Source organism: Burkholderia sp. AU45388 (genome assembly GCF_030481585.1).
Classification (GTDB): domain Bacteria; phylum Pseudomonadota; class Gammaproteobacteria; order Burkholderiales; family Burkholderiaceae; genus Burkholderia; species Burkholderia sola.
Genome location: NZ_JAUJPV010000004.1, coordinates 283526 through 394547 on the forward strand (window position 1 = coordinate 283526; position 111022 = coordinate 394547).

Sequence of the window (111022 nt, forward strand, 5' to 3'; positions counted from 1 at the left end):
GCCGGCTACTGCGGCAAGACCAACACGCAGTCGAACACCGCGTTCCGCGGCTTCGGCGGCCCACAGGGCGCATTCGCGATCGAATACATCCTCGACGACATCGCGCGTTCGCTCGGCCGCGATTCGCTCGACGTCCGCTACGCGAACCTGTACGGCAAGACCGAACGCAACGTGACGCCGTACGGACAGACCGTCGAGGACAACGTGCTGCGGGAACTGCTCGGCGAACTCGAGACCACGAGCGACTACCGCGCGCGGCGCGCGGGCGTGCGCGCGTTCAACGCACGCAACACGGTGCTGAAGAAAGGCATCGCGCTCACGCCGGTGAAATTCGGCATCGCGTTCAACGTCACGCACTTCAACCAGGCCGGCGCGCTGGTGCACATCTACACCGACGGCTCGGTGCTCGTGAACCACGGCGGCACGGAGATGGGGCAGGGGCTCAACACGAAAGTCGCGCAGGTCGTCGCGCACGAGCTCGGCATCCGTTTCGGCCGGATCCGCGTGACGGCGACCGACACGAGCAAGGTCGCGAACACGTCCGCGACCGCCGCGTCGACGGGCTCCGACCTGAACGGCAAGGCCGCGCAGGATGCGGCGCGCCAGTTGCGCGAGCGGCTCGCGGCGTTCGCGGCGAAGCAGTTCGGCGACGGCAAGGTCGATGCGGCCGACGTGAAGTTCGGCAACGACGTCGTGTGGGTCGGCGGCCATGGCGTGCCGTTCGGCGAAGTGGTCGCGAAGGCGTATCTCGCGCGGGTGCAGCTGTGGTCCGACGGCTTCTATGCGACGCCGAAGCTGCACTGGGATCAATCGAGGCTGCAGGGCCGGCCGTTCTACTACTACTCGTACGGCGCGGCCGTGTCGGAAGTCGTGATCGACACGCTGACGGGCGAGATGCGTACGCTGCGCGTCGATGCGCTGCACGACGTCGGCGCGTCGCTGAACCCGGCGCTCGACATCGGCCAGGTCGAAGGCGCGTTCATCCAGGGGATGGGCTGGCTCACCACCGAGGAGCTGTGGTGGAACGCGGGCGGCAAGCTGATGACGCATGCGCCGTCCACGTACAAGATTCCGACGGTGAACGACACGCCGCCCGAGTTCAACGTGCGGCTGTTCCGGAACCGCAACGTGGAGGACAGCATCCACCGTTCGAAGGCCGTCGGCGAGCCGCCGCTGCTGCTGCCGTTCTCGGTGTTCTTCGCGGTGCGCGACGCGGTGGCCGCGGTCGGCGACTATCAGGTGAACCCGCCGCTCGACGCACCGGCCACCGGCGAGTCGATCCTGCGCGCGGTGAATGCGGTGCGTGCGGCGAGCGCCGCGCGGGCGGGCTGAGATGAACCGCCGCTCCACGCTCGCGTCGTGCGCCGGCCCTGACGGGGCGGTCAGCGTCGTCGGGACGGCCCGGTGGAGGCGCGCATGAACGGCCCCGCTCGTTCGCCGCGTGCCGCGTCGCCCACGCCCGCCGCCGGATACGACGGTGCGTGCGGCAGCACGCCGTCGCAGCCGCAACCGTTCGCGCCGGGCACCGGCCAGCGCAACCGCGCGACCGCGGCACCGCGGCCGATGCACGTCGTGCTGTTCGGCGCCGGGCACGTCGGCCACGCGCTCGTCACGCTGCTCGGCGCGCTGCCGTGCGTCGTGCAGTGGGTCGACACGCGCGACGAGCTGTTCCCCGACGAATGTCCGCCGAACGTGCAGCCGGAGCCGACCGACACGCCGGAGGCCGTCGTCGACGCGGCGCCGCCCGGCACGTACTTCCTCGTGATGACGCACAACCACGCGCTCGACTTCGCGCTCGCCGCGCAGATCATGCGGCGGCGCGACTACGCGTACTTCGGGATGATCGGCTCGCGCACGAAACGCGTGAAGTTCGAGCGCCGGCTCGCCGCGCGCGGCGTCGATCCGGCGCGGCTCGTCGAGATGGTGTGCCCGATCGGCGTCGCGGGCATCGTCGACAAGGCGCCGGGCGCGATCGCGGTGGCTGTCTGCGCGGAGCTGCTGCAGGCCCGCTCGGGCATGCCGGTGGCCGATGCGAAGGCGGCCGCGGCCGGGCGCGCCCGCGACGACGTGTCCTGCGTGCGATAAAGCCGCGGCAAAACGGTCATGCCGCGCGGCCGGCGCACGGCCGCGCGTTTTTGCCTACACTGCACGACAACGCGCGGCAGCGGGCCGCGCTTCATGTCACCGCGCACGCACCCATGTCCGATCACTCCGTCTATCTCGACGCGCTCGATGCGAGCCTCGTCGCCATCGAGCGCTGGCTGTCCGGCGTCGATACCGTGCCGGCGGCGCTCGATGCGCTGCTTGCCGCGTTTTCCGCCGACTTCACGATGATCCTGACCGACGGCCGCATGGTCGACCGTGACGGCATGCGCGCGCTGTTCGCGAAGCTGGCCGGCTCGAAGCCGGGGCTGCGCATCACGCTGTCGGAGATCCGCGTGCGCGCGGCCGACGCGACGCATGCGGTGATCACCTATCTCGAAGCACAGCACGCGACATCGGGCGAACTGCCGGCGCGTCGCGCGACCGCCGTGTTCGCGCGCGACGCGGCGGGCGTCGTGCGCTGGGCCCATCTGCAGGAAACCTTCTGCACGGCCTGAGCGGCCGCGTTGCCTGACCAGTCGCGCGACGCTTTGGCCGCGCGTCAGCGCTTGCGGGTGCGGGCGACCGTCAGCTCGTCGGACACGCTCTGCATCAGCGCGCACAGCCACGCGATGTCGGTCGGCCGATCGGGTTGCGGATGGGTGAGCAGGTAGCTCTTGATGCGCGGGAACGGCACGGGCGGCGTGACGACGACGAGCGGCAACAGTTGCGCATAGTGCGTCGCGAAGCGGCGCGTCGTCGTGAAGATCAGGTCCGACTGCAGCAGCACCTGCGGCACGATGCCGAAGTACGGCAGCGTCGTCACGATGCGCCGCGTGAGGCGCGCACGTGCCAGGCCGATCTCGATCGCGTTGCGCTTGTCGCCGGTGTACGGCGTCGGCGCGACGTGCGCGGCCGCCGCATACGCGTCGCGCGTGAGCGGCTCGCGGGCGAGCGGATGCGCGTCGCGCATCAGGCACACGATCGTGTCGGAGAACAGGTCCTGGCGCGCGAACTGCGGGTCGGGCTTCGGCCAGTTGCCGATCACGAGATCGAGCGCGCCCGATTCGAGCGCGCCCGCGTGATCGAGCGCGGGATTCAGCGAATCGATTTCCAGACGCGCATGCGGCGCGGCGTCGCGAAAGCGCTCGATCAGCGTCGGCATGAAGAAATCGTTCAGGTAGTCGGGCGCGGCGACGCGGAACGTGCGCCGCGCGGACGACGGATCGAAGTCGCCGTGCGGCGTCGCGATGAAGTCGACCTCGCGCAGCGCGCGCGACGCGGCTTCGAGCAGCGACGCGCCGTATTCGGTCGGCACCATGCCGGATTTGCCGCGCACGAGGATCGGATCGTTCAGCGTCTCGCGCAGCTTGCGCAGCGCGGTGCTGATCGCGGGCTGGGTCTGGTTCAGCCGCAGCGCGGCCTGCGTGACGCTGCGCTCGAGCAGCAGCGTGCGCAGCACGCGCACGAGCCAGATGTCGAGCGAGGCGGTACGGTCGTCGTCTTCCATCGATGGGGGGTGATTCCAGTGACGCGTAACCTTACCGCAGCCGTGCGTTGCCGTGCGTGATACCGGCCATCACGCACGCCATCACGCGCGGCCCTTCGGCAGCGTGCTGATCCGCTTGACCTCGCGCGATTCGAGCCAGTTCGGCGTGCGCGCGCAGTACAGCACCATCGGCAGCGCGTCCTCGCCCCAGAACAGTTGCTGGTTCATCCAGAACGTCGGCACGCCGAACACGCCGAGCGCGATCGCGTCGGCCGTGTTGCGCGCCAGCTGCGCGGCGGTTTCCTCGAATTCGATCAGCTCGTCGCCGTGGCTCACGCCGACGCGTTCGCACAGCGCCGCGAAGCCTTCCGGCGTCGACGGATCGTTGCCTTCGCGCCAGATGAAGCGGAACATTTCCAGCACCGTCGCGATATCGGCGCGCAGCGCGATCGCGAGGCGCAGCACCTTGTCGGAATCGAACGGGTGCGCGGGCGGCATCTTGAAGCGGATGCCGAGCTGTTCCGCGCGGAACAGCGCGTGACGGTACGTGAATACACGCTTGGCCGGCACGTCGGCGGTCGCGCGCTGGCCCCAGTGGCGCTGGAGGTCGGTCAGCGACACGGCCACGGGCTGGAACGGCACGTCGGGCCATTTGTCGTGCTGCTCGAGCAGCAGATACGAGAACGGCGACACGAAGTCGAAGAACCAGGCGGGTTGGGCGGTATCGAGGCCGGTTGTCATGTCGTTCTCCAGAGGGTGGGGCGTGCGGCGCCTGGCGGCGGCCTCCATGTTACGCGGCAGCGCGCGCATGCAGCAATGATCGCGGATCGTTCGCTCACGCGGAACCGGGAGTCGCCCGGGGGGCGTCGCCGGCCGGCGGCGGGCCGGTTTCCGCGCGCGCCGGCGGGTTGCCGGCGCCGGGCGGGCCCGCCGGCGCATCCGGGTCGTGCGACGTGAGCCGCTCGCGCACGAAGCCGATGTGCTCGCGCAGCACGTAGAACTGCCCGGCGTACGCGAGCGGCATCTTCATCCGGTTCACGGCCTCCTCGATGTCGTCGAGCTGGTCGAGCAACTGCACGCGCTCCTCGGCCGTATGCTCGCCGAGCGCGCTGCGCTCGAGCGCGATCAGCGCGCCGTACCAGCGGTAGATGCGCGAGCGCACGCGCCAGCCGTACAGCGACGGCACGAGCCGCAACCCGGGGATCAGTACGACGATCAGCGGCACGACCACCACCAGCAACCGGTCGACGAGGCTCGCGACCCAGAACGGCAGCCGCCGGTACAGGAAGCTCTTGCCGGATTTGTAGTAGCGCGCGGCGTCGTCGGACAGCGGAAAGCCGCGCGTGACGGACGACGGGAATTCGCCCGCGTGCTGCAGGATCGTCGCGTGGCCGTGCACTTCGCGCGCGGCCTCGATCAGCAGGTCGGACAGCGCCGGGTGCAGCGAGTCGCGCGCGACGAGTTCGATCGTCGGCGCGACCGTGTGGATGTCGGCGGGCGGCAGGTTGCGGCCGAGATCGTAGACGCCCATCGGCAGCGTGATCGCGGTCAGGTACGGAAAGCGCCGCGCGTACGCCTCGGCCTGCGTGAACGAATACACGTGCACGCCGGGCGCGCGGAACAGCTTCGCCATCACCGGGATCTGCGTCGAGTCGCCGGACAGGAAGGCGGCGTCGATCTTGCCGTCGAGCAGCGCGGTCGCGGCGTCCTCGCCGGCGGTCGGCAGGAGCGCGGTCGGGCCGCCCGGCACGATGCCGTTCATCTTCAGCAACGCGAGGCTCAATTCGCGCGCGCCGCTGCCTTCGACGCCGAGCGCGAGCCGCTTGCCCTTGAAGTCGGACAGGCGCGCGACGACCGGGCCGCGGTACATGATCGCGAGCGGCACGTAGCCGATGCTGCCGAGCGACACCAGGTGCTCGTCGCGCGCCTTCGGGCCGATGCCGCTCTGCACGAAGCCGACGTCGACCGGCGCGTTCGGGTTCGACAGCCGCGCGAGGTTCTGCGCGGAACCCTCGGACGATTGAACGTCGAGCGTGACGCCGTTTTTCGCGAGGATCGTCTTGTATTTCTGCGCGGCGTTCCAGTACGTGCTGCCGGGCGGGCCGGCCGAGATCACGAGCGTGGACGGCGGGGCCGGCTGGATCAGCTTGACCGCGAGCCAGACCGCCGCGCCGGCGAGCAGCACGGTCGGGCCGATCGACAGCGCGAGGTCGCGCCACGAGACGGCGACGAAGCGGGCGAGGATGCGGCGCGGCGGGCGAGGGCGGGCAGGCTTCATGGGATCGGCGGATGACGCTGGCGTGACGCATCGATGACGGTCGTCGCGGGACGACGCGGATTCTCGCGGCGATGGTACCCGGTTTCGCCGCGCATGCGCGAATCCGGCGGGCTCGCGCGGCGGCGCGGCGACGGCGGCGGGCGCCGGCGCGTCAAAAGCTTTGCGCTTCGGCGGGCGCTGGATTACATTGTGCGACGCAGCCGCGCCCGATTCGCGCGCGACCCGGCACGTCATCAGACCGGGCGCGTCCGGCCGGCGGCTGCCCGGCCCGGCCGGCCCGCTTTCGCGTGCGCCGGCCGCCGGCCCGTGACGCCTCTCTCGTATCGCCGTGGAAAACACCGGCTGTCCCGCCCGTTCGCGCGCGGGCCGGCTGTTTTTGGGGGTATCCGGCCGTACTGTGCACGGCCGTTCCGGAGTGATAAGGAGATAGCATGAAGTCGATCGTGTTGAGAGCGTTGGGTGTCGCCGCCGTGGCGGCCTGTCTGTCGGGCAGCGTATATGCGCAGTCGAGCGACGCAGCGGCGACGGAAGCGCCGGCGGCCGCGACGAGCGCGCCGAAGGCCGCCGCGAAAACCGCGAAGAAGGCGAACCGCAAGCTCGGCTACGCGGTGCGCAAGGCCATTACGAAGGCAGGCGGCATCGACGTGGCGAACATCACCGTGCGTTCGAAGGGCGGCGCGATCTCGCTGGAGGGCACGGTGCCCGATCAGGCACAGATCGACAAGGCGGAAGAGGCAGCCAAGAGCGTGAAGGGCGTGACGTCGGTCACGAACAAGCTGACGGTTCAGCAGCAGTAACGCCGGGCGGCGGCGCGCGAGCGCCGCGCGCGCCCGTTTCCAGGCGGGCCCCGGCATGCCGGGGCCCGTTTGCGCTTCAGAGGCCGACAACCGCGCGCGGCGCGGCGGCGGGCCGATAACGATATCGAGGGGGCGGCGATGACGAAGTTCGGGTGGGGCAGGCGGGTGGTGGGGGGCGCGGCGCTGGCCGCGGTCGCGATGCTCGGCGCCTGCAACGGCGACGAGTCGGCCGAGCGCAACCGGTTGCCCGGCTTCGTGTCCGGCAGCGTGCGCACGACGGCCTACGACGGCGCGAGCGACGATCTGCTGACGGCCGGCCTCGGCAAGACGGGCCTCGCGGCGGCGAGCGCGCCGGGCTTCGCGAATCCGTCGCGGCCGACCAGCGCCGAATTGCGCCGCCTCGCCATCTGGTCGAATTACCGCGCGCTCGTCGACATGAGCGCGAACGGCGGCTACGGCCGCTTCTGGGGGCCGAACGTCGATCTCGACGGCAACGACACGCTCGGCGAAGGCAAGATCCCCGGCACCGAATATCTTGCGTATTCCGATGACGGCAGCGGCAGCAAGAACGTGACGCTGCTCGTACAGGTGCCTGCCGGCTTCAATCCCGCGCAGCCCTGCATCGTCACGGCAACGTCGTCCGGCTCGCGCGGCGTGTACGGCGCGATTTCCGCGGCCGGCGAATGGGCGCTCAAGCGCGGCTGCGCGGTGGCCTACAACGACAAGGGCGGCGGCAACGGCGCGCACGAGCTCGGCTCCGACACCGTCACGCTGATCGACGGCACGCTCGCCGACGCGGTGCTGGCCGGCGCCGCGAGCCTGTTCACCGCGAACGTGACGAGCGGCGATCTCGCCGCGTTCAACAGCCGCTTCCCGAACCGCTATGCGTTCAAGCACGCGCATTCGCAACAGAATCCCGAGCAGGACTGGGGGCGCATGACGCTGCAGGCGGTCGAATTCGCGTACTGGGCGCTCAACGAGCAGTTCGGCCCGCTGATCGACGGCACGCATCACGGCGTGCGCTATCGCGCGGGCGACATCACGACGATCGCCGCGTCGGTCAGCAACGGCGGCGGCGCGTCGCTCGCGGCGGCCGAGCAGGACAACCGCGGGTGGATTACCGCGGTCGTGGTCGGCGAGCCGCAGATCAACGTGCGGATGGCGCCGAATGCGGTCGTCCGCGCGGGCGGCCAGCCGGCGCCGTCGTTCGGCCGGCCGCTGGCCGATTACGCGACGCTCGCGAACCTGCTGGAACCGTGCGCGGCCGCGTCGGCGTCGCTCGCCGGCGCGCCGTACCTGAGCGCGCTGCCGGCCGCGACCACGCAGTCGATCCGCACGCAGCGCTGCGCGACGCTCGCCGCGGCCGGGCTGGTGGCGGGCGCCGACACGCAGAGCCAGGCGGCCGACGCGCTCGCGCAGCTCCACGCGGCCGGCTATCTGGCCGATTCCGACCTGCTGCAGGCGCCGATGTGGGATTCGCAGGCGATTCCCGCGATCGCGGTCACCTATGCGAACGCGTACACGCGCTCGCGCGTCACCGACAACCTGTGCAACTTCAGCTTCGCGACCACGAACGCGGCGGGCGCGGTCGCGGCGCCCGCCGCGTCGCCGATGCCGGCCGTATTCGGCGTCGGCAACGGCGTACCGCCGACGGCCGGCATCAATCTCGTGTTCAACAACGGCGCGGGCGTCGACCACCGGCTCGCGACGCCCGATGCAAGCTTCGCGGGCGCGCTGTGCCTGCGCCAGCTGTGGACGAACGGGATGCTCGGCATGCCCGCGAACGTCGACGCGGTGCGCGTGAACGCGAACCTGCACGGCAAGCCGGCGATCATCGTGCAGGGCCGCAGCGACGCGCTCGTGCCCGTGAACCACGCGTCGCGCGCGTACGTCGCGCAGAACGGCATCAGCGAAGCCGGGCGCAGCCAGCTGGTGTTCTACGAAGTGACGAACGGCCAGCACTTCGACGCGTTCCTGTCGGTTCCGGGCTTCGATACCCGCTTCGTGCCGGTTCACTACTACAACGTGCAGGCGCTGAACCTGATGTGGCGGCACCTGAAGAACGGCGCGCCGCTGCCGCCGTCGCAGGTGATCCGCACGGTGCCGCGCGGCGGCACGCCGGGCGCCGCGCCCGCGCTGACGAGCGCGAACCTGCCGCCGATCTCGGGCGCGCCGGGCGCGAACGCGATTTCCGTCGGCGCCGGCACGATCGACGTGCCGCTCTGACGGCGGCTGTCACCCGCCTCCCACGAGCCGGACAGCCGTCCGGCTTTTTTTATGCGCGTCTCTGGAATCGGTCCCGGACTGCCTTTTATCCGAATGGCGAGTGCTGTAACAAATTCTTACTTTACGGCAATAAATCCGGAACTTATTATGCGCCGGTATTTTAACTTAATTTAATAAATCAGATTACGAGAATATTTCTTTCCATTTAGTTAATCGATCCTTTCGATTTTATTCAATCGGCTCGAGTCGCGATTGATCGCCGCTTCGCGATTAATCGATATCTCGCCGACGGGGATCGTTCGTCTGTTCGAAGTGAAGGCGCTTTGCCGGTCGGGCTTTGCGAGGCGTTCTTTTGTCCGTCGCTTTTGCCGTGCCGGCAAATCCGCGGGAATGAATCCGTATTGCGGCGGATCGTTGAATTGTCGTTGGCAATGGAATTGATGCCATTGTGCGGTTGCAAAAAACATGGGTGGGGTAAATCGTGCCGATCGGTATTCGCCGATTCGGTAAAAAACTCGGAATGCGTCGCATAACGTATGCATTCCCGGTGCGGAGCGTCGGCGCAAATGATCCTTTGCGACCGGCGGTATTTATCGTTCTGTTCGAGAGGCAATAATGACGACACGGAAGTCCTTGAAAGACGGTTTCGCGCTATTCGGAACGACCTTGAGCGTACCGCTCGCCGCCGCGGCGGCCGCGGCGCTGCTCGTCACGGGGTGCGGCGGCGACGACGGGCCGAGCCCGACGGCGTCGGCCGCCACCGCGGCCGCGACGTCCAGCGGCAGCACGTCGGCCAGCACCGACGCAACGGCCGCCACCGCGGCCGACCAGCCGTACGTCGACACCGACGTGTACGGCACCGGGCCGAACGATGCGGTCACGGATTCGACGGAAGGCGCGGCGGTCGTGCACCGCCAGGTCACGATCGGCGGCAAGACGATCAAGTACACGGCCACCACCGGCCACCTGACGACGATCGATCCGGTCACGTCGGCGCCGAACGCGAAGATGTTCTACGTCGCGTACACGCAGGACAATCCCGACCCGTCGAAGCCGCGCCCGGTCACGTTCTTCTACAACGGCGGCCCGGGCTCGTCGTCGGTCTACCTGCTGCTCGGCTCGTACGGGCCGAAGCGCCTGCAGTCGTCGTTCCCGAACTTCACGCCGCCCGCGCCGTACAAGCTGCTCGACAACCCGGACAGCCTGCTCGACCGCACCGACCTCGTGTTCATCAACCCGGTCGGCACCGGTTACTCGACCGCGATCGCGCCGGCGAAGAACAAGGACTTCTGGGGCACCGACCAGGACGCACGCTCGATCGACCGCTTCATCCAGCGCTACCTGACCAAGTACTCGCGCTGGAATTCGCCGAAGTTCCTGTACGGCGAGTCGTACGGCACCGCGCGCAGCGCGGTCGTGTCGTGGGTGCTGCACGAGGACGGCATCGACCTGAACGGGATCACGCTGCAGTCGTCGATCCTCGACTACGCGAACGCGTTGTCCGCACCGGGCACGTTCCCGACGCTCGCGGCCGACGCGTTCTACTGGAAGAAGACGACGCTCAACCCGACGCCGACCGATCTCGATGCGTACATGGTGCAGGCCCGCAACTACGCGGACAACACGCTCGCGCCGCTCGCGCAGAAGCCGAACCCGCAGGACGGCGGCTTCGTGAACGTGCGGCTGAACCTGAACCTGCAGACCGCGCAGCAGATGGGCGCGTACATCGGCACGGACCCGACGTCGCTGATCCAGACCTTCGGCAACCCGGCCGCGCTCGGCAACGTGCCGTCCTCGGACGACAACCCGCCGTACACGTTCTTCCTGACGCTCGTGCCGGGCACGCAGATCGGCCAGTACGACGGTCGCGCGAACTTCACGGGCAAGGGCATCGCGCCGTACATCCTGCCGAACTCGGGCAGCAACGATCCGTCGATCACGAACGTCGGCGGCGCGTACACGGTGCTGTGGAACAGCTACATCAACACCGACCTCAAGTACACGTCGACGTCGTCGTTCGTGGACCTGAACGACCAGGTCTTCAACAACTGGGACTTCAGCCACACGGACCCGACTGGCGCGAACAAGGGCGGCGGCAACACGCTGTACACGGCCGGCGACCTGGCGTCGACGATGAGCGTGAACCCGGACCTGAAGGTGCTGTCGGCGAACGGCTATTTCGACGCCGTCACGCCGTTCCACCAGACGGAGCTGACGCTCGCGCAGATGCCGCTCGATCCGACGCTGAAGGCGCAGAACCTGACGATCAAGAACTACCCGTCGGGCCACATGATCTACCTGAACGACGCGTCGCGGACCGCGCTGAAGGGCGATCTCGCCAACTTCTACGACGGCATCCTCGCGAATCGCACCGCACTGCAACGCGTGCTGAAGCTGCAGGCGCGCACGCAGCAGATGAAGCAGCAGAAGCTGCGGCAGCAGGGGCAGTAAGCGGCGAGGGCGGTCACGCCGCCCGCCGGCCGCCGCGACGAAAAAATGCACTCGCGCATGCGTCCCGGCGCTGCGGGTCGTGTGCGTCGATGGCGGCGCTGCCGTTCCTCGAGATGCCCTCGAGAGTCATGGACTCCCGGGGGCATTTTTTTGTGTCGGAGGGGGCGTCGCCCCGGAGGTCGCAGGTGACGGCTTCCCTAATCCTCAAAACAGGGATGGAAATCCCTCTATCGAGGATGGGCATGCGCCGGCGGCGGCGTTTGTCATCAGGCGCGAGGCGCCCGCTTACGCCAGCACGAGCCGCACGCCGACCGCGACCAGGGTCGACGCGAGCAGGTTGCGCAGCAGCCGTTCGGGCGCGCGCGCCGACAGCAGGCTGCCGATCACGATGCCGGGCAGCGAACCGAGCAGCAGCGACAGCAGCATCGACCAGTCGACGGAGCCGAGCAGCCAGTGGCCCATGCCCGCGACCAGCGTGAGCGGCACCGCATGCGCGATGTCGGAACCGACGATGCGGGTCGTCGCGAGCAGCGGATACAGCAGCAGGAGCACGGTCACGCCGATCGCGCCGGCGCCGACCGACGTCATCGACACGAGCACGCCGAGCACGGCGCCCGTCAGCACGGTCGACCACAGCGTGCGCGCGGGGCTCGGCGCGAGCGGGTTGCGCGCGGCGAACGCCGTGAGCTGAGGGCGAAAGATCAGCGCGAGCGACGTGAGCAGCAGCGCGACTCCGAGCACGAGCTGGATCATCCGCGCGGTGCCGGGCGTGTTCATCCCGTGCGTGTGCAGCCACCACAGCGTGAGCGTCGCGGCCGGTACGCTGCCCGCCGCGAGCCGGCCCGTGATGCGCCAGTCGACCGTGCCTTTCAGGCCGTGGACGAGCGTGCCGGTGGCCTTGGTCGCGGCCGCGTACAGCAGGTCCGTGCCCACCGCCGTCGCCGGGTGGACGCCGAACAGCAGCACGAGGATCGGCGTCATCAACGAACCGCCGCCGACGCCCGTCAGGCCGACGAGAATGCCGACGAACAGGCCGGACAGCGAGTACAGCAGATCGATATGGGGAAGCGACATCGGAGGCAGGCGGTTATATGGCGTTCGGCGGCGGTGCGCGGCGGCGGCGCTGCGCGCGTCAAAGTCCGCCATTGTCGCAAAAGTGGCGCGTCAATGTACGACTGCGTTAAAAATCGCCGGGAGATCCGCACTGCATACGGCCGACGGGACATGAGACGGGCGTTTGAACACGAGCGCGGCCGACGAGAGTGATCGACCTGAAAGCGATGGAGAATCGGGGGCAGATGACGCATATCCGGCGCGCATAAAAAAGGGCGCGACAATGCGCGCCCTGGCTCGATGCCGGTTCCCGGCCCGCCCGTCGACGGTCAGTGCATCGCGGGCCCGGTGCCTTCGACCGCGCGTGGCGGCCGGATGCGCAGCGCCAAACCGGCCAGCGCTGCCACGGCCGCAAACGCCGCGCCGAACGCGAAGGCCGCGTGGTAGCCGCCGTTCAGCGCGTCGAGCGGCGTCGCTCGTGCCGCTGCGAGCGCGTCGGTACGGGCGCCGGCGAGACTCGCGAGGACCGCGAGCCCGAGCGCGCCGCCCATCATGAACGCGGTGTTGACGATGCCCGACGCGAGCCCGGAATCGGCCGGGTCGACATCGTTCATCGCGGCGAGCAGCACCGGATTGAACGCGACGCCTGCACCGATGCCGAGCAGCGTCATGCCGGGCAGCACGTGCCACGCGAAACCGCCGTCGACCGGTGCGCGCGAGAACAGCGCGAGGCCGCACGCCGCGATCAGCAGGCCGGCGGCGATCGGGCCGCGGATGCCGAAGCGCATCACGATCCGCGCCGACAGCCCGAGCGAGAACGCGGCCATGATCAGGTTCGCCGGCAGGAACGCGAGGCCGACCTGCAGCGGCCCGTAGCCGAGCACGCGCTGCATGTACAGCGCGGACAGAAAGAACCACGCGAACATCGCGGCCGCCCACAGCACGGCGATCGCGTTCGCGAGCGCGACGTTGCGCGCGGCGAATAGCGTAAGCGGCATCAGCGGATGCGCGGCGCGCGACTCGATCGCGATGAACAGCGCGAGCAGCACGACGGCCGCGCCGATCAACGCGACGGTCTGCGTCGACAGCCAGCCTGCCTCGTTGCCGCCGACGATCCCGTAGACGGCCAGCATCAGCGAGGCCGTCACCGTGATCGCGCCGGCGACGTCGAGCCGCGCGGCGCCGGCCGGCGCGCGCACGCGCGGCAGCAGCGCGGCGCACATCGCGTAGACCGCGACGCCGATCGGCAGGTTGACGAGGAAGATCCAGTGCCACGACAGCGAGCTCGTCAGCAGCCCCCCGAGCAGCACGCCGATGCTGCCGCCGCCCGCGCACACGAAGCCGTAGACGCCCATCGCGCGCGCGCGTTCGCCGGGCTCGGTGAACAGGTTCATGATCAGCGACAGCGAGACGGCCGACACGACCGCGCCGCCGAGCCCCTGCACCGCGCGTGCGGCGATCAGCATCGCCTGCGATTGCGCGAGCCCGCACGCGAGCGACGCGAGCGTGAACACGACGAGGCCCGCGAGGAACATGCGCCGCTGGCCGTACAGGTCGCCGAGCCGGCCGCCGAGCAGCAGGCAGCCGCCGAACGTCAGCAGGTAGGCATTGACGACCCACACGAGGGCCGTTTCGGTGAAGTGGAGGTCGGTGCTGATCGACGGCAGCGCAACGTTCACGATCGTGCTGTCGAGCACGATCATCAGCACGCCGAGGCAGAGCACGATCAGCGCGTACCAGCGCTTCTCGCCGTGAATCCCGTGGGTCATGGGCGCGCAGCCTTCTCGTCGTTATAGGGAAGGATGCATTGTAGACGCCGCCGGCGCGGGCTTCCTGTCGGTTCATGGCAGGAGCGTCGCGTAGTGGCGCGCAATGGCGCATTTGGCCCCGGCGCGCGTGAAGCGGGATGCGCGTTACGCGCGCGCCGGCAGGTCGCAGCCGTCGGGGCCGCAGGCGGCCGCGTCGTCGCCGCCCAGTTCGACGACGCCGTCGCGCCACGCCTGGTCGAGTGCTTGCGCGAACGCGTCGGCCGGCTGCGCGCCCGATACCGCGTAGCGGCCGCCGAACACGAACAGCGGCACGCCGCGCCCGCCGATCTGTGCGGCGCGCGCGATGTCGGCGTCGACTTCGTCGCGGTACGCGTCGCTGCGCAGCACCGCTTCGACGGCCGAGCGCTCGAGCCCGGCTTCGACCGCGAATGCGGTCAGCGCGGCATGATCGAACAGCGAGCCGTGCTCGCAGAAATACGCGCGATACAGGCGCTCGGTCAGCGCGTGCGCGCGGCCCGACGCTTGCGCGAGCTTCACGAGCCGGTGGCCGTCGAGCGTGTCGCCGACCAGCGTGCCGGGCAGGTCGTAGCGCAGCCCGACGCTCGCGGCCGCCTCGGTCACCTGCCGCAGCATCTGGTCGACCTGCGCGGGCGCCATCCGGTATTTGCCCGCGAGCATCGCCTCGACCGGCTCGACGGGCTGGCCGGGCATCAGCCGGTATGCGCGCAGCGCGACGTCGACGCGCTCGGCGTGCGCGAACGCGGCCAGCGCTTCGTCGAAGCGGCGCTTGCCGATCCAGCACCACGGGCAGATCAGGTCGGACCAGATTTCGACGGTGAGGGTCGGGCGGGCGGTCGGGGCGGGAGCGGTCGTCATGGGCGGTTCGGGACGGCAAAAAAATGTAACCGAGACTATATCACTTTAGGTTTCCAGGCTCTGTCGTCCGCTGGCCCGTGCGGCATGCAGCCGCGCCCGCGTATCGCGAGCCTGGACGCGGAAACGGCCGCCCGGCACCGATGGCCGGGCCCGGCCGTCATGACGCCCGCCGCATCGCGCTCAGGCGTCGCCCTGCGTTTCCTTCAGGTGCTTCAGATGCTTGTAGACCGTTGCGCGCCCCATCCCGAGCACGTTCGCGACGTAGTTCGCCGCGCTCTTGCCGCGAAACGCGCCTTCCGCGTACAGCGCCTCGACGAGTTCGCGGCGGTGCTCGCGCGTGAGCCCGTTCAACCCGACCTGCCGTTCGCGCAGCCAGCCGTGCAGGAACGTGTTGATGCGCTCCTGCCAGTCGTCGCGGAACAGCTCGTCGGGCTGCGCGACGACGCCCGCGCCCTTGATGAACAGGTCCAGCGTCGCGCGCACCTCGTCGAACACCGCGATGTTGAAGTTGATGCACATCATCCCGGCCGGGCGGCCTTCGTCGTCGAACAACACGTTGCTCACGCAGCGCATGCGCCGGCCGTCCCAGTTCAGCTTCTCGTACGGGCCGATCACGCGCTCGCGCGCCGAATGATCGATTTCCTCGAGCGCGGAATCGTCGCCGACCTCGCGCTTGGACAGGTTGTTCGCCAGATACAGCACGGTCTGGTCGTGCAGGTCGTGGATCACGACTTCCGCGTACGGGAAGAACAGCGCGGCGATACCGTCGGCGATCGGCGCATAGCGGGTGAGCAGCAGGTCTTTGACGGGAGATTTCTTCTTGCGCATCGGTGTCGCGATCTCGGGTGGGCGGGAGCCGGGCAGCGTGTCGGGCCGGCGGGCCGGCGCATCGTCGGCCGGCATGCCCGTGCGCCCGCGCGCGGCCGCCGCGGCGGTTGCGCCATTGTATCGGCCCCGCGCGCGCGGGGCGCTCATCCGCGCGTCAGATGCATGTACAGCGCGTGCGCGATCGCGATGTCCTCCAGCCCGAGGCCGATCGAGCGGAACAGTGAGTGACGCGTGCGCGACGGCGCCGCGCAGGTGCCGGCGACGAGCGCGGGCAGGTCGCCGACGATCCGGCCGGCATCCCAGCCGTGCTCGGCCGCCGCGATCAGCATCTCGCCGGCGCTCGCGGGCGTCGTGTGCCGGTAGTCGCAGTAGACGTCCATGTCGGGCAGCCATGCGGGCGGAATTTCGTGCGCACGGGCGACGTTCGTGCTGATCGACGTGACGAGCGCGGGGCGCGTGAGCATCCCGTCGCCGAGCACCGGTGTGCCCGACGACGTGCACAGCATCACCACGTCCGCGTCGCGCACGCACGCCTCGACGCTCGCCGCCGCGCGTGCGCGCGGGTCGAGCGCGGCGAGGCTTGCCTGCAGCGCCGCATCGCCGGCCAGCGCGGGCGAGTACACGCGGATCGTGGCCCAGTCGCGCAGCGCCGCCGTGTGCCGCAGGTGCGCGAGGCCGACCGCGCCCGCGCCGACGATCGCCAGATGGCGCGCGTCGCGCGGCGCGAGGCAGTCGACCGCGAGCGCCGTCGTGCCGGCCGTGCGTTCGACGGTCAGCAGCCCCGCGTCGCACCACATCAGCGGCTGGCCGGTTTGCATCGACATCAGTGCGGTCCATGCGGTGACGATCGGTTTCCCGCCGGGTTTACCGCCCGTCACGACATACGGCGACAGCTTCGCGCCGAACACCTGCTCGTCGGCGAGCGCGCCGAGATACGTGATGAAGTCGCCGGCCTGGTCGGGAAACAGCGTGAGCGTCTGCGGCGGCTGCACCGCGCGCGCCGCGGCGAGCGACGCGAACGTGCGGCGCAGCGTGCCGAGCACGTCGAGCGACGGCAGCGCCGCGCGCACCGCGGCTTCGTCGACGGTCAGCGGCAGGGTGGGAACGGTTTGCGTCATCGGGACATCTCCGGTGCGCGCTGGACAGAAAGTCTCGAAAGACGGTGTCCGGCGGATTTTATGGACTTGAAAGTCTAATATAGACAAACAAAATCGGGATGATTTTTTCTTTTCGAGATGTCATGGCGGTGCCGGGATCGTGAAAAACACCATGAAATCAACGGTATTTACGCATGGACAACGAAATTTCGACGTCGAGCAACGCGGTGATCTCCTCGTATCCACTGTAGTCTATAGTAGACTTATAGTCTATATTTCACGTGCAGGACCCGACACGTCGCGATGCGGCGGCGGCCTGCGTCGAATGCCGACCCGGCGCACGACCGATCTTCATCGCCTCACTCCGGAACAGAAGGACCGTCATGAACTGGAAATTTTCCCTCTGCGCCGCCGCGGCGCTCGCGTGCGCGGCCGTCACGGCCCATGCCGAACAGACCACGTTGCGCTTCGGGATCGAAGCCGCCTATCCGCCGTTCGAGAGCAAGACGCCGGCCGGTCAACTGCAGGGGTTCGACGTCGATGTCGGCAACGCGGTATGCGCGAAGCTGAACATGAAGTGCGTGTGGGTCGAGAATGCGTTCGACGGGCTGATCCCGGCGCTGCAGGCGCGCAAGTTCGACGCGATCAATTCGGCGATGAACATCACCGCGAAGCGCAAGCAAAGCATCGACTTCACGCCGGCGATCTACGTGGTGCCGATCGTGATGGTCGCGAAGCGCGGCTCGCCGCTGAAGCCCGACGTCGCGAGCCTGCGCGGCAAGCACGTCGGCGTGCTGCAGGGCTCGTCGCAGGAGGATTTCCTGAAGGCACACTGGGCGAATGCGGGCGTGGCCGTCGTGTCGTATCCGGATCAGGACCAGATCTACGCCGATCTCGTCGCGGGCCGTCTCGACGCGGCCGTGCAGGAAGCGCAGACCGCGCAGGACGGGTTCCTCGACAAGCCGGCCGGTCGCGACTACCAGATCGTCGGCGAGCCGCTGAAGGATCCGGCGACCCTCGGCGAAGGCACCGGCTTCGGGCTGCGCAAGAACGACAAGGCGCTGCAGGCGAAGATCGTCGGCGCGCTCGACGCGCTGAAAAAGGACGGCACGCTGAGCGCGCTGTCGCAGAAGTACTTCAAGCGCGACATCATCGCGAAGTGAGCGCCGCCGCGTGCCGGCCGCGGGCCGGCACACCGCGCATCCCATCTCGACGCAGTGCGGGGGACCATGGATTTCGACGTCATCGTTCTGGGGGCCGGCATCGTCGGCGTGTCGTCGGCGCTGCATCTGCAGGATCGCGGGCTGCGCGTCGCGCTCGTCGACCGGCGCGCGCCCGGCGAGGAAACCAGCCACGGCAACGCGGGGCTGATCGAGCGCTCGTCGGTCGTGCCGTATGCGTTTCCGCGCCGGCTCGGCACGCTGCTGCGCTACGCGCGCAACCGTTCGGTCGATCTCTATTGGGATTACCGCGCGCTGCCTGCGTATGCGGGCTGGCTCGCGCGCTTCTGGCGCGAATCGTCGCCCCAGCGGCTCGCGGCCGCCGCGCGCGACCTGCTGCCGCTCGTCGCGGCGAGCGTCGTCGAGCACGATGCGCTGCTCGCGCGCACCGACGCGCAGCCGCTCGTGCACGACGGCGGATGGATCGAGGCGTTCCGTTCGCCCGCGCTGTTCGACGCGCAAGCGCGCGTGCAGCAGCAGGTCGCCGCCGCGCACGGGCTGCGGATGACCGTGCTCGACGCGCATGCGTTGCGTGCGCGCGAGCCCGGTATCGGCGACGCATTCTGCGGCGCATTCCACTGGCAGGATCCGAAGACCGTGTCGAGCCCGGGCGGGCTGACCCAGGCCTATGCGCGGCTGTTCGAGCGCGACGGCGGCACGTTCGTGCACGGCGACGCGACGACGCTCGTGCAGGTGGACGACGGCTGGCAGGTCCGGTCCGAACACGGGCCGATCTCGGCGCGCTCGGCCGTGATCGCGCTCGGGCCGTGGTCCGATCAGGTATTCGCGCCGCTCGGCTACCGGATTCCGCTGCGCGCGAAGCGCGGCTATCACATGCATTACCGGCCGACACGCGCGCCGCTGAACGTGCCCGTGTGCGATACCGAGGCGGGTTTCGTCGTCGCGCCGATGGAGGGCGGCCGCCTGCGGCTCACGACGGGCGTCGAGATCGCGCCGCGCGACGCGCCGCCGACCGGCGTGCAGCTCGCGCGCGCCGAACCGCTGGCGCGCGACGCGTTCGGCATCGGCGAGCGGCTCGATCCGGAACCGTGGCTCGGGATGCGGCCGTGCACGCCCGACATGCGTCCGGTGATCGGGCCGGCGCCGCGCCACCGTCATTTGTGGTTCGCGTTCGGCCACTGCCATCACGGGCTCACGCTTGGGCCCGCCACCGGCCGCCTGCTCGCCGAAATGATGACGGGCGCGCCGACTTATATCGATCCCCATCCGTATCGGCCTGCACGTTTCGGCTGAACTTGGGGCGCGCAGATGCGGTTTTGGCCGCCGGCACGCGCAGGACGTCGTGAACCAGGTCACCGGCACGTTTGGCAACGTCGGCGGCGCAGGGAGCCCGCTCGCACCGGTGACGACGCTGCTCCGGTCGCCGACCGGCGCATTGCCGAGGTAACCGGCAGCAACCGCACGACGCTTTGTCATTTCCGGCTTCCCGCGTGCTTACGTCGTATGAATGATGCGTCGCCGCTCGTCGCGCCGCCGCATGGAATAACCGACCACCGCCGTCCGTTTACATACCGAGTTCCGGCACGGCCGCCCGGCGGGATAATGATCGCGACGAAGCCGATCGTCCCGCCCGGCGGCAGCGTGTCGCGACACGACGCCAAGGAGAACGGGAATGAAACGGATGCTCTTCGCTGCCGCGTTGACGGCGGCGATCGTGCGGCCGGCGGCCGCGGAACCGCCCCAGGTCGGCGACGGGAAACTGGTCGACGAAGCCCACATGACGCTGTATGTGTTCGATCGCGATGCGCCGGGCAAGAGCATGTGCGACGGCACGTGCGCGGCCAACTGGCCGCCCGCGCTCGCCGACGCGTACGACAAGGCGTCGGGCGCGCTGAGCCTCGTCGCCCGCGACGACGGCAAAAAGCAATGGGCATACCGCGGCCGTCCGCTGTATCGCTGGAAGATGGACCACCAGGCCGGCGACGCGGGCGGCGACGGAATCGGCGGCATGTGGCACGTCGCGCGGCCGTGACCGTGAGTGCGCGACGACGCGCGAGGCGCCCCGATGAGCTATGAATCGGACCTGCTGGTGTGGCTTCCGCATCTCACGCGCTATGCGCGCGCGCTGACGGGCGAGCGCGCGTGGGCCGACGATCTCGTGCAGGACACGCTCGAGCGTGCGCTGAACCGGCCGCCGCGCGACGGCAGTAACCTGCGCGCATGGCTGCTGACGCTGTTGCGGCACCGATTCATCGACCAGTTGCGCGCGCGGCACGAGATCGCGGTCGACGACGCGACGGCGCCCTGGCAGACGATGGCCGCGCCGGTCGGCGAGGTCGGCGGGCTGGAGTTGCGCGACGTGCAGCGCGCGCTGTACCGGCTGCCGGTCGAACAGCGCGAGGTGCTGCTGCTGGTCGCGCTCGAGGAGTTGAGCTATCGCGATGCCGCGCAGGTGCTCGGCGTGCCGGTGGGCACCGTGATGTCGCGGCTCGCGCGGGCGCGCGCCCAGATGCGCGCGCTGCTGTCGGACGCGCCGTCGACGCACGGCGCGGCCACGTTACGGGTGATCGGGAAGCCATGATGGACGATCCGCGCAAGCCTTCGAACGAGCAGGAAGACGATGCGTCGGCGCAACTGCTGTCCGCGCTGCTGGACGGCGAACTGTCCGGGCATGAGCGGCGCGAGGTCCTCGCGCGCCTGCAGGCCGATCCGCAGGAAGCCGAACGATTCGCGCATTACCGCGCACAGCGCGATGCGCTGAAGGCGCTGTTCCCGTTGCCGGGCGCGGCGCCCGCGTTGTTCGTGCAGCGCCGCGCGTCGCGCTGGCGCGCCGTCGCGCATGCGTTCGCGGGGCTGGCGGCCGGGCTGCTGATCGGTGTCGCGCTGCATGCGGGCTGGGCGGCGTTCGGCCGCGAACCGGCGTTCGCCGCGCGCGCCGATGTCGCGTACGCGGTGTACGCGGCCGACCGCGAACATCCGGTGGAAGTCGGCGCGGCCGATCCCGGGCGTCTCGCCGCGTGGTTGTCCGCGCGCGTCGGTCGGCCGGTGCGCGCACCGTCGCTCGACGAATACGGCTACGCGCTGCTGGGCGGCCGGTTGCTGCCCGGCGACGCGGGGCCGGCCGCGCAGCTCATGTACCAGCGCGCGGACGGCGCGCGCGTGACGCTGTACATGACCGCATACGACGCGCGGCGTCTCGCGCCGCAGGCGCTGTCGGCCGACGGCCGCTACACGTATTTCTGGTCGGATCGCGGCATGGGTTATGCGCTGTCCGGCCGTGGCGACGAACGGCGTCTGCGCGAGCTGGCGATCGACGCATGCGGTGCGCTGGGCGGGCCGACCGATGCGTGGAAGGGGTGACGCGCGGCGCCCGCGGGGAGCAGGCGATGAAGATGGCGATGATGAAGGGGCTCGTGCTGACGGCGTGCCTCGCGGGCACGATGCTTGCGCACGCGGACGGCGACCCGCCCGTGCGCGTGCCGGTTGATGCCGATGGCGTGCAGCGCGTGACGATCGTCGGCGGCAGCTATTTCTTCCGGCCGAATCATGTGATCGTCCGCGCGCACCCGCCGGTCGAGCTCACGGTATCGGCCGAGCCCGGCGTGGTGCCGCACAGTTTCGAAATCGACGCGCCGCAGGCCGGCATCGCGGTACGCACCGAACTCGATACGACGCCGAAGACGTTCCGTTTCACGCCGGTGCAGCCCGGGCGATTCGCCTACTATTGCACGCACCGGCTGCTGTTTTTCAGAAGCCATCGCGAGCGCGGGATGGAAGGCGTGCTCGAAGTCGAGGCGGCGCCGTGATCGCCGCGTTGCTGGCCGCGAGCCTGATAGGAGCGAGCATGACAGCCGATCCCGTGACCGCCGCGCAGGCGCATTTCGACCACGTCCGCTCGTACCGCGCGACGATCCGCTCGTCGGCGCGCGACGGCGAGCACACCGAAATCCGCTACGCGTACCTGAAACCCGGCTTCGTCCGGATGGATTTCGTGTCGCCGCATCGCGGCGCGGTGCTCGCATACGATCCCGGCGACGGCAAGGTCACGCTGCGCCCGTTCGGCACGCATGCGCCGCCCGCGCTGACGCTGTCGCCGTCCAATCCGCTCGTGCGCGACCGCGCCGGCCACCGGGTCGACCGCTCCGACGTCGGCGAACTGCTGCGCAACGTCCATGCGCTGCAGCAGGGCGGCGCGACGGTGACCGAAGGCGAGGAGGCCGTCGGCGGCCGGACCGCGCAACGCGTGCTGGTCACGGGCGCGCCCGCGCACGCGGTCGACGGCGTGCATCGCTACCGGTTGTGGCTCGACGCCGCGGACGGTTTTCCGCTGAAAGTCGTCAGCTATGCCGGCGACGACGACGTGCCGCTCGAAACCGTGACGCTCGACGACGTGGAAATCGACGTCGCGTTTCCCGAGCGTTTCTTCGCGCCCTGACGGCGCGCCGTGTTCCTGAACGCGCATGCCGGAGGCTGCATGGCGGAGTACCGGTTTTCGACGACCTGGCGGGTGGATGCGCCGCTCGCGGCGGTCTGGGACGCGATTTACCAGGCCGATCGCTGGCCCGACTGGTGGAAGGGCGCCGTGCGCACCGTCGAGCTCGAGCCCGGCGACGCGCGCGGCGTCGGCGCATTGCACCGGTATACCTGGAAGGGCGCGCTGCCGTACCGGCTGACCTTCGACATGCGCGTGCGGCGCGTCGAGCGGCCGCATGCGCTCGAAGGCCATGCGAGCGGCGCGATCGAGGGCGACGGCCGCTGGTCGTTCGCCGCCGACGGCGCGCGCACCGTCGTGCGCTACGACTGGCACATCCGCACGCACGGCTGGATGAACTGGCTGGAGCCGCTCGCGCGGCCGCTGTTCCGATGGAATCACGACGTCGTGATGCGCGAAGGCGCGAAGGGGCTCGCGCGCCGGCTGGGCGCGACCGTCGAAACGGACGGCCGGACCTTCCGGCCGCTGTCCGGCGCGGACTGCGCCGACGCGTGAAATCGGCCGGGCGACGCCGGCGGGCGAGCACGTCGCGGCGGACGAAATCGGCGCCCGCACGGTTTTTTTGATGCGATGTCGCCGGTCTCAGGAACTCCGGGCTTACCCGGTGTCCAAACGGGGCTGGATGGGTTCGGCGGGCCGCACGGCGCCGTCGTTCGGGTTGGATGAATGCCGCATGTCTTTGTTTAAAAAGGGGTTTTTGTTGTTTTTGCGTGTTTTTCCCGCCGCGTCGCCTCCCCGAAAATTCCTCCGGTTCTCCTTCTTGAATTTGTCAAAACCCGTCCATATAATTAGCACTCGCTGCACGAGAGTGCTAACAATTCTCTGCCGGGCACCCAGCCGGGCAGATTCCCTAAGCGTTCTTCAATCTCAGTCAAGAGAGGAGTGAATATGAACCTTCGTCCTTTGCACGATCGCGTGATCGTCAAGCGCCTGGATCAGGAAACCAAGACCGCCTCGGGCATCGTGATCCCCGACGCCGCTGCTGAAAAGCCGGATCAGGGCGAAGTCCTGGCGATCGGCCCGGGCAAGCGCGACGACAAGGGCGCCCCGATCGCGCTCGACGTGAAGGTCGGCGATCGTGTCCTGTTCGGCAAGTACGCAGGTCAGACCGTGAAGGTCGACGGCCAGGAACTGCTGGTCATGCGCGAAGAAGACATCATGGCCGTGGTCAACGCCAAGTAAGCGTCCTCCGACGGTACATATTCCCAAGAATTCAAGGAGTTAGAAGATGGCAGCTAAAGACGTCGTATTCGGCGATTCCGCCCGTTCGAAGATGGTCGAAGGCGTGAACATTCTCGCCAACGCAGTCAAGGTCACGCTGGGTCCGAAGGGCCGCAACGTCGTGCTCGAGCGCAGCTTCGGCGGCCCGACGGTCACCAAGGACGGTGTGTCGGTCGCGAAGGAAATCGAGCTGAAGGACAAGCTCCAGAACATGGGCGCGCAAATGGTCAAGGAAGTCGCTTCCAAGACCAGCGACAACGCAGGCGACGGCACGACGACGGCAACCGTCCTCGCGCAATCGATCGTTCGCGAAGGCATGAAGTACGTCGCATCGGGCATGAACCCGATGGACCTGAAGCGCGGCATCGACAAGGCAGTCGCAGCGGCTGTCGAAGAGCTGAAGAAGATCAGCAAGCCGTGCACGACCAACAAGGAAATCGCCCAGGTTGGCTCGATCTCGGCGAACAGCGATTCGTCGATCGGCGATCGCATCGCTGAAGCGATGGACAAGGTCGGCAAGGAAGGCGTGATCACCGTCGAAGACGGCAAGTCGCTGGCCGACGAGCTCGACGTCGTCGAAGGCATGCAGTTCGACCGCGGCTACCTGTCGCCGTACTTCATCAATAACCCGGACAAGCAAGTCGCCGTCCTCGACAACCCGTTCGTGCTGCTGCACGACAAGAAGGTGTCGAACATCCGTGATCTGCTGCCGGTGCTCGAGCAAGTCGCGAAGGCTGGCCGTCCGCTGCTGATCATCGCTGAAGACGTCGAAGGCGAGGCACTGGCCACGCTGGTCGTCAACAACATCCGCGGCATCCTGAAGACCGTTGCGGTCAAGGCGCCGGGCTTCGGCGATCGTCGCAAGGCGATGCTGGAAGACATCGCGATCCTGACCGGCGGTCAAGTCGTCGCGGAAGAAACCGGCCTGACGCTCGAAAAGGCAACGCTGGCAGAACTGGGCCAGGCGAAGCGCATCGAAGTGGGCAAGGAAAACACGACGATCATCGACGGCGCAGGCGAAGCCGTGAACATCGAAGCACGCGTGAAGCAAGTGCGCGCGCAAATCGAAGAAGCGACGTCGGACTACGACCGTGAAAAGCTGCAAGAGCGCGTGGCCAAGCTGGCAGGCGGCGTTGCAGTGATCAAGGTCGGTGCTGCGACCGAAGTCGAAATGAAGGAAAAGAAGGCACGTGTCGAAGACGCACTGCACGCGACGCGCGCAGCTGTGGAAGAAGGCATCGTGGCCGGTGGCGGCGTCGCGCTGATCCGCGCACGCACCGCGATCGCAGGCCTGACCGGCGCGAACGCCGACCAGAACGCCGGCATCAAGATCGTGCTGCGCGCAATGGAAGAGCCGCTGCGCCAGATCGTCACGAACGGCGGCGAAGAAGCCAGCGTCGTGGTGGCGGCGGTTGCTGCAGGCCAGGGCAACTACGGCTACAACGCAGCAACGGGCGAGTACGTCGACATGGTTGAAGCCGGCGTCGTCGACCCGACCAAGGTCACGCGCACCGCGCTGCAGAACGCAGCTTCGGTCGCAGGCCTGCTGCTGACGACGGACGCAGCCGTCGCGGAACTGCCGAAGGAAGACGCACCGATGCCGGGCGGCATGCCGGGCGGCATGGGCGGCATGGGCATGGACATGTAATCGACTTCGGTCGACGGTGTCCGGAGCGCGCAGCGATGCGCGCTCCAGCCAAAAGAAAAGACCCGCAGCGATGCGGGTCTTTTTTATGCGCGCGGTTTGATGCGTGCGCGGGGCGGCCGGATCCGTCACGCGCCAAGGCGGCGCGGCGTACGGCGGCGGAATCTGCCCGCCGCGTCGCGACTCAATGCCGGTGGGACGTCCTCGACACCAGGTCGGCCTTCACGGCCGGCGGCGAGTCCGACTCGTCGTTGCTGCGCGCCCAGAAGAACCGGTCGGGCAGATACGCGCCCATGCCGGGCCGGAACGCGTCGCGCACGGCCTGGTACAGGTATTCCTGCGCCTCGCGCACGGCTTCGGGCGGCTCCTGGCCGTTCGCAAGCAGCGCCGCGATGGCCGCGCCGAGCGTATCGGTGATGCCCATCAGCCGGTGCGGCGAGCGATCCCACATGTCTTCGCGAAGCTGGCCTTCCTCGCCGTACAGCGTATTGACGAGCCGGTGCGAGCCCGTTTCCGACGACAGGATGTATTCGCAGCCCTGCGACAGTAGATGCGACACGGCCGCGTCGAGATTCGGCGCCTCGGCATCGCCGTCCGGCTGCGCGAGCGCGATCAGCGTCGCGTGGTCGGCCACCAGCAACGTGGTTTGCGGCGCGAGCAGGTCGGCGATCGATTCGCGCAGGTCGTCGGCGGCGAGCACGTGCTCGTCGTCGAGCGTGAAGTCCGGCGCGAGCACGAGCGGCACGCCGTCGTAGTCGGCGACGACTTCGGCGATCGCGCTCACGACTTCCGCGCGCGTCGCCGCGCCGATCTTGAACGCGGCAACCGGCATGTCCTCGAGCAGCATGCGCGCCTGTGCGGCGACGACGTCGGGGTCGAGGCCGGTCACTTCTTCGCAGGCGGCCGAGTCGCGCACGGTATAGCCGGTCAGGACGGACACGCCGTGACAGCCCATGCTCGCCAGGGTCATCAGATCGGCTTGGAGGCCGGAGCCGCCGGTGGGATCGGACAGGCCGAAGGTAAGGACGATCGGAGGGGCGTTGCTGGACATGTAGAAATGGGGCAAGAGAAAAACGGACAAGCGACGGAAATGCGGACGGCGAGGCGAATGGGCTGGTTCGGCCCCGTGTTGCCCGGCAGGCCGCACTTTTCGACCATTATGCGGTGGAATCCGGCCGGGACGACGGATTTTTTAGCGCAGCGCAACGTAGTTGCCGTCCTCCAGCGCGATTGCTAGGCAGTCCGGCCCCGACACGGTACCATCATGGCTCCCGAATTTACCGACTTTTCCCCGACGCGGCTTAAGATGGAATACAAGAGCTGGATGTGCCTGATTTGTGGCTGGATTTACGACGAAGAAGCCGGGCTGCCGGAAGAGGGCATTGCCCCGGGCACGCGCTGGGAAGACGTCCCGATCAACTGGACGTGTCCCGAATGCGGCGCCCGCAAGGAAGACTTCGAGATGGTCCAGATCTGATCGGACCGCTGGCCCACGGACACTCTGCTCAGGCCTCGCCCCGGCCCGGTGCTCGCGCACCGCGGTTCGCGCGAGCGACTTGACGATGACAGGCGCGCGTGTCCATGACGTCCGATCCGGCGAACGTTCCCCAACCTGACGCATTGCCCAACCCGCGCGGCGGGGCCGTGCGCGCGGCCGACGCGTGGCTGGCGGCGGCCGCCGACGCATTCGAGCGGCGCGACGACGCCGCGGCGCCGCTTGCGGCGGCCGCGGCCGTGCTGGCCGAAGCCGGCTGGCTGCCGGCCGCGCGTTTCGCCGGGCAACTGGCGGCCGACGTGCCGCTCCTCGCCACCGAGCCGACTTCGGCGGGCTGGCGGGCGGCGCTGCGCGATTTTCGTGCGGCCGTCGGGCGCCACAACCTGCGCGAGCTCGCGTGTTCGCCCGTTCTCTTCGAGCATTTCCGTGCGTTGCGCGCGCAAGGCGCCGCCGACCTGCGCGCGAGCGTGCCGCTCGATGCGCTCGCGCTGGCCGGCCGTGCGGTCCCGCCTGCCACGTTGCGCGCACTGCCCGATGCAGTCGCGGCCCGGATTCGCGCCCGCTACGAGCAGGCGCTGCTCGGCGTGCTGCGGGCCGGACACGGCGCGCCGGGCGCGGCGCTCGACGAACTCGACGCGATGCTGGCCGCGCTCACCGACGACGGGCCCTACGATTTCTGGCGGCTCGCGGCCGCATGCGTACGCGCGCTGCGCGCAAGCGGCGCGCCCGAGCTGAAGCACTTTCTCGCGCGGATCAACCTGCTGCTCGGCGAACACGCGCAGGGCCGGCGCAGCGCGCCGCCCGAACTGGTGCGCGAGACGGTGGCGCTGCTGTGGCGCGATTTCGCGCTGTTCGGCGCCGCAGCCGAGGACGTCGCGTTCGTCGACGTGCTGCATGACTACGGGTTGACGGTCGACTGGCACGTCGCCGGCACGCCCGCATCCGAAGCGTTGTGGGAGGCCGATGCCGCGCGGGCCGAGCACGACGCGGTCGCTGCCGCGCCCACTCGTGCGCTCGGCGTCGTGACCGTCAACGCGCATGCCTATGAGGATTTCCTGCAGACCGCCGATGCATCGATGGCCGACCTTGCCGCCAACCCGGCCACGGCCGACGCCAGCGCCGCATGGCACGCGTCCGCCGCCGCCTACCGGGTCGGCACGGCCGCCTGCGCGCTCGGGCTCGGCCACGCGGCGCTACTGGCCGACACGCTTGGCCTGGCATGGCGTCGTGCGGCGCACGGCGTGCCGCTCGCCGACGGCGGCCTCGATGCGCACCGCCACGCGTCCGACATGCTGCGTGCGGCGCTCCTGAAGATCGCGGCCGGCGTCGCGCCGCCGGATCTCACCGCGGCTTCCGAAGCACTCGGCGCGGCCCTCGGCCGGACCTGACGGACAAGGGGACGGACACGCGACGGCGGCCCTTGTCGCGCGGGCCTGCAACACGCTGCCGACAGCGCCCGCGCGCGTGTTAGAGTGCCGTGTAATCCGCGCGCGCCGTTGCCAGCGCGGCGCGGCGTTGCTTGTTGATCGCGGCCCGGTCAGGTCGCGGCGTCTTTGCTAAAATTCAAACCATGTCAAAGCCTTCCGATCGCATCAATCTCACCAACCAGTTCCTGATCGCCATGCCGAACATGGCCGATCCGACGTTCTCGGGAACGGTGGTCTATCTTTGCGATCACAGCGAGCGCGGTGCGCTCGGCCTCGTCATCAACCGTCCTACCGACATCGACCTCGAGTCGCTGTTCAACCGCATCGACCTGAAGCTCGACATCGAGCCGCTGCTGCACATTCCGGTGTACTTCGGCGGCCCCGTCCAGACCGAGCGCGGCTTCGTGCTGCACGAGCCGGTCGAGGGCGCGAGCTACAACTCGTCGATGTCCGTCGACGGCGGGCTCGAGATGACGACGTCGAAGGACGTGCTCGAGGCGGTCGCGACGGGCACCGGCCCGAAGCGTTTCCTGCTGACGCTCGGCCATGCGGGCTGGGGCGCCGGCCAGCTCGAGGAAGAAATTTCCCGCAACGGCTGGCTGACGGTCGCCGCCGATCCGCGCATCGTGTTCGACACGCCGGCCGAAGAGCGCTTCGAAGCCGCGCTCGGCCTGCTCGGCGTCAGTTCGTCGATGCTGTCCGGCGAAGCAGGGCACGCATGAGTGGCGCGAGCGCGCGCGATGCGACGCTCCTGGCGTTCGACTACGGCGAAAAACGGATCGGCGTCGCGATCGGCAATGCGCTGACGCGCTCGGCCCGTGCGCTCCTCGTGATCCAGAACCTGAACCGCGAACACCGCTTCAAGGCGGTCGGCGACCTGCTGGCCGAATGGCGGCCGGACGCGCTCGTCGTGGGCCTGCCGATGCATCCGGACGGCACGCCGCACGACATGACGCAGCAGGCGAAGCGCTTCGGCAACCAGCTGAACGGCCGCTTCGGGCTGCCCGTCACGTGGGTCGACGAGCGTTATTCGTCGGTCGAGGCCGAGGCCGGGCTGCGCGAGCGCAACGTGCGCGGCCGCGCCCGCACCGACATGCTCGATGCCGAAGCCGCGCGCGTCATCCTTCAACAGTATCTCGATCAATTGTCCGACCATGAGCACCATTGACGCCGAGGCGCTTTACCGCGTCCTGCTCGACCAGATCCGCGCCGCGTACGGCACGGCGTTCGCCGAACCGGGCGGCCCGCGGCTCGCCGGCATTTACAGCGGCGGCGCGTGGCTCGCCGAGCGCCTCGCGCGCGATCTCGGCGCAACGGCATTCGGCGTCGTCAACGTCGCGCTGCATCGCGACGACTACGCGAAGAAGGGGCTGCACAGCCAGGCCAGCCCGACCTCGCTGCCGTTCGAGATCGACGGCGCGCGCATCGTGCTCGTCGACGACGTGCTGTACACCGGGCGCACCGTGCGCGCGGCGCTCAACGAGCTGTTCGACTATGGCCGTCCGGCCGCGGTCGAGCTCGCGGTGCTCGCGGATCGCGGCGGCCGCGAGCTGCCGGTCGCCGCGCGCTTCGCGGGCGGCACGCTCGACGTGCCGCCCGACGCGACGCTCGTGCTCGCGCGCGACGATGCGCGCTTCACGCTGCGTATCGAGGCCCACGGCGAGTCGCACGGCGCCTGAACGACACGCGAACCGTATCCCGGGCCGCTGGTTCGCACCGCGGCCCGTTTGCATAGTTGGAATCACGCACACCATGACCACCGACACCACTGGCCGCACCGGCAATCCCGCGGCGGCCGCGAGCCCCGACCGGTTTCGCTACGGTTTCCTGAAGGGCAACCCGCAGCTCACGAAAAACGGCGAGCTGAAGCACCTGCTGTCGATCGAGGGCCTGCCGCGCTCGATCGTCAATCACATCCTCGATACGGCCGAGCAGTTCGTCAGCGTGACGGACCGTGAAGTGAAGAAGGTGCCGCTGCTGCGCGGCAAGTCCGTGTTCAACCTGTTCTTCGAGAACTCGACGCGCACCCGCACGACCTTCGAGATCGCCGCGACGCGCCTGTCGGCCGACGTGCTGAACCTGAACATCAATGCGTCGTCGACGAGCAAGGGCGAATCGCTGCTCGACACGATCAACAACCTGTCGGCGATGCATGCCGACCTGTTCGTCGTGCGCCACGCGTCGAGCGGCGCGCCGTACCTGATCGCCGAGCACTGCGCGCCGCACGTGCACGTGATCAACGCCGGCGACGGCCGCCACGCGCACCCGACGCAGGGCCTGCTCGACATGTACACGATCCGTCACTACAAGCGCGACTTCACGAAGCTGCGGGTGGCGATCGTCGGCGACATCCTGCATTCGCGCGTCGCGCGCTCCGACATCCATGCGCTGACCACGCTCGGCGTGCCGGAAGTGCGCGCGATCGGCCCGCGTACGCTGCTGCCGGGCGGCCTGGAGCAGATGGGCGTGAAGGTGTTCCACAACCTCGACGAGGGGCTGAAGGGCGTCGACGTGATCATCATGCTGCGCCTGCAGAACGAACGGATGAGCGGCGCGCTGCTGCCGTCCGCGCAGGAGTATTTCAAGACGTGGGGCCTGACGCCCGAGCGCCTCGCGCTCGCCGCGCCCGACGCGATCGTGATGCACCCGGGCCCGATGAACCGCGGCGTCGAGATCGATTCGCAGGTCGCCGACGGCCCGCAATCGGTGATCCTCAACCAGGTCACGTTCGGCATCGCCGTGCGGATGGCGGTGATGGGCATCGTCGCCGGCAACAGCGACTGAGCCCGCTTTCGCGCATCCTCGTTCAGGCATTCAACGTATTCAACGCATTCACAGACAGCGCATGAAGATTCATATCCAAGGCGGCACGCTGATCGACCCGGTCGCCGGCACCGAACGCCAGGCCGACGTATTCGTCGTGGACGGCAAGATCGCCGCGCTGGGCAGCGCGCCCGCCGGTTTCAACGCGGACAAGACGATCGACGCATCGGGCCTGATCGTCGCGCCCGGCCTCGTCGACCTGTGCGCGCGGCTGCGCGAGCCCGGCTACGAACACAAGGCGACGCTCGCGTCCGAGATGGCCGCGGCCGTCGCGGGCGGCGTCACGACCCTCGTGTGCCCGCCCGACACCGATCCCGTGCTCGACGAGCCCGGCCTCGTCGAAATGCTCAAGTTCCGCGCGCGCAACCTGCACCAGGCGAACGTGCATCCGCTCGGCGCGCTGACGGTCGGCCTCAAGGGCGAGGTGATCACCGAGATGGTCGCGCTGACCGAATCCGGCTGCGTCGGCTTCACGCATGCGAACGTGCCGGTGCGCGACACGCAGGTGCTGCTGCGCGCGCTGCAATACGCGAGCACCTACGGCTACACGACGTGGCTGCGTCCGCTCGATGCGTTCATCGGCCGCGGCGGCGTGGCCGCGAGTGGCGCGCTCGCGTCGCGGCTCGGGCTGTCCGGCGTGCCGGTCGCGGCCGAGACGATCGCGCTGCACACGATTTTCGAACTGATGCGCGTGACGGGCGCGCGCGTGCACCTCGCGCGGCTGTCGTCGGCGGCCGGGCTGGCGCTCGTGCGTGAAGCGAAGGTCGAGGGGCTGCCCGTGACCTGCGACGTCGGCGTGAACCATGTCCATCTGATCGACGTCGACATCGGCTACTTCGATTCGCAGTTCCGGCTCGACCCGCCGCTGCGCAGCGAGCGCGACCGCGAAGCGATCCGCGTGGCGCTCGCCGACGGCACGATCGACGCGATCTGCTCGGATCACACGCCAGTCGACGACGACGAGAAGCTGCTGCCGTTCGGCGAAGCGACGCCGGGCGCGACGGGGCTCGAACTGCTGCTGTCGCTGACGCTGAAGTGGGCGGACGAGACGCGTACGCCGCTCGCGCAGGCGCTGCGCCGCATCACGTCCGCGCCGGCCGACGTGCTGCAACTGCCGGCGGGGCGCCTCGCCGAAGGCGGCGCGGCCGACTTGTGCGTGTTCGATCCGCGCGCGCACTGGCGCGTCGAGCCGCGTGCGCTGAAGAGCCAGGGCCACAACTCGCCGTTCCTCGGCTACGAACTGCCGGCCACCGTGCGCGCGACGCTCGTGGCCGGGCAGGTCGCGTTCGAGCGCCACTGAACCACGCCGGATCTTCGCCATGACCGCTCTTCGCAAGCTGCGTCTCGTCTTTCACCTGCTGCGCGGCATGGCGATCGTCGCGCTGCGCTTTTCGCACGTCACGCCCGCGCGCCGCGCCGAACTGATACGCCGCTGGTCGGTCAAGATGCTGCGCATCTGCGGGATGCGCCTCGTCGTCCACAACGACGGCGCGCGGCTCGACGCGAGCGCGCTCGTCGTGGGCAACCACGTGTCGTGGCTCGACATCTATGCGGTCAATGCGTGGCGGCCGACGCCGTTCGTGTCGAAGGCGGAGGTGCGGCAGTGGCCGGTCGTCGGTTGGCTCGCCGAGAAGCTCGACACGGTGTTCCTCCAGCGCGAGAAGCGTACCGAGGCGATGCGGATCATGCACGAGATGGCCGAGCGCCTGCGCACCGGCGGTGTGATGTGCGTGTTTCCGGAAGGGACGACGTCCGACGGCCAGGATCTGCTGCCGTTCCATGCGAACCTGTTCCAGGCCGCGGTATCGGCCGGCTGCGCGGTGCAGCCGATCTGCCTGATGTATGAGGACGCGTACGGGCGGCAGTCGGTCGCGCCGGCCTACACGGGCGATTTGTCGCTCGGCAAGTCGCTCGACATGGTGCTGCGCGGCGGCCCGCTCGTCGCGCATCTGTACGTGTGCGAACCGATCGCGCCGGGCGGCGACCGCCGGGCGACGTCCGCCGCGGCGCGCGATGCGATCGTGGCCGCGCTGGCGACGCTGCAGGAGAAGGTCGGCAAGCCGACGGCCGAGTCGCTCGCCGAGTTGCAGAAGCATGCGTATCCGGCGACCGAACTCGGCGCCGACGCGGCGGGCGACGCGACGACCGATGCGCCCGTGCCGGGGCGCGAGGGCTGACGCGCCGAGGGGGCGCGTGAATCAGCGTGTCGTCACTCGCCGCCCGGCGTGCGGCACGCCTCGCACTGCACCTGCGTGACCGTGCGCTGTGCCGGATCGGCCGTCAGCCGAACGGCCGACAACTGGTTTCCCCATACGCATCCCGAATCGAGCGCGACGACGTTGTCGCGCAGCATCAGGCCGAGCGCGGCCCAGTGCCCGAACACGACCGTCACGTCCTCGGTGCGGCGCCCCGGCACGTCGAACCACGGCAGGTAGCCGAGCGGCGCGCTGTCGGGGCCGCCGTTCGCCTTGAATTCCATTGCGCCATCGGGCGTGCAGAAGCGCAGGCGCGTGAACGCGTTGAACGCGACGCGCATCCGGTCGCGTTTTTTCAGGTTCGGGCTCCATTGATTCGGCTCGTTGCCGTACAGGCCTTGCAACGTGTCGCGCCAGTCGGGGGCACGGAGTGCGCGCTGGAGTTCGTCGGCGAGTTCGAGCGCGAGCGTGGCGTCCCATTGCGGTAGCACGCCCGCGTGCACGAGCAGCTTTCCGTCTTCGACATGCACGAACGGGCGGTGGCGCACCCAGTCGAGCAGCGCGTCGGCGTCGGGCGCGTCGAGGATCTCGCCGATGGTGTCGCCCGGGCGTTCGGTGCGCAGGCCGGCGGAGACCGCGAGCAGGTGCACGTCGTGATTGCCGAGCACGACGGTCGCGCGCGGGCCGAGGCCGACGACCGCGCGCAGCGCGGCGAGGGAGCCCGGGCCGCGGTTGACGACGTCGCCGGCGATCCAGAGGGGCGTGTCGGCGGGAGGCGCGAGCTGGTCGAGCAGCGACTGGAATGCGGAATGGCAGCCTTGGATGTCGCCGATGGCGAGGGGGGGGGAGGTCATGGGATCGAGGGGGCGCAAATCTGGGCGTACCGTAGGAAGAAGTTCGACAAAATGGGCCGCTTTCAAGATTACCATCTCACCCGAACGAGGCTGATTACGTAGGCTTTTTTCGCAATCGATGCGGGTTTCCGCCGCTGTTTCAAGTTGTTAGCAGCATAGCTTTCGCGTGGGAAGGCTTTCTATAATCACCGGTTTCCCCGTGAAAATTACCATCAGATGACTCTGGCAGGCGTGGTGACCGGGTAAAATGCCGGGCCTAAGGTGGCAGCAGATGATGTTGCCGCTCGCAACATCTGACGTGACAGTGGGCCTAGGCGGCGCTCGCCGTGTACTGCCGGCGCGGAGCCACATCATCTGTGGTCTCGCCCGACCTTTGCGGCGGTGGCTGCGGGTTCGGCATGGGCTCATTGACCGTGCTGGAGCGCTCTGACATGGTCGACGATATTTGTCTTGTGATCCTATTTCTTCATTTTTGAAAGCTTGCATGCTTACCCTCTCACTGGCTGACCTAAAGAAAAGCATAACGGCGTGGCGGTTGTGGACACTGCTCGGCTGGCTTGAAATTCGGCAACGCTATGCGCGTTCGCGGTTGGGGCCGTTCTGGCTGACGATTAGTATGGGTGTGATGATTACGTCGCTGGGCGTCGTCTACGGCACGTTGTTCGGGCAGAAGATCAACGAATATCTGCCGTTTCTAGCGTGCAGCCTCGTGCTTTGGGGGACATTTTCAGCGACCATCCAGGAAGGCAGTGTCGCGTACATCAACAGTGCGCCATACATCCGTCAGATGGCCACTCCGAAGTTGATCTACATCCTGCAGGTGGTCTGGCGGAACCTGATCGTCCTCGCACACAACTTCGTGATAGTCATCGCGCTGATGGCAATTTTCGGCGTGAAGCGCTGGGAGACGCTGCCGATGTTCATTCCGGCGCTACTGCTGTTTGTCGCCAATGCCACGTGGATTGCAATGGTGATCGGCCTGCTGTCGGCCCGCTTCCGTGACTTGCCGCAGATCGTGGGCGCGTTACTCCAGGTCGCGTTCTACGTAACGCCGATTATTTTCCGCCCAGATGCGTTGAATCGGTTCTCGTTCATCGTGGAATGGAATCCGCTCGCTTACCTGATTGACGTTGTGCGCAGCCCCCTGATCGGGCAGATTCCGAGCGGCACGAGCTGGGCGGTAGCGATCGGCATGGCGGTAATCGGATGGCCTGTCGCGCTATACATGACAGGGCGCTACCTGAAGCGCATTCCGTATTGGGTTTGAGGAGGCGCTATGGCATATATTGAATTGAAGAATGTCACGCTTGATCTGCCGATCTTCGACGTGCAGGGGCGTTCGCTTAAGAAGCAGGTGCTCCGCATGGGGCGGCGCAACAGGATCGCAGAAGGGAACGATGGAGTGATCGTCGTACGCGCGCTGGACGACGTGAATCTGCGTTTCGAGCGCGGCGATCGTGTTGGATTGATCGGATATAACGGCGCGGGCAAATCGACTCTGTTGCGGGCGATGGCAGGGATTTATCCTCCGACTTCTGGCGCGCTTTCGCGGGAGGGGAAAGTCGTGCCGTTGCTCGATATCGGCCTTGGCATGGACGAAAATTCGACCGGTATCCAGAACATCCGGCTCCGCGGGTTACTGCTCGGCATGTCCGATGCGGAGATCCGGGCAAAGCAGCGCGAAATTGCTGACTTCTGCGAGCTCGGGGATAGCCTGGACCTGCCGATTCGGACGTATTCCAGCGGGATGAAAGTACGGCTTGCGTTTGCGGTGTCAACGGCGGTGGATGCGGAAATCCTGTTGCTGGACGAAGTGATGGGGGTCGGAGATGCATTGTTCATGCACAAGGCGGAGGCACGGCTGGCGGATCTGCACAGTCGGGCGGAAATAGTCGTACTCGCGATGCACTCGAACTCGGAAATTCGCAAGGTGTGCAACAAGGTGCTCTGGATGGAGCATGGGCGCGTGCGCGCGTTCGGGCCTACGGAAGAGATCGTATCGGCTTACGAGGCGACAACAGGCTGAACGCGTCGACCGGCCAGGAGATCATGCTTGATCGCGTGCGGGATTTGCAGCACACGGCGGAAAGATGTCCCGTGACGGAATCGCTCCTGGCCGAGTGCGATCGACTGCTTGCGTCTTATCGTGTTGGGCCGGTCATGCTGCCCGACATCTGCGTTCAGAACAGCGAATTGCTCGTGATCCGAGCGATGTACTTCGGAAGTGCGCGCAACGTCATAGGTTGCGGCGACGCCTCACCTTTACAAACCGTCCACACGGCGATTCCCGAGCCATAACCGACGCGTGATGTGCCGAGGCCGAGTGTGTGATCTTGCGCATGCAGCGTGTTTTGACTTAGTGATCGTTGGCGGATTGCAGTGCGATACGCGTGTCGCCGAATCGTGGAATGGGCCAGCGACACAATCGGTCGCGGGTTGCCAGACAGCGTGGCCCGATTCATTCGGTACAGTTCATCCATTCGATGTACGTCCTCCGCAAGGCGGCACTGCGTGACGATGTTGTCGCGCGACCGTCGCGGGGGCGACTGTGGCGAAGCCGTAGGTTCGCATTATTTGCTCTGACGAAGACAGGATCGACGCGTCTGGCGTTCATCGCTATCCGTATTTCGAATGCGCTTGGGACTCACGTTTTTTCTATGCACAGAGCATGTTTTGCCGCTTGGGGGCACTTCACAAAGGGCTCGCGGAGACGGGGCGCGGCCCATCCGAAACTCTGTGTGCGAGGCATAAACTGACGGCCAAGGAGCCGCTTTTATGCCACGCACGCGCAAGGAAGAAGTGACGATTGAACCGAGCAAGAGCTCGAACCGAGACCCGACACTGATCAAGCAACTAGTCCCCGAAACTCTGGATCGGGCAACGATCAGCGAGCAACTGGCCGCGCAAGAAGGCGATCTTGGCCGTGCGCTGGGCGGACTCCATATCGGCTTTGAAGGTTCGCGGGATTACGGCATTGCATTGCGCAGCATCGAGCAGCTCGATGCTGCCGGTCGCGCGGCATCTGGATGCCGTCGAATAGACGGTGCGAATCTGCGGTGTCCGGTACCCGCCGCAGCCCGTGCCATCTCTCGTGAGCCTGACCATTCCAACGCTGCGCCCTGCAGTTGATTCGTCGTTGCATCCACAGCATTGTCGCGAAGACGCAGTAATTTGTGGTTTTTGGGTCGTGATGCTGGTTTTTGCTGATCCGAAAGCGACTGATGAGGAAGTGCGCGGGCTCGACGAGGCGAGGTTGATCGTCGCGTGCGACGACGTGAAATTGTGTTGGTCGTGCCCGAGAGGGGCAATTGAAACTTGTGGGCGAAATTTGAGGCTTTATCATTGCACGTCCACTCCGCGCCTGCGAGGACAACCTGGAAAGGCAGGCGCGCACTGTCCCCGAAATTGCCCACATGCATAAGCGCTGAGTTATGCTCGTAGCGGACCATCCTGCTTGCAGCTTGCATCTTTCTTGGGAGCTTGACGACTTCGTCTTCCTGCCCCCAGCCACAGCGCGTCGAGCAATTGCGATGAGGAATCCACGGCCTGTCGTACCGGCTGTCGTCTCCTTCGGAGGTTCAGGGTAGTCGGTAGGGTAGTGTCTGTATAATTGTTGCGGTTTGTAACGTTTGCTGCACCATATGCTCTTCCAACGTTGAACTCGATGCAGTCGCGAGGTGTTTGACGGGAAAGTGAATGGTTAAAATTTGGAGAGGTTAGGAATGGCGGAATCTGAAGAGCGAGTCTTGATCACGGGTGCCGGTGGGGTGATCGGCCATGCATTAAAGCGGGAATTGGCGGACTCGGGGTATTCGAACGTCGTCGCAATCACGAGCAGTGACGTTGATCTTAGAGATCAAAATGCGACTGAAAAAATGTTCGATGAATTGCGCCCGACTATCGTTTTCCATATGGCGGCGCGGGTGTACGGCATCATGGGGAATATGTCCAATCGGGGCATCGCGTATCTGGACAACGTTCGAATCAATACCAACGTAGTCGAGGCTGCGCGTCAAACAGGCTGCAAGAAGTTTGTCGCCATGGGCTCGACAGCTATTTACTCTGATCAAGTGCGTCTCCCGATGTCGGAGGAGGAAATCTGGGTTGGGGCGCCGCATCATTCCGAGGCTCCGTACGCACACAGCAAGCGCGGTATGCTTGCGCAGCTCGAGGCCTACAAAGATCAATACGGAATGGACTACGCATTTTGCGTATCCACCAATCTCTTCGGTCCTCACGATAAATTCGACGAGAAGTTCGGACACGTCATTCCGTCGCTTGTGTCGAAATTCTATCGTGCATCTGTTCTAGGGCAGCCCATCTCCGTCTGGGGGTCTGGGAAGGCTGAACGGGATTTTCTCTTCAGCGGCGACGCAGCGTATGCGCTTCGCCTTATCGCCGAAAATCACTCGGGTGCAATCAATCTGGCGACCGGTCAATCGCACACGATTCGACATACGGTCGACACGCTTTGCAAGATTTCGGGCTTCAGTGGCAGCGTCGAATGGGATGCGACAAAGCCGGATGGCCAAAAATTGCGCGCATACGATATCTCTCGTCTGACGGCGTTGGGTTTCAAACCAAGACTCTCGTTCGACGAAGCGTTGGCGATTACTTATGACTGGTATTGCAAGAATGTAGCGTCCGCCAGAAAGTAATTGCATGGTATTGCCTCTGGTGTGCTTGCATGTAAAGAGGCTGCACACCATCTTTCTAACGTGTGGTCATTCGAGTTGTTTGATCGATGAAATTTGTATCGTACGCGCAGAACTATGAAGATGTGATGCTCCGGCGCGCGCTCGCTAAAGTCGATCGCGGATTCTACATAGATGTTGGCGCCGCCGAGCCGTATGCAGATTCGGTAACGGCGGCATTCTACGAGCGGGGCTGGCGTGGCGTAAATATCGAGCCGATGCCTGGGCCGTTCAATAGGCTGGCCCAGGCCCGACCTCAAGACGTCAATCTACAAGTCGCCGTGGAGAACAAGCAGACGGTCGCCCGGTATTTCGCAGTGGATGGCGGTAACGGGATTTCGACGGGTATTCAAAAGCTTGCCGAAGGGTATAGGAACGCGAACTGGGACATCAGTCAGGTAACGGTTGCGGTCACGACATTGCGCGATATATGCGAAACGTATGTCGGCGAGAGGCCAGTCCATTTCCTCAAGATCGATGTGGAAGGTAACGAAAAAGAGGTGCTGGCGAGTGCCGATTTCAATACCTTTCGCCCTTGGATCATCCTGGTCGAGGCCACGGAGCCGAATTCCCAGATACCGTCCCATGACGACTGGGAAGGTCTCTTGCAGGAAGCGGAATATCATTTCGTCTATTTCGATGGATTGAACCGCTTCTACGTGTCGGCAGAAAAGATGGATGAATTGAAACATGCCTTTATGGTTCCGCCAAACTGGTTTGACGGATTCATTCGAGCATCGGAATTCGACATGATTCAGCGTGCGACGGATCTGGAGCAGCAACTCGTTGAGTCGCAGCGGCAGCTGCAGGAGGCTCGTGACGGATGGTCTTTGGAAAAGGGCGCACGAGAAGAATTAGAGGTGCGATTGAACAGTGCATATCACCACATGACTGATCGGGTGCATGACGAGCAGGCGTCGCAGGGTGTTTTGCAAGACGCAAGCCAAGATCCCGCGATGAAGAATCCCGAGATCTCGCACGAGGAAATCGATCAACTCAAGGCGCGACCTGCGGGAAGTGCGGGAGACCTCGAGAATCATCAGGTCCAATTGGCCGAGTTGCGCGCCCGATTGACCGAGAGTGAAAAGTCCGGACAAGCGCTCAGCGTCGAGCGTGACACCGCCTACCAGGAACTATTCGAGTCATCCAGGCATGCTGCTTGGCTGAGCCAGGAAAGAGTGCGCTTGCAGGAAAGGATCGACGAGTCATCCAGACATGCTGTTTGGGTGAATCAGGAACGGGGACGCTTGCAGGGGAAGGTCGACGAGCTTGAACACATGGTCGATACGCTCCGCTTGCAAGAGGAGCGTGTTTCGGCCGCGCTGCAAGCGGTGTTCCAGAGCACATCGTGGAAATTGACCGGCCCGATGAGATGCATAAAGCGCATGATGCGTCGCCGATCCTAGTATTAATGGAGCAAGTTTTGGTATCGAATTCGATTTGCGTCATTGGTCGCTGTACTTTCGGCACTGGAATCGGCGCTGTGACTTATGCAGCGTGTGAGATGTTGAGCCGATTTTATGCTGTTTCCATTTTCCCGACTGAGCCGCATTTCCGTACTGAGCGCGAAATCGTACTGCCGAACGGGACGGTGATCCCCGTTTGCACTGATCTTTCGCAGGCAAAGGTTGTCTTCTATGCGGACGTGCTCTGGAACGGAGCATATGACTTGAATTACACCCTGGTTCCGCCCGGGGTGTTGCGATTTGCTCATATCGCTTACGATTCCGATGAACTACCGTCTCAATGGGTCAAAGTGCTTAACGAGCACTTCGATTTCGCTCTCTTCATGAGCCATCACTTGGAAGGCGTGGCTCGGAGATCGGGTGTCGAGATAGGGGTGGGTACACTGCCACTCGCCTTGGACATTGAGGGACTGTTGAGTCGTCCCTATAGAGCATCGTCCGATGGCAAGATCAAATTCTGTTCGATTGCAGCATTTCACGCGCGTAAAGGTGTTGAGGCGCTTGTCGAGGGGTTCATTCGTGCTTTCGGTGATCGACAGGACGTGGAGCTCACGATACATTCAAATCTAGCTATCGGCTCAAGTTTTGAGCGCGTCAAAAAACTGGTCGACTCGAGAAAGGCAACGAATATTGTAATCAGCTGTGCTCCCCTGACTGATCAAGAAAAAAATTCACTGATCGAGGAATGTGATGTTTTCGTGAATTGCTCTCGTGGTGAAGGATATTCCATCGGACCGCGAGAAGCCCTGGCATTAGGGAAAGTGCTTGCAATAACGGCTGTCGGTGGTCATAACGATCTAATTTCTGCGCCTGGCGTTTTTTCTATACCGGCTACTATTGCGATGCCGGCACGCTACCCGGAAATCGATAACCTTGTAGTCGGTCGGCAATTTGCTGCGGACATCGACGACATTGGCACTGCGCTCACGGACGCTTTCGAATATGTTTCGTCCGGCATAAGCGCGACGACGGTACACGCGCGGCGCCAACTCGCTGCCGAGTTCAGTTTTACTGCTCTGGAGTTGAATTACGGTGAGTTGATCGATACCAAGCTTCGGTCATTCCGGCCTCGGCAATGCGGTTCGCGTTTTGCCAGATTGCCGGCCGAATTGCCAGCGACCGTGGAGCGGTTTCTGGGCCATCGTTCAGCATCACTTCCTGGTGTTGATCGCACCGTCGTGCAATCTCATGACGGCGGCTTCTTCTCCGTCTTCAATGCATTCATGAGCCATTTGGTGTGGGATCAGCGTGATAAGCGGTGTCATATGGTCTTGCCTGACTGGAACGTGGATCGCATGATCAAGCGCGCAGGTACGGCTCAGTTCATGAGCTTTTGCTATGGGCGCCCAAATGAGGGAAATGTCTGGTCCAAGCTGTTCGAACCGCTCTATGGCCTCAGCGACGCAGACATGGACGACGAGAGCTTCCTGTACGCAAAGGGGCGTCCTCCTGTCGCGGTGTTCAATCACGAGCGTGAGCCGCAGCTTACTTATGTCCATGCGTATAAGCTGTATAAGAGCGGTCAATTTTCACGCATTCGCTCGCAATACAACAGGGTATTCAAGGATCATGTGCATTTGCGCCCTCGATACCAGCAAGAATTGGATGAATTCCGGGAGAAATTTGCCGGGAAGTTTATGATCGCGGCTCACGTCAAGCATCCGAGTCACGTGATCGAGCAGCCGAGTGGAAAAATCGCGCACATCCAATCGTATATAGACGGTATTAAGCGTCAGCTTGATGCTCGTGGGCTCAAAAAGGATTCACCAGACTGGGCGATATTTCTCGCGACGGATCAGGATCGAGTAATTAATGTCTTCAAGGGAGAGTTTGGCGACAAGGTCTTTTTCTACGAGGATGTCCGCCGAACGACGGAGGCCGAAGACGCGCGCTACGACCAGTTGGGGGCGGATGAGCGTCGTGCAGAAGGCTTCCAGGTGCAGCACTTGGTCGCTGCAAATCCGGATAACTGGAACATTAGGATGGCTTGGGAAGTCATTCGCGATGCGATGACCATGGCATATTGCAATGTGCTTCTCCACATTGTCAGCAATGTGTCGACAGCAGTGTCGTACATGAATCCTGACATTGAACTGGTTTTCTGTTCCGCAGAAGAGGGTGAGTCCGCACGTCACTGAATGTCTGCTTTGCGTGTGGCGCCGAGGGCATGCGGAGCGTGGAGTGCGCGCCGGGCTTGGTCGTTGCGTCTGATGGAAAACATATGGGGCCAACAAGCAAGTGCTGGTGCGCATGACAAAGCTGGTGCGTCTGCGCGACAAGTGCGCCAGAACTATGAGGTGACTTGCGCCCTAAGCGCGACGCTATATCAGAACTGACGGTGCCGCACCGTAAGATGTATCGCTGGTCAGTCGAATTGCTACGGCCTATCGGCAGATTGTCGGATGCCGTGGGACGTTTGATTCCACACGGGCAGGCGATACGAGCGTGGGGGGGCGATGCAACTCTCGAGAGTGGGGCCATGACTTTCGCCGCCAGTACGCTGTCGCGCGGCAGAATGAGATGGAAAGGTACGCCGCCGATTGAGGCCACTGCGCGAGCCCTGTCGTTATCTAGAATTTATATGTGAGTTACAGGAGATAGTTTGTCCACCAACGCTCAGGATTGCCCAACTAGCGAAATTTTGCGTATCGCGGTGGTGAGTTCCCCGCGGAGCGGTAATTCATGGATCAGATCAACGCTCGCCGGCGCACTGTCCATGCAGGAGATCGCGGTTCACAATTATCTCGATGCCCCTGCCGTTTTGCCGGCGAGGTGTTTTCTTCAGATCCATTGGTATCGCGAGCCGAACTTTCAAGCTTGGCTTCGTGCGAACCAATTTCGCGTATTGACGGTAGCAAGACATCCACTCGACGTTCTTGTGTCGGCGCTGCACTACATTCGATACGAACCGGGAACGAGCCGATGGCTTGAGGGGAATGTGAAGTTGCCCGGGAAATTGGCGAGCGCCAGCCCGTCCTCGGCCGAATTTCTTGAGTACGCTCTCGGCATGGGAGCGGAGGATCTGCTGTCGATCACCTATCAATGGTGGAACGATCCAGAGGTGCTTCGCCTTCGATACGAAGATGCCGTCGCGAACCCGGAAGTGGTGCTGGGCAATCAGATCGCTGCATTGGGAGGTAGTGCACAGGATGTCGTTCCCTGGCTGGCGCATCTCAGTATCGAGAAGATGCGGGCGACGCCGAACCGGCACGGGTGGCAGGGAAGCCCGGGGCTCTGGCGCCGTTTGATTGTCCCTCAAGACGCCATTCGCATCTACAGAAGGCATCGAAGAGTTTTTGATACCTTGGGCTACGCGATTGGGCCGTACTTTCTGACGCGTGCATCGGCCTATCGAAACTGGATGGCGCGACTTTAGCAGGGGGGCGCTTGGTCGTGTTTCACAACGCGACGGCGGGTGTATGCCTCGCGAATTCCCGCTCACCCGATAGAGGGATGTGTTTCGTCAAGCGCTCGGGGCCGACTCGGGTCGGTAAATGGTGCTGCTACGCGGCATGGCGAGCAGAACATCGCAGTGTCGCCGTGAGGGTGCGATGAGCGCTTGATTTTGATGCTCGCCCTGTTGGATCTTTCGGACGTAGTAAATCCACGAGACGGGGTTCCGCAATGTCGCGAAGGTAGATGGAAGCAAGGCGCGCTGGTAGAAGGGGGAGCGCTATATCGCGGGCGAGCTAGATACCACTTTAACCGGTGGACTTTTCCGGCGCCCGGGAGTATCAATTTGTTACAGGCATGACTCTTGCTTGGTGCGATTTCCTATAATTACCTTTTTCTTGCAGAAATTAGCACTTCGTGACATTGACGACCATGGTGACCGGTTAAAATTCGGGCCTGACGTGGCTCGGGCGTTGCCACCCGTGATATGTCATGCGACGAGCGCCCGACCGGGGCGTGCCGCACATTTCTAGAGGGAGTCTCATGATCCTGGTGACGGGCGGTGCGGGTTTTATCGGCGCCAACTTTGTTCTCGACTGGCTACACCGCAACGACGAAGCCGTGCTCAATGTCGACAAGCTGACCTATGCGGGCAATCTGCGCACGCTGCAGTCGCTGACTGACAATCCGAAGCACGTATTTGCGCGGGTCGATATCTGCGATCGCGCCGCGCTCGACGCACTGTTTTCGGACCACAAGCCGCGTGCCGTCGTGCACTTCGCCGCCGAAAGCCACGTTGATCGTTCGATCCATGGTCCTGCCGATTTCGTGCAGACCAATGTCGTCGGCACGTTTACGCTGCTCGATGCGGCGCGCGCGCACTGGAGTGGCCTGAGTGATGCCGACAAGGCCGGATTCCGCTTCCTGCACGTGTCGACCGACGAGGTATTCGGCTCGCTATCCCCGACTGATCCGCAATTCTCGGAAACGACGCCATACGCGCCGAACAGCCCATACTCGGCGACAAAGGCCGGATCCGATCACCTGGTGCGTGCCTACCACCATACGTACGGCCTCCCGACGCTGACGACGAACTGCTCGAACAACTATGGCCCATATCAGTTTCCCGAGAAGCTGATTCCGCTGATGATTGCGAACGCGCTTGCGGGCAAGCCGCTGCCCATCTACGGCGACGGCCAGAATGTGCGCGACTGGCTGTACGTCGGCGATCATTGCGGTGCTATCCGCGAGATACTTGCGCGCGGCGTACCGGGCGAGACGTACAACGTCGGTGGCTGGAACGAGAAGAAGAATCTCGACGTCGTGCATACATTGTGCGACCTGCTCGACAGCGCGTGTCCGAAGGCCACTGGCTCGTATCGTGACCAGATCACCTATGTGACGGATCGTCCGGGCCACGATCGCCGCTATGCGATCGACGCGCACAAGCTTGAACGAGAACTGGGGTGGAAGCCGGTGGAGACGTTCGAAACGGGGCTGGCGAAGACCGTACGCTGGTATCTCGACAATCAGGCTTGGGTTGACGACGTCGTGTCTGGCGAATATCGCAAGTGGGTCGAGACGAATTACGCGCAACGCACTTGAGGGCATGGTCGATGGCACGTAAAGGCATCATTCTCGCGGGCGGGTCCGGCACTCGACTGTATCCGATCACGCACGTCGTATCGAAGCAGCTCCTGCCGGTCTACGACAAGCCGATGATCTACTATCCGCTGTCCACGTTGATGGTGGCCGGGATCCGCGACGTACTCATCATTTCGACACCGCAGGACACGCCGCGCTTCGAGGCGATGCTTGGCGATGGTAGTCAGTGGGGGATGAATATCCGCTACGCGGTGCAGCCGTCACCGGACGGGCTCGCGCAGGCGTTCATCATCGGCAGGGAATTCGTCGGCAACGATCCGTCGGCGCTGATTCTCGGTGACAACATTTTCTACGGGCACGATCTGGCGAAAAAACTGGAGCGTGCGGACGCGAAGGAGTCGGGCGCGACTGTGTTCGCGTATCACGTGCAGGATCCCGAGCGCTACGGCGTCGTCGAATTCGACAAGCAATTCCATGCGCTGTCGATCGAGGAAAAGCCGGCCGCGCCGCGCTCGAATTATGCGGTGACAGGCTTGTACTTCTACGACAATCAGGTGTGCGACATCGCCGCGGATATCAAGCCATCCGCGCGCGGTGAACTCGAGATCACTGACGTGAATTCGCGCTATCTCGCTGACGGCAAGCTCGACGTCGAGATCATGGGGCGCGGCTATGCATGGCTCGATACCGGCACCCACGATTCGTTGATCGATGCAGCGACGTTCATCGCGACGTTGCAGAAGCGTCAGGGGCTCGTTGTTGCCTGTCCTGAAGAGATCGCCTATCGAAGACAGTGGATCGACGCGGAGCAGTTGCGCAAGCTTGCCGTGCCGCTGGCGAAGAACGGCTACGGGCGCTATCTCGAACACGTTCTTTTGGATCAGGTTGCATGGCAATTCAAGTAACGGCGACGGCGCTGCCGGAAGTCAAGATTATCGAGCCGAAGGTGTTCGGCGATGCGCGTGGCCATTTCTATGAAAGCTTCAACGCGCGCGACTTTGCGGAACACGTGGCGGCGGGCGTCGAATTCCCTCAGGACAATCATTCACGCTCGACAAAAGGCGTGCTGCGCGGCCTCCACTACCAGATTCGGCACGCGCAGGGAAAGCTCGTGCGCGTCGTGGAGGGCGAGGTATTCGACGTCGCGGTCGACATCCGCAAGCACTCACCGAATTTCGGCAAGTGGGTCGGCGTCGTGCTGTCGGCCGAGAATCATCGGCAGGTATGGATTCCGCCCGGTTTTGCGCACGGCTTCGTCGTGCTGTCCGACGCAGCGCAATTCCTGTACAAGACGACCGATTACTGGTACCCGGAGCACGAGCGCTGTATCGTGTGGAACGATCCGGAGATCGGGATCGAATGGCCGGTCGATGTAGAACCGTTGCTGGCGGCCAAGGATGCCGCAGGCTCACGACTTAGCGAAGCCGAGGTCTACATTTGAGACAGGATACGAGGCAGCAGTCGACGATTCTCGTGACCGGGGTAACCGGCCAGATCGGTTTCGAATTGTTGCGGACGCTCCAGGGGCTTGGTCGAGTGGTGCCGTGTGACCGGTCAATGCTCGATCTTTCCGATCTCGATCGTGTGCGGGCTTTCGTACGGGAGCTGAAGCCGTCCCTGATCGTGAATCCGGCCGCTTATACGGCGGTGGACAGGGCAGAGACCGAAATCGAGCTCGCGCGACGCTTGAATGTCGACGTGCCGCGCGTATTTGCCGAGGAGGCGGCGCGTAGCGGCGGCGCCCTGATTCACTACTCGACCGATTATGTGTTCGACGGTGCGAAAGCGGCAGCGTATGTAGAAACCGACCCGACGAATCCCCTGAATGTATACGGAGCGACGAAGCTCGAGGGGGAACAGGCGATCGCCGCGACCGGATGTGCGCATTTGATCTTGCGAACGAGCTGGGTATATGGCCGGCGCGGCAGCAACTTCCTGCTGACGATGCTGCGGCTGGGTGCCGAGCGCTCCGAGTTGCGGGTCGTCGCGGATCAGATCGGCGCGCCGACCTGGGCCAGGACTATTGCCGCCGCGACATCGCACATCGTCGCCCAGGGCGCTGCATCGGTTGACGCCGACTGGTGGGCGCGCCGGTCCGGTATCTACCACTTTACGTCTGCCGGAGCGACCTCCTGGAGCGGCTTTGCCGAAGCGATCTTGGGTATCGCGATGGCTTCACGTGCGCCGAGGGTGGTGCCGATTTCCTCGGACGACTATCCGACGGCCGCAAGGCGGCCGGCCAACTCGCGAATGGCGTTGGGGAAGCTGACGACAGCATTCGGATTGCAGATGCCGGATTGGCGCGATGCATTGCAACTGTGCTTGAGCGAATGAGGGGTCACGACACCGTCCGAGACGTGTTGTCGGCGCTCGCGCGAATGTCCCGGCCCTCTCCGGAGGTTGTTCCGGGCGCCTCGACCGTTTCCGGGGAAGGTGGTTCGCCGGCTATAATTCCTCTTTCGGCCCGGTCCGGTGCGACCCGGCTGTCACCGATGCCGGCGGTGTATTGATGCAAATGGCGAAGGCCTTGACCTTGCCAACGGATACTAAATTTCTGGAGTGAATGCGATGTTAATCCCCGTCATCCTGTCCGGTGGTGCTGGCACCCGACTTTGGCCAGTTTCCCGCGAAGGGCATCCCAAACCGTTCATGAAGCTTGCCGACGGCGAGAGCCTGCTCGTGAAAACCTACCGCCGTGCAGCAGCGGTAGTTGGTGACAACACGGAATCGGAGCGTGGAGAACTGTTGACGGTCACGAACCGCGACTACTACTTCATGAGCAAGGATGAGTTCGGTTATGCCGCGCTCGGAAATCAGCAGTCCGGTGTATTCATGCTCGAGCCGGCCGGTCGCAACACCGCGCCTGCGATTGCGATGGCGGCGCATCACGTGGCTGGCAAGTACGGGCGCGATGCGCTGATGCTGGTGCTCGCAGCCGATCATCTGGTGCAAGACCAGCAAGGTTTCTCGGCCGCCGTCGCGAGCGCGGTCGAACTGGCGAAGCAGGACAAGGTGGTCACGTTCGGCATCGTGCCGACGAGTCCGGATACCGGCTTCGGCTACATCGAGGCCGGAGAAAGGGTCGGGAGTGGCCGCGCTGCGCTGCGCTTCGTCGAGAAACCCGATGCGGTGAAGGCTGCCGAATATCTTGCAGCGGGCAACTATCTGTGGAATTCGGGCATGTTCTGCTTCAAGGCCGGCGTCATTCTCGATGAGATGGCGCGTCATGCTCCGGACGTCGCGACAGCCGCCGACGCATGTTGGGCTTCGCTGCAATCGGACAAGGAATCCGCGCAGATGCTCGAGATTCCTGCCGAGTCGTTCCAGAAGATGCCCGACATCTCGATCGACTATGCGGTGATGGAGCGTTCGTCGAAGGTTGTGGTGGTGCCGTCCAGTTTCGGCTGGAGCGATATCGGCTCGTGGGGCGCTGTGCGAGACCTGACCGTGCCGGATCAGGACAGCAACCGCGCCGTTGGCGAAGCGATCTTCGTCGATAGCCGGAACACCTACGTGCAGAGCCAGGATCGTGTCGTGGCGGCGGTCGGCGTCGCCGATCTGATGATCATCGATACGCCGGACGCATTGCTGGTCGCGAGTCCCGATCGCGCGCAGGACGTGAAGCAGGTTGTCGCTCGCCTGAAAAAGCAGAATCACGATGCGTACAAACTGCATCGCACCGTGAGCCGCCCGTGGGGTACCTACACGGTGCTGGAGGAGGGGCCGCGCTTCAAGATCAAACGCATCGAAGTCAAGCCGGGCGCGAGCCTCAGTCTGCAGATGCACCATCATCGCAGCGAGCACTGGATCGTCGTGTGCGGGATGGCCAAGGTCGTCAACGGCGATCGGGAAATCTTCGTTCGCACCAATGAATCCACTTATATTCCTGCCGGTCACAAGCACCGCCTCGAGAACCCCGGCGTGCTGGACCTCGTGATGATCGAGGTGCAGAGTGGCGAATATCTGGGAGAAGACGACATCGTTCGCTTCGAAGATGTGTACGGGCGTGCTTAACGTCGGGCAGGCTGGCAGTCCTTCGAATTCTTCAGGGCTTTGTTGTGGGAAGCGTCAAGCGGGAATTCCGGCTCAGGTACTGGAATTCCCTGCCGGACGCGGCCTGGGCCATCTTCGCCGGACGACGATCGTCGCGGCGGGCACGGGTGCCCGGTTGCTTGTTGCCGACAACGGCTTCGTGTACAGCATCCACCTGTATGCACGCATGTTGCCGTGCAACATGTTCGTGGAAATCGTCAGTCGCACCCGGAATGCGCTCATCGATAGCGTCAACCTGGTCAAGCAGCTGAGGTTCCCCCGGCTCCGCTTGCCTGTGATGGATAGATTCGTCGGTGTGGCGTGGCTGCAGGCGACGGTGAGGAGTTTGCCGTAGTGGATAGCTTTTATCGTGCGTTCGAAGATCAGCATCGCGGCTCAAGGGGGCTGATCAAAAGTCGACTGGCGAAGTACCAGCCGTTTATTGCGCCCTTGGCGACGCTTCATCCGGGCGGGAAGACACTCGATCTGGGTTGCGGCCGCGGTGAATGGTTGGAGTTGATGGTCGAAGCAGGGTTCACCCCGGTAGGTGTGGACCTCGATGCCGATATGCTCGAAGCGTGTCGGAGGCGCGGTCTGCCAGTATTTCTGGGTGACGCTATCGAGTACCTTGCCGCGCTCGATTCGAATAGTCACGCCCTTATTTCAGCTTTCCACGTCGTTGAGCACGTGTCCTTTGAGCAAGTTCGAAGAATCGTGACCGAAGCTTTGCGCGTACTGAAGCCTGGCGGGCTGTTGATTCTCGAAACACCGAACCCGGAAAATATCGTCGTTGCAGGCTGCAACTTCTATCTGGACCCCAGCCACAAACAACCGATTCCTTCCGAACTGCTGAGTTTCCTTGGCGAACATGCCGGATTTGCCAGAGTCAAGCGGCTTCGATTGCAGGAACCCCCTTCGTTGCAGGATGGGAGCGTGCGGGTTCATCTTCTTGATGTGCTGGGCGGCGTAAGTCCGGATTACGCCATTGTTGCCCAGACATCCTGCAGTGAAGAAGAAGCTCGATTGTTTGACGAAGCCTTCGATGCCGACTACGGACTGTCCTTGGCCGAACTTGCCGCTCGTTTCGAGGAGGGACGGGCCGGGGAGCAGAAAGCCATCGCCGAACAGACACAACGAACCCAAGACGAAGTGGCGCGACTTCAAGGCGAACTGGGCCTGGTCCATGACGAATTGACGCGCACCCGCGGCGAGCTGATGCAAGTCGTCGATGAATTGGGGCGAATTCGGGGCGATTGGGGGCGGATCCGGGGCGACCTGGATCAAGTGAGCGGCGATTTGAAGCGGGTGGCCGATGAGGCGCGGCACACTGCAGGGGAATTGCAGGCCGTTTATGGCAGCACGTCATGGCGTGTCACCGCGCCCATGCGAAGTGCCGTAACGTACGCCCGTAGCGCGAAAGGGGTGTGCAAATCCGGCATGAGGCGCGTGCTGTTCAGAAGCGTCGCGTACGTCAATCGCAATCCCCGTCTGCGACGATTGGCCGTGCGAGTGTTGGGCGCGATGCCCGGAATGAAGCAGCGACTCGTTCGGATTGTCGTTGGGGCCCCTACGCAGTCGGTGCAGAGGAAGCCGATCGATGATGATGGTTTGACGCCCCGCGCGCGCGAAGCGTACATGGCTTTGAAGTCAGTCCTCGCGCCCGAAACTGGGGATATTGAATAATGCGTATTGTTGTTGACATGCAAGGGGCGCAGAGCCTCAATTCGCGTAATCGCGGCGTGGGCCGTTACACTGAGTCCATCGTCAAGGCGATGATTCGGAATCGTGGTAACCATGAAATCGTACTTGCCCTGAATGGCGCGTTCGAGGAGTCCGCCCGGATTCTGCGTGAGGAATTTGAAGCATTACTTCCGAAGCGTGACATTCACGTCTGGCATGCGGTGGCTCCGGTCGCCCATGCAGATAAAGCGAATCGTTGGCGCCGCGAGTCAAGCGAATTGACCTATGAAGCGTTTCTGACGAGCCTGCGGCCGGATTTCATTTATATCGCCAGCCACTTCGAAGGATTCGGCGACGATTCGATTACCAGCATTCATGCGCTTCAAAACAGCGTTCCGGTCGCGGTCACGCTGTACGACCTGATTCCATACCTCTATGCCAAGCCTTATCTGGAGAATCCTCTATTCAAGGATTGGTACCTGGGGAAAATCGAACATCTTCGACGCGCAGATTTGTGGCTCGCGATATCCGAATCGTCGCGTTCGGAGGGGATCGAACATCTCGGTCTTGCGGCCGAGTGGTCGGTCAACATGTCCGCCGACGTCGACGCGTGGTTTCGTCCGGAGCAGATTGCTGCCGAGCGTGAAGCGGCATTGCGGAGCAAGTACGGGCTGGCGAAGCCGTTCGTGTTGTATACGGGCGGTATCGACCATCGCAAGAACGTCGAGGGCATGATTCGCGCATTCGCGTTGTTGCCACCCGCGTTGCGGAAGTCGTACCAGTTGGCGATCGTTTGCTCGATTCAGCCGGCCAGTCGTGACGCGCTGACGCGTCTGGCCCGGCAAGTCGGACTGGACGCGGCCGATGTCGTGTGCACGGGGTTCGTGCCCGACGAGGATCTGCTGTCGCTTTACAATTTGTGCCGTTTGTTCGTCTTTCCTTCATGGCACGAGGGTTTCGGTTTGCCGGTGCTGGAGGCGATGCGCTGCGGCGCGCCTGTGATCGGCGCGAATACATCGAGCGTTCCGGAAGTGATTGGATGGGAGGATGCGCTGTTCGATCCCCGATCCGATGAAGCGATTGCGCAACACATGCAGCGCGGTCTGACCGACGAGGACTATCGTCAGGCCCTGATCGAACAGGGAAAGCGCCAGGCCGCGAAGTTCTCGTGGGATCGCAGCGGGCGTTGCGCGCTCGATGCAATGGAGCGGAGGCGCGAGGCATGGCTGACCGAATCGCACGAGCCGGAGGTTCAGGCGCAACGTCCCAGGCTGGCTTACGTGTCGCCGTTGCCGCCGGCCCGCACGGGGATTGCCGACTACAGCGCGGAATTGCTGCCGGAGTTGGCCCGCTTTTACGATATCGATGTCATCGTTGACACGGATAAAGCGGGGCAAATTCCGTCCGGTCAGCTTGCGCACGTTTCGGTGAAAACACCGGCGTGGCTGCGCAAGCATGCGGATTCCTACGATCGTGTCCTCTATCATTTCGGAAACTCGTCGTTCCACGAGTACATGTTTCCGCTGCTGGAAACCGTCCCGGGTGTGGTCGTGCTGCACGATTTCTTTCTGTCGGGCATTCTCGCGCACATGGCCGTTCACGGAAATCGTTCCGACTGCTGGTCCAAGGCGCTGTATGACGCACACGGGTATGTCGGTCTGAGGGCGCGGCATCTGAAAGAGGACATCGCGGATGTCGTCTGGGAATATCCGTGCAGCCTGGGCGTGATTCAGAAGAGCTTGGGCCTGATTGTTCACTCGCCCAATTCGCTGCGATTGGCGCGCCACTGGTACGGCGGGGATGCGGTCGACTGGACCGTCATTCCGCATATGCGCGATGCGACTACCGTATTGAGCAGCGACGATGCGCGCGATGCGCTGGGAATCGGCAGGAACGACTTCCTGGTGTGCGCGTTCGGCGGGCTCGGGCCATCCAAGCTGAATCATCGGTTGCTTCGCGCATGGAATCGATCGTCCCTTGCGCGTGATCCGGCTTGTCATCTGGTCTTTGTCGGGGAGAATCAACCGACCGAATATGGCGAGGAACTCGCGCGCAGCATCCGGCAAACAGGCCAGAAAGGCAGAATCCGGATTACCGGGTGGGCCGATGCGCAGATGTTCCGTCGGTATCTGGCGGCGGTTGATGTCGGCGTCCAGTTGCGGACGCTGTCACGTGGCGAGACGTCGGGAACCGTGCTGGACTGCATGAATTACGGCAAGGCAACGATCGTCAATGCAAACGGAAGCATGGCGGACCTGGATCTCGAGGCCGTGTGGATGTTGCCGGACGAGTTCTCCGACGAGCAACTGATCGACGCACTGGAGACGTTGCGTTCGGATCCGTCGCGCCGACAACGAATGGGCGCGCGCGCACGGGACATTATCTTGAGCGCTCATGCACCTGACGTCTGTGCCGAGCAGTATCGCGATGCCATCGAGCGATTCTATCTCCGGGCCGACGCGAATCCGACCGTATTGTCTCGCGCAATCGCGCGTCGGGTGGGCCCGGCAAGCGACGACGAGTTGCGCACATGGGCGCTGAGCGTGGCGAAGAGTTTCGTTCCGCGCAACAACAAGCGGCAATTGCTGGTAGATATCTCGGAGCTCGTGCAGGTGGATGCCAGGAGCGGGATCCAGCGTGTGGTGCGCAATCTACTGAGGGAATGGCTGGATTCTCCACCCGACGGCTTTCGGGTGGAACCGGTGTATGCCACGACCAAGGATTCCTATCGCTATGCGCGTGGTTTCACGATGAGGTTGATGGGATTCGACGATGGCTATCTGCAGGACGAGCCGATCGACTATGCGGCAGGAGACGTGTTTGTCGGCCTGGATCTGCAACCCCGGGTCGTCCCCGCGCAGCGAGCGTTTTATCGAAATCTGCGATTGCAGGGCGTGCAAGTCAAGTTTGTCGTCTACGATTTGCTGTGTGTGCTGCTCCCCCAATACTTTGTTCCTGGCGCCGCCGAGGGTTTTACGGGCTGGCTGGACGTCGTGGCGGAGAATGACGGCGCATTGTGCATTTCGCAAGCGGTGGCCACGGACCTTTCGTCATGGATCGCGACGCACGCTCCCGAGCGGGCGGGCTCGTTCGAGATCGACTGGTTCCATTTGGGTGCGGATATCGAAAATTCCCCGACGACTTCGAAAATCCCGCGCGACGGAGGCAAGGTACTTCAACAACTGCGTAATTGCCCGACGTTTCTGATGGTCGGGACCCTGGAACCTCGCAAGGGACACGCTCAGGTTCTAGAGGCGTTCGACCGGCTGTGGCGCGAGAATCAGAACGTCAATCTGGTCATCGTGGGGCGGCAGGGATGGATGGTCGAGGATCTGGTCGGGCGGTTGCGGGCGCATACCGAGCAGGGACGCCATTTGTTCTGGCTGGAAAACGCCTCTGACGATTACCTGGAGAAAATCTACGGGGCGAGTTCGTGTCTGATCGCGGCGTCTTATGGTGAAGGCTTTGGTTTGCCGCTGATTGAAGCCGCGCAGCACGGATTGCCGATCATTGCGCGCGATCTGCCGGTGTTTCGTGAAGTGGCTGGTGAGCACGCATTTTATTTTTCCGCGCAAGAAGGGCATGATCTGGCGACCGAGCTCAAGGCATGGCTCGAGCTTCGAGCGAAGCAGCAAGAGCCTTCGTCTCGTGGCATGCCGTTCTTGACTTGGGCGCAAAGTGCCCGCCATTTGGCAAAAATTCTCACGCGCACTGAAGCGTATTCTTAAAGTAGGACGACTATGTCTAACAAAATTTCCATCATCACCGGCATTACCGGACAAGACGGCGCTTATCTGGCCCAGTTGCTGCTCGACAAGGGCTACACGGTTTACGGCACTTACCGCCGCACTAGCTCGGTGAATTTCTGGCGCATCGAAGAGCTGGGCATTGGTAAGCACCCGAACCTGCATCTGGTCGAATACGATCTGACCGATTTGTCGGCGAGTATCCGGCTGCTGCAGACGACCGGCGCGACGGAGGTTTACAACCTGGCGGCGCAGAGCTTCGTCGGCGTGTCCTTCGACCAGCCGGTCACAACCGCCGAGATCACCGGCATCGGCCCGCTGAACCTGCTCGAGGCGATCCGCATCGTCAATCCGAAGATCCGCTTCTATCAGGCAAGTACGTCCGAAATGTTCGGCAAGGTGCAGGCGATCCCGCAGATCGAATCGACGCCGTTCTATCCGCGCAGCCCGTATGGCGTGGCCAAGCTGTATGCGCATTGGATCACGGTGAACTATCGCGAGAGCTACGACATCTTCGGTTGCAGCGGGATCCTGTTCAACCACGAATCGCCGCTGCGCGGCCGCGAATTCGTTACGCGCAAGATTACGGATTCCGTCGCCAAGATCAAGCTCGGCCAGCTCGACGTACTCGAACTGGGCAACATGGATGCGAAGCGCGACTGGGGTTTCGCGAAGGAGTATGTTGAAGGTATGTGGCGCATGCTGCAGGCCGACGAGCCGGATACGTACGTGTTGGCCACGAACCGTACCGAGACCGTGCGTGATTTCGTGAGCATGGCGTTCAAGGCAGCTGGCATCGACCTCGAGTTCAAGGGCAGCGACGAGCAGGAAATCGCCGTCGATGTCGCCACTGGCAAGACGGTGGTCCGGGTCAATCCGAAGTTCCATCGACCGGCCGAAGTCGATCTGCTGATCGGCAATCCGGAGAAGGCCAAGCAGAAGCTCGGCTGGGAACCGGAGACGACGCTCGAGCAGCTGTGCGCAATGATGGTCGAAGCGGATCTGCGCCGAAATGAACGCGGCTTCTCGTTCTGATGCCCCGCGCGCCCTGGTGACGGGGCTCGGCGGCTTTACCGGCGACTATCTCGCGAAGTCGTTGCAGGCGGCCGGCTATCGCGTGTTCGGCACGACGCACGGCTCCGAGGCGACCGGAGCCGGCATGTACCGGGTCGATCTGTGCGACCGGGCGGCGCTGGCAAAGGTCGTCGCGGACGTGCAGCCGGACGTGGTCGCGCATCTCGCCGCAGTCTCGTTCGTCGCGCACGGTGATACGGACGCAATCTATCGCACGAATGTGGTTGGCTCGCGGAACCTGCTGGAAGCGCTCGCGAATCTGGCGAATCGTCCGCGAGCGATTCTGCTGGCGAGCAGCGCCAATATCTATGGCAACGCGGCGGTCGAGTCCATTGACGAATCGGTCGAGCCGAATCCCGCGAACGATTACGCGGTTAGCAAACTGGCGATGGAATACCTGGCGCGCCTGTGGCAAGACAAGCTGCCGATCGTCGTTGCGCGTCCGTTCAACTACACGGGCGTCGGGCAGTCGCCGCAGTTTCTACTGCCGAAGATAGTCGGGCATTTTCAGCGCGGCGAGCGTGCGATCGAACTCGGCAATATCGATGTCGAGCGAGATTTTTCCGACGTGCGGCGCGTGGCGGATGCCTATCGGCGCCTGCTGGAACAGGCACCGGCTGGTGGCGTGTTCAACGTTTGTTCGGGCCGCGCGGTGTCGCTGAAGGCGGTGATCGCGATGATGGAGCAGATCGCCGGCTATACGATCGACGTCCAGGTCAATCCCGCATTCGTACGTGCGAACGAAGTGCGCCGACTGCAGGGCGATGGTACGCGGTTGCAGGCCGCTATCGGGCCGCTCGGCGACATTCCGCTGGAGAGTACGTTGCGCTGGATGTTCGAAGCGGGGCGTGGGTGAGAATTGGTTTCGCTATGGTTGCGTCGGTCTCGCGTGAAGCGTACGTCGTCTTGCCGGGCGCGTGTCGGCAGTTTGTTGAACGTGCAGGGTGCGACGAGGTATCGACCTCGTTCAGCCGGATTGTACGATTCTCTGCGTTCGGTGGCCGCGTTCGCGTTGCTGATGAGTCGGCTCGGATGAGGAGCAGCACGTGAAGTTGGGGGTGGATATCACCTGGATGGTGGGCAACTACCGCGGCATGGGGCGATTCGCCCGACAACTGGTGGAACCGGTCAGCGCGTCGGTGCTGGGTCTGGCACCGAGTGGCGTGAGTGCCGAGGAATGGCCATTCGTCAGTGACGGACACGGTTTCTTCCCGTGGTGGGAGCAGGTCGAGTTGCCACGCTTGTGCCGTGAACAGAAGCTCGACTACCTGCTATGCCCGTATAACACGGGACCCCTGCGGTCAACGGGCAACACCCGGGTGATCGCGGTTGTCCATGACCTGATCTACATGAAGCCGTGGCATGTGTTGCCGCCGGCGCGGTCGCTGTATCAGACTGTTGGGCGAGTCTACCGTCGTCAAGTGGTGCCGCGGCTGGTTCGCCGGGCCGACGCCGTGCTCACCATCTCACGCTTCACGCAGCGAGAGTTGATGGAGCGGTTCGGGCTGCGCGAGGCGGACGTTCCTGTCATTCCGTGCACAATTTCGGACGACTGGTTCGCGCCGCCGGTCAGTCGGTCTGCCCGCCAGCCGTATCTGTTCACGGTGGCGGGCGAAGTGCCCAGCAAGAATGTTGACCGCTTGCTGCAGGCGTTCGCGATGGCGAGGCCCGAGCTGGGCGATGACGCACGGCTCAGGATCGCGGGAATCAAGTCCGATCATCACGCGCACTTTCTCGGGAGAGCGGAAGCGCTCGGGCTGGGAGGCGTCGTCGAACTGCTGGGCTACGTGTCGCGAGAGGATCTGCGGCATCAGTACCGCCAAGCCCGCGCGTTCGTCTTTGCGTCGTTGTTCGAAGGGTTCGGGATTCCATTGCTGGAGGCGATGGCGTCCGGTACGCCTGTCGCATGCAGCAACACGACGTCGATGCCCGAGATCGTCGGCGATTGCGGCCTGCAGTTCGATCCTTATTCGGTCGAGGACATGGCCGAACAGATCCGCAACGTATGGGGCGACAGCACGCGATTCGACGTGGCGGTCGGTGCCGGCATGGACCGGGCGCGCACCTTTTCGGCGTCTGCCGTTAGCCCATTGATTCAGGATTTCTGGGCCCGTCTGTCATGAGCCAGAACAAGAAGAAACTGCTGGTGCTGACGCCGCGGTTTCCCTATCCGGTGATCGGCGGCGACAAGCTACGGATCTACCATCTTTGTCGCGTGCTGTCCCGCCATTACTCACTGACGCTGCTGAGCATGTGCGAGACCGACGAAGAAATGCATGCCGCGTTGCCGGACGACGGGGTGTTCGACCGCGTCGAACGGGTCTTCCTGTCGCGCCGGCGATCGTACGTCAATACACTGCTCGCGTTGCCGACTCGCACGCCGTTGCAGGTCGCGTATTACCGGAGCCGCGAGTTTGCGGTGGCGGTGGCGAGATTGCTGCCGTCACATGATGGCGTATTCGTGCATCTCGTGCGCTGTGCCGAATATGTACGCAAGTCGGACAAGCCGCGCATCCTGGAAATGACGGACGCGATCTCGCTCAACTACAGTCGCGTGAAGCAGTTGAAGAATGCACGCGGGCTGAAGTCGCGCGTGTTCGGTATCGAGGCAAAGCGCCTGCTCGACTACGAGCGCACGATCGTCGACGACTTCGATCTCTCGGTGCTGGTTTCCAGGACCGATCGCGACTACCTGTTTCCCGACGCGTCAGGCAAGAACGTGATGGTGTGCTCGAACGGTGTGGATCTGTCGGACCTGCCGTACACGGCGCGCAGCATGGCAAGCCGGCTCGTGATTTTCATCGGCGACATGCGCACGGTCCAGAACCAGGATATGTGTCACTTTTTCGCCGGGGCCGTGTTGCCATTGCTGCGCAAGCGTGCCGACTACCGTTTCCGGATCGTGGGGTCGATCGTACCTGCACTCGCCGAACGATTTCGCGCATACGAGGGCGTCGAAGTAACCGGTCGGGTCGAGTCGGTTGCGCAAGCTGCGTCCGACGGCGCAATCGGCGTATGTCCGATGCGCATCGGCGCCGGGGTGCAGAACAAGATTCTCGAGTACATGGCGCTCGGGTTGCCCGTCGTCACCACGCCGCTGGGTCATGAGGGCTTGGGCGCGGAAGGAGGCCGGGAACTGTTGATTGCCGACACTCCGGAGGAATTTGTCGATTGCATCGAACAGCTCGTTGCCGACGAGGCCGCGTCGGCAGAGATGGCGGCGCGAGCGCGAACCTTCGTCGAACGTGAGCATGGGTGGGAGCGAATGATTGCGCCGCTCGTCGAAAAGGTGAACGCATTGCTGGCTTGATCGCTGTCGTGCCCAAGATTGTCGTGGCCGATGCGCGCACGGCTCGCTTGCAAGTAGCGGTTCGAGTGCCATCGGCCCGGCTGTTCGACGCGCCCGCTTGGAGGTCATGAGCCGGCGCGGTTACAATTTGGCACGCGTCCGATCGGATGCCGATGCCGGTGGCGTCTTTTTTCACGATGCCGCGTCCGGGGAGAGAGCGGTCCCGGTCACATCAGCGACGCAGCATTGACGTCCGATTCGGAGACACGTATCGATTCGTATCGGCCTCGCCACGGCCGCCTGCGCGGTGATGCGAATAGATGACGGTGTCCACGATCGATATCCCCCTCGTTTTCGAGAGCCATCTGTGTTCGTCTTTGGCCCCCTTCCCGTATGCGCGCGCCCGTTGGGCACCGGCAGTCCCGCGTGCCATGCAGCGCGTGGCGTTGTAAAGCGCGAGCCTGTCGCTTCGATTTCGTGCGTGGTCATCGGCAGTGGCATCGGGCGGTTATGTAGCGATGTCCGTCGGTTGAGTTGGAGGCGACCATGACGCATCTCGTTGTCACCGGCGCGAACGGTTTCGTCGGCCGCGCGGTTTGCCGTCGCGCGCTAGCCGCCGGGCACGCTGTCACCGCACTGGTGCGGCGGCCGGGCGGATGTGTCGACGGCGTACGCGAGTGGGTGCATGGCGGCGCCGATTTCGATGGCCTCGCCGAAGGATGGCCGGCCGACCTAACCGCCGATTGCGTGATCCACCTCGCCGCGCGCGTGCACGTCATGCGCGACGAGTCGCCCGATCCCGACGCCGCATTCGACGCGACCAACGTCGCCGGCACGCTGCGTCTCGCCGAAGCCGCGCGCAAGCATGGCGTGCGTCGGATCGTGTACGCGAGCAGCATCAAGGCGGTGGGCGAAAGCGACGGCGGCACACCGCTGTCCGAAAGCACTCGCCCGAACCCACAGGACGCATACGGCCGCTCGAAGCTGCGCGCGGAGCAGCAACTCGCGCTGTTCGGCGCATCGGCCGGGCTCGATGTCGTCGTCGTGCGACCGCCGCTCGTCTACGGCCCGTCCGTCCGTGCCAATTTTCTGCGTATGATGGACGCGGTGGCGCGCGGGATGCCGCTGCCGCTCGGTTCCGTCGCCTCGCGTCGCAGCATCGTCTACGTGGACAATCTCGCCGATGCGATGCTGCAATGCGCGACGGACCCGCGCGCGGCCGGCGAATGCTTCCACGTCGCCGACGACGACGCACCGTCCGTCACGGGCCTGTTGCGTCTGGTCGGCGACGCTCTTGGCAAGCCGGCGCGGCTTCTGCCGGTTCCGGCTGCGTTGCTGCGTGCGCTCGGCAAGCTGACCGGCCGCAGCGCGGCGATAGACCGCCTGACCGGCAGCCTGCAGCTCGATACGGGCCGGATCAAGCGCGTGCTTGGCTGGCAACCGCCTTATACGATTCGCGAGGGCCTCGAAGCGACCGCTGCATGGTATCGTTCGCGCGATACACAACAATAGCCGATATGCCTTTCCCGATATTCGCGTGCCCCCTGGCGGTTACGGTGGCGTTGGCCGCCGCCATCGCATCGACGGCCATCCTGCGCGTGCTGCTCGCGACCGGCCTCGCTTGGCGCCTCGCCACCGACATCCCGAACGACCGTTCGCTCCATACGCTTCCGACGCCGCGCGTCGGCGGCTGGGGCATCGTGCCGGTTTGCATCGTCGCGCTGCTGGCGGTGGCGCCGCATCTGTGGCTGATCGCAGTCTCCGCCGCCGCGCTTGCCGCGATGTCGCAGATCGACGATCGACGCGGGCTACCGGCCCGCGTGCGGTTCTCGGTGCACCTGGCGGCCGTCGTCGTGCTGATCGCGGTCTATCCGGCCGAGGCGCCGTGGTGGCTGCTCGTCGGCGTCGGCTTCGTGATGGTCTGGCTCACGAACCTGTACAACTTCATGGACGGCGCCGACGGCCTCGCGGGGGGCATGGCGCTGTTCGGCTTTGGCGCGTACGCGGCCGCTGCAGCGACCGGCGCGCATCCGTCCCCCGATCTCGCCTTGACGGGCGCGGCGGTCGCAGGCGCCGCGTTCGGTTTTCTGCTACTTAACTTCCATCCGGCGAGGCTGTTTCTCGGCGATGCAGGCTCCATTCCGCTCGGTTTCCTGGCCGGCGCGCTCGGCTACTGGGGCTGGCGTACGAGCGTCTGGCCGATCTGGTTTCCAGCCCTAGTGTTCGCGCCCTTTATTGCTGACGCATCTGTAACACTTTTGAGACGTCTGTTACGTGGCGAAAAGTTCTGGCAAGCCCACCGCGAGCACTATTATCAAAGGATGGTCCGGGCGGGCGTAGGTCACCGCCGGACCGCTCTTTATTGGTACCTCATCATGCTCGCAGGCATAATCGTCGCCGTGTGGGCAAAGGACCGCGCGGAACTGCAGCAGTGGCTGTCGTTCTTCGCGTGGTACGGCGTCCTGGCATGTCTCGGATTGGTGATCGACATGCGTTGGCGCCGGTTTCAGTCCGCCGCCGAAAATAACTCTTGAGGTCTCCCGCCGATGTTGCGATCCAAAGCATCATGGCTTTCGCTGAGCGCTTTCCTGTTTGACCTGACGGCGGTCGTCGCGTCGTGGTTGTTCGCTTATCTCATTCGTTTCAACGGCAGCGTTCCGCCTGATTTCCTGAGCGGCGCGCTGATGGCGCTCGTGTGGGTGTTGCCGGTCTACGCGCTGATGTTCCACCTGTTTGGCCTGTACCGTGGGCTGTGGGTATTTGCGAGCCTGCCCGACCTGATGCGCATTTCGAAAGCGGTCGTCGGCGGTGGCGTTATCGTGATGATCGGGGCTGTGATGTTCCAGCCGTCGCCAATCATTCCGCGCTCGGTGTTGCTCGTCTCGCCGCTGATGCTGTTTCTCGCGATGGGCGGCGCGCGCGCGCTGTACCGCGCGACGAAGGAGTTCTACCTGTACGGCGGGCTGGTCGGGCAGGGCAAGCCCGTGCTGGTGCTCGGCGCCGGTACCGCCGGCGCGAGCCTCGCGCGTGAACTGTCGCGTTCGGGCGAATGGCGTCTGGTGGGCTTGCTCGACGACGACGTCACCAAGCAGGGGCGCGAGATCTACGGTTACAAGGTGCTCGGCTCTTTCAATGACCTGAAGCACTGGACAGACGCGCTGAAGGTCGAATACGCGATCATCGCGATTCCGTCGGCATCGGTCGAGACGCAGCGCAGGGTTGCGACACTGTGCGTGCGCGCCGGTGTGAAAGCGATGGTGCTGCCGTCGCTGACCGCGCTGATGCCGGGGCAGGGCTTCCTGTCACAGGTACGGAGCATCGATCTCGAGGATCTGCTCGGCCGCGACGCGGTGACGATCGACACACCGCACGTCGAGGCGTTGCTGCGCGGCCGCGTCGTGATGGTGACGGGTGCGGGCGGGTCGATCGGCTCGGAGCTATGCCGGCAGATTCTCCGTTTTGCGCCGGCGCAACTCGTCGCGTTCGACCTGTCCGAATACGCGATGTATAGGCTGACAGAAGAGTTGCGCGAGCGTTTTCCCGATCAGCCAGTGGTGCCGATCATCGGCGACGCGAAGGATTCGCTGTTGCTCGATCAAGTGATGTCGCGTCATGCGCCGCACATCGTGTTCCATGCGGCAGCGTATAAGCATGTGCCGCTGATGGAAGAGCACAACGCGTGGCAGGCGCTGCGCAATAACGTGCTCGGTACGTATCGCGTCGGGCGCGCGGCGATTCGTCACGGCGTGCGTCATTTCGTGCTGATCTCGACCGACAAGGCGGTCAATCCGACCAATGTGATGGGCGCGAGCAAGCGTCTCGCCGAGATGGCCTGCCAAGCGCTGCAGCAGACGAGCGGCGGCACGCAGTTCGAGACCGTGCGTTTCGGTAACGTGCTCGGCAGTGCCGGCAGCGTGATTCCGAAGTTCCAGCAACAGATCGCGAAGGGGGGGCCGGTGACGGTCACGCATCCCGAGATCACGCGATTTTTCATGACGATCCCTGAAGCATCGCAACTCGTGCTGCAGGCATCGAGCATGGGGCATGGCGGAGAAATCTTCATTCTCGACATGGGCGAGCCGGTAAAGATCGTCGATCTCGCACGTGATCTGATCCGCCTGTATGGGCTTTCGGAAGGGCAGATCCGGATCGAATTCACGGGCCTGCGGCCGGGCGAGAAGCTTTATGAGGAACTGCTCGCGGATGATGAAACGACGACGCGTACGCCGCATCCGAAGCTGCGGATTGCGCGCGCACGCGAAGTGCCGGATCATCTGCTCGATGAATTGCTGCCGTGGCTGATGCAGAATCGCGTGCTGAGCGACGACGAGGTGCGGCGCGATCTGCGGCGCTGGGTGCCGGAATATCAGGCGGCCGCAAGTCCTGCCCTTCAAACCGTATCAGCGTTGTTCCCGCCGAAGTCCGTCGCGCGAGGATAGCGACCGCGCATACCTCCACGCACGACCGCCACCGTATCCATTTTTGCAATCGTTCCTGGAGGAAGGCGACATGCATCGAACACATGATGCAACCTGGCGTTACGGTGCTAGTAGTGCCCCGTATCGTGCAATTGCTCGCATGGTGATTTGACGCTGGAGCGACGGTATATTCGCGCCCTTGGGGAGTCGACGTATCGCCAGCAGGGACCAGAGTTTCGCATCGAGCCTGCACCGGTCATCCAGCAATGACAGAGTCTCTTGATCGAGTTCCTTGTCGAGACGAATTCGCATATTTTCCGGCACGCGTGCAGTTGGATTAAGATGCATCATCGGCAGATCGGTGTTAAACCATCGACTCAAATTTTGATGGAACTGAGGATTCTCGATAATATCGCTATAAGCGACTGAGTTGAGCCGGTTCAGTGCATCTTTCAGTAATCTGGGCTCCTGATCGCGGGCGATGAACGAATCATTGCCGATACGCTCGTCCGGCCACAATAGCATGCGTGTGGCCAGATTGTCCGTTTGGCACGCAATGCGTGGATCCGTCAGGAAGTCTTTAAGGGTGCCGCGCGATAGTTTGATGCAATCTCGCCAACTTCCCCACCGCACAAGATATTCGTCCGACATACATCGCCAGTACACCCAATGAGACATCAGGCGGGATAACGGCTCACGAAGGAAAGTCAGTAATTGGGCGCGAGGGTATCGACTCGTCAAAGTGTGATAAGAGAAGTGGCCCATGATCAGCTTCGATTCCGGCATCTTGCTTTCATCAAGATGAATCGTGCGTGCAACCTCATCATCGAACTCCGAAAGTCGATCGAATGCGCCGAGCAGTAGTCGATCGATTCCTCGAACTTCGTCATTCGTTTGCAAGGTTTGCGATATGCCGGTGACTACTGATGTGCCTGCCGTTTTCGGGATATGCATGACCGCAAGCGACTTCTCGCCGTTGCGCGGCTCGTTTTGAAATCTGGGCGTAGTGAAATAGTCGAACACGATTTAGTCGAAGATGATCTATCGATGATCGCCTTGGAGAGGCGGTTTCTTCACGATGACTCGCGATAAGTACAAGGCCGGCGGGGCATATCGATCCACAGGCGCGGCTATGTTCGGGCGTCAGTTTATCGACAACGAAATGCGGCTGCCACAATACCAGCATCGCAGACGGGCCGCAGCGGCTGTCCTCGATATGAGTGAGCCGTTCGAGATCGCGGATCTCGGGTGGGCCCTGATCCGTCTCCCGTTTTTTCGCTTACACGATCGGGATCGAATTCCCACCAACTGCGTCTGGAGTGAAACCATACGGCGACCCGCACACCGGCTGCCAAACTCCGGATCGTGCGCCGCGGAAAGTGTCGAATGACTCGGTCGACTAGCGGCGGGCAAGATCGACTCATGTGCGTAGTGATCAGGGGAATGCGGCGGGTCTGCGCCGCCGGGTGTCGGAATGCCGATCGCCGGTTGTATCTCGGCGTCGGCGGATGCACGCGCGGCGTTGCCATCCATTTCGGGTACGGATCATCCTGTTCTATTCCACCCCGCGTTCCACCCGGCTGCATTCAATTGACTACCGACCGATTCCTTCCTATGTTTTCCTCAAGGTAGCCGTGCGATTGCCGTAAAGAAAAAAGGCGAACAGCCAAATACGAGGCTCTACGGTCCATACCAATTCGATGAAAACGGAACAACTTGTCAGGGGAATAGGCGCGGCGCTCATGGTGCTCGCGCTGGCAGGCTGCGGCGGCGGCGACGCTGGTCCGGCTGCGACTTCTGCGCAGGCGGTCAAACTATCGGCGCTGCGAGCCACGGGCAACGTGGTGAGCGCCGCGCCGATGAGCGCGACGGCGCCGGTCCATGTTGTGCTGGTGCTCAAGTTGAATGACGAAGCCGGGTTGAACCGCTTTCTGCAGCAAGCGCGAACTCCGGGAAGCGCGAGTTTTGGGGCCGTGCTGACCTCCGCGCAGATCGCCGCACAATACGCACCCAGCGCAGGCCAGGTTGCCACCGTGAAGACTTACTTGGCAAGTAAGGGCTTCACGAACATCAGCGTGGCCGGCAACAACATGATCGTCGAAGCCGATGCCCCGGCCGGCGTGATATCGGGCGTGTTTCAGACGACGCTCGTACCGGTCGCGATGGCGGACGGCACCAGCACGCATATCAATACCGCCCCGGAGACGGTGCCCAATGCGATCGGCGGTGTCGTTCAAGGGGTGCTCGGGCTCGATACCGCGACCCGTCTGCACCCCAATTTCGTACGCGCTTCCGATGCCGCCGTCGCGCCGACCGCGAACGCATCGCCGACGACTTCCGCCGTCGCGGTGGGTCACAATCCGACGGATTTTCCCCGCATCTATTCCGTAGGCAGTGCCCCGGCGGCGGTGAACACCACAGTAGGCATCATTGCCGAAGGAGACGTGACGCAGTCCGTCATCGACTTGGCGACGTTCGAAAGCAATAACCACCTGCCTGCCGTACCCGTTTCCGTGATTCATGCCGGGCTGTCGAGTGGGGACACGAGCGCAACCACGGAATGGTCGCTCGATAGCCAGACCATCGTCGGGATGTCCGGCGGCCTCAAGCAACTGAATTTCTACGTTGCGCGGTCGTTTGCCTGGAGCGATATGGCGCTGGCGATCAATCGCGCCGTGACCGACAACACTGCTCGGGTCATCAACATGTCGATCGGCGGGTGCGAGAACTGGGCGCCGACGGCGGTCATCGACACGTTGTTCCAACTCGCCGTCGCGCAGGGGCAGACTTTTTCGGTCAGCTCCGGCGATTCAGGCAGCGTGGCATACGGCTGCAGTGGCACATCGGTGCAATATCCCGCAACGTCACCGTATGTAGTGGCCGTTGGCGGCACGACGCTCTATACGAACGGGAACGGCAGCTATGCAGGCGAGACGGCCTGGGATTCCAGTGGGGGCGGCATTAGCGGTATCGAGCCGATTCCATCGTGGCAGTCGAATGTTCCGGCGCTCAAGGGGCGCGCTTTTCGGGGCATGCCGGACATCGCGTTCGACGCCGATCCGAACAGCGGCGAAGCAGTCGTCGCGGGCGGACAACTCGTGATAATGGGTGGGACGAGCCTGTCCGCGCCGTTGTTTGCTGCGACCTGGGCGCGCATGCTGTCCGGGGCCTGCGCAACGAATCTTGGTTTTGCGGCGCCCACGCTGTACAGCGCCCAGGTCAAGACGCCGTCGATCTTTCGCGATATCACCTACGGATCGAACGGCGCATACGGTGCAGGCTCGGGATGGGATTTCGTGACCGGCTGGGGCACGCCGAACGTCAGCGCGATGTATTCTGCGATATGTGGTCCGACAGCGGCGATTTACGGCGGTGTGATCAATCAAGGTACGACGCTCAGGCCGGGGCAAATCGCATATTCGGGTTCCAGAAGCCATCAGTTGGTCATGCAGAATGACGGCAACCTCGTGCTTTACAACACGACCAATGGTGCCGCGGTGTGGAATTCAGGCACTTACGGAAATCCCGGCGCGTATGCCGCCTTCCAAGGCGATGGCAACTTCGTGGTGTACGGCGCGAGCGGTAATGTGCTGTGGAACTCGGCGACCAGCAGCACGTCCTACAGCCAGTTTCTTGTCGTGCAGGACGACGGCAATCTGGTGATCTACCGATCATTCGTCCCGGTATTCTCCACATCGACCGCTTCCAGCGGATATGCGAACTCCCCGGCCGGCCCGGCCGTATGGAAGGGCGGTGTTGCCCTCGGCAGTGGCCAGAGTTTTACTTCAGGCAATGGTGCGAACGTGCTGATCATGCAGGGAGACGGAAATCTCGTGCTGCTCCGCCAGGGCGTTGTGCAATGGAATTCCGGTACGTATAGTCATCCGGGCGCATTCGCGGCGATGCAAACGGATGGCAATCTGGTCGTCTACAGTCCGACGGGGGTCCCGCTCTGGTATTCCGGCACCAGCGGCAATTCAGGCGCGGCGACTTATGTTCAGGACGACGGCAACGTCGTGATCTATGTGCCGCTGCCGCGCTGGAGCACGAATACAGCAGGTGCCTAGCAGCTTCACTCGTCGCTTCGCGACCGAATATCGCACGGCCGCCGTTCCCGGCGGCGGGCTGCGCGAGCCGGGCAACACGCCGGCCGCGGCTCCTCAGTGCCCCCGCCGCTCCTTCCTCACCACCATCCACCGCGGCGCCCTGAACCTGACGATGCTGAGATAAAGCCACACATACGTCAGCGCGAACAGCACGACGAACACGAACAGATGCACCGTATGCCGCCAGAACAGCGTCGCCGGAATCACCGCGACGAGGCACAGCAGCCACAGATAAGGTGAAGTCAACGAATTCCGCCGCGTCAGATCATGCGCGTGCTTCGTCCCCACGGCCCACCGCATCAGCCGCTTGTACACGAGCATATGCAGATGCACGCCGTCCGGAATCCCCGGCGACATCCCGCGGATGAACTTCTTCCGGTAGATCGAGAAGCAGGTCTCGAAGATCGGATACATGAACAGCAGCACCGGATACCACGCGGACACCTCGCGGTTGCGCATCACGAGCATGATCGCGAGCTCCGCGAGCATGAAGCCGATGAAATACGCGCCGCCGTCGCCGAGGAAGATCAGCCCGGCCGGGAAATTCCACAGGAAGAAGCCGAGCACCGCGCCCATCATGATGATCGACGCGGACATCACGACCGGGTCGTTCACATGGAACGCGACATACGCGAGCGACGCGAACATCATGAAGCTGACCATCGATGCGAGCCCGTTGAACCCGTCGATGATGTTGATCGCGTTCGCGAGCGCCGCGACCGCGAGCACCGTGATGAACGCCGAGATGGCCACGTAGCCGAGCAGGAAATCGAGCGGCGGCACGCTGATGCGCTTGACTGCGATGCCCAGCAGCCAGAACGCCAGCGCGGCCGCGCCCATCGTGCAGAGCAGCCGTGCGCGCGGCGACACGCGCTTGGTCAGGTCCTCGACGAGGCCGGAGAGGAAAGCCGGCAGCCCGCACGCGGCGATCCCGAGAATGCTGCAGGAGATCGTCGGATAGCGCCGGGACAGCACCAGCGCGGCCACGACGACCCCGGCGAGGATCCCGATGCCCCCGACGCGCGGCACGGGCCGCACGTGGAATTTCTGCACGCCGGCCAGGTCGCTGTCGATCGAGAATTTCTCGTGAAGGTGCGCGTAGCGCACGATGAACAGCGTGACGAGCAAGGAGACGATGAAGCCGGACGCGAAGCTGAGCATGGGATCGCTCGAAAAATGGACAGCGGATTATACAAAACCGCGCGGGTTGCCCTCCTGCCATCGCCAGTGGTCGGCACACATTTCCTCGATGCCGAGCGTCGCACGCCAGCCGATGATGTCGGCCGCGGCCTGCGGATTCGCATAGCACTCGGCGATGTCGCCCGGACGGCGCGCGACGAGTTCGTACGGCACCGGCCGGCCCGACGCCTTCTCGAACGCACGCACGACTTCCAGCACGCTGTAGCCTTGCCCGGTGCCGAGGTTCACGACGAAGCTCGCGTTGCGCTTGGCCAGTGCGTCGAGCGCGGCGATGTGCCCCTTCGCGAGATCGACGACGTGGATGTAGTCGCGCACGCCGGTGCCGTCCGGCGTCGGATAATCCGAACCGAATACACGGAGCTTTTCCAGCTTGCCGACCGCGACCTGCGCGACGTACGGCATCAGGTTGTTCGGGATGCCGGCCGGATCCTCGCCGATCAGCCCGCTCGCGTGCGCGCCGACCGGGTTGAAGTAGCGCAGCGTCGCGATGCGCCACGACGGGTCCGAGACTTCGAGATCGCGCAGGATCTGCTCGGCGATCAGCTTCGACTGGCCGTACGGGTTCGTCGCGGCGAGCGGGAACGATTCGTCGATCGGCGAGCGCTCGGGCACGCCGTACACGGTCGCGGACGAGCTGAACACGAACTGCCTGACGTTGCGCTCGCGCATGACCTTGAGCACGGCGAGCAGGCCGCCGATGTTGTTCTGGTAGTACTCGAGCGGCTTCGCGACCGATTCGCCGACGGCCTTGAGCGCCGCGAAGTGAATCGTGCCGGTGATCGGGTGCGCGTCGAATACCTTCGCGAGCGCGGCTTCGTCGCACACGTCGACTTGGTGGAACGCGGGCGTCTTGCCCGTGATCCGCTCGATGCGGCGCACGGATTCGGCCTTGCTGTTCACGAGGTTGTCGACGATCACGACGTCGTAGCCGTTGTCGAGCAGCTCGACGGCCGTGTGCGAGCCGATGTAGCCCGCGCCGCCGGTAACGAGGATGGTGCCTTTAGCGGTCATGCTGATGCGCTCCTTCAGAGTGTGAATCCCGTCAACGAATGGATGGTCTCCCTGTAGCGTTCGACGACCTGCTGTTCGTCGAATTCCGCCGCGACCTTGTGCCGGCCGCGTACGCCCATCGCCGCACGGCCTTGCGGCCCGAGCGCGATCATGCGATTCAGTTGTTCGGCGAGGCTCGCGCTGTCGCGTACGCGGCACAGGAAGCCCGTTTCGCCGTCGGCGACGACGTCGCGGCAGCCCGGCACGTCGGTCGCGACGATCGGGCGACCCATCGCCGATGCTTCCATCAACGTGCGCGGCACGCCTTCGCGGTACGACGGCAGCACGACGCAATCGGCCGCCGCGATATGTGGGCGCACGTCGTGCGCTTCGCCGAGATACTCGACGATGCCTTCGTCGACCCACGCGTCGACGTCCGTGCGACCGATCGCGCTCGGATTGTCGACGCCGAGCGGCCCGAGCAACTGGAAGCGCGCGTTCGGGAAGCGTTCGCGCACGAGACGCGCGGCTTCCACGTATTCGCGCACGCCCTTGTCCCACAGCAGCCGGCCGATCAGGATGAAGACGGGCGCGTCGCCGCCCGGCAGCGGCACGGGCGAGAACTGTTCGAGATCGACGCCTTCGCCGTGCAGCAGCCGCGCGCGCTCGGGATGCGCGAGCAAGCGCTCGTCGGTGAAGGTCGCGAGATCGTCGCGGTTCAGGAACCACACCTCGCGCGGGAAGCGGAACGCGAACCGGTACAGGCGCTTCGCGACGCTCGCCGCGCGGCTCTTCTGGATGAACACGTAGCCGAGGCCGGTCGTCACCGCGATCGACGGCACGCGCGCGAGCCACGCGGCCACTGAGCCGTAGATATTCGGCTTGATCGTGTAATGGAACACGAGATCGGGCCGCAGCGCGCGGTAGTGGCGCGCGAGCGCGGCGAGCGTGCCGAGATCCTCGCGCGGGCTCGTGCCTTTCGACGCGATCGCGAGCGCCACGTAGCGGCAGCCCATCTGCTCGAGCAGTGGCACCGTGCGGTCGTGCGGCGCGATCACGATGACCTCGGCGCCGCGCGCGACGAGCGCACGGATCAGCCCGTGGCGATACGTATGGATCGCCCAGGCCGTGTTGCAGACGAGCGCGATGCGCAGCGGGGAGGTGGCGGACATGAAAAAAAGAAAAAATAAAGCGTCGAAATGGGCGAGCGGGCCGGATGCGCGTCAGGCGGACGGCCGCGCGGCGAACAGCGTCTGCTTGATGCGCTGCAGCGTACGGTACGGCGTCACGAAATGCAGCAGGTTCTTGGCGAGGCCGGCCCAGTCGTACGGGTTCAGCACGTTGAAGTGGCGCAACAGCAGCGTGAGCGTCGACACCAGCTGGCGCCGGCGTTTGGTCGCGCTGATCCCGCCCTCGTTAAGCTCGTAATACAGGCCGAGTTCCGGCAGGTTCGCGCAATCGTAGCGTTGCATTAACCGTAAAAAAAGATCGAGATCCTCGGCCGCGCGGTACTGCGCCCGATAGTTGCCCACCTCGCGCACGGCGTCGATGCGCAACATGACCGACGGATGCACGAGCGGCGAGCGCAGGAAGCGCGTGCGGCGCAGCGTACGCGGATCGGCGGGCGGTGTCAGCATGAAGCGCGGCTCGCCGGCGCGCGACACGACCTGCGTCCACATGCCGACGCAGGCCACGCGCGGGTGGGCGCCGAGATAGGCACGTTCTTTCGCCAAGCGCTGCGGCGCGGCGAGATCGCCCGCATCGATGCGGGCCGCATAGCGGAAGCCGCGCGCGGCGAGCGCGTCGATGCCGGCCGCCAGCGCGCGTTCGATGCCGCCGTTCTGCGGCATGCGCAGCACGTCGATCGACAGGCCCGGCAGGTCGGGCGCGACGATCGGCGGCGTGCTGCCGTCGTCGACGATCAGCACGTGCACGCGCGCATCCTCGCGAAACGACGCGAGGGTCCGGACGACGTCGTCGTGCCCGTTGTAGGCCGGCATCAGCACGGCCACGTCGTCGAGCGGGGGCGGGCAATCGGGGGGCGTCATGTTCGCAGCTTGAAACGGATGTAATAAAAGTTGACGGCGGCGGCGGCGAGGTAGCCGGCCGCCAGCCCGACGAGCGCGCCGTACAGGCCGAGCCGCGGGATCGCGAACAGGTTGACGAGCGCGGCGATCGCCAGCGCGAGCAGCCATTTCGTGAGCAACACGAATTTTGCTTGATATTTGAGAACGATAAGATTGCCTATCGCCTCGATGCCGGCCGGCACGGACAGCCAGACGGCCCAGCGGAAGATGTCGACCGACGCCTCGTAGCCGCGGCCGAACACCTTGCCGACGATCAGCGGGGCGGCCGCGTCGAGCACGAGCGCGCCGGCCGTCATCAGGCCGGCCGTCATCGCGATCAGCCGGACGATGTTGCGGCGCAGCCGCGCGACGTCCTGCACGCGGTAGACGAACGCGGGCGCGATGGTTTGCGCGAGCATCAGCGCGAGCGTGATCCAGTTCTCGTTGAGCTGCTGCGCGGCCGAATAGCGGCCGAGATCGGCGAACGACACGTGGCGCTCGAGCATCAGGCGGTCGAGTTTCAGGAACAGGTACATGCAGATGAGGCCGAGCCAGAACACGGTGCCGGCCGTGGCAAAGTGCCGGAACAGCGATGTGTCGAACGTCCAGCCGAGCGCGCCGCCGTTACGATGGCGGTAGTACAGCAGCAGCGCGAGGCCGATCGCGGCGGCTTCCAGCGCCCACAGCCACGCGAAGCGGGCAGGGCCGGCGGCGGCACGCACCAGCAGCCACACGAGCAGCGCCTTCGCGAGCGCGGTGACCATGCTGGTGACGAGCTGCGGCTTGCTGTAGGTCATGCTCTGCAGCCACGCGTTGATCACGCCGACGAACGGCTCGCGGAACACCATCGTGACCGCGAGGCCCGCGAGCATCGCGCCGACCAGCGGGTCGAACGCGCCCGCGGCGATCGCGATCCAGGTCGCGGCGAGCGCGGCGACCGACACGGCGATGCGCAGCACGAACGCGCTGCCGAGTACCGCGCCGAGCTGGGGCGACGGGCGCTGGACGATGGTCGGGACGAGGATTTCCGCGCCGCACACCCAGGTGAGCGGCGCCAGCACCAGGAGAAGCGTATTCGCATACTGCCATTTGCCGAACACATCTGGCCCGAAATAACGGGCCAGCAGGCCGCTGATCGCGATCGCGACGCCGATCTGCGTGAGCCGTTCGAGCCCCAGCCAGACGAGGTTCGCGACGGCCTTCGCGACGTCCGGGTTGCCGAAGCGCTTCAGCATGCGCGGCGGCGGCTGCGCGCGCGGGAGGCGGCCGGAAGCGGCGGGTGGGCGGCGGCGGAGCGGCTAGGCATTAAAATGGGCGATATGCGCGTCATCAAAACCCGCGATTATAAGTGGGATCGCGACCGCTCCAGCCGTTCCGCTCCTTGTTTTACGGGCCGCCTGTATCATGCGCGGCACCGGCGAGAGGCGGCCAGCCAAGCCAGACAATTTTCCATGCACGCAACTGAGAGAGAAGAGAATCGATGATCTCCCAATCCATCTTCAAGGCATATGACATCCGTGGCGTGGTCGGCAAGACACTCGACGTCGACACGGCGCGCGGGATCGGCCGCGCATTCGGTAGCGAAGTGCGTGCGCAGGGCGGCGATGCGGTCGTCGTCGCGCGCGATGGCCGCCTGTCCGGGCCGGAACTCGTCGGCGCACTGGCCGACGGCCTGCGTGCGGCCGGGGTCGACGTCGTCGACGTCGGCATGGTGCCGACGCCGGTCGGCTATTTCGCGGCGAACGTGCCGCTGGCGCTGAAGGGCGGCGAGCGCCGCGTCGATTCGTGCATCGTCGTCACGGGCAGCCACAACCCGCCCGACTACAACGGCTTCAAGATGGTGCTGCGCGGCGCCGCGATCTACGGCGAGCAGATCCAGGCGCTGTATCGCCGCATCGTCGACGAGCGCTTCGAGACGGGCAGCGGCACCTATGAGGAAATCGACGTCGCCGATCAGTACATCGCACGCATCGTCGGCGACGTGAAGCTCGCGCGGCCGCTGAAGCTCGTGGTCGACGCCGGCAACGGTGTCGCGGGCCCGCTCGCGACGCGCCTGTTCAAGGCGCTCGGCTGCGAGCTCGTCGAGCGCTTCACGGACATCGACGGCACGTTCCCGAACCACCACCCCGATCCCGCCCACCCGGAAAACCTGCAGGACGTGATCCAGGCGCTGAAGGACACCGACGCCGAGATCGGCTTCGCGTTCGACGGCGACGGCGACCGCCTGGGCGTCGTCACGAAGGACGGCCAGATCATCTATCCGGACCGCCAGCTGATGCTGTTCGCGGAAGAAGTGCTGTCGCGCAATCCGGGCGCGCAGATCATCTACGACGTGAAGTGCACGCGCCACCTCGCGCAGTGGGTGAAGTCGAAGGGCGGCGAGCCGCTGATGTGGAAGACGGGGCACTCGCTCGTGAAGGCGAAGCTGCGCGAGACGGGTGCGCCGCTCGCGGGTGAAATGAGCGGCCACGTGTTCTTCAAGGATCGCTGGTACGGCTTCGACGACGGGCTGTACACCGGCGCGCGCCTGCTCGAGATTCTCGCGAAGACGGCCGATCCGAGCGCGCTGCTCAACAGCCTGCCGGACGCGATGAGCACGCCCGAACTGCAGCTCTGGCTCGACGAAGGCGAGAATTTCCGCCTGATCGAGCAACTGCAGAAAGAGGCGAAGTTCGACGGCGCCGACGAAGTCGTGACGATCGACGGCCTGCGTGTCGAGTACCCGGACGGCTTCGGCCTCGCGCGTTCGTCGAACACGACGCCGGTCGTCGTGATGCGCTTCGAAGCCGAGACGCAGGAAGGGCTCAAGCGCATCCAGGAAGACTTCCGCCGCGTGCTGACGGCCGCGAAGCCGGACGTCAAGCTGCCGTTCTGAGCGCCGGCGGCCGGCGGGCCGCCCGTACGACGGCCCGTTCATCGGCCGTGTTTATCCCGAAAAGCGGCGCGCGCCCCGGGCGCGCGGCCGCTTTTTGTCTGTCCGGCCCGTCGGCCGGGATAAAATCCCCCCTTTATGTCTGTCGCCGGCTGCCAGCCGGCGTTTTTTCAGCGTGCAAAAGATCCTGATCGTGCGCGTGTCGTCGCTGGGCGACGTCGTGCACAACATGCCGGTGATCGCCGATATCCGGCGCCGTCACCCCGATGCGCAGATCGACTGGCTCGTCGAGGAAAGCTTCGTCGACCTCGTGCGGCTCGTCGACGGCGTGCGCGACGTGCTGCCGTTCTCGCTGCGCCGCTGGCGCAAGAAGCCGTTCTCGGGCGCGACGTGGCGCGAGATCCGCGCATTCCGCCGGCGCCTCGCGGCCGAGCAGTACGATCTCGTGATCGACTGCCAGGGCCTCATCAAGACGGCCTGGGTCGCGAGCTGGGCGCGCGGCCCGCTCGTCGGGCTCGGCAACCGCACCGACGGCGCCGGCTACGAATGGCCGGTGCGCTTCTTCTACCGCAAGCGCGTGCCGATCGCGCCGCGCACGCACGTGGTCGAGCGCTCGCGGCAACTCGTCGCGGCCGCGCTGGACGACCCGGCGCCGACCCCGGCCGATCCGGTCGAATTCGGCCTCGACACGCGGGCGGCGGCGCTCGCGGTGGCCGCGCTCGGCCTGAACCTGCCGGTGCCGTACGTCGTGTTCGTCCATGCGACGTCGCGCGCCGACAAGCAGTGGCCGGATGCCGCCTGGATCGAGCTCGGCCAGGCGCTCGTGCGGCGCGGTGCATCGCTCGTGCTGCCGTGGGGCAACGACGCGGAGCGCGCGACCAGCGAGCGACTCGCGAAGGAATTCGGCGCGGCGGCGATCGTGCCGCCGAAGCTGTCGCTGCCGGCCGTGGTCGGGCTGATCGACGGCGCGGCCGCGACGGTCGGGGTTGATACAGGTCTGGTTCACATCGCGGCCGCGCTGAAGCGTCCGACGGTCGAACTGTACAATTTCGCGACGGCCTGGCGGACCGGCGGCTACTGGTCGCCGAACGTCGTCAATCTCGGCACGGCGGGGCAGCCCCCGTCGATCGCGCAGGTGAAGTCGGCGCTCGCGGGCTTCGGTCTCCTGTAACGCTGTCCACACGCGAACCGATCATGAGCGAATCCCAGATCATCGAAGTCCCGTCCGCCGACTGGAGCGGACACAACCTGTCGGCGCCGCGCGAGCAGTTGCTCGCCGCGGTCGAGGAAGGCAAGGTGCTGTATTTCCCGCATCTGCGCTTCGCGATCGAAGGCGGCGAGGAAGCGCTGCTCGATCCGGCGCTCGCCGATCCGAAACGCAAGAACATCAGCCTCGCGCCGAACGGCGGCGCGCTCGCCGGCGTGCTCGGCGACAGCGTCACGCAATCGGCCGTGCGCGCGCTCGTCGCGCGCTTCCAGCAGCAGGCCGGCACGCTCGTCGACGGCCTCTTTCCCGAATACCGCGGCAAGCTGCGCGTCGCGCCGACGAGCCTGCGGCTGATGCAGGTCGAAACGCGCCAGACGTCGTGGCGCAAGGACGATAGCCGCCTGCACGTCGACGCATTCCCGTCGCGGCCGAACTACGGCGAGCGAATCCTGCGCGTGTTCACGAACGTGAACCCGGCCGGCGCGCCGCGCGTGTGGCGCGTCGGCGAGCCGTTCGAGGACGTCGCGAAGCGCTTCCTGCCGAAGATCCGGCCGCAGTTCCCGGGCTCGGCGTGGCTGCTGAACCTGCTGCACGTGACGAAATCGCCGCGCAGCGCGTACGACCACCTGATGCTGAACCTGCACGACGGGATGAAGGCCGACCTCGACTATCAGAAGACGTGTCCGCAGCAGACGATGCCGTTTCCGCCGGGCAGCGTGTGGATATGTTTCTCGGATCAGACTTCGCACGCTGTGATGTCCGGCCAGTTCATGCTCGAGCAGACCTTCTTCCTGCCGGTCGACGCGATGGTGCGCCGCGAGTGCGCGCCGCTCGGCATTCTCGAACGCCTGACGGGCAGGGCGCTGGTTTGAGCGCGCCTCTGCTTCGACGTCACTCGAGGGCGGCCGCATGCTGAGGACGATCTATCGTGCGCTGTGGTGGCTCGTCGCGCCGGCCGCCGTGATCCGGCTCTATGTGCGTTCGCGCAAGGAGCGCGGCTATCGCGAGCATATCGGCGAGCGCTTCGGCCGCGTCGCGGGCCGCTCGCCGGACGATCGCGCGCCGCTGATCTGGGTGCATGCAGTGTCGGTCGGCGAGACGCGCGCCGCGCAGCCGCTGATCGACGCGCTGATGCATGCGCGCCCCGATGCGCGCATCCTGCTCACGCACATGACGCCGAGCGGCCGCGCGACGGGCGAACAGATCTTCGGCGATCGCGTGCTGCGCTGCTACCTGCCGTACGACATGCCGGGCGCGGTGCGGCGCTTCCTGCGCGCATGGCGGCCGACGCTCGGTCTCGTGATGGAAACCGAGGTGTGGCCGACGCTGATCGACGAGTGCCGCCGCGCGGATGTGCCGCTCGTGCTGACCAATGCGCGGATGTCCGCGCGTTCGTTCCGGCGCGCGGCGAAGTTCGGCGCGGCGACGCGCGACGTGTTCGGCGGCTTCTCGCGCGTGCTCGCGCAGAGCCCGGCCGATGCGGAGCGGCTGACGTCGCTCGGCGCACGCAACGTGACCGTGCTCGGCAACCTGAAGTTCGACATGACGACGCCGCCGGAACTCGCGGCGCGCGGCCATGCGTGGCGCGACGCGATCGGCGCGCGGCCGGTGTGGGTCGCCGCCAGCACGCGCGAGAACGAGGAGGCACTCGTGCTGCAGGCGTTCGCGGAAATGCGCACGCCCGGCGCACTGCTGGTGCTCGTGCCGCGTCATCCGCAGCGCTTCGCCGAGGTCGAGGCGCTCATCGTGCGCAACGGGCTCAAGTGCGTGCGGCGCTCCGTCTGGGCGGCCGATGCGGCCGCGCTCGCGGCGGGCCGGCCGGCCGCCGAACCGCTGGCCGACGACGTGACGGTGCTGCTCGGCGATTCGATGGGCGAGCTCGGCGCGTACTACGCGGCGGCCGATATCGCGTTCATCGGCGGCAGCCTGTTGCCGCTCGGCGGGCAGAACCTGATCGAAGCGTGCGCGGTCGGCGTGCCGGTGCTGATCGGGCCGCACGTGTTCAACTTCACGCAGGCGACCGCGGACGCGGTCGCGGCCGGCGCGGCGATGCAGGTCGCGGATCCGCTCGATCTCGCGCACGTGCTCGACGCGCTGTTCGCCGACAAGGCGCGGCGCATCGCGATGGGCGCGGCCGGCGCGGCCTTCGCGTCGCGTCACCGCGGCGCGACCGCGCGCACGGTCGACGTGCTCGCCGCGCTGCTGCCGCCCGCCGAAGCCGGTGCGCGTGGGCTGCCGGGCGGGCTGGGCGCCGCTTCCGAAGACGAATAGACGAAGGGCGGCGCAAGGCCGCCCGCGCACGCATGGCGGCGACGCGAGCCGCCGCCATGCCGCTCACACCGTCAGCAAGCCCTTCTTCTCGATGAACGCGATCACGTCCGCGACGCCGTCGAGCGCCTTCAGGTTCGTCATCACGTAAGGCCGTTCGCCGCGCATCTTCCGCGTGTCGGATGCCATCACGTCGAGATTCGCGCCGACCAGCGGCGCGAGGTCGGTCTTGTTGATCACGAGCAGGTCGGACTTCGTGATGCCGGGGCCGCCCTTGCGCGGAATCTTCTCGCCGCCGGCCACGTCGATCACGTAGATGGTCAGGTCCGACAGCTCGGGGCTGAAGGTCGCCGCGAGATTGTCGCCGCCGGACTCGATGAACACGATGTCGGCATCCGGGAAGCGCGCGAGCATCCGGTCGACGGCCTCGAGGTTGATCGACGCGTCCTCGCGGATCGCCGTGTGCGGGCAGCCGCCCGTTTCGACGCCCATGATGCGTTCCTCGGGCAGCGCGCCCGCGACCGTCAGCAGCCGCTGGTCTTCCTTCGTATAGATGTCGTTCGTGATCGCGACGAGGTCGTACCGGTCGCGCATCGCCTTGCACAGCATTTCGAGCAGCGTGGTCTTGCCGGAGCCGACGGGGCCGCCGATGCCGACGCGCAGCGGCGGCAGTTTTTTCGTGCGGCGGGCGGGGGAGGGAGCGGGTGCGTTCATGGCGTGGATCAAGTTCAGGAGCGGAACAACCGCGAATACTGGGTTTCGTGCCGCGCGGACAGGATGCCGAGCTGCGGCGCGAACGTGTTGACGGCGTCAGGCGGCGTCGCGAGCGCGCGGCGCACGGCCGCGTCGATCGCGCCGCGCAGCGCGACGATGATGCGTTGCCCGGCGAGCTGGCCGAGCGGCACGGCCTTCAGCGCGGCGGACGTCTGGTTCTCGACCCAGCCGAATGCGTACGCGGCGAGCGTCGCGTCGGCGCTGGCGTCGTGTGCGGCCGCCGCATATGCGAACGCGGTCGGTAGCGCGACCGGCGACAGCGACGCGAGCGTCGCGCGGCGGGCGGCGTCGCCCCATTCGAGCGACGCGCACAGCTGCGCGAGCGACCAGCCCATCTGTTCGGTTTCGCGGCGCAGTTCGGCCGATTCCCGGCTCGCGACGAACCACGCGTTTTCGGCGACGAGCGCGTGCGTGTCGTGCGTCTGCCAGCGGTTGAGCTGGTGCGCGAGGAACGGCAACTCGCCGTGCGCGAGCACGTCGGTCAGGCCGCTGGCGATCCAGTCGCGCGCGGAATCGGCGTCGTGGATCAGGTTCGCGTCGAGCGCGGCTTCGAGGCCCTGCGAATAGCTGTACGCGCCGATCGGCAATGCGGGCGATGCGAGGTGCAGCAGCGCGACGAGTTCAGTGGTGGTCATGACCGGGGTGGCCGTGCGTGCAGCCGGGACCATGCTGATGATCGTGATCGTGATCGTGATCGTGATCGTGATCGTGATCGTGATCGTGCGAGTGCGAGTGCGAGTGCGAGTGTCCGTGGTGTTCGCCGAACACCTGCTGGGCGAGCGCGTAGTCTTCGGCGAACGTCGCGTCGTGCCCGTGCTTGTGGCCGCCGCCGTACGCGCCGGCCTCCGGCTGGAACGGTGCGCTCGTTTCGTCGACCTGCGTGCCGAGCCGGCGCAGCATGTCCGCGAGCACGGGATCGGCTTCGAGCTTCAGGTAGCCGTCGCCGATTTCGACCGGCGTATGACGATTGCCGAGGTGATACGCGGCACGCATCAGCGTGAGCGGGTCGGCCGCGCGCACGAGCAGCACGGTTTCGGGTGCCGCGGCGATGCGCACGAGCGCGCCGTCGTCGGCGACGAGCACGTCGCCGTCGCGCAGCACGGTGCCGCGCGGCAGCAGGACCGCGACGGCCTCGCCGCTGTCGAGCGTCGCCGCGAGGCGGCTCTTGCAGCGCGCGTCATAGGCGAGCGTGAGCGTCGGCGCGCGTGCGACGAGCGACGCGGCGAGTTTCACGTTCGGGGCAATGCGTTTGTCGAGGGTGCGCATGAAGCTGAGGATTCCGGATCAGAACAGGAAATAGCGCTGTGCCATCGGCAGCACCGTTGCCGGTTCGCAGGTGAGCAACTGGCCGTCGGCGATCACGTCGTAGGTTTCGGGATCGACGCTGATCGACGGACGCCATGCGTTGTGAATCATGTCGGCCTTCGTCACGTTGCGGCAGTTGCGCACCGGCACGATCCGCTTCGCGAGGCCGTAGCGCTCCGCGATGCCCGCGTCGGCTGCCATCTGCGACACGAAGGTCAGCGACGTGCGCGCGAGCGCGCCGCCACGCGTCGCGAACATCTCGCGATAGTGAACCGGCTGCGGCGTCGGGATCGACGCGTTCGGGTCGCCCATCTGCGCGACGGCGATCATGCCGCCCTTCAGGATCATCGACGGCTTGATCCCGAAGAACGCGGGTTCCCACAGCACGAGGTCGGCCCATTTGCCGGGCTCGATCGAGCCGACTTCGTGCGCGATGCCGTGCGTGAGCGCCGGGTTGATCGTGTACTTCGCGACGTAGCGCTTCGCGCGGAAATTGTCGTTGCGCGAGCTGTCTTCCGGCAGCGCGCCGCGCTGCACTTTCATCTTGTGCGCGGTCTGCCAGGTGCGGATGATCACTTCGCCGACGCGGCCCATCGCCTGCGAATCGGACGACAGCATCGACAGCGCGCCGAGATCGTGCAGGATGTCCTCGGCCGCGATCGTCTCGCGGCGAATGCGCGATTCGGCGAACGCGAGGTCCTCCGCGATCGACGGATCGAGGTGATGGCACACCATCAGCATGTCGAGATGCTCGTCGAGCGTGTTGATCGTGTACGGGCGCGTCGGATTGGTCGACGACGGCAGCACGTTCATCTCGCCGCACACCTTCAGGATGTCGGGCGCATGGCCGCCGCCCGCGCCTTCGGTGTGGTACGTGTGGATCGTGCGGCCCTTGAACGCGGCCACCGTCGATTCGACGAAGCCGGCCTCGTTCAGCGTGTCGGTGTGGATCGCGACCTGCGTGTCGGTGTCGTCGGCGACCGACAGGCAGTTGTCGATCGCGGCGGGCGTCGTGCCCCAGTCCTCGTGCAGCTTCAGCCCGATCGCGCCGGCCGCGATCTGCTCGACGAGCGGCTGCGGCAGGCTCGCGTTGCCCTTGCCGAGGAAGCCGAGGTTGATCGGCCAGCCGTCGGCGGCCTGCAGCATCCGCTCCATGTGCCACGGGCCCGGCGTGCAGGTGGTCGCGTTGGTGCCGGTGGCCGGCCCCGTGCCGCCGCCGAGCATCGTCGTGACGCCCGAGGCCAGTGCCTCGTCGATCTGCTGCGGGCTGATGAAGTGGATGTGCGTGTCGATGCCGCCCGCGGTCACGATCAGCCCTTCGCCGGCGATCACTTCGGTCGCCGCGCCGATCGCGATCGTCACGCCCGGTTGAATGTCGGGGTTGCCGGCCTTGCCGATCGCGGCGATGCGGCCGTGCTTGATCGCGATGTCGGCCTTCACGATGCCCCAGTGATCGAGGATCACCGCGTTCGTGATGACGGTATCGGGCACGTCGGCGGCCACGCGCTGCGACTGGCCCATCCCGTCGCGGATCACTTTCCCGCCGCCGAATTTCACTTCCTCGCCGTACGTGGTGAAGTCGCGTTCGATTTCGATCAGCAGTTCGGTATCGGCGAGCCGCACGCGGTCGCCCGTCGTCGGCCCGAACATTTCCGCGTACGCGCGGCGGCTCAAGCGTAGTGTCATGTGCTGTTCCTGAAGAACGGGGCGCGGCTTACAGCGGCCCCATCACCTTGCCCTGAAAACCGTAGACGGCGCGCTCGCCCGCGAGCGCGACGAGCTCGACGGTGCGCGTCTGGCCCGGCTCGAAGCGCACGGCCGTGCCGGCCGCGATGTTGAGCCGGAAGCCGCGCGCGGCCGCGCGGTCGAACGACAGCGCGTCGTTGACCTCGAAGAAGTGGTAGTGCGAGCCGACCTGCACCGGGCGATCGCCGGTGTTCGCGACGACGAGCGACAGCGTCGCGCGGCCCGCATTCAGTTCGTGGTCGCCGTCGTCGGTGAGGATTTCGCCGGGGATCATGCGGGGCCTCACGGAATCGGGTGGTGGACGGTCACGAGCTTCGTGCCGTCGGGGAAGGTCGCTTCGACCTGGATGTCGGGAATCATTTCCGGCACGCCGTCCATCACGTCGTCGCGCGTGAGCAGCGTCGTGCCGTAGTGCATCACTTCGGCGACCGTCTTGCCGTCGCGCGCGGCTTCCATCAGCGCCGCGGTGATGAAGGCGACCGCCTCCGGATAATTGAGCTTCACGCCGCGCGCGCGGCGGCGTTCGGCAAGCAACGCCGCCGTGAAGATCAGCAGCTTGTCCTTTTCGCGGGGAGTCAGTTTCATGAAGGCAGGCGTTCAGGAAAACGTAATTTTTATCGGTGCGTAAGCGACCGAGCAGGGGTGCGGACCATCGTAGCACCGCGCTGTTTGGCGTGCGTCGTGTATCGCTTATGTAAGCAGCAAGGTGCGTGCCATGAGCGTTCGACGTGCCGCCATGCGCGCCCGTGGTGCGTGATGCATGCAGACTGTGCGTCGTGTGTCGTGGTGTTGCGCCGAAACGGTGCGTAAGGTGGACGTGCTCAGGTCTGCCAGAGACGCAGCGGCCGCGCGTCGACGCCGTGCACGATCGGTCGCAACTGCAGCCAGCAGTCGGTGAAGTGGCGCTGCAGCGCTTCCATCGACGTTGCCAGCGCGCGCACCAGCACGACGCCGGGCGTCACGCAGGTGGCGCCCGCGCGCAGCGTGTCGTCGAACGGCATGCGCGCGGCGAGCGCTTCGGCGAGCGCGGCGTCGCACGCGGCGCCGGCCGCCCACAGCGTGCCGTACGCGGGAAAGCCGGCGAGGCCCTGCAGCGCGCCGCGCAGTGGGTCGCGCGCGTCGAGCAGCGCGCGTTCGGTCCACAGCGGCCGGCCGTCGGCGGCGACAAGCGCCGAGCTCGACGCGATGCGCCCCGCCGACCAGGTTTCGCCTGCCGCCTGCCGGCCGAGCTGCGTCGCGTCCCAGCCGATCGCGCTCGCGCCTGCGCCGAGCGTCACCGTGAAGTCGAGCGACGCGTGCGCCGTGTCGAAGAACAGATTGTTCTGCGGCAGCCAGTCGAGCTTCGCGTGTTCGCCAACCGTGATGCCGATCCGTTGCGTCGCGTCCAGCCCGTTCGACTTGTACCACTTGGTCGCGCCGGGGGTCGTCAGCACCGCGTGCGTGCCGTCGCCGAGCGCGATGTCGATGTCGAGCCGGTCGCCGCCCGCGACGCCGCCCGGCGGATGGACGATCACCGCGTGGCAGATCGCGTCGCCCTCCGGATACAGCGGCCGCTGCACGCGCAGCGGGCCGTCGTGCAGCCGGTGCGCGAGCGTCGTGCGCGCGCCGTGCCGCTCGAAGCCGAGTTCGAGGCGGCCGCGCCACGACTTGGCGACGGCGGGGCGGGACAGCGTGGCATGCGAATCGGGGGCGGACATCGGCGGCGAACGGGAAACGAGGAAGCGGGTGCGAAGAACGTGGATGCTACCGGAACAATAATGCAGATACTGCGTTCGTTGAAAGGGCTGTGCGCGGCTGCCCGCGCGCCGTCCGCACATGTCACCCGCCGCGCACCGCGGCGCCGGCCGCCACGACTGCCGTCACACCGCGATCAACTCGCGTACGCCGTTCGCCTCCATGTCGCGCGCGTCGCCGCCCGCGACGATCTCCCCGCGGCTCATCACCCAGTAGTTGTCCGCGATCGAGCGCGCGAAGTCGTAATACTGTTCGACGAGCAGCACGGTCATCTTCGATTCGTCGACGAGCTGGCGCAGCGTGCGCCCGATGTCCTGGATGATCGACGGCTGGATGCCTTCGGTCGGCTCGTCGAGGATCAGCAACTGCGGCTCGCTCATCAGCGCGCGGCCGATCGCGAGCTGTTGCTGCTGGCCGCCCGACAGGTCGCCGCCGCGCCGTGCGCGCATGTCCTTCAGCACCGGGAACAGGTCGTAGATGCGGTCGGGCACTTTCGACGGCGCCTTGCGGCTCGCCGCGCCGACGAGCAGGTTCTCCTCGACGGTGAGCCGTGGAAAGATGTCGCGGCCCTGCGGCACATACGCGAGCCCGGCCGCGACGCGCGCATACGGCGGCAGCGCGCCGAGCGCGGTGCCGCGCCACGACACGCTGCCGCTTTTCGCGGCGACGACGCCCATCAGGCAGCGCAGCAGCGTGCTCTTGCCGACGCCGTTGCGGCCGAGCAGCACGGTGAGCTTGCCGTCGTCGGCGGCGAGGTTCACGTTGCGCAGGATATGGCTGCCGCCGTAGTACTGGTTCAGCGCTTCGATTTTCAGCATCGCATCATCGTCCGAGGTAAGACTCGATCACCGCATCGTCGCGCTTGACCTGGTCGAGCGTGCCGTGCGCGAGCACCGCGCCTTCGGCCATCACCGTCACGCGCCCCGTGTCGCCCGCGAGCGCCGCGACGAACTCCATGTCGTGCTCGACGACCATCATCGAGCAGGTGCCGCGCAGCGTGTTCAGCAGCTCGGCGAGTTCCATCGTCTCGTGGTCGGTCATCCCGGCCGCCGGCTCGTCGAGCAGCAGCAGCGCGGGGCGCTGCATCAGCAGCATGCCGATTTCGAGCCGCTGCTTCTGCCCGTGCGACAGCTCGCCGGCCGCGTGATACGCGTGGCTTTCGAGGCCGATCAGCGCGAGCGTCTCCTCGATCTTCGCCTGCGCGGTGCGGTCGAGCCGCGCGCGCAGCGACGCGAGCCAGCCCTTGTCGGTCTGCATCGCGAGTTCGAGGTTTTCCCACACCGGATGCTGTTCGAACACGGTCGGCTTCTGGAACTTGCGGCCGATGCCCGCACGCGCGATCTCGGGTTCGTTCATCCGCGCGAGATCGATCGTCTGGCCGAGAAATACCTTGCCCGCATCGGGCCGCGTCTTGCCGGTGATCACGTCCATCATCGTCGTCTTGCCCGCGCCGTTCGGGCCGATCACGCAGCGCAGCTCGCCCGCGTCGATCGCGAGCGACAGCTTCTTCAGCGCCCGAAAGCCATCGAAGCTCACCTCGATATCCTCGAGATAGAGAATCGTGCCGTGCGACGTGTCGATGCCGGCCGGCACGACGCGCCCCATCGACGCGCTGCCGCTGACGGCGAGCAGCTCGTCTTCGGGCGGCGGCGGCGTGAACTGATACAGGGCCGTTCCGTTCATGCGCGTTTCCCCTTCGCGAGCACGGTTTCGACGAGGCCCATGATCCCGCGCGGCAGCAAGAGCGGCACGAGCACGAAGATCAGGCCGAGGAAGAACAGCCAGTATTCGGCGAAGTACGCGGTGAAGAAACTCTTCGCGCCGTTCACCGCGAACGCGCCGACGATCGGCCCGATCAGCGTGCCGCGCCCGCCTACCGCGACCCAGATCGCCATTTCGATCGAGTTGCCCGGCGACATCTCGCCGGGATTGATGATGCCGACCTGCGGTACGTACAGCGCGCCGGCGATGCCGCACAGCACGGCCGACACGGTCCACACGAACAGCTTGTACGCGAGCGGGCTGTAGCCGAGGAACATCAGCCGCGTCTCGCCGTCGCGCACCGCGGTCACCACGCGCCCGAGCTTGCTCGTGACGATCGCGCGCGCGGCGACGAACGCGAGCACGAGCGTCGCGAAGGTCAGCAGCAACAGCACCGTGCGCGTGCCCGGCGACGTGATCGCGAAGCCGGCGATGCGCTTGAAATCGGTGAAGCCGTTGTTGCCGCCGAAGCCCGTCTCGTTGCGATAGAACAGCAGCATCGCGGCGAACGTCATGGCCTGCGTGATGATCGACAGGTACACGCCCTTCACGCGCGAGCGGAACGTGAAGAAGCCGAACACCCACGCGAGCACGGCCGGCACGAGCACGACGAGCGCGAGCGCCCACGCGAGATGCTGCGTGCCGCTCCAGTACCACGGCAACTGGTGCCAGTCGAGAAACACCATGAAGTCGGGCAGGTCGCTGCCGTACTTGCCGTCGCGGCCGATCTCGCGCATCAGGTACATGCCGATCGCATAGCCGCCGAGCGCGAAGAACAAGCCGTGGCCGAGGCTCAGGATCCCGCAGTAACCCCACACGAGATCGAGCGCAAGCGCGGCGATCGCGTAGCACATCAGCTTGCCCGCGAGCGTCATCGTGTACGCGGACAGATGGAACGCGCTCGCTTCCGGCGCGACGAGCGCGGCGAGCGGCACGCCGATGCCGATCGCCACGCAAAGCGCGACGAGCGCGAGCCATGCGCGGCGCGACAGCAGCGCGGGGCGGGGCGGCAGGCCGAGCGCGAAGCCGTCCGCCGCGCGCGCGCCGGCGGCGGGCTGCGGCATGCCGGCGACCGGGTTCGACATCGAATCGGTGTATGAAGTCACGTCAAGCCTCCGCGCTGCGGCCCTTCGGCGCGAACATGCCCTGCGGGCGTTTCTGGATGAACAGCACGATCATCACGAGCACCGCGATCTTCGCGAGCACGGCGCCCCAGAACGGCTCGATCGCCTTGCTGGCGAGGCCGAGCCCGAAGCCGCCGAGCACGGTGCCGGCGATCTGCCCGACGCCGCCGAGCACGACGGCCATGAACGAATCGATGATGTAGTTCTGGCCGAGATCGGGGCCCACGTTGCCGATCTGCGACAGCGCGCAGCCGCCGAGGCCCGCGATGCCCGCGCCGAATGCGAACGCATACGCGTCGACGCGGGCGGTCTTCACGCCGACGCAGGCGGCCATCCGGCGGTTCTGCGTGACGGCGCGCACGAACAGGCCGAGCCGCGTCTTCGTCAGCACGGCCCACGCGACGAACACCACCGCGAGCGCGAACGCGAGGATCGCGAGCCGGTTGTACGGCAGGATCAGGTTCTGCATCACCGTCACGCCGCCGCTCATCCACGACGGGTTCACGACCTGCACGTTCTGCGCGCCGAACAGCATGCGCGTGGCCTGGATCAGGATCAGGCTCACGCCGAAGGTCGCGAGCAGCGTTTCGAGCGGGCGGCCGTACAGATGTCGCAGCACGAGCCGTTCGAGCACGATGCCGACGAGCGCGGCCACCGCGAACGACACCGGCACGGCGACGAGCGGATACCAGTCGAACGCGCCGGGCGCGTAGCGCTGGATCAGCGTCTGCACGACATAGGTTGCGTACGCACCGATCATCAGGAATTCGCCGTGCGCCATATTGATCACGCCGATCAGCCCGTACGTGATCGCGAGGCCGAGCGCGGCGAGCAGCAGCACGCTGCCGAGCGACAGGCCGGCGAACACCGTGCCGACGATTTCGCCGCGGCGCTGCAGTGCGTGCAACGCATCGAGCCCGTGTTGCGCGGCGTCGCGCACGCGTGCGTCGGGTTCCGCGTAGCTGCCGTCGGCGTTCTTCGCGACGAGCGGGCGCAATTGTTCGATCATGTCGAGGTCGCTGCGCGCGGCTACCACCTGCACGGCTTCGAGGCGTTTCGCCGGATCGGCGTCGTGCAGCGCGGCAATCGCCCACAGCGCATCAAGGCGGCGTTTCAATGCCGGATCGGTTTCCTTTGCGCGGGCACGATCGATCATCGGCTTGAGCGCCGGGTCGGGCGACTTCAGCAGTGCGTCGATCGCGTCGCGGCGCGCCGCCACGTCGGGCGACGCGAGCGCGAGGCCCGACAGCGCCCCGGCGATCTTCGTGCGCAGCAGGTTGTTCAGCATCACCGGCTGCGCGTCGCCGGCCGGCGTCGCGGCCTGCGTGAGCGCGTCGTGCGCGGTGTCGCCGGACTGGATCAGCAGGCGGCCGTCGCCGGTCGCGAGCGCATCGCCACTCGACAGCGCGTTGAGCACCGCGACGGCGCGCGGATCGGTGTCTGTGGCGAGCCGTTCGATCGCCGCCGTCTTCGCGTCGAAGTCGTCGCCGGCGAGCGCGGCGGTGTCGGCCGCCGTCAGCGCGAACGCGGCGTGCGGCAGCAGGCCCGCGAGGGTGGCGCATGCCACGATCGCGCGGGCGGCTCGGCGAAAGCGTGTGGGCATCGGGAAATCCTGTCGGGCGAGGGGAGCGGAGTGGTGCGGCGCCGGCGGTGGCGATTCGTCACGACGAGCGGGGCCGGCGCATCGCGGTGGATGCGCGAGCGGCACGTCGCACACGAAGCGCGACGCGCCGCACGGCGTCACGCCAGCGCGGCGCGCTGCCGGCGCAGGAACGCCGGAATCGAGCTGACGACGTCCGGCTTGCCCTGGTTGCCCGCGATGAACGGGCTCCACGGTTGCGCGCGCACGGCCGTCTTCGTCTTCCACACGACGTTGAACTGTCCGTCGCCGCGAATCTCGCCGATCATCACCGGCTTGTGCAGGTGATGGTTGCCGTCCATCGTGAGCGTGAAGCCCGACGGCGCGGCGACCGTCTGGCCGATCATCGCGACGCGCACCTTGTCGACGTCGGTGCTCTTCGCCTTCTCGACGGCCTGCTTCCACATATGGATGCCGACGTAGGTCGCTTCCATCGGATCGTTGGTCACGCGCTTCGCGCCGCCGGGCAGGTTGTTCGCCTTCACCCACGCGGCGAACTGGTCCTTGAACTTCGTGTTGGTCGGGTTTTTCACCGACATGAAGTAGTTCCACGCGGCGAGGTGGCCGACGAGCGGCTTCGTATCGATCCCGCGCAGTTCTTCCTCGCCGACGGAGAACGCGACGACCGGCACGTCGGTCGCCTTGATCCCCTGGTTGCCGAGTTCCTTGTAGAACGGCACGTTCGAATCGCCGTTGATCGTCGAGATCACGGTCGTCTTGCCGCCTTGCGCGAAGGTCTTGATGTTCGCGACGATGGTCTGGTAATCGCTGTGGCCGAACGGCGTGTAGACTTCCTGAATGTCGGCGTCCTTCACGCCTTTCGATTTCAGGAACGCGCGCAGGATCTTGTTGGTCGTGCGCGGATACACGTAGTCGGTGCCGAGCAGGAAGAAGCGCTTCGCGCCGCCGCCTTCCGCGCCCATCAGGTACTCGACGGCAGGAATCGCCTGCTGGTTCGGCGCGGCGCCCGTGTAGAACACGTTGCGCGACATTTCCTCGCCTTCATACTGCACCGGGTAGTAGAGCAGCCCGTTCAGCTCCTCGAACACCGGCAGCACGGATTTGCGAGACACCGACGTCCAGCAGCCGAACACGCACGCGACCTTGTCCTGCGTGAGCAGCTGGCGCGCCTTCTCGGCGAACAGCGGCCAGTTCGACGCCGGGTCGACCACCACCGGCTCGAGCTTGCGGCCCATCACGCCGCCGCTCTTGTTGATGTCGGCGATCGTCATCAGCGCGGTGTCCTTCAGCGACGTCTCCGAGATCGCCATCGTGCCCGACAGCGAATGCAGGATGCCGACCTTGATCGGGCCGGTGCCCGCATCGGCCGCGTGCGCGAACGGGCTCTTGCCCGCCAGCGCGAGCGCGCCGGCCATCGAACCGAACTTCAACAGACTGCGACGTTTCATCGGTATCCCCTTGTCGTGTTGGATGCGCGTGCGCCGTGGCGGCGCCGGCCATCGTGTAACGCAAGGCATGTGCCAGTCGCGCGGATGCACGCCCGGCGTGCCTGCGCGGGGCACGGGTGGGCACCGGCGGGCATCGGCGCGGTGCGGATGATGCGCCGTGCAGCATCCGCCGTCCATTGCGGTGCAGGCGCACGGGCGCAAATGGTGCACGACGGTGCGGCGGCGTCGAAACGCAGGCAAACCGGGGGGAGGAAAAGAAAAACGGGCGCGCGGTGCGCGCCCGTTCGGCGGATCTGTGCGGCCGGCGGCGGGGTGCCGGGCGGCGCGGCGGCACATGATGCGCCGCAGGAAGGATCGGTCAGTAGCGCGGCACCGACGGATCGACGTCGCGCGACCACGCGTCGATCCCGCCTTGCAGGTTGTACAGCTTCGTGAAGCCGCGCGATTCGAGGAACATCGCGACCTGGGCGCTGCGCATCCCGTGATGGCACACGCAGACGATTTCCGCTTCGTCGTCGAGCTCTTCGCTGCGGGCGGGAATCTGCTGCATCGGAATCGACACGCTGCCGGCGATCTGCGCGGTCGCGATTTCCCACGGCTCGCGCACGTCGAGCACGACCGGCGCGGGGCGCGCCGTGTCGTCGAGCCATTCCGCGAGCATCGCGGGCGTCAGGATCTGCATGGAGGCTCCGCCGCTCAGAACTTGAAGCGCGACGGCTCGATCGCGTTGACGAGATGGTCGATGTACGTTTCGAACACGTCGGCGACGCGGTACTGCTTGTCGTCGATGCGCGTGATGATCTGCGCCTTCATCACCGGACGGCCGCCGACGAACGCCGACAGGCGGCCGCCGACCTTCAGCTGTTCGAGCATTTCCTGCGGCACGACCGGCAGGCCGCCCGCGACGCAGATCACGTCGTACGGCGCCTTGGCCGCCCAGCCGCGCGAGCCGTCGCCCAGCACGACTTCGGCGTTGGTCACGCCGTCGTTGCGCAGGTTGTCTTCCGCGAACTTCGCGATCGCCGGATCGATCTCGACGGCCGTCACGTGCTGCGCGCGATGCGCGAACAGCGCGGCCAGGTAGCCCGAGCCCGCGCCGATCACGAGCACGTTCTCGTGCTTCTTGACCGACAGCTCCTGCAGCACGCGCGCTTCGACGCGCGGAAACAGCATCTTGCTCGTGCCGCCCGGCAGCGGCAGTTCGAGATCGGCGAACGCGAGATCGCGATATTGGGCCGGCACGTAGTTTTCACGCTTGACGATCGACAGCAGGCCCAGGACATCCAGATCCAGCACGTCCCACGGACGGATCTGCTGTTCGATCATGTTGAAACGCGCGTTTTCGATATTCATGGTGTGGTCACGCAGCCAGGTCGGCCATCAGCGGGGATAGAGAAACTTCGTGATTGTACCAAACGGCACGGCCGAGAAGCCTTCAGGCGGCCTGCAACAGACCTTTACCCTTTGCTCTTCTTGATCTGCGCCTCGAACGCGAGGTCGAGCTTGCTCGCCTTGCGCGGCTTTTTGGGGCCAAATTCGTCGACGAACTTGACGAATTCGTCGAGCGGCAGCGGCTCGCAGCGTTTTTCGGCGGTGCCGCCCGAGCGGTCGACGAGATAGAACAGGCCGCCCGCCATCGCGACGGCCGCGAATTGCGGGTTGCCGGAGCGGGCCTTCAGGCGTTCGACCGCGTGGGTCGCTTTGGTGGTGCGCATCTTGGGGTGGCGGAGCGGATGTAAGCCTCACACTCTATCAAACCGGCCACGAGCGTGCGGCCGGCGCCCGCCCGTGGGCCGGCGCGCGAACCGCCCTAAACCGTGCGCGAGTAGCGCTGCTGCGACGTCTGGCCGAGGTACGCGTCGAACGCCATCGCGATGTTGCGCACGACCATCCGGCCGGCCGGATGGATCGTCAGCCGGTCGCGCGCGATCGTCAGCAGCCCGTCGCGCTCGAACGGTCGCAGCGCGTCGAGCTCGCGCGCGAAATGATCCGCGAAGCGGATCCCGTGCGCGGCCTCGACATGCGAGAACGGCAGTTCGAGGTTGCACATCAATTGCGTGATCACGTCGCGGCGCAGCCGGTCGTCCGGCGTGAGCCGCACGCCGCGCGCGATCGGCAGCCGGCTGGCGTCGAGCGCAGCGCCGTAGGCGGGCAGGTCCTTCGCGTTCTGCGCGTAGACGTCGCCGACCTTGCCGATCGACGACACGCCGAAGCCGATCAGGTCGGTATCCGCGCGCGTGCTGTAGCCCTGGAAATTGCGCTGCAGCGTGCCGTTGCGCTGCGCGCGCACGAGCTCGTCGGACGGCCGCGCGAAGTGGTCCATCCCGATGTACACGTAGCCGGCCGACGTCAGCATGTCGATCGCGAGGCCGAGCAGCGCGATGCGCGTTTCCGGCGGCGGCAGCGTCGCATCGTCGATCTGCCGCTGCATCTTGAACAGGTGCGGCATGTGCGCGTAGCCGAACACCGACAGGCGATCGGGAGCGAGTTCGATGATCGTCTCGAGCGTGCGTGCGAACACGGCGACCGTCTGGTGCGGCAGCCCGTAGATCAGGTCGACGCTCACCGAATGGAAGCCCGTCGCCCGTGCGGCGGCGAGCAGGTCGGCCGTCATCGCGCGCGGCTGGATGCGGTTGATCGCCTGCTGCACGACCGGGTCGAAATCCTGCACGCCGAGGCTCAGCCGGTTGAAGCCGATCGTGCGCAGATGGACGAGCGTCGCCGGCGTGACCGTGCGCGGATCGATCTCGATCGAGAACTCGGCGTCGGCGTCCGGCGCGAGCGTGAAATGCTCGCGCGTGGCCGCCATCAGCTCGGCCGTTTCGTCGTCGGACAGGAAGGTCGGCGTGCCGCCGCCCCAGTGCAGCTGCGTGACGGGGCGGGACGGATCGAACAGCGCGGCCTGCAGCGCCATCTCGCGCTTGAGCTGGTCGAGATACGGGCGCGCGCGGCGGCGGTTGTTGGTCGCGATCTTGTTGCAGCCGCAGTAGAAGCACGCGGTGTTGCAGAACGGGATGTGGAAGTACAGCGACAGGTCGCTCGACGACGCGCCGGGGTCGCGGGCCGCGCGGACGTAGTCGGCCGGATCGAAATCGTCGCGGAACTGCAGCGCGGTGGGGTACGACGTATAGCGCGGCCCGTTCGCGCCGTATTTCGTGAGCAAATCGGGACGGAACATCGTGTCGGCAGAACCAGAACGCATGGCGGTCTCGCGCTTTTTTAGATGCTTTCGAGTATATGAACACGCGCTCGGGCTGGATTGTGTAATAACGTCGCAGCCGGCGATGGCACAATGCGGGGTGGGGCTGCCGAACGCCGCGTCCGGTTGCCGCACCGTTTTTCGTTGTTCGTCGAGAGAGTCGAGTGTCCGTCGAAATGCCTGCCCGCCCGGCGCCCGCCGAAGTCCCGCCGCCGCATGCGTGCCGCGAGGGCTGCGGCGCGTGCTGCATTGCCCCGTCGATTTCCAGCCCGATTCCGGGCATGCCCGACGGCAAGCCGGCCGGCGTGCGCTGCGTGCAGCTCGGTGACGACCTGCGCTGCATGATCTTCGGCCGGCCCGAGCGCCCCGCGTGCTGTTCCGGGCTGCAGCCGTCCGCCGACATGTGCGGCGCGTCGCGCGACGACGCGCTCGCGTGGCTCACGCGCCTCGAGGCCGCGACGCGGCCGACGCATCCAGGAGAGAAATCAGCATGACCGTCCCTCGCGCGCCCGGCCGGCGCCGTTTTCTCGCTGCCGCTATCGGCGCCGTCGGCGTGTGCGTATCGCTCGCCGCGTGCGCGTCGACGTTCCCGTTCATTCCCGATCACTACACGTTCTCGCGCGGCGACGTGCAGAAGGCCGTCGCGCGGAAGTTTCCTTACCAGAAGACGGTCGCCCAGGTGGTCGACGTGTCGCTCGCGAACCCGGCCGTCAACCTGCTGCCCGACCAGAACCGCGTGGCCGTGCAGCTCGACGCCCATTTCGCGAGCCCGTTCCTGCGCGAGCCCGTCAGCGGCAAGTTCACCGTGTCGGGCCAGCTCGCGTACGACGCACCGAGCCGTTCGGTCGTGCTGAGGGCGCCGGCCGTCGACAGCCTCGCGCTCGACGGCGACGCGCAGATGTACGCGCAGCAGGTCGGCGCGGCCGCCGGCCTGCTCGCGACGCAGCTGCTGACCAACTATCCGATCTACACGTTCAAGCCGGAACAACTGCAATTTGCCGGAGTGAACTACGAACCCGGTACAATTACGATCCTTACAAACGGCATACGCGTGGCGATCGTCGAAAAGTGACGACGGGCGCGCGCGGCCGGGCGGGCCGCGCGCGCAAGAGTGGCCCTTTCTTTCGACCATTTCGGAGTTGGGCCACGGATGGACTGGATCCTGATCTGCAAGGCATTGATCCTCGGCGTCGTCGAGGGGCTGACGGAATTCCTGCCGGTGTCGAGCACCGGACACCTGATCGTCGCGGGCAGCTTCCTGAATTTCAACGATTCGCACGCGAAGACGTTCGACGTCGTGATCCAGTTCGGCGCGATCCTTGCGGTCTGCTGGGAATACCGGCAGCGCATCGTATCCGTCGTGTCAGGGCTGCCCAGCCGGCCCGACGCGCAGCGCTTCACGCTGAACGTCGTGATCGCGACGATTCCCGCGATCGCGCTCGGCCTGCTGTTCGAGAAGAAGATCAAGGCCGTGCTGTTCTCGCCGGTGCCCGTCGCATTCGCGCTCGTCGTGGGCGGCGCGATCATCCTGTGGGCCGAGGCGCGGCAGCGCGAACGCAGCGAGCCGCCGCGCGTGATGTCGGTCGACGCGCTGACGCCGCTCGACGCGCTCAAGGTCGGTATCGCGCAGTGCTTCGCGCTGGTGCCCGGCATGTCGCGCTCGGGCTCGACGATCATCGGCGGGATGCTGTTCGGTCTCGACCGGCGCGTGGCCACCGAATTCTCGTTCTTCCTCGCGATTCCGATCATCTTCGGCGCGACGCTCTACGAAACCGTGAAGGACTGGCAGGCGTTCACCGTCGATTCGCTCGGCCTGTTCGCGCTCGGGCTCGTCGCCGCGTTCGTCAGCGCGTTCGTGTGCGTGCGCTGGCTGCTGCGCTACGTCGCGACGCACGATTTCACGGTGTTCGCGTGGTACCGGATCGCGTTCGGGCTGTTCGTGCTGCTGGTGGGTTACAGCGGCTGGCTGAACTGGACGTGAGGCTGGCGAGCGGTCGATGCGCCGCTCCATGAAAAAATCCCGATCGGCGCGAGACGCCGGTCGGGATTTTTTTATTCCGCGCGGGGTGGGGCGCTCAGCGTGGGCGCTTGCGGAACACCAGGTCCCACACGCCGTGGCCGAGCCGCAGCCCGCGCCGTTCGAACTTCGTCACCGGACGGTAGTCGGGGCGCGGTGCGTAATCGGCGGCCGTGTTTTCGAGCGTCGGTTCCGCGCCGAGCACTTCCAGCATCTGCTCCGCATAGTTCTGCCAGTCGGTCGCGCAGTGCAGGTACGCGCCGGGCTTCAGGCGCGACGCGAGATGCGCGACGAGCGGCGGCTGGATCAGCCGGCGCTTGTGGTGACGCGCCTTGTGCCACGGATCGGGGAAGAAGATGTGCACGCCGTCGAGGCTTTCCGGCGCGATCATGTGCTCGAGCACCTCGACCGCGTCGTGCTGGATGATGCGGATGTTCGTCAGATCCTGCTCGCCGATCAGCTTCAGCAGCGCGCCGACGCCCGGCTCGTGGACCTCGACGCCGAGGAAATCGTCACCCGGGCGATGCGCGGCGATTTCCGCGGTCGACGCGCCCATCCCGAAACCGATCTCGAGGATGCGCGGTGCGCTGCGGCCGAAGATCGCGTTCCAGTCGGGCAGCTCCGGCGCATACGGGACGACGAAGCGCGGGCCGAACTCGTCGAGCGCGCGGCGCTGGCCGGTCGACACGCGGCCGGCGCGCGTCACGAAGCTGCGGATGCGGCGGCGGTGCAGCGGGTTGACTTCGTCGGCGCCTTCGCCGGCTTGGCCGGCTTCGTCGGGAATGGCGTCGTCGTGCGGCGGCAGGCCGGCTTCGTTCGGATCGTCGTGCATCATCGGTACAGAGAAAGGCTCGGTTCGGGCGAGGGCCCGTTGCGCAGCAATGCTGCCGGGCGATTCGGCGCATGGTACAAAAAAGCCGCCTTCGACGAGGCGGCTCATGCGCAGGCTGTTGTGCAGCCGGAAAGTGGAGCGGGCGATGGGAATCGAACCCACGTCATCAGCTTGGGAAGCTGAGGTAATGGCCATTATACGACGCCCGCAGAACGCGCAATTCTACAGGGGTTTGGGTGGGGATGGCAAGTGGAGCGTCTTGGCCGCCGGTATCGAAACTGGTGCGGCCCGCCGGCACGCCAGCCAATGTCGAAAATGGACGAGTCGGTGTCGGAAGCATACAAGCCCATGCAAAGCTTTCGAACTAACGTGACAGGCCTCTCATACGATCGTTAGTCTGGAGCCGACATGTCCGATTTCATCACCGTTCTGCGCAAAACCTGCCCGACGCCTGTCCTTGATGCAACCAAGTGGAAGCGCATCGGCGGCGATCCGCACACCGTGAACCTCAACGCGTACGTCTCGAAGGACGGCAGCAAGATCATGGGCACCTGGATCTGCACGCCGGGCAAGTTCGAAGTGAACTATGAAAAATGGGAGTACTGTCACTTCCTCGATGGCTACTGCATCATCACGCCGGAAGGCGAGGAGCCGCAGCACTTGAAAGCCGGCGACGTGTTCGTGATCGAACCCGGCATGAAAGGGACGTGGGAAGTGGTCGAGACGGTGCGCAAGTACTTCGTTTTCGCCTGAGCGAGCCTGTCGATTCGATTCAGTCCAGGCATACCGCCATCGTCCCGGTTCATGGAGCCGGGACGGTAATCGAGATCCCGGCTCGACCGGACTCGATTCGGAAATAGCGCGCCGAGCATGGCCGCCTGCTCGGCGCGCTTCTTTATCCAGCTGCACCCCCTGACGAATTCGACACGCAATTGCCCGGGCGACGACACGATGACGCTCGCCACCGATCCTGCACGCCATCACGCAAACCCCTAAGATGCAGCGATCCGCCCACCGATTCCGCTGCAGCGCATGAACTTTCCGCCTGTGCCGGACGCCCCTCCGGAGCCCCGACCATGCGCATCACCGCGATCCACGAACGTGCGATTCCCGTGTCCCGCTATACCGATCCCGCGATTGCGTCCGGCGGCCTGACGACGAGCGTCGTCGCGGTCGTTACCGACGTCGTGCGCGACGGCCGCCCGGTGACGGGCTACGGCTACGCGTCGATCGGCCGCTTCGCGCAGGGCGGCCTGATCCGCGAACGATTCGCGCCGCGCTTGCTGGCCGCGGCCGACGCACTCGCCGACGAAGCCGGCACGAACCTCGACCCGTTCCGCGCATGGCGCGCGATGATGGCCGGCGAGAAGCCGGGCGGGCACGGCGAACGCTGCGTCGCGGTCGGCACCCTCGACATGGCGATCTGGGATGCCGCCGCGAAGATCGCCGACCTGCCGCTGCATCGTTTTCTCGCCGATCGTCTCGGACGCACGCCGCAGTCGCGCGTGCGCGTGTACGCGGGCGGCGGCTACCGCTATCCGCATGACGATCTCGCGCGCCTGTCGGACGAGATGCGCCGGATCGTCGATCTCGGCTACACGCACGCGAAGATCAAGATCGGCGGCGCGGATGTCGAGCAGGACCGGCGCCGCATCGAAGCCGCGGCCGCACAGCTGGCCGGCCCTTCGCATCTTGCAGTCGACGCGATGAACACGTACGACGCGACGACGGCACCCGCCGCGACCGCGATGCTCGCGCCGTTCGACCTCTGGTGGTTCGAGGATATCTGCGATCCGCTCGACCTGCCGCTCCAGGCGGACGTCGCCAAGCGATACGCTGCGCCGATCGCGTCCGGCGAAGCGCTGTTCTCGCTCGCGGAAGCGAAGCTGCTCGACCGCTACGGCGGCTTGCGCAGCGACCGCGACGTACTGGTGTTCGATCCCGTGCACAGCTACGGGCTGGCGGGCTATCTGCCGATCGTCGATCACTTCGTATCGCGTGGCTGGCGGCGCGACGCGTTCTGGCCGCACGGGGGGCACCTGTTCTCGTTGCACGTCGTCGCGGCGCTCGGGCTCGGCGGTGCGGAAGTCAGCCCGTTCGCATTCGAACCGTTCAGCGGACTCGCCGATGGCGAAATCGTCGACGCGGGATACGCACGCGTGCCGCGGGCGCCGGGTATCGGGTTCGAATTGCATGCCCGCGCGCACGACGTATTCCGCGCGATATCGGAATCGCTATCGGGAGGCTGACGCCTAAAGCGCGTCGATCGCGAAACGCGCCGCGAAGCCGAGCATCATCATCGCGACGAAGCCGTCGAGCACGCGCCACGCGAGCGGACGAGCGAACCACGCACGGCACGCGCGTGCGCCATAGACGAGCACCAGAAACCACGCGAGCGACGCAGTCACTGCGCCGATCGCAAACGGCGCGCGGGCGGACGGCGCGTGGCTCACGATCACGGTGCCGAGCAGCAGCACCGTATCGATCCATGCATACGGATTGAGGAGCGAAACGGCGGCGGTTGCGAGCACGGTGCGCGACCGCGTGGGTTCGCTGCCGACGCGTGAGCCATCCACATGTTCGGGCTGCCGTCCGACGATCGCCGAGCGCAGCGCGAGCAGGCCATAGCCGGCGAGATACGCGATGCCGGCCCACAGCGCGGCCGACACGACGCCGGGATGGCGCGACAGCAACGCCGACAGCCCGTGTGCGCCGAGCGCGATCAGCAGCGCGTCGCTACCGGCGCAGACGAGGGCAATGGAAAGCAGGTGAGGGCTCGAAATCGAGCGCTTGATGACGAAGGCGTCCTTGGGACCGACCGACGTGAACAGGCCGGCGCCAAGCAGCAGGCCTTCGATGAAGGCAGAGGTGTCGAGCACGAGCGGGCCGACAACCTCTCAAGCTGAACCGGTGATGGTTAGGATGGACGCCACGTTAAGGGGTGCCTGGGGCGTTGTCAATACCGGCCGGCCGCGCACGCTCCGGCCGTTGCCCGTGCGTATCGAACCGCCAGACGATTTCGGCCTTCACCTCCTGCACCGCGTGGCTGGCGAGCGCGGTGTCGTGTCAGCGCAGCGACAGAGCGCGCGCGAACAGCCTGTGCGGTACCGTCTACAGCGCGAGCTTGCATTCCTGGGTCTCGATGTGCGCGGCCATTGCTGACCGACGCGCTCGAACGGATCGCCGACTTGCGTCGGCGGGCGTGCGAAGGCGCGGATTTCGACGAGGGGTTGCGTGCGTTCGCGGAGCGGCGTGCGCCGGTGTTTCGCGGCGTTTAGGCGAGCAGGCGGCGCCCGGGGCGATGACGGTGGCGCGCGTCAAGCGCCGCCGAGCGCGTGCAAGCCGACGAGCAGCAGCGCGCCGATCGCGATCAACAGCAGCGCATGAATGCGTGTGTACATCACGCACAGCGTCGACGCAATCGCGATCGCGCGAGCCGCCCAGCCGCCGTCGAGCGCCTGCAGCAGCACCCATACCGACGCGAGGATCATGCCGGCCGCGACCGGACGCAGGCCGGCTTCGAGCGCGATTTGCCAGCGCGCGCCCCGGTGTCGCCGCCATAGATGCGCGACGCCGTAGATCAGGAACGCGGTCGGGCCGAACAGTGCGAGCGTCGCGATCACCGCGCCCCAGAAGCCGGCGACCTGCCAGCCGATCAGCGTCGCCAGCAACGAGCCCGGGCCCGGCGCCATCCGTGCGATCGCGAAGTCGTTCACGAATTGCGTGGCGCTCATCCAGTGATGGACATCGACGACTTGCCGCTGAATATCCGCGATGACCGCCTGCCCGCCGCCGATCGTCGCGATCGACAGCGGCGCGAACACGCCGAACAGTGCTGCGTAACGTGCGGACGCATTCATCGCGCGTCGCTCCCGACCGGCGCGGCGGCCGCACGACGGTATTCGAGCGCGACGCTCAGCGTGCCGCCGATCAGCACGGTCCATACGAGCGGCCAGTGCAGCACCGCAACCGACGCGAACGTGAGCGTCATGACGGCGAACGGCAGCACGCGGCGCGGCAGCCGGCGCACCGCGGTGATCGCCATCGAGATCGAGAGCCCGATCGCCGCGGCCGCCGCGCCGGCGAGCGCGACGTGCGTGAGCGGAAAGCGCGTGAGGGTCGAGAACGCGACGCCGAACAGCACGATCAACACGGCCGGCGGCGCGATGATGCCGGTGAAGCCGGCCACCGCGCCGCGCCATCCGGCGAGCCGGTAGCCGATCCAGATCGCGAGGTTCTTCACGTTGACGCCCGGCAACGCCTGCGACAGCGCGAGACCGTTGAGGAACGCCTCTTCGTCGAGCCAGCGTCGCTCGTGCACGAAATCGCGCATCATCCGCCCGCTGAGCCCGCCGCCGAAGCTGGTCAGGCCGATCTGCGCGAACGCGACGAACAGTGCAAGGACGCCCGGCGACGGTGCGTCGCCTGCGGGCGGCGCCGGGGCAGTTGTGGTGGAGGGCGGAAGCATCGGGCGGGTAGCACGTGGCGATCGGACGATCGCCCATGTTAGCAAGCGGTGCCTGTCAGCACGCTGACATGGGTTCGGCACGAGCGCGGTGCAACTCGCAACCGATTCGGCGCGTACGAGCGCACCGCACGCTATGCGCGCACCACCGTCACACCCGCGGCCTCGATCGGCTTCGTCAGCGCGGTGTCGGTTTCCTTCTCGACGACGATCGCCTGCGCCAGCGTGAGGTCGCCGATCACGAACTGCGACGCCGCGCGCAGTTTCGACTGCGACGCGAGCACGACCGTCTCGGCCGCGCGTTCGGCCAGCGCGCGCTTGATCGCCGCTTCCTCGAAATCGCCGGTGCTCAGGCCGGCTACCGGATGCACGCCCGTGACGCCCATGAAATACAGATCCGCGCGAATGCGCGCGATGCCTTCCATCGCCGCCGCGCCAACCGCGACGATCGAGTGCTTGTAGAGCCGCCCGCCGATCAGGATCACGTCGATCGACGGATGCGCGGCCAGCGCGACCGCGACGCTCGGGCTGTGCGTAACGATCGTCGCGCGCAGGTCGGCCGGCAACTGGCTGACGAGCAGCGCGGAGGTCGTGCCGCCGTCGACGATCGCCACCTGCCCGGGCGCGATCATCTGCGCGGCCCGCCGTGCGATGCGCCGCTTCTCCGTGGTTTCGAGCGCCTCGCGCTGCGCGAACGGCGCGACGGCCGGCGACGCCGGCAGCGCACCGCCATGCACGCGCTGCAGCAGCCCTTCGGCCGCGAGTTCGCGCAGGTCGCGGCGCACCGTGTCTTCGGACACGCCGAATTGCACGCTCAGCTCGGCGGCCAGTACCTGGCCATCGCGCGCGAGCGCATCGAGGATCGCCTTCTTGCGTTGGGTCGTCAGCATCGCGTTTGCACGAAAATTCTTGAAATTGCACGAATCTGCACGTTACCATGGGCGCCGTCCTTTGTCGAACCGGAGGCTGCAATGGCTGGACTGGCTGCAACGCGGGAGCGGGTGCGCATCGTCGATACGACGGTGCTGTCCGACGACTGGTATGTGCTGCGGAAGGTGACGTTCGATTTCCTGCGCCGCGACGGAACGTGGCAGCGCCTGAGCCGGGAGACCTACGATCGCGGCAACGGCGCGACGATCCTGCTGCGTCATGCCGAGACGGGCGACGTGCTGCTGACGCGGCAGTTCCGGATGCCGGCGTTCGTGAGCGGGCACGACGGCATGCTGCTCGAAGCGGCCGCCGGGCTGCTCGACGACGACACGCCCGAAGCGCGCATTCGCGCGGAGGCCGAGGAGGAAACCGGCTATCGCGTGCGCGGCGTGCGCAAGGTGTTCGAGGCGTTCATGAGCCCGGGTTCCGTGACGGAGAAGCTGCATTTCTTCGTCGGCGAATACGATGCGTCGCTGCGCACGGGCGCGGGCGGCGGCGTCGCGGAAGAGGGCGAGGATCTGGAGGTCGTCGAGATGCCGCTGCAGGCGGCGCTGGACGCGGTCGAGCGCGGCGAGATCGTCGATGCGAAGACGATCATGCTCCTGCAATACGTCGCGCTGCGGGAAACCGCGGGCGTGCGCGCCGCATGACGCCGCGGCTCGTGCTGGTCGCCGGCCCGTATCGCAGCGGCACGGACGGCGACCGCGCGCGCATCGCCGCGAACCTGCACCGGCTGGAAGCGGCGGCGCTCGCCGTGTATCGCCGCGGGCACGTGCCGATGATCGGCGAATGGGTATCGTTGCCGCTCGCGGCCGCGGCCGGGTCGACACAGGTCGGCGACGCGATCGGCGAAACGTTCCTGTATCCGGCCGCGCACCGGTTGCTGCGGCGTTGCGATGCGGTGCTGCGTATCGACGGCGCGTCGCGCGGGGCGGATGCGGACGTCGCGCTTGCGCGGCAACTCGGTAAGCCGGTCTATTTCGCGGTCGACGAGATTCCGGTTGCGCAGGACGAATCGGCTCACTGAGCAAGCGTGGGCGCCGGTGCGGCGCGTGCGGACGGCGCGCATGCGCATCGCCGAGCCGCACACGCGCAGCGCCACGCGGTTGCGTTGTCGATGCGGCGCGACGTCCGAACCGGCGTATGATCGCGACGCCACTCGCGCAACGTTCGACGCCTCCGCTTTTCCATCATGCCGCTTTCCGATTCCGCTGATCCCGCCGACTGCGCCGCCGCGCCGCTTCCCGCCGATCTCGTCGCGTCCGCCGTCGACGCCCTCGCGCGCGCCGACGCATTGCTCGTCACGGCCGGCGCGGGCATCGGCGTCGATTCCGGGCTGCCCGATTTTCGCGGCACGGACGGTTTCTGGCGCGCGTATCCGGCGCTGCGCCGCGAGCGTTTCGAATTTCACGAGATCGCGTCGCCGCACGCGTTTCGTGCACGTGCGGCGCTCGCATGGGGCTTCTACGGGCACCGTCTCGCGCTTTACCGCGCGACCACGCCGCATGCGGGCTTCGCGATCCTGCGCCGCTGGATCGACGCGATGCCGAACGGCGGTTTCGTGCTGACGAGCAACGTCGACGGCCAGTTCCAGAAGGCCGGCTTCGATCCTGAGCGCATCGTCGAAATCCACGGTTCGATTCATGCGATGCAGTGCCTGCGCCCGTGCACGGACGACACGTGGGACGCGGCGCCGTTCGTGCCGGAGGTCGACGAAGCGACGTGCCGCCTCGTGGGCGACATGCCGCGCTGCCCGCACTGCGGCGGTCTCGCGCGGCCGAACATCCTGATGTTCGGCGACACCGGCTGGCTCGGTGCGCGCTACGACGCGCAGGAACGCGCCCTGGACGACTGGATCGCGCGGGCCGGGCGCGTCGCCGTGGTGGAGATCGGCGCGGGCACCGCGATTCCGACCGTGCGCCTGCTGAGCGAACGGCTCGGCGCCGACGTGATCCGCATCAATGCGCGCGAAGCGCATGCGCGCCGGGCGGACGTGATCGGGCTGAAGGGCGGAGCGCTGGCGACGCTGAACGCGCTCGACGCGGCCCGGCAGCGCGCATGAACGTGCCGGCGGGCTGGCACACGGCCTGCGCGGTGCCGGCCGCCGTCGTTGCAGCGGCTCGCCGAATCCGCATACAGTTCAGCTAGCGCCGCGCGTCTGCGCGCCGCCCGGGTAACCGGGAGACGGCGGCTGCGCCGCGCTGTGTCATCGACCGGGGGTGCCCTTGTTCTATTCGATCGTCGCGATCTTCGTCGGCGCCGGCCTCGGCGCGTTGCTGCGCTGGTTCCTGAGCCTCGCGCTCAACGCATTCTTTCCCGCGGTGCCGCTCGGCACGCTCGCGTCGAACCTGCTCGGCGGCTACGTGATCGGCATGGCCGCCGTCGTGTTCACCGTTCGCGTCGGGTTGCCGCCCGAGTGGCGGCTGTTCGTGATCACGGGCTTTCTCGGCGGCCTCACGACGTTCTCGACCTATTCGGTCGAAGTGATGACGCACGCGCTCGAGGGCGAATTCGGATGGGCGTTGGCGGTGGCTGTCCTACACTTGACTGGATCGTTCGCGCTGACGGCGCTCGGCATGTGGACCGCGCGTGCGTGGCTCGCGGCGGCCTGAGCGGGCTGCCATCGGAGGGTGCGATGGACCGGGTCTTTTTGCGCTTCTACGTGCACGAGCAGCACCGGCTGCACTGGAAGCCGCTGTGGGAATGGCTGCTGGAAGAGGCGAACCGGATGGGCGTCGCGGGCGGTTCCGCGTTTCGCGCGATGGCCGGTTTCGGCCAGCATCGCGTGCTGCACGAGGATCGCTTTTTCGAACTGCAGGGTTCGCTCGCGATCGAGGTCGAATTCATCGTCACCGAGGACGAGGCGCGGCGGCTGCTCGAGCGGCTGTCGCACGAGAAAGTGCGTGTGTGCTACGCGATGATGCCCGCGCAGTTCGGCGTGATCGACACGCTTGGCGCACCGCCGGCGCAGGGGCCGGCGGCGTAGATGTCGCGCCGGATCAGATGCCGAACATCGTCAGCGACACGGCGGCGCGCGTGACGATCATCAGCAGCACCTGCACGATCACGAACAGCAGGATCGGCGACAGGTCGATGCCGCCGAGGTTCGGGATCACGCGGCGCAGCGGGTTCAGGAACGGCGCGGTGAGCTGGTAGAGTATCGGCATCGCCGGCGAGCGCGGGTTGAGCCACGACAGCAGCGCCATCAGGATCGTCATCCAGATCACGAGATTGAGCGCCCACTTCACGACGGTGAGCAGCGCGACCACGACGAGCGTCGCGATCACGGCGGCCGGATCGAAGCCGGCCATCACGACCATCAGCACGACATAGACGAGCGCGGTGAGCAGCGCCGCGACGACGCTGGCCCAGTCGATGCCGCGTACGCCCGCGATCACGCGGCGCAACGGCAGCACGAGCCAGTTGGTCGCCTGCAGCACGGCTTGCGTGACGGGGTTGTACGGCGGCACGCGGACGGCCTGCATCCAGACGCGCAGAATCAGCGCGGCGCCGAATAGCGTGAAGACGGTATTGAGCAGAAAACGGGCGATCTCGCCGAACATCGTTGGCATCCTTTTTATACAGTCAGTAGCGTGCGGCCGCCAACGCCGGTTGGCGGCGCATCGGCCGACACCTTATCACGCCTCGTCTCGCGACGGGGAGGGGTGTATGGCCGCGCGCGCGAGGGAGGTTTCGACGGCTTCGGCCAGCGCCGGCAGCGACGCCGGCGGCGCCGCGCGTTTTGCCGCCAGCGCGACCGCGCGGCGCGTCAGCAGCGCGTACAGCATCGCGTGATCGCCGCCGCGCGCGTCGAGCAGCGCGAGCTGACGCTCGACGATGCCCGTGTCGCCGCGCGACACCGGGCCCGACAGCGCATTCGCGAGCCCCTTGTCGCGCGCGGTCTCGATCGTGCCGGCGAGCATCGGCAACAGCGCGCGTAGCGCGGCGTCCTCGTCGAAACCGAGGCCGCGCCACAGTTCGACCGCTTCCGACAGCCCGCACAGCGCGAAGCTCGCCGCGTAGTGGGCAGCCGCGTGATACAGCATCCGGCCGCCGGCCGGAATCGACAGCGGATGGCAGCCGAGTGCGGCGGCAAGTCGCAGCAGCGTCGCGTGCAGCGCACCGTCCGCTTCGATCGTGACCGAGCAGCCGTCGATGCGCGCGAGGTCGGCGTCGGTGCCGCCGAACAGATAGAGCGGATGGAAGCCGCCGGTGGCCGCGCCTTGCTGCTTCGCCGGATCGAGCAGCGCGACCGCCGATGCGCCGCTGCAATGGACGACCGCCTGGCCGGCGGCGCGCGATGCGTCGAAACGCAGTGCCGCGGCGCTCGATGCGAGATGATCGTCGGGCGTCGTCACGAAGATCAGGTCGGCGGCATCGACCACCTGCTGCGGGGTATCGACCGCGCGACAGCCGTCGATGCGCGCGGCAAGGTCGGCGGCCGACGCAGGCGTGCGGCTTGCGATCGCGACGACGGGGAAGCCTGCCCGGGCGAAACGCTGCGCGATACAGCGCGCGAGGCGACCGGCGCCGATGAAGCCGAGGCGGGGTGTGTCGGGAAGCGGCATGGCAGTCGATGTAAGCGAAAACGAAGCAACCGCCAGTATCGCAGGAATGACGGCGGTGTCGGGGAAGGCGCAGGGGCGGATGCACGTATGAATTACCGGTATACGGTGCGATTTGTGTACGCGTCGAAGTTCGGCATTGCAGGCGGCTCATGAGGGAGTATCCGACCCCAAACACCGTGCCCCGCATCCCGCTTGAAATGTCGGCATCTTGTCTCAAATTTGTAATCGTTCATTACGCAAGCGTGCCCGCCGCGCGCGGCCGATTCGGTAAGGCTGACCGGCCATTTTGTTGCGACCCGACTCAGCGGACGGAATCGCGCGACCTGCGAGGCTCGCCGCTCCCGCCGGGCGCCGCGCCGCACGGCGGTCTCGGCCCCGTGCAATTGCAATTTGCAACAAATGGACGATACGCGCGGGGCGGGTTTTCGCTACATTGCTTCCATGCGACGTGCATGCCCGCCGTTGCCGACAGGAGCGCCTAAAATCCCGCTCCAGCAGGAGAATCGAAGTGAAAAAGCTCATTCCGTTCATCGCCGCCGCCGCACTGGGCCTGGGTGCCGCAAGCGCCGCGCAGGCCCACGTGTCGATCGGGGTCGGCATCGGCATCCCGGTCGCACCCGCGTATCCCGTCTATGCACCGCCGCCGCCCGTGTACTACGCGCCGCCGCCTCCGCCCGTGTATTACGCACCGGCGCCCGCCTACTATGCGCCGCCGCCCGCGGTGGTCGTGGGCGGCTACTACGGTCGCCCGTACTGGCGCCATGGTTACGGCGGCTGGGGCCATCACGGTTACTGGCGTCGCTGATTCGTCCCGCGCGGCCTGACCGCGCGCGGCAAAACGGCGCTACGTCCCGCGAGGGGCGCTGCGCCGTTTTTTCATTGAGGCTCACAGGTGGCGCCGTGACGCGCGCGGCAGCGCGACCGCGATTAGGCCGCGTGCACGATCAGGTCGCGGTAGCCGCCGACGATCACGCTGTACGAGAAGTACGCGAACAGCAGCGCCGACGCGACGTGGCACGCGCGCATCAGCCCGGTGCCCGCGCGCTTGCGGCCCTGGCTCGCGAGCGTGCACATGAAGAGCGTCCACGCGAGGCCGCCGAGGAAGAAGCCCGACAGGAACACCGACGCGGTGGCCGGCGTGGTCGCACCGGCTTTCGCGATCAGCGCGCCGCCGACCGCCGCGAACCACAGGATCGCGCTCGGCGACGACATCGCGAGCAACATTCCGCGCAGAAAGCTGCGTCGTGCACTCGCGCGCGGCAGCGGTGCATCGTCCGCGTCGTCGTCGGCCGTCTTCGCGGGCGTCAGCGCTTCGCGCGCCATCTTCCACGTGAGGAACAGCAGCACCGCGCCGCCGCCGATCCACACGATCCAGCGCACGGGTTCGAACTGCAGCAGCACGGCCATCCCCGCGAGCGCGAGCGCCGCGTAGACGAGATCGCCGACGCACGACCCGACGCCGAGCCAGAAGCCCGGCCGGAAGCCGTGCGACAGCGTGAGCGACAGCATCGCGACGTTCACGAGGCCGATGTCGAGACACAACGACAGCGACAGAAAGAATCCGTCGGACAGCATGGAGGCGGGCGGAAAGCTCATCTTCTGGGTGCGTGCGGCGATTGCGATGCGTGGGCCGGCGCGCGCCGGCCGCGTGGCGTCAGAGGCCGATCTCCTGCCACAGCCGGTCGACGCGCGCCTTCACGGCCGCATCCATCTCGATCGGGCGGCCCCATTCGCGGCTCGTTTCGCCGGGCCACTTGTTGGTCGCGTCGAGCCCCATCTTCGAGCCGAGCCCGGCCACCGGCGACGCGAAGTCGAGATAATCGATCGGCGTGCTGTCGACCATCACCGTGTCGCGCACGGGGTCGACGCGCGTCGTGATCGCCCAGATCACTTCCTTCCAATCGCGGATGTTCACGTCCTCGTCGACGACCACGATGAACTTCGTATACATGAACTGCCGCAGGAAGCTCCATACGCCGAACATCACGCGCTTCGCATGGCCCGCGTAGCTCTTCTTCATCTGGACGATGGCCATCCGGTAGCTGCAGCCTTCCGGCGGCAGGTAGAAGTCGGTGATTTCCGTGAACTGCTTCTGCAGCAGCGGCACGAACACCTCGTTCAGCGCGACGCCGAGCACCGCGGGCTCGTCGGGCGGCTTGCCCGTGTAGGTCGAGTGGTAGATCGCGTCGCGGCGCATCGTGATGCGCTCGACGGTGAACACCGGAAACCACTCCTGCTCGTTGTAATAGCCGGTATGGTCGCCGTACGGCCCTTCGAGCGCGTGCTCGTATGCGGCCGCCGCATGGCCGGCCGGGCGCGGCGGCGCGCCGGCCGGAGCGGGGCCGGGCGCGCCTTCCTGCGGATGAATGAAGCCTTCGAGCACGATCTCCGCGCGCGCGGGCACCTGCAGCGTGTCGACGCCGGGCGTCAGGCACTTCGCGAGTTCCGTGCGGCTGCCGCGCAGCAGGCCGGCGAACTGATACTCAGACAGCGAATCGGGCACGGGCGTCACCGCGCCGAGCGTGGTGGCCGGATCGGCGCCGAGCACGACCGCGACCGGATACGGCTTGCCCGGGTTCTGCAGCGCGAATTCGCGGAAGTCGAGCGCGCCGCCGCGATGCGCGAGCCAGCGCATGATCAGCTTGTTGCGGCCGATCAACTGCTGACGGTAAATGCCGAGGTTCTGGCGTGACTTGTTCGGCCCGCGCGTGACCGTCAGGCCCCACGTGACGAGCGGCCCCGCATCGCCGGGCCAGCAGGTCTGGATCGGCAGCTGGTTCAGGTCGACGTCGGCGCCTTCCCACACGATCTCCTGGCACGGCGGGGACGACACCGACTTCGGCGCCATGTCCCACACGGCCTTCGCGAGCGACAGCAGCTTGCCGGCATCCTTCAGGCTCTTCGGCGGATCGGGTTCCTTCAGCGCGGACAGCAGGCGTCCGAGATCGCGCAGCGAGCCGAGCGCGGCATCGTCGCCCGCATCGACGCCCATCCCGAGCGCGACGCGGCGCGGCGTGCCGAACAGGTTGCCGAGCACCGGAAACGCATGGCCGGGCGGCGCGTTGAACAGCAGCGCGGGGCCGCCGGCGCGCAGCACGCGGTCGCACAGCTCGGTCATTTCGAGCACGGGCGACACGGGCTGCGTGACGCGCCGCAGTTCGCCGAGCGCCTCGAGGCGCTGAATGAAATCGCGTAAGTCTTTGTATTTCATGAAGAAGGTCCGGGCCACCCGCGTGAACGGGCAGCGATGGGCGGGGCCGCGGCCGGCTGCGACCCCGAATCGACCGACGATTTTACCCCGGGCAGCCGCGCCGCCGCCCCGGCGGAGAAAAACTCGATCGCGCGCAAACCCCTTACGGCACGGGGATTGCGTTCTGAAGAGGGCTTTTAAATTACTTTTTGTTATGAATTTGAGTTTTTATAGTGTTGACGATCTATAAAACCCTGCTAGAATCCGCTCACATTGGTTGCAGGGTAAAAGGCTTCGAGCCGCCAATCACCGATCTTTGACGCAGCGCGTCACCGTCCGCCGAATCCTGCACGGCGTTTTCGACGGCTTATGTCGTAGTCCCAGCCAGCGCCACGAGACGCTGGTTTTTTGCGTGGGTGCCACCGCGTATGCCCGCCTCGCCCAATGTGCGAAGGCGCCGGCCTTCTTACACCGTGGCCTCGAACGGTACTTATACCGTTTCCCCGATGCTTGCGCGTCCCAACCAAGGCGTGCGGCGTCGTGATTCCGCGGCGCGTTTTCTGTCTCGCCATCGAGCTGAGCGAGCCGCACGAGTCATGTTCATGGGAGATGATCTGAATGAACGCTTGGTTATCGTGGCGTCCCACTGAGCAGCATGCGCAAATCGTGCGCAACTTGCTGCGTCGCGGGACGCGTGTCAGTCACCATCTATTCAGCGTTGTCGGCTGTTTCGCTGTCGCGGTTGCGCTTGCACTGTGGCTGCTGCCAACCGTCCGCGGCACGCTCGCCGCGAAGCTGATGCCGGTCGTGTCCGCGGCCGTACAGGCCGGTCCGGCCCGTCTGCTGTCCGGCCATCCGCTGCCGAACTTCGCGCCTGCCGGCGCGCAGCCGCAGCAGGAAGACGCGCCCGAAGCCGATGCGCTTGCGGTCGGCCTCGATGTCGCACCGGAAACCGCCGCTCAGGGCGCTCAAGGCGCCCAGGGCGATGCGTCCGACGCGGCCCGCAACGGCCCGTCGCCCGTCGCACTGGCCAAGCTGATTCCGATTCAGCGCGTGGCGGCCGATGCCCGTGACGATCGCGCGCTCGCGTCGAACCGCGAACAGGCGCTCGTCGCCACCTATCTGTCGCGCCGTTACCGCGTCGCGCAGGAGCCGCTCGGCCAGCTCGTCAAGGCCGCGTTCCAGACCGGGCGCGACGTCGGCCTCGATCCGCTGCTGCTGCTGTCCGTGATGGCGATCGAATCGGGCTTCAACCCGTACGCCGAAAGCGGCGTCGGTGCGAAGGGGCTGATGCAGGTCATGTCGAAGATTCATTCCGACAAGTTCGAGTATTTCGGTGGCACCGACACCGCGCTGCAACCGCTCGCGAACCTGCAGGTCGGTGCACTGGTGCTGAAGGACTGCATCGCGCGCGGCGGTTCGCTCGCGAGCGGCCTGCGCCTGTACAACGGCTCGACGAACCCCGACGACAACGGCTACGGCTCGAAGGTGATGGCCGAGCGCGGCCGCCTGCGCGACGTCGCGCGCGGCCGCAGCGTGCCGGTCAATGCGCCGCAGGCGCCGGCGCAGCCCGCGAAGCCGATCGTTACCGCCGCTGCCGTGACGGCCGCGGCAGGCGGCGCGAAGCGCGTGCATGCGACGCTCGACGGTGCGCAGCCGCTGACCGCGAAGGCCGCTGCCGCGTCGAAGGGGCCGCCGCAGCAGGACGACGCGAGCGTCGACACCGTCAAGCAGGCCCACGGCGATCATTCGGAGCTCGGCGCGTAACGCCACGCGAGCAACCGCCGCGGACCGAAACGAAAAAGCACCCGAGCGGGTAATGCCGTTCAGTTAAGAACTGAACGGCATTTTTGTTTTGGGTGTTGTAAACGGTGATGGAGGCTGTTAACCTGCGTCGCCATGCTTGATGACACCCTGAATTTTCTCGCTGAAGAACAGGAGACG

General features: G+C 65.8%; 104 protein-coding genes, 1 tRNA gene and 4 pseudogenes (1 of these 109 only partly in view). 63 read left to right on the forward strand and 46 right to left on the reverse strand.

The annotated features are described in order from the left end of the window. From xdhB to QZM72_RS11030, 3 genes are all read left to right on the forward strand, one after another. Window positions 1-1332 carry the 3' portion of a xanthine dehydrogenase molybdopterin binding subunit gene (xdhB, locus tag QZM72_RS11020; protein ID WP_301738066.1) on the forward strand. Its footprint begins 1032 nt before the window's first position, so the window shows 1332 of its 2364 coding nt (coding positions 1033-2364); the start codon falls outside the window, past its left edge; its stop codon occupies window positions 1330-1332. Between the two features lie 84 nt (window positions 1333-1416). Then, window positions 1417-2085: a xanthine dehydrogenase accessory protein XdhC gene (gene xdhC / locus QZM72_RS11025; RefSeq protein WP_089466781.1), complete on the forward strand. Its 669-nt coding sequence runs from the start codon at window positions 1417-1419 to the stop codon at window positions 2083-2085. A gap of 113 nt (window positions 2086-2198) precedes the next feature. Continuing rightward, window positions 2199-2600 carry a nuclear transport factor 2 family protein gene (locus QZM72_RS11030; RefSeq protein ID WP_089466782.1) on the forward strand — a complete coding sequence of 134 codons (402 nt, stop codon included), beginning with the start codon at window positions 2199-2201 and terminating at the stop codon, window positions 2598-2600. 44 nt (window positions 2601-2644) lie between these two features. Here QZM72_RS11030 and QZM72_RS11035 read toward each other — a convergent pair whose 3' ends face one another. The 3 genes from QZM72_RS11035 to QZM72_RS11045 all read right to left on the reverse strand — a co-directional run bounded on the left by QZM72_RS11035 (window position 2645) and on the right by QZM72_RS11045 (window position 5849). After that, entirely contained in the window at window positions 2645-3592 is a 948-nt protein-coding gene (locus tag QZM72_RS11035) for a LysR family transcriptional regulator (RefSeq protein ID WP_089466783.1), read from the reverse strand. An 81-nt stretch (window positions 3593-3673) separates the two neighbouring features. After that, the gene (locus QZM72_RS11040) at window positions 3674-4312 is read right to left on the reverse strand and encodes a DsbA family protein (protein WP_089466784.1); all 639 of its coding nucleotides are present in this window, start codon (window positions 4310-4312) and stop codon (window positions 3674-3676) included. 94 nt (window positions 4313-4406) lie between these two features. After that, complete coding sequence (locus QZM72_RS11045; protein WP_301738067.1) at window positions 4407-5849, reverse strand: TAXI family TRAP transporter solute-binding subunit; 1443 nt, start codon at window positions 5847-5849, stop codon at window positions 4407-4409. A gap of 431 nt (window positions 5850-6280) precedes the next feature. Between QZM72_RS11045 and QZM72_RS11050 the strand changes: the two genes are divergently transcribed. Together QZM72_RS11050 and QZM72_RS11055 are read left to right on the forward strand one after the other, a co-directional pair. Continuing rightward, entirely contained in the window at window positions 6281-6646 is a 366-nt protein-coding gene (locus tag QZM72_RS11050; protein ID WP_089466786.1) for a BON domain-containing protein, read from the forward strand. A 138-nt stretch (window positions 6647-6784) separates the two neighbouring features. Further along, on the forward strand, window positions 6785-8872 hold the full coding sequence (locus QZM72_RS11055) for a D-(-)-3-hydroxybutyrate oligomer hydrolase (RefSeq protein WP_301738068.1): 2088 nt from the start codon (window positions 6785-6787) through the stop codon (window positions 8870-8872). A gap of 209 nt (window positions 8873-9081) precedes the next feature. Here the strand turns inward: QZM72_RS11055 and QZM72_RS11060 are convergent, their stop codons facing one another. Continuing rightward, window positions 9082-9339 carry a hypothetical protein gene (locus QZM72_RS11060; protein WP_301738069.1) on the reverse strand — a complete coding sequence of 86 codons (258 nt, stop codon included), beginning with the start codon at window positions 9337-9339 and terminating at the stop codon, window positions 9082-9084. A gap of 148 nt (window positions 9340-9487) precedes the next feature. On the opposite strand from QZM72_RS11060, the gene QZM72_RS11065 reads away from it, so the two are divergent. After that, a complete protein-coding gene (locus QZM72_RS11065) occupies window positions 9488-11323 on the forward strand; it encodes a S10 family peptidase (RefSeq protein WP_089466788.1) in 1836 nt (611 codons plus the stop codon). Window positions 11324-11608: 285 nt separating this feature from the next. Here the strand turns inward: QZM72_RS11065 and QZM72_RS11070 are convergent, their stop codons facing one another. The 5 genes from QZM72_RS11070 to QZM72_RS11090 all read right to left on the reverse strand — a co-directional run bounded on the left by QZM72_RS11070 (window position 11609) and on the right by QZM72_RS11090 (window position 16967). Then, window positions 11609-12397 (reverse strand): sulfite exporter TauE/SafE family protein, encoded by a 789-nt coding sequence (locus QZM72_RS11070; RefSeq protein ID WP_301738071.1) that lies wholly within the window; start codon window positions 12395-12397, stop codon window positions 11609-11611. Window positions 12398-12705: 308 nt separating this feature from the next. Then, window positions 12706-14145 (reverse strand): DHA2 family efflux MFS transporter permease subunit, encoded by a 1440-nt coding sequence (locus tag QZM72_RS11075; RefSeq protein WP_301738072.1) that lies wholly within the window; start codon window positions 14143-14145, stop codon window positions 12706-12708. Window positions 14146-14289: 144 nt separating this feature from the next. Then, on the reverse strand, window positions 14290-15021 hold the full coding sequence (locus QZM72_RS11080) for a DsbA family oxidoreductase (RefSeq protein ID WP_301738073.1): 732 nt from the start codon (window positions 15019-15021) through the stop codon (window positions 14290-14292). Between the two features lie 180 nt (window positions 15022-15201). Further along, on the reverse strand, window positions 15202-15996 hold the full coding sequence (locus QZM72_RS11085; RefSeq protein ID WP_301738074.1) for a transcriptional regulator: 795 nt from the start codon (window positions 15994-15996) through the stop codon (window positions 15202-15204). Beyond that, window positions 15993-16967 (reverse strand): ornithine cyclodeaminase family protein, encoded by a 975-nt coding sequence (locus QZM72_RS11090; protein WP_301738075.1) that lies wholly within the window; start codon window positions 16965-16967, stop codon window positions 15993-15995. Before QZM72_RS11090 ends, QZM72_RS11085 begins: the two co-directional genes overlap by 4 nt. Before the next feature lie 362 nt (window positions 16968-17329). Between QZM72_RS11090 and QZM72_RS11095 the strand changes: the two genes are divergently transcribed. The 10 genes from QZM72_RS11095 (at window position 17330) to groL (ending at window position 25488) form a co-directional block, all read left to right on the forward strand. Next, the gene (locus QZM72_RS11095; RefSeq protein ID WP_301738076.1) at window positions 17330-18109 is read left to right on the forward strand and encodes an ABC transporter substrate-binding protein; all 780 of its coding nucleotides are present in this window, start codon (window positions 17330-17332) and stop codon (window positions 18107-18109) included. A 66-nt stretch (window positions 18110-18175) separates the two neighbouring features. Next, a complete protein-coding gene (locus QZM72_RS11100) occupies window positions 18176-19420 on the forward strand; it encodes an FAD-binding oxidoreductase (protein WP_089466794.1) in 1245 nt (414 codons plus the stop codon). A 379-nt stretch (window positions 19421-19799) separates the two neighbouring features. Further along, window positions 19800-20159 carry a hypothetical protein gene (locus tag QZM72_RS11105; RefSeq protein ID WP_301738077.1) on the forward strand — a complete coding sequence of 120 codons (360 nt, stop codon included), beginning with the start codon at window positions 19800-19802 and terminating at the stop codon, window positions 20157-20159. A gap of 33 nt (window positions 20160-20192) precedes the next feature. Beyond that, the gene (locus QZM72_RS11110) at window positions 20193-20708 is read left to right on the forward strand and encodes a sigma-70 family RNA polymerase sigma factor (protein ID WP_301738078.1); all 516 of its coding nucleotides are present in this window, start codon (window positions 20193-20195) and stop codon (window positions 20706-20708) included. Next, on the forward strand, window positions 20705-21487 hold the full coding sequence (locus tag QZM72_RS11115; RefSeq protein ID WP_301738079.1) for an anti-sigma factor: 783 nt from the start codon (window positions 20705-20707) through the stop codon (window positions 21485-21487). Before QZM72_RS11110 ends, QZM72_RS11115 begins: the two co-directional genes overlap by 4 nt. Before the next feature lie 26 nt (window positions 21488-21513). Then, window positions 21514-21933 (forward strand): quinol oxidase, encoded by a 420-nt coding sequence (locus tag QZM72_RS11120; protein ID WP_301738080.1) that lies wholly within the window; start codon window positions 21514-21516, stop codon window positions 21931-21933. Then, window positions 21930-22562 (forward strand): DUF1571 domain-containing protein, encoded by a 633-nt coding sequence (locus QZM72_RS11125; RefSeq protein ID WP_089466797.1) that lies wholly within the window; start codon window positions 21930-21932, stop codon window positions 22560-22562. The genes QZM72_RS11120 and QZM72_RS11125 overlap by 4 nt, the downstream gene beginning before the upstream one ends. A 39-nt stretch (window positions 22563-22601) precedes the next feature. Then, window positions 22602-23114 carry an SRPBCC family protein gene (locus tag QZM72_RS11130; RefSeq protein WP_089467900.1) on the forward strand — a complete coding sequence of 171 codons (513 nt, stop codon included), beginning with the start codon at window positions 22602-22604 and terminating at the stop codon, window positions 23112-23114. A gap of 393 nt (window positions 23115-23507) precedes the next feature. Further along, the gene (groES, locus tag QZM72_RS11135; RefSeq protein WP_004186661.1) at window positions 23508-23801 is read left to right on the forward strand and encodes a co-chaperone GroES; all 294 of its coding nucleotides are present in this window, start codon (window positions 23508-23510) and stop codon (window positions 23799-23801) included. A 46-nt stretch (window positions 23802-23847) separates the two neighbouring features. Beyond that, window positions 23848-25488, forward strand: a complete 1641-nt coding sequence (groL, locus tag QZM72_RS11140; RefSeq protein ID WP_012328020.1) for a chaperonin GroEL — start codon at window positions 23848-23850, stop codon at window positions 25486-25488. A 181-nt stretch (window positions 25489-25669) separates the two neighbouring features. Here the strand turns inward: groL and QZM72_RS11145 are convergent, their stop codons facing one another. Beyond that, window positions 25670-26536 carry a hydroxymethylpyrimidine/phosphomethylpyrimidine kinase gene (locus QZM72_RS11145; RefSeq protein WP_089466798.1) on the reverse strand — a complete coding sequence of 289 codons (867 nt, stop codon included), beginning with the start codon at window positions 26534-26536 and terminating at the stop codon, window positions 25670-25672. Window positions 26537-26791: 255 nt separating this feature from the next. On the opposite strand from QZM72_RS11145, the gene QZM72_RS11150 reads away from it, so the two are divergent. The 8 genes from QZM72_RS11150 (at window position 26792) to QZM72_RS11185 (ending at window position 33407) form a co-directional block, all read left to right on the forward strand. After that, window positions 26792-26962 carry a rubredoxin gene (locus tag QZM72_RS11150; RefSeq protein WP_004186709.1) on the forward strand — a complete coding sequence of 57 codons (171 nt, stop codon included), beginning with the start codon at window positions 26792-26794 and terminating at the stop codon, window positions 26960-26962. A gap of 104 nt (window positions 26963-27066) precedes the next feature. After that, complete coding sequence (locus QZM72_RS11155; protein ID WP_301738081.1) at window positions 27067-28368, forward strand: hypothetical protein; 1302 nt, start codon at window positions 27067-27069, stop codon at window positions 28366-28368. Window positions 28369-28550: 182 nt separating this feature from the next. Beyond that, a complete protein-coding gene (locus QZM72_RS11160) occupies window positions 28551-29129 on the forward strand; it encodes a YqgE/AlgH family protein (RefSeq protein WP_006491354.1) in 579 nt (192 codons plus the stop codon). Further along, window positions 29126-29575, forward strand: coding sequence for a Holliday junction resolvase RuvX (gene ruvX, locus QZM72_RS11165; protein WP_027783702.1), 450 nt, complete (start codon window positions 29126-29128; stop codon window positions 29573-29575). The genes QZM72_RS11160 and ruvX overlap by 4 nt, the downstream gene beginning before the upstream one ends. After that, window positions 29562-30086 carry a bifunctional pyr operon transcriptional regulator/uracil phosphoribosyltransferase PyrR gene (gene pyrR / locus QZM72_RS11170; protein WP_089466801.1) on the forward strand — a complete coding sequence of 175 codons (525 nt, stop codon included), beginning with the start codon at window positions 29562-29564 and terminating at the stop codon, window positions 30084-30086. The genes ruvX and pyrR overlap by 14 nt, the downstream gene beginning before the upstream one ends. 73 nt (window positions 30087-30159) lie before the next feature. Then, on the forward strand, window positions 30160-31191 hold the full coding sequence (locus QZM72_RS11175; protein ID WP_006476735.1) for an aspartate carbamoyltransferase catalytic subunit: 1032 nt from the start codon (window positions 30160-30162) through the stop codon (window positions 31189-31191). A gap of 61 nt (window positions 31192-31252) precedes the next feature. Continuing rightward, a complete protein-coding gene (locus QZM72_RS11180; protein ID WP_089466802.1) occupies window positions 31253-32530 on the forward strand; it encodes a dihydroorotase in 1278 nt (425 codons plus the stop codon). Window positions 32531-32549: 19 nt separating this feature from the next. Further along, window positions 32550-33407 (forward strand): 1-acyl-sn-glycerol-3-phosphate acyltransferase, encoded by an 858-nt coding sequence (locus tag QZM72_RS11185; RefSeq protein WP_301738082.1) that lies wholly within the window; start codon window positions 32550-32552, stop codon window positions 33405-33407. A gap of 32 nt (window positions 33408-33439) precedes the next feature. Here the strand turns inward: QZM72_RS11185 and QZM72_RS11190 are convergent, their stop codons facing one another. Beyond that, window positions 33440-34279, reverse strand: a complete 840-nt coding sequence (locus QZM72_RS11190; protein WP_089466804.1) for a symmetrical bis(5'-nucleosyl)-tetraphosphatase — start codon at window positions 34277-34279, stop codon at window positions 33440-33442. Between the two features lie 484 nt (window positions 34280-34763). On the opposite strand from QZM72_RS11190, the gene QZM72_RS11195 reads away from it, so the two are divergent. Then, complete coding sequence (locus QZM72_RS11195) at window positions 34764-35546, forward strand: ABC transporter permease (RefSeq protein ID WP_069621198.1); 783 nt, start codon at window positions 34764-34766, stop codon at window positions 35544-35546. Window positions 35547-35555: 9 nt separating this feature from the next. After that, window positions 35556-36305: an ABC transporter ATP-binding protein gene (locus QZM72_RS11200; protein ID WP_089466805.1), complete on the forward strand. Its 750-nt coding sequence runs from the start codon at window positions 35556-35558 to the stop codon at window positions 36303-36305. A 154-nt stretch (window positions 36306-36459) separates the two neighbouring features. Here QZM72_RS11200 and QZM72_RS11205 read toward each other — a convergent pair whose 3' ends face one another. Further along, entirely contained in the window at window positions 36460-36759 is a 300-nt protein-coding gene (locus QZM72_RS11205) for a hypothetical protein (protein ID WP_179233373.1), read from the reverse strand. A gap of 295 nt (window positions 36760-37054) precedes the next feature. Between QZM72_RS11205 and QZM72_RS35635 the strand changes: the two are divergent. The 5 genes and pseudogenes from QZM72_RS35635 to QZM72_RS11230 form a co-directional block, all read left to right on the forward strand. Next, window positions 37055-37234, forward strand: a pseudogene (locus QZM72_RS35635) (IS256 family transposase); the annotation flags it as partial. Window positions 37235-38001: 767 nt separating this feature from the next. Next, window positions 38002-38937 (forward strand): GDP-L-fucose synthase, encoded by a 936-nt coding sequence (locus tag QZM72_RS11215; RefSeq protein WP_089466806.1) that lies wholly within the window; start codon window positions 38002-38004, stop codon window positions 38935-38937. A gap of 86 nt (window positions 38938-39023) precedes the next feature. Further along, window positions 39024-40379, forward strand: a complete 1356-nt coding sequence (locus QZM72_RS11220; RefSeq protein ID WP_089466807.1) for an FkbM family methyltransferase — start codon at window positions 39024-39026, stop codon at window positions 40377-40379. Further along, the gene (locus QZM72_RS11225) at window positions 40322-42577 is read left to right on the forward strand and encodes a glycosyltransferase (protein ID WP_256979568.1); all 2256 of its coding nucleotides are present in this window, start codon (window positions 40322-40324) and stop codon (window positions 42575-42577) included. Before QZM72_RS11220 ends, QZM72_RS11225 begins: the two co-directional genes overlap by 58 nt. 464 nt (window positions 42578-43041) lie before the next feature. Beyond that, window positions 43042-43815 carry a sulfotransferase domain-containing protein gene (locus QZM72_RS11230; RefSeq protein WP_144030056.1) on the forward strand — a complete coding sequence of 258 codons (774 nt, stop codon included), beginning with the start codon at window positions 43042-43044 and terminating at the stop codon, window positions 43813-43815. An 87-nt stretch (window positions 43816-43902) separates the two neighbouring features. Here QZM72_RS11230 and QZM72_RS11235 read toward each other — a convergent pair. Next, window positions 43903-44097 (reverse strand): annotated as a pseudogene (locus QZM72_RS11235) (IS110 family transposase); the annotation flags it as partial. Window positions 44098-44375: 278 nt separating this feature from the next. On the opposite strand from QZM72_RS11235, the gene rfbB reads away from it, so the two are divergent. The 14 genes from rfbB (at window position 44376) to QZM72_RS11305 (ending at window position 63697) form a co-directional block, all read left to right on the forward strand. After that, a complete protein-coding gene (rfbB, locus tag QZM72_RS11240) occupies window positions 44376-45437 on the forward strand; it encodes a dTDP-glucose 4,6-dehydratase (RefSeq protein ID WP_089466809.1) in 1062 nt (353 codons plus the stop codon). Between the two features lie 11 nt (window positions 45438-45448). Further along, window positions 45449-46342, forward strand: coding sequence for a glucose-1-phosphate thymidylyltransferase RfbA (gene rfbA, locus QZM72_RS11245; RefSeq protein ID WP_089466810.1), 894 nt, complete (start codon window positions 45449-45451; stop codon window positions 46340-46342). Continuing rightward, the gene (gene rfbC, locus QZM72_RS11250; RefSeq protein ID WP_089466811.1) at window positions 46327-46878 is read left to right on the forward strand and encodes a dTDP-4-dehydrorhamnose 3,5-epimerase; all 552 of its coding nucleotides are present in this window, start codon (window positions 46327-46329) and stop codon (window positions 46876-46878) included. Before rfbA ends, rfbC begins: the two co-directional genes overlap by 16 nt. Beyond that, window positions 46875-47771: a dTDP-4-dehydrorhamnose reductase gene (rfbD, locus tag QZM72_RS11255; RefSeq protein WP_089466812.1), complete on the forward strand. Its 897-nt coding sequence runs from the start codon at window positions 46875-46877 to the stop codon at window positions 47769-47771. Before rfbC ends, rfbD begins: the two co-directional genes overlap by 4 nt. 234 nt (window positions 47772-48005) lie before the next feature. After that, complete coding sequence (locus QZM72_RS11260) at window positions 48006-49451, forward strand: mannose-1-phosphate guanylyltransferase/mannose-6-phosphate isomerase (RefSeq protein ID WP_089466813.1); 1446 nt, start codon at window positions 48006-48008, stop codon at window positions 49449-49451. A gap of 372 nt (window positions 49452-49823) precedes the next feature. Further along, the gene (locus tag QZM72_RS11265) at window positions 49824-51152 is read left to right on the forward strand and encodes a methyltransferase domain-containing protein (protein ID WP_301738083.1); all 1329 of its coding nucleotides are present in this window, start codon (window positions 49824-49826) and stop codon (window positions 51150-51152) included. After that, entirely contained in the window at window positions 51152-54877 is a 3726-nt protein-coding gene (locus QZM72_RS11270) for a glycosyltransferase (RefSeq protein ID WP_301738084.1), read from the forward strand. The genes QZM72_RS11265 and QZM72_RS11270 overlap by 1 nt, the downstream gene beginning before the upstream one ends. A gap of 12 nt (window positions 54878-54889) precedes the next feature. Next, entirely contained in the window at window positions 54890-55930 is a 1041-nt protein-coding gene (gmd, locus tag QZM72_RS11275) for a GDP-mannose 4,6-dehydratase (protein ID WP_089466816.1), read from the forward strand. Then, window positions 55908-56825, forward strand: a complete 918-nt coding sequence (locus tag QZM72_RS11280; RefSeq protein WP_301738085.1) for an NAD-dependent epimerase/dehydratase family protein — start codon at window positions 55908-55910, stop codon at window positions 56823-56825. Before gmd ends, QZM72_RS11280 begins: the two co-directional genes overlap by 23 nt. A 202-nt stretch (window positions 56826-57027) precedes the next feature. Next, window positions 57028-58092, forward strand: a complete 1065-nt coding sequence (locus QZM72_RS11285) for a glycosyltransferase family 1 protein (protein WP_256979573.1) — start codon at window positions 57028-57030, stop codon at window positions 58090-58092. After that, on the forward strand, window positions 58089-59279 hold the full coding sequence (locus QZM72_RS11290) for a glycosyltransferase (RefSeq protein ID WP_301738086.1): 1191 nt from the start codon (window positions 58089-58091) through the stop codon (window positions 59277-59279). The genes QZM72_RS11285 and QZM72_RS11290 overlap by 4 nt, the downstream gene beginning before the upstream one ends. Before the next feature lie 525 nt (window positions 59280-59804). Beyond that, the gene (locus QZM72_RS11295) at window positions 59805-60770 is read left to right on the forward strand and encodes an SDR family oxidoreductase (protein WP_089467902.1); all 966 of its coding nucleotides are present in this window, start codon (window positions 59805-59807) and stop codon (window positions 60768-60770) included. Window positions 60771-60775: 5 nt separating this feature from the next. Then, a complete protein-coding gene (locus QZM72_RS11300) occupies window positions 60776-61792 on the forward strand; it encodes a glycosyltransferase family 4 protein (protein WP_301738087.1) in 1017 nt (338 codons plus the stop codon). Between the two features lie 12 nt (window positions 61793-61804). Beyond that, entirely contained in the window at window positions 61805-63697 is a 1893-nt protein-coding gene (locus QZM72_RS11305) for a nucleoside-diphosphate sugar epimerase/dehydratase (RefSeq protein WP_301738088.1), read from the forward strand. Between the two features lie 99 nt (window positions 63698-63796). Here QZM72_RS11305 and QZM72_RS11310 read toward each other — a convergent pair whose 3' ends face one another. Next, on the reverse strand, window positions 63797-64699 hold the full coding sequence (locus tag QZM72_RS11310) for a sulfotransferase family 2 domain-containing protein (protein WP_144030057.1): 903 nt from the start codon (window positions 64697-64699) through the stop codon (window positions 63797-63799). 677 nt (window positions 64700-65376) lie between these two features. Between QZM72_RS11310 and QZM72_RS11315 the strand changes: the two genes are divergently transcribed. Then, window positions 65377-67743, forward strand: coding sequence for a protease pro-enzyme activation domain-containing protein (locus QZM72_RS11315; RefSeq protein WP_301738089.1), 2367 nt, complete (start codon window positions 65377-65379; stop codon window positions 67741-67743). A 93-nt stretch (window positions 67744-67836) separates the two neighbouring features. On the opposite strand, the gene QZM72_RS11320 is transcribed toward QZM72_RS11315, so the two are convergent. Genes QZM72_RS11320 through QZM72_RS11340 form a run of 5 tightly spaced genes read right to left on the reverse strand, consistent with a single transcriptional unit; the run spans window position 67837 to window position 73273 of the window. After that, a complete protein-coding gene (locus tag QZM72_RS11320; protein ID WP_089466822.1) occupies window positions 67837-68943 on the reverse strand; it encodes a glycosyltransferase in 1107 nt (368 codons plus the stop codon). Window positions 68944-68970: 27 nt separating this feature from the next. Then, window positions 68971-69993, reverse strand: a complete 1023-nt coding sequence (galE, locus tag QZM72_RS11325) for a UDP-glucose 4-epimerase GalE (RefSeq protein WP_089466823.1) — start codon at window positions 69991-69993, stop codon at window positions 68971-68973. Window positions 69994-70007: 14 nt separating this feature from the next. Further along, on the reverse strand, window positions 70008-71144 hold the full coding sequence (locus tag QZM72_RS11330; protein WP_089466824.1) for a glycosyltransferase family 4 protein: 1137 nt from the start codon (window positions 71142-71144) through the stop codon (window positions 70008-70010). Between the two features lie 51 nt (window positions 71145-71195). Further along, on the reverse strand, window positions 71196-72020 hold the full coding sequence (locus QZM72_RS11335; protein ID WP_089466825.1) for a glycosyltransferase: 825 nt from the start codon (window positions 72018-72020) through the stop codon (window positions 71196-71198). Further along, on the reverse strand, window positions 72017-73273 hold the full coding sequence (locus QZM72_RS11340) for a lipopolysaccharide biosynthesis protein (protein ID WP_301738090.1): 1257 nt from the start codon (window positions 73271-73273) through the stop codon (window positions 72017-72019). The genes QZM72_RS11335 and QZM72_RS11340 overlap by 4 nt, the downstream gene beginning before the upstream one ends. 245 nt (window positions 73274-73518) lie before the next feature. Here QZM72_RS11340 and QZM72_RS11345 point away from each other — a divergent pair, with 245 nt between their 5' ends. The 4 genes from QZM72_RS11345 to waaA all read left to right on the forward strand — a co-directional run bounded on the left by QZM72_RS11345 (window position 73519) and on the right by waaA (window position 78388). Continuing rightward, window positions 73519-74913 carry a phosphomannomutase/phosphoglucomutase gene (locus QZM72_RS11345; protein WP_089466827.1) on the forward strand — a complete coding sequence of 465 codons (1395 nt, stop codon included), beginning with the start codon at window positions 73519-73521 and terminating at the stop codon, window positions 74911-74913. A gap of 172 nt (window positions 74914-75085) precedes the next feature. Then, entirely contained in the window at window positions 75086-76081 is a 996-nt protein-coding gene (gene waaC, locus QZM72_RS11350) for a lipopolysaccharide heptosyltransferase I (protein WP_226241113.1), read from the forward strand. A 23-nt stretch (window positions 76082-76104) separates the two neighbouring features. After that, window positions 76105-76989, forward strand: a complete 885-nt coding sequence (locus QZM72_RS11355) for a Kdo hydroxylase family protein (protein WP_006485119.1) — start codon at window positions 76105-76107, stop codon at window positions 76987-76989. A 37-nt stretch (window positions 76990-77026) separates the two neighbouring features. Continuing rightward, on the forward strand, window positions 77027-78388 hold the full coding sequence (waaA, locus tag QZM72_RS11360) for a lipid IV(A) 3-deoxy-D-manno-octulosonic acid transferase (protein ID WP_301738091.1): 1362 nt from the start codon (window positions 77027-77029) through the stop codon (window positions 78386-78388). A 63-nt stretch (window positions 78389-78451) separates the two neighbouring features. On the opposite strand, the gene ureG is transcribed toward waaA, so the two are convergent. The 16 genes from ureG to hemN form a co-directional block, all read right to left on the reverse strand. Continuing rightward, window positions 78452-79099 carry an urease accessory protein UreG gene (ureG, locus tag QZM72_RS11365; protein WP_058901948.1) on the reverse strand — a complete coding sequence of 216 codons (648 nt, stop codon included), beginning with the start codon at window positions 79097-79099 and terminating at the stop codon, window positions 78452-78454. 14 nt (window positions 79100-79113) lie between these two features. Then, on the reverse strand, window positions 79114-79794 hold the full coding sequence (locus QZM72_RS11370; RefSeq protein WP_089466830.1) for an urease accessory protein UreF: 681 nt from the start codon (window positions 79792-79794) through the stop codon (window positions 79114-79116). Further along, window positions 79781-80425, reverse strand: coding sequence for an urease accessory protein UreE (gene ureE, locus QZM72_RS11375; protein WP_301738092.1), 645 nt, complete (start codon window positions 80423-80425; stop codon window positions 79781-79783). The genes QZM72_RS11370 and ureE overlap by 14 nt, the downstream gene beginning before the upstream one ends. 18 nt (window positions 80426-80443) lie before the next feature. Then, a complete protein-coding gene (gene ureC, locus QZM72_RS11380; RefSeq protein WP_301738093.1) occupies window positions 80444-82150 on the reverse strand; it encodes an urease subunit alpha in 1707 nt (568 codons plus the stop codon). Between the two features lie 28 nt (window positions 82151-82178). Next, a complete protein-coding gene (locus QZM72_RS11385) occupies window positions 82179-82484 on the reverse strand; it encodes an urease subunit beta (RefSeq protein WP_089466832.1) in 306 nt (101 codons plus the stop codon). A gap of 8 nt (window positions 82485-82492) precedes the next feature. After that, window positions 82493-82795: an urease subunit gamma gene (gene ureA, locus QZM72_RS11390; RefSeq protein ID WP_301738094.1), complete on the reverse strand. Its 303-nt coding sequence runs from the start codon at window positions 82793-82795 to the stop codon at window positions 82493-82495. A 236-nt stretch (window positions 82796-83031) separates the two neighbouring features. Then, the gene (locus QZM72_RS11395; RefSeq protein WP_301738095.1) at window positions 83032-83907 is read right to left on the reverse strand and encodes an urease accessory protein UreD; all 876 of its coding nucleotides are present in this window, start codon (window positions 83905-83907) and stop codon (window positions 83032-83034) included. A gap of 162 nt (window positions 83908-84069) precedes the next feature. Then, window positions 84070-84762 carry an urea ABC transporter ATP-binding subunit UrtE gene (gene urtE / locus QZM72_RS11400; protein ID WP_301738097.1) on the reverse strand — a complete coding sequence of 231 codons (693 nt, stop codon included), beginning with the start codon at window positions 84760-84762 and terminating at the stop codon, window positions 84070-84072. Between the two features lie 4 nt (window positions 84763-84766). Continuing rightward, a complete protein-coding gene (gene urtD / locus QZM72_RS11405) occupies window positions 84767-85627 on the reverse strand; it encodes an urea ABC transporter ATP-binding protein UrtD (RefSeq protein ID WP_301738099.1) in 861 nt (286 codons plus the stop codon). After that, window positions 85624-86811 carry an urea ABC transporter permease subunit UrtC gene (gene urtC, locus QZM72_RS11410; protein WP_089466836.1) on the reverse strand — a complete coding sequence of 396 codons (1188 nt, stop codon included), beginning with the start codon at window positions 86809-86811 and terminating at the stop codon, window positions 85624-85626. Before urtC ends, urtD begins: the two co-directional genes overlap by 4 nt. Window position 86812: 1 nt before the next feature. Next, window positions 86813-88432, reverse strand: a complete 1620-nt coding sequence (gene urtB, locus QZM72_RS11415) for an urea ABC transporter permease subunit UrtB (RefSeq protein ID WP_301738100.1) — start codon at window positions 88430-88432, stop codon at window positions 86813-86815. Between the two features lie 137 nt (window positions 88433-88569). Beyond that, window positions 88570-89877 carry an urea ABC transporter substrate-binding protein gene (gene urtA / locus QZM72_RS11420; protein ID WP_089466838.1) on the reverse strand — a complete coding sequence of 436 codons (1308 nt, stop codon included), beginning with the start codon at window positions 89875-89877 and terminating at the stop codon, window positions 88570-88572. 358 nt (window positions 89878-90235) lie between these two features. Beyond that, a complete protein-coding gene (locus QZM72_RS11425; RefSeq protein WP_301738102.1) occupies window positions 90236-90559 on the reverse strand; it encodes a rhodanese-like domain-containing protein in 324 nt (107 codons plus the stop codon). A 14-nt stretch (window positions 90560-90573) separates the two neighbouring features. Further along, window positions 90574-91230: a protein-L-isoaspartate O-methyltransferase gene (locus QZM72_RS11430; RefSeq protein ID WP_301738103.1), complete on the reverse strand. Its 657-nt coding sequence runs from the start codon at window positions 91228-91230 to the stop codon at window positions 90574-90576. Window positions 91231-91334: 104 nt separating this feature from the next. Further along, window positions 91335-91592, reverse strand: coding sequence for a hypothetical protein (locus QZM72_RS11435; protein ID WP_089466840.1), 258 nt, complete (start codon window positions 91590-91592; stop codon window positions 91335-91337). 95 nt (window positions 91593-91687) lie between these two features. Next, the gene (gene hemN / locus QZM72_RS11440; RefSeq protein WP_089466841.1) at window positions 91688-93079 is read right to left on the reverse strand and encodes an oxygen-independent coproporphyrinogen III oxidase; all 1392 of its coding nucleotides are present in this window, start codon (window positions 93077-93079) and stop codon (window positions 91688-91690) included. A 173-nt stretch (window positions 93080-93252) separates the two neighbouring features. Here hemN and QZM72_RS11445 point away from each other — a divergent pair, with 173 nt between their 5' ends. The 3 genes from QZM72_RS11445 (at window position 93253) to QZM72_RS11455 (ending at window position 95057) form a co-directional block, all read left to right on the forward strand. After that, a complete protein-coding gene (locus QZM72_RS11445; protein WP_301738112.1) occupies window positions 93253-93570 on the forward strand; it encodes a YkgJ family cysteine cluster protein in 318 nt (105 codons plus the stop codon). Then, complete coding sequence (locus QZM72_RS11450; RefSeq protein ID WP_089466842.1) at window positions 93567-94148, forward strand: DUF1439 domain-containing protein; 582 nt, start codon at window positions 93567-93569, stop codon at window positions 94146-94148. Before QZM72_RS11445 ends, QZM72_RS11450 begins: the two co-directional genes overlap by 4 nt. A 78-nt stretch (window positions 94149-94226) precedes the next feature. Further along, window positions 94227-95057, forward strand: coding sequence for an undecaprenyl-diphosphate phosphatase (locus QZM72_RS11455; protein WP_089466843.1), 831 nt, complete (start codon window positions 94227-94229; stop codon window positions 95055-95057). Window positions 95058-95151: 94 nt separating this feature from the next. On the opposite strand, the gene trmB is transcribed toward QZM72_RS11455, so the two are convergent. Both trmB and QZM72_RS11465 read right to left on the reverse strand, forming a co-directional pair. Continuing rightward, complete coding sequence (trmB, locus tag QZM72_RS11460; RefSeq protein WP_301738104.1) at window positions 95152-95928, reverse strand: tRNA (guanosine(46)-N7)-methyltransferase TrmB; 777 nt, start codon at window positions 95926-95928, stop codon at window positions 95152-95154. 131 nt (window positions 95929-96059) lie between these two features. Further along, a tRNA-Gly gene (locus QZM72_RS11465) sits at window positions 96060-96134 on the reverse strand. Between the two features lie 199 nt (window positions 96135-96333). Here QZM72_RS11465 and QZM72_RS11470 point away from each other — a divergent pair. Both QZM72_RS11470 and QZM72_RS11475 read left to right on the forward strand, forming a co-directional pair. Further along, complete coding sequence (locus tag QZM72_RS11470; RefSeq protein ID WP_006496617.1) at window positions 96334-96678, forward strand: cupin domain-containing protein; 345 nt, start codon at window positions 96334-96336, stop codon at window positions 96676-96678. 323 nt (window positions 96679-97001) lie between these two features. Further along, the gene (locus tag QZM72_RS11475) at window positions 97002-98174 is read left to right on the forward strand and encodes an enolase C-terminal domain-like protein (protein ID WP_301738105.1); all 1173 of its coding nucleotides are present in this window, start codon (window positions 97002-97004) and stop codon (window positions 98172-98174) included. A 3-nt stretch (window positions 98175-98177) separates the two neighbouring features. Here QZM72_RS11475 and QZM72_RS11480 read toward each other — a convergent pair whose 3' ends face one another. Both QZM72_RS11480 and QZM72_RS11485 read right to left on the reverse strand, forming a co-directional pair. Then, on the reverse strand, window positions 98178-98804 hold the full coding sequence (locus QZM72_RS11480; protein WP_301738106.1) for a LysE/ArgO family amino acid transporter: 627 nt from the start codon (window positions 98802-98804) through the stop codon (window positions 98178-98180). Between the two features lie 55 nt (window positions 98805-98859). Next, window positions 98860-99078 (reverse strand): annotated as a pseudogene (locus QZM72_RS11485) (LysR family transcriptional regulator); the annotation flags it as partial. Here QZM72_RS11485 and QZM72_RS35640 point away from each other — a divergent pair. Beyond that, a pseudogene (locus QZM72_RS35640) lies at window positions 99072-99203 on the forward strand (methylmalonyl-CoA decarboxylase); the annotation flags it as partial. The pseudogenes QZM72_RS11485 and QZM72_RS35640 sit on opposite strands and share 7 nt — an antisense overlap. A gap of 39 nt (window positions 99204-99242) precedes the next feature. On the opposite strand, the gene QZM72_RS11490 reads toward QZM72_RS35640, so the two are convergent. The 3 genes from QZM72_RS11490 to QZM72_RS11500 form a co-directional block, all read right to left on the reverse strand. Beyond that, window positions 99243-99785, reverse strand: a complete 543-nt coding sequence (locus tag QZM72_RS11490) for a chromate transporter (protein WP_089466849.1) — start codon at window positions 99783-99785, stop codon at window positions 99243-99245. Beyond that, on the reverse strand, window positions 99782-100393 hold the full coding sequence (locus QZM72_RS11495) for a chromate transporter (RefSeq protein ID WP_089466850.1): 612 nt from the start codon (window positions 100391-100393) through the stop codon (window positions 99782-99784). The genes QZM72_RS11490 and QZM72_RS11495 overlap by 4 nt, the downstream gene beginning before the upstream one ends. A gap of 131 nt (window positions 100394-100524) precedes the next feature. Next, window positions 100525-101280 (reverse strand): DeoR/GlpR family DNA-binding transcription regulator, encoded by a 756-nt coding sequence (locus QZM72_RS11500; RefSeq protein ID WP_301738107.1) that lies wholly within the window; start codon window positions 101278-101280, stop codon window positions 100525-100527. Window positions 101281-101370: 90 nt separating this feature from the next. Here QZM72_RS11500 and QZM72_RS11505 point away from each other — a divergent pair, with 90 nt between their 5' ends. The 5 genes from QZM72_RS11505 to QZM72_RS11525 all read left to right on the forward strand — a co-directional run bounded on the left by QZM72_RS11505 (window position 101371) and on the right by QZM72_RS11525 (window position 104306). Continuing rightward, window positions 101371-101970 carry an NUDIX domain-containing protein gene (locus QZM72_RS11505; protein ID WP_301738113.1) on the forward strand — a complete coding sequence of 200 codons (600 nt, stop codon included), beginning with the start codon at window positions 101371-101373 and terminating at the stop codon, window positions 101968-101970. After that, window positions 101967-102347 carry a DUF4406 domain-containing protein gene (locus QZM72_RS11510; RefSeq protein ID WP_301738108.1) on the forward strand — a complete coding sequence of 127 codons (381 nt, stop codon included), beginning with the start codon at window positions 101967-101969 and terminating at the stop codon, window positions 102345-102347. Before QZM72_RS11505 ends, QZM72_RS11510 begins: the two co-directional genes overlap by 4 nt. 165 nt (window positions 102348-102512) lie before the next feature. Then, entirely contained in the window at window positions 102513-103382 is an 870-nt protein-coding gene (locus QZM72_RS11515) for a Sir2 family NAD-dependent protein deacetylase (RefSeq protein ID WP_301738109.1), read from the forward strand. 163 nt (window positions 103383-103545) lie between these two features. Further along, a complete protein-coding gene (gene crcB / locus QZM72_RS11520) occupies window positions 103546-103932 on the forward strand; it encodes a fluoride efflux transporter CrcB (RefSeq protein ID WP_089466854.1) in 387 nt (128 codons plus the stop codon). Between the two features lie 23 nt (window positions 103933-103955). Beyond that, a complete protein-coding gene (locus tag QZM72_RS11525; RefSeq protein WP_089467904.1) occupies window positions 103956-104306 on the forward strand; it encodes a DUF190 domain-containing protein in 351 nt (116 codons plus the stop codon). Between the two features lie 13 nt (window positions 104307-104319). On the opposite strand, the gene QZM72_RS11530 is transcribed toward QZM72_RS11525, so the two are convergent. Next, window positions 104320-104883, reverse strand: a complete 564-nt coding sequence (locus tag QZM72_RS11530; RefSeq protein ID WP_006488584.1) for a YggT family protein — start codon at window positions 104881-104883, stop codon at window positions 104320-104322. Window positions 104884-104958: 75 nt separating this feature from the next. Further along, window positions 104959-105888 (reverse strand): Rossmann-like and DUF2520 domain-containing protein, encoded by a 930-nt coding sequence (locus QZM72_RS11535; protein ID WP_089466855.1) that lies wholly within the window; start codon window positions 105886-105888, stop codon window positions 104959-104961. A 508-nt stretch (window positions 105889-106396) separates the two neighbouring features. On the opposite strand from QZM72_RS11535, the gene QZM72_RS11540 reads away from it, so the two are divergent. Further along, window positions 106397-106693: a hypothetical protein gene (locus QZM72_RS11540; protein ID WP_006488565.1), complete on the forward strand. Its 297-nt coding sequence runs from the start codon at window positions 106397-106399 to the stop codon at window positions 106691-106693. Between the two features lie 122 nt (window positions 106694-106815). Here QZM72_RS11540 and QZM72_RS11545 read toward each other — a convergent pair whose 3' ends face one another. Both QZM72_RS11545 and QZM72_RS11550 read right to left on the reverse strand, forming a co-directional pair. Next, window positions 106816-107484, reverse strand: a complete 669-nt coding sequence (locus tag QZM72_RS11545) for a LysE family translocator (RefSeq protein WP_089466856.1) — start codon at window positions 107482-107484, stop codon at window positions 106816-106818. A 58-nt stretch (window positions 107485-107542) separates the two neighbouring features. After that, on the reverse strand, window positions 107543-109099 hold the full coding sequence (locus tag QZM72_RS11550) for a UbiD family decarboxylase (protein ID WP_089466857.1): 1557 nt from the start codon (window positions 109097-109099) through the stop codon (window positions 107543-107545). A 597-nt stretch (window positions 109100-109696) separates the two neighbouring features. Between QZM72_RS11550 and QZM72_RS11555 the strand changes: the two genes are divergently transcribed. After that, the gene (locus QZM72_RS11555; RefSeq protein ID WP_089466858.1) at window positions 109697-110845 is read left to right on the forward strand and encodes a lytic transglycosylase domain-containing protein; all 1149 of its coding nucleotides are present in this window, start codon (window positions 109697-109699) and stop codon (window positions 110843-110845) included. Window positions 110846-111022 lie beyond the last annotated feature (177 nt).

Coding starts and splice junctions, on each gene's coding strand:
- QZM72_RS11065 (WP_089466788.1), top strand. CDS start 9,488: ATGACGACACGGAAGTCCTTGAAAGACGGTTTCGCGCTATTCGGAACG.
- QZM72_RS11115 (WP_301738079.1), top strand. CDS start 20,705: ATGATGGACGATCCGCGCAAGCCTTCGAACGAGCAGGAAGACGATGCG.
- QZM72_RS11370 (WP_089466830.1), bottom strand. CDS start 79,794: ATGACCACCACTGAACTCGTCGCGCTGCTGCACCTCGCATCGCCCGCA.
- QZM72_RS11035 (WP_089466783.1), bottom strand. CDS start 3,592: ATGGAAGACGACGACCGTACCGCCTCGCTCGACATCTGGCTCGTGCGC.
- QZM72_RS11180 (WP_089466802.1), top strand. CDS start 31,253: ATGAAGATTCATATCCAAGGCGGCACGCTGATCGACCCGGTCGCCGGC.
- QZM72_RS11320 (WP_089466822.1), bottom strand. CDS start 68,943: ATGCTCAGCTTCGCGTCCGGCTTCATCGTCTCCTTGCTCGTCACGCTG.
- QZM72_RS11490 (WP_089466849.1), bottom strand. CDS start 99,785: ATGAATGCGTCCGCACGTTACGCAGCACTGTTCGGCGTGTTCGCGCCG.
- ureG (WP_058901948.1), bottom strand. CDS start 79,099: ATGAACGCACCCGCTCCCTCCCCCGCCCGCCGCACGAAAAAACTGCCG.
- QZM72_RS11525 (WP_089467904.1), top strand. CDS start 103,956: ATGGACCGGGTCTTTTTGCGCTTCTACGTGCACGAGCAGCACCGGCTG.
- QZM72_RS11385 (WP_089466832.1), bottom strand. CDS start 82,484: ATGATCCCCGGCGAAATCCTCACCGACGACGGCGACCACGAACTGAAT.
- trmB (WP_301738104.1), bottom strand. CDS start 95,928: ATGATGCACGACGATCCGAACGAAGCCGGCCTGCCGCCGCACGACGAC.
- pyrR (WP_089466801.1), top strand. CDS start 29,562: ATGAGCACCATTGACGCCGAGGCGCTTTACCGCGTCCTGCTCGACCAG.
- QZM72_RS11040 (WP_089466784.1), bottom strand. CDS start 4,312: ATGACAACCGGCCTCGATACCGCCCAACCCGCCTGGTTCTTCGACTTC.
- QZM72_RS11290 (WP_301738086.1), top strand. CDS start 58,089: ATGAGCCAGAACAAGAAGAAACTGCTGGTGCTGACGCCGCGGTTTCCC.
- QZM72_RS11340 (WP_301738090.1), bottom strand. CDS start 73,273: ATGCTGAAGCGCTTCGGCAACCCGGACGTCGCGAAGGCCGTCGCGAAC.
- QZM72_RS11510 (WP_301738108.1), top strand. CDS start 101,967: ATGACGCCGCGGCTCGTGCTGGTCGCCGGCCCGTATCGCAGCGGCACG.
- ruvX (WP_027783702.1), top strand. CDS start 29,126: ATGAGTGGCGCGAGCGCGCGCGATGCGACGCTCCTGGCGTTCGACTAC.
- QZM72_RS11055 (WP_301738068.1), top strand. CDS start 6,785: ATGACGAAGTTCGGGTGGGGCAGGCGGGTGGTGGGGGGCGCGGCGCTG.
- QZM72_RS11110 (WP_301738078.1), top strand. CDS start 20,193: ATGAGCTATGAATCGGACCTGCTGGTGTGGCTTCCGCATCTCACGCGC.
- QZM72_RS11355 (WP_006485119.1), top strand. CDS start 76,105: ATGAGCGAATCCCAGATCATCGAAGTCCCGTCCGCCGACTGGAGCGGA.
- QZM72_RS11215 (WP_089466806.1), top strand. CDS start 38,002: ATGGCGGAATCTGAAGAGCGAGTCTTGATCACGGGTGCCGGTGGGGTG.
- QZM72_RS11130 (WP_089467900.1), top strand. CDS start 22,602: ATGGCGGAGTACCGGTTTTCGACGACCTGGCGGGTGGATGCGCCGCTC.
- QZM72_RS11295 (WP_089467902.1), top strand. CDS start 59,805: ATGACGCATCTCGTTGTCACCGGCGCGAACGGTTTCGTCGGCCGCGCG.
- QZM72_RS11095 (WP_301738076.1), top strand. CDS start 17,330: ATGAACTGGAAATTTTCCCTCTGCGCCGCCGCGGCGCTCGCGTGCGCG.
- urtB (WP_301738100.1), bottom strand. CDS start 88,432: ATGCCCACACGCTTTCGCCGAGCCGCCCGCGCGATCGTGGCATGCGCC.
- urtA (WP_089466838.1), bottom strand. CDS start 89,877: ATGAAACGTCGCAGTCTGTTGAAGTTCGGTTCGATGGCCGGCGCGCTC.
- QZM72_RS11545 (WP_089466856.1), bottom strand. CDS start 107,484: ATGAGCTTTCCGCCCGCCTCCATGCTGTCCGACGGATTCTTTCTGTCG.
- QZM72_RS11535 (WP_089466855.1), bottom strand. CDS start 105,888: ATGCCGCTTCCCGACACACCCCGCCTCGGCTTCATCGGCGCCGGTCGC.
- QZM72_RS11345 (WP_089466827.1), top strand. CDS start 73,519: ATGATCTCCCAATCCATCTTCAAGGCATATGACATCCGTGGCGTGGTC.
- QZM72_RS11395 (WP_301738095.1), bottom strand. CDS start 83,907: ATGTCCGCCCCCGATTCGCATGCCACGCTGTCCCGCCCCGCCGTCGCC.
- ureA (WP_301738094.1), bottom strand. CDS start 82,795: ATGAAACTGACTCCCCGCGAAAAGGACAAGCTGCTGATCTTCACGGCG.
- QZM72_RS11085 (WP_301738074.1), bottom strand. CDS start 15,996: ATGAGCGCCCCGCGCGCGCGGGGCCGATACAATGGCGCAACCGCCGCG.
- QZM72_RS11260 (WP_089466813.1), top strand. CDS start 48,006: ATGTTAATCCCCGTCATCCTGTCCGGTGGTGCTGGCACCCGACTTTGG.
- QZM72_RS11205 (WP_179233373.1), bottom strand. CDS start 36,759: ATGGATGAACTGTACCGAATGAATCGGGCCACGCTGTCTGGCAACCCG.
- QZM72_RS11080 (WP_301738073.1), bottom strand. CDS start 15,021: ATGACGACCGCTCCCGCCCCGACCGCCCGCCCGACCCTCACCGTCGAA.
- QZM72_RS11190 (WP_089466804.1), bottom strand. CDS start 34,279: ATGACCTCCCCCCCCCTCGCCATCGGCGACATCCAAGGCTGCCATTCC.
- QZM72_RS11105 (WP_301738077.1), top strand. CDS start 19,800: ATGAAACGGATGCTCTTCGCTGCCGCGTTGACGGCGGCGATCGTGCGG.
- rfbC (WP_089466811.1), top strand. CDS start 46,327: ATGGCAATTCAAGTAACGGCGACGGCGCTGCCGGAAGTCAAGATTATC.
- QZM72_RS11195 (WP_069621198.1), top strand. CDS start 34,764: ATGCTTACCCTCTCACTGGCTGACCTAAAGAAAAGCATAACGGCGTGG.
- QZM72_RS11515 (WP_301738109.1), top strand. CDS start 102,513: ATGCCGCTTTCCGATTCCGCTGATCCCGCCGACTGCGCCGCCGCGCCG.
- QZM72_RS11530 (WP_006488584.1), bottom strand. CDS start 104,883: ATGTTCGGCGAGATCGCCCGTTTTCTGCTCAATACCGTCTTCACGCTA.
- QZM72_RS11160 (WP_006491354.1), top strand. CDS start 28,551: ATGTCAAAGCCTTCCGATCGCATCAATCTCACCAACCAGTTCCTGATC.
- QZM72_RS11495 (WP_089466850.1), bottom strand. CDS start 100,393: ATGCTTCCGCCCTCCACCACAACTGCCCCGGCGCCGCCCGCAGGCGAC.
- urtE (WP_301738097.1), bottom strand. CDS start 84,762: ATGCTGAAAATCGAAGCGCTGAACCAGTACTACGGCGGCAGCCATATC.
- QZM72_RS11070 (WP_301738071.1), bottom strand. CDS start 12,397: ATGTCGCTTCCCCATATCGATCTGCTGTACTCGCTGTCCGGCCTGTTC.
- QZM72_RS11045 (WP_301738067.1), bottom strand. CDS start 5,849: ATGAAGCCTGCCCGCCCTCGCCCGCCGCGCCGCATCCTCGCCCGCTTC.
- QZM72_RS11550 (WP_089466857.1), bottom strand. CDS start 109,099: ATGAAATACAAAGACTTACGCGATTTCATTCAGCGCCTCGAGGCGCTC.
- QZM72_RS11300 (WP_301738087.1), top strand. CDS start 60,776: ATGCCTTTCCCGATATTCGCGTGCCCCCTGGCGGTTACGGTGGCGTTG.
- hemN (WP_089466841.1), bottom strand. CDS start 93,079: ATGCGTTCTGGTTCTGCCGACACGATGTTCCGTCCCGATTTGCTCACG.
- QZM72_RS11425 (WP_301738102.1), bottom strand. CDS start 90,559: ATGCAGATCCTGACGCCCGCGATGCTCGCGGAATGGCTCGACGACACG.
- QZM72_RS11175 (WP_006476735.1), top strand. CDS start 30,160: ATGACCACCGACACCACTGGCCGCACCGGCAATCCCGCGGCGGCCGCG.
- QZM72_RS11305 (WP_301738088.1), top strand. CDS start 61,805: ATGTTGCGATCCAAAGCATCATGGCTTTCGCTGAGCGCTTTCCTGTTT.
- QZM72_RS11280 (WP_301738085.1), top strand. CDS start 55,908: ATGAACGCGGCTTCTCGTTCTGATGCCCCGCGCGCCCTGGTGACGGGG.
- QZM72_RS11330 (WP_089466824.1), bottom strand. CDS start 71,144: ATGTCCGCCACCTCCCCGCTGCGCATCGCGCTCGTCTGCAACACGGCC.
- QZM72_RS11335 (WP_089466825.1), bottom strand. CDS start 72,020: ATGACGCCCCCCGATTGCCCGCCCCCGCTCGACGACGTGGCCGTGCTG.
- QZM72_RS11555 (WP_089466858.1), top strand. CDS start 109,697: ATGAACGCTTGGTTATCGTGGCGTCCCACTGAGCAGCATGCGCAAATC.
- QZM72_RS11030 (WP_089466782.1), top strand. CDS start 2,199: ATGTCCGATCACTCCGTCTATCTCGACGCGCTCGATGCGAGCCTCGTC.
- QZM72_RS11145 (WP_089466798.1), bottom strand. CDS start 26,536: ATGTCCAGCAACGCCCCTCCGATCGTCCTTACCTTCGGCCTGTCCGAT.
- galE (WP_089466823.1), bottom strand. CDS start 69,993: ATGACCGCTAAAGGCACCATCCTCGTTACCGGCGGCGCGGGCTACATC.
- rfbB (WP_089466809.1), top strand. CDS start 44,376: ATGATCCTGGTGACGGGCGGTGCGGGTTTTATCGGCGCCAACTTTGTT.
- rfbA (WP_089466810.1), top strand. CDS start 45,449: ATGGCACGTAAAGGCATCATTCTCGCGGGCGGGTCCGGCACTCGACTG.
- QZM72_RS11470 (WP_006496617.1), top strand. CDS start 96,334: ATGTCCGATTTCATCACCGTTCTGCGCAAAACCTGCCCGACGCCTGTC.
- QZM72_RS11155 (WP_301738081.1), top strand. CDS start 27,067: ATGACGTCCGATCCGGCGAACGTTCCCCAACCTGACGCATTGCCCAAC.
- QZM72_RS11500 (WP_301738107.1), bottom strand. CDS start 101,280: ATGCTGACGACCCAACGCAAGAAGGCGATCCTCGATGCGCTCGCGCGC.
- QZM72_RS11050 (WP_089466786.1), top strand. CDS start 6,281: ATGAAGTCGATCGTGTTGAGAGCGTTGGGTGTCGCCGCCGTGGCGGCC.
- QZM72_RS11060 (WP_301738069.1), bottom strand. CDS start 9,339: ATGTTTTTTGCAACCGCACAATGGCATCAATTCCATTGCCAACGACAA.
- ureC (WP_301738093.1), bottom strand. CDS start 82,150: ATGACACTACGCTTGAGCCGCCGCGCGTACGCGGAAATGTTCGGGCCG.
- groES (WP_004186661.1), top strand. CDS start 23,508: ATGAACCTTCGTCCTTTGCACGATCGCGTGATCGTCAAGCGCCTGGAT.
- QZM72_RS11270 (WP_301738084.1), top strand. CDS start 51,152: ATGCGTATTGTTGTTGACATGCAAGGGGCGCAGAGCCTCAATTCGCGT.
- groL (WP_012328020.1), top strand. CDS start 23,848: ATGGCAGCTAAAGACGTCGTATTCGGCGATTCCGCCCGTTCGAAGATG.
- QZM72_RS11150 (WP_004186709.1), top strand. CDS start 26,792: ATGGAATACAAGAGCTGGATGTGCCTGATTTGTGGCTGGATTTACGAC.
- QZM72_RS11200 (WP_089466805.1), top strand. CDS start 35,556: ATGGCATATATTGAATTGAAGAATGTCACGCTTGATCTGCCGATCTTC.
- gmd (WP_089466816.1), top strand. CDS start 54,890: ATGTCTAACAAAATTTCCATCATCACCGGCATTACCGGACAAGACGGC.
- QZM72_RS11185 (WP_301738082.1), top strand. CDS start 32,550: ATGACCGCTCTTCGCAAGCTGCGTCTCGTCTTTCACCTGCTGCGCGGC.
- QZM72_RS11075 (WP_301738072.1), bottom strand. CDS start 14,145: ATGACCCACGGGATTCACGGCGAGAAGCGCTGGTACGCGCTGATCGTG.
- ureE (WP_301738092.1), bottom strand. CDS start 80,425: ATGCGCACCCTCGACAAACGCATTGCCCCGAACGTGAAACTCGCCGCG.
- urtD (WP_301738099.1), bottom strand. CDS start 85,627: ATGAACGGAACGGCCCTGTATCAGTTCACGCCGCCGCCGCCCGAAGAC.
- QZM72_RS11445 (WP_301738112.1), top strand. CDS start 93,253: ATGCCTGCCCGCCCGGCGCCCGCCGAAGTCCCGCCGCCGCATGCGTGC.
- QZM72_RS11100 (WP_089466794.1), top strand. CDS start 18,176: ATGGATTTCGACGTCATCGTTCTGGGGGCCGGCATCGTCGGCGTGTCG.
- QZM72_RS11090 (WP_301738075.1), bottom strand. CDS start 16,967: ATGACGCAAACCGTTCCCACCCTGCCGCTGACCGTCGACGAAGCCGCG.
- QZM72_RS11120 (WP_301738080.1), top strand. CDS start 21,514: ATGAAGATGGCGATGATGAAGGGGCTCGTGCTGACGGCGTGCCTCGCG.
- QZM72_RS11220 (WP_089466807.1), top strand. CDS start 39,024: ATGAAATTTGTATCGTACGCGCAGAACTATGAAGATGTGATGCTCCGG.
- xdhC (WP_089466781.1), top strand. CDS start 1,417: ATGAACGGCCCCGCTCGTTCGCCGCGTGCCGCGTCGCCCACGCCCGCC.
- QZM72_RS11455 (WP_089466843.1), top strand. CDS start 94,227: ATGGACTGGATCCTGATCTGCAAGGCATTGATCCTCGGCGTCGTCGAG.
- QZM72_RS11315 (WP_301738089.1), top strand. CDS start 65,377: ATGAAAACGGAACAACTTGTCAGGGGAATAGGCGCGGCGCTCATGGTG.
- QZM72_RS11475 (WP_301738105.1), top strand. CDS start 97,002: ATGCGCATCACCGCGATCCACGAACGTGCGATTCCCGTGTCCCGCTAT.
- waaA (WP_301738091.1), top strand. CDS start 77,027: ATGCTGAGGACGATCTATCGTGCGCTGTGGTGGCTCGTCGCGCCGGCC.
- QZM72_RS11430 (WP_301738103.1), bottom strand. CDS start 91,230: ATGAATATCGAAAACGCGCGTTTCAACATGATCGAACAGCAGATCCGT.
- QZM72_RS11435 (WP_089466840.1), bottom strand. CDS start 91,592: ATGCGCACCACCAAAGCGACCCACGCGGTCGAACGCCTGAAGGCCCGC.
- QZM72_RS11450 (WP_089466842.1), top strand. CDS start 93,567: ATGACCGTCCCTCGCGCGCCCGGCCGGCGCCGTTTTCTCGCTGCCGCT.